Below are 113,975 nucleotides of genomic sequence, written 5' to 3' on the forward strand. Positions count from 1 at the left end.
GGTGCCGTCGGGGGTTCCGGTGCCGTCGGGGTCACCGGCCCGGCCGGCGGTCGGGGCGCCGGACTCGGTGGACCCGGCACCGCCGCGCGGGGCGACCGGCCAGTTCGTGGCGGGGGCGATCGGCCAGGCCGGCCGGACGTCGCCGGGGGTCACGTCCTCGAAGATCGGGACCCGCGGCCGGGGCGAGGCCGGGGGCTCGGGCAGGTCGGCCGGCGGCGGCTCCGGGGCGAAGAAGAAGTTCCGCCGCTCGCCGGCGGTCGGCGTGCTGCCGCCGGTGGTGCCGGCGACCGGTGCCTGGTCCGGCGCCTCGGGTCGGTGCGTGGCCGGCACGTCGGCCTTCGCCTCGCCGCCGGTGGTTGGGGTGTTGGCGGCGGCGGCCGGAATGCTTCCGGTCGGCTCGAAGACGCTGGCCGGGGTGGTGCTGGGTTCGGCGGTGCCGGACGGTGTGGTGATGGCCGGCACGGTGGTGCTGCCCGGTGTGGTGGTAGGGGTCGGCCCGGTGGTGCTCGCCGGTGTGGTGATGCTCGGCTCGGCGGGGACCTGGTCCGTGGCGGCCCGGGTGGTGCGCGGCTTGCGGGTGCGCTTGGCACGTCCGACCGGAGCCGGTGCGGCGGGCGCGGACACGTCCGGCTCGACCGCCGCCTCCGCTGCCGGGGCTTCCGCCGCCGTCGCGCCGCCCGCCGGTCGGGCCGCCGGCGGCGCGTCCTTGCTGGCTGACGGGGTGCCCGCCGGGGTCGCACGGTCCGCTCGTCGGCCCGCGGAGGGTGCGTCGTCGAGCGCCCGGACGGTCGGGGACGCGTCATCTGCCGAGCGCGCCGTCGAGAGCGGCTGGTCCGCCGGCGGCGGCGTGGGCGTGGGGGAGCCGGCACGGTTCCGCCGCGGTCGCGTCGCCCGAGCCGGGGCCACCTCCGTCGCCGGCTCGGCGGGGACCGCGCCGGGCACCTCGTGTGCCGCCGCCGGGTCCGGCACGTCCGTCCGGTCCCGCTCCACGGGCGCGGCTCCGGTCCGGTCCACCGCCCTCGCGGTCCCGGCCGCCGGGCGCGCCGACTCCACCGGCGGCGTGATCCCCACCGGCGGTGCGGGCGGCGTGACCGGGGCCGGGTCGGCCGGCGGGGTCGGGCGGCCGGCGGCGAGCACGTCGATGGCCGAGGTCCGCCGTCCCGGCGGGGGCGATCCGGGCATCTGCAGGTTCCGGACGAGGTCCGCGTCGTCCCGGCCGGCGGCCGGCTCCTCCGGCACGGTGTCACCGAGCGCCCGCGCGGGCCGCGTGTCCGGCCGGCCGGCGCCGCTGTCGTCGGCCTCCCGCGCGGGCTGCGTGTCCGGCCGATCGGCGCCGCTGTCGTCGGCCTCCCGCGCGGGTCGCGTCGGGTCGGGGTGCGGCTGCGGGGCGGCGGTGTGGTGGGCCGGCGCGACGTCCGGACGCTGCTCGGACGGGAGGCCCGAGGGGGTCGGCGCGCCGAACCAGTGGTGGTCCGAGGCCGCCTCGCCGGCCACGGCCGGGGCGGTCGCACTGTCGCGGCCGGTCACGGCGGCCTCGTCCACCGTGCCCGGAGCGGGCTCGTGCGCCGGGGTCGGTCCGTGCACCGGCGCCGGTTCGGGCACCGGGGTCGGCTCCGCCCGGTCGGCCGGCAGTTCGGCGGCGGGGCGGTCGAAGGGCCGGCGGCTGAGCCCGGCCGGGGTGAGCCCGCCGGCCTCCGGCCAGTCCCAGTGGGCGGGGCTCGGTGCCCCCGGGGCGCGGACGGTCACCGGGGCGGTCGGAGCCGGATCGCTGGTGGCCGGCGCCGCCGGCAGGGGCTGGAGGATGTCGGTCGGCTCGATGGCGTCGGGCCCGGCGGCCGTGGTCGCCGGCCGGGGCAGCACCGTGGTGGCGGTCGAGCCCAGCGCGCCGGCGGCGACCGCGATCAGCGCGCCGTAGTAGGGCGCGAGCTGGTAGCGGTCGGCCGCGGTGCCGGGGCCGGCGGTCAGGTAGGCGAAGGCCAGCAGGACCGGGCCGGCCGCCCCGGCGGCGCCGCCGACCAGCGGCAGGTGCCCGGCCCGCCGGGCCAGCACGCCGACCGCCGCGCCGGCGAGCAGGGCCAGCGTGGGCAGCACCAGCATGGCCAGGCGCTGGGCCGCCGCCGGGTCGAGCCAGGACGGTTCGAGGACGCCGAGGCGTACGGTGGGCAGCGTGCCGGTGGACGCGACCGACGGCGCGACGGAGATCAGGGCGAGCAGCCAGACGGCCGCGGCGGTGAGCGCGACGCTCCAGCCGAACGGCGGCTTGAGCAGCACGGCGATGGCCGCACCCGCCCCGACCACGGCGCCGAGGATCGCGCAGATGCCGACCGCCCACACGGGGTCGACGGTGCCGCCCAGCTCGGCGGCGCGGGCCGGCTGCATGCAGAGCGGGGCGACAACTGTCGCGCCCACCGCGCTGACGCCGGCGATGGAGAGCAGCTCGGCGGTGCCGGCCGGGGAGGCGTCCCGGCGGGCGAGGCGTTCGGTGAGGACGGCTCCGGCGATCGTGGCGACCGCGGCGAACCAGCCGACCCAGGCGAGCTGGGCGGGCCACCGGTTGACCGAGCCGTCGACGAACGCGCCGTCGAGGCGTACGACGCCGAAGCCGTACGCGATGCCGAGCTGGCCGGCCCCGGCCAGCACGCTCACCCCGAGCGCCGTGAGCAGCAGCCTGCCCCACGTCCGAAAGGCCATGTCGGGCACGTTACGGCCCGGTGCACCCGATCGCCACCTTGCCACCCGTGGCGCGGCGAGTCGGCGCCGGCGTGGCTACTTCAGCTCGACCAGCCGGGCCAGGTACGTGGTGTCACCGATGTTGGTCAGCATGTGCACGGCTCCGGGGTCGCGGTAGACCACCCCGCCGGTCGGCTCGTCCGCGTCGATCGTCGTGCCGTCGATCGTCTGCACCACGTTCTTCGCGCCCTCGATCGCCACCACGAGGTACGGGTGGTCGTGCCGGTGCAGCGGCTGCCGCTCGCCGGGCTCCAGCCGGATGTGCCAGACGCGTACCCGGTCGTTCTCGAAGACGATCTCCTGGCCCACCGGGCCGAGTCCGAGGTCGGCGGAGAGGTCGGTCATCGTGGTCCGTCCAGTTGGGGGAGCACCTCGGCGGCGATGAGCTCCACGTGGTCGAGGTCGTCGAAGTCGATGAGGCGCAGGTGCACCCGGGTGGCCCCGACGGCGGCGAACTCGCCGAGCCGGTCGACGAGTTGGGTGGGGGAGCCGACCACCGGGTCCTCCGGCGGGAGCGCGCTCTTGACGTGCAGCGGCGCGGCCCGGCGCTGGGCCTCCGCGTCGGTGCGCCCGATCGCCACAACGATGCCGGCGGAGAGCACGAGCGGCGCCCGCCCCGATCCGGTTCGCCCGGTGCGGTCGCACGCCTCGCGGACCCGCTCGTAGGCGGCGGCCGTCTCGGCGACGGTCTTGAACGGCATGTTGAACTCGTCGGCGTACCGGGCGGCCAGTTCGGGAGTGCGCTTCGGGCCCCGGCCGCCGACGATCACCGGTGGCCCGGGCTGCTGCACCGGCTTGGGCAGCGCGGGCGCGTCGGCAAGCCGGTAGTGGTCGCCGGTGAAGCTGTACGTCTCGCCGGGCGGGGTGCGCCACAGCCCGGTGACGATCTCCAGTTGCTCGGCGAGCCGGTCGAACCGCTCGGTGACCGCCGGGAACGGGATGCCGTAGGCGGTGTGCTCGCGTTCGTACCAGCCGGCGCCGATGCCCAGCTCGACCCGGCCGCCGCTCATCTGGTCGACCTGGGCGACCATCACGGCCAGCGGCCCGGGCAGCCGGAAGGTGGCCGAGGTGACAAGCGTGCCGAGCCGGATCCGGGAGGTCTCCCGGGCCAGCGCGGCGAGCGTCAGCCAGGCGTCGGTGGGGCCGGGCAGCCCGGGGTCGTCCCCCATCGACCGGTAGTGGTCGGCGCGGAAGAAGCCCTCGAAGCCGGTCTCCTCCACCAGCCGGGCGAACCGGAGCTGGTCGTCGTAGCTGGCGCCGCGGTGCGGCTCGGTGAAGACGGACACCCGCATGGTCAGCGCCCTCCCGCGACGACGCCGGCGGTGGCCTCGCGTTCCATCAGCAGTTCGTGCAGTTCGGCGCTGATCCGGGCGACCTCGGCCAGGTGGGCGTGGCGGCCCAGGGTGCGGGGTCGGGGCACGGCCACCTGGACGACCTCACGGATCCGGCCGGGGCGCGGGCTGAGCACGACGACCCGGTCGGCCAGCAGCACCGCCTCGTCGATCGAGTGGGTGACGAAGACGATCGTCGCCTTCGTCTCCATGTGCACCCGCTGGAGTTCGCCGGAGAGTTCCTCCCGGGTGAGCGCGTCGAGCGCGGAGAAGGGCTCGTCCATGAGCATCACCCGGGGCTCGCCGATCAGCGACCGGCAGAGCGAGACCCGCTGCTGCATGCCACCGGACAGTTCGTGCGGGAGGCGCTTCTCGAAGCCGCCCAGCCCGGCCATCTCCAGCAGCCCGCGGGCCCGGTCGCGGTGCTTCGCCCGGCTCAGGCCGAAGATCTCGACGGGCAGCAGGACGTTGTCCAGCACCGTGCGCCAGGGCAGCAGCGCGGGCCGCTGGAACAGCATGGCGATGTCCCGGCGGGGTTTCGTGATCGGCGTGCCGGCAACGGTGATCTCGCCGTCGGTGACCGGTAGCAGGCCGGCGATCATGCGGAGCAGGGTGGACTTGCCGCACCCGGAGCGGCCGAGGACGGCGACGAACTCGCCCTCCGCGACGTCGAGGTCGATGCCGCGCAGCGCCTCGACCCGGCCCGAGCGGCCGTCGAAGGTGCGGGACACCCCGGACAGTCGGATCATCTCCCGCCGGCTCCCTTCCAACGTCGCGAACGCGAGCCGGGCTAGCGTAGCGGGAGCCGGTCCTTATAGCACCGTCCGGGGTGGACGTCAGTCTCCTTTCCGTCAGGCAACTTCGTTTCCGTTCCGCAACCCGGACGCCCGCCTGGCTTCATCGGCCTTCTCGTACGCTGTTGCGCGCGAAGAGTCCCCTCACGACGGTCCCGTCGGCTGTCCCCTCCTGCCGACACCGTCGGACCCACGACCCGACCGGGCGAACATGGCCTGGTCGGAAAGGACATGGTGCACTGATGAGAAGGCTGACCCGTACGGTCGCCGCCGCGGCGCTGGCCACCGCCCTCGCCCTCGTCGGCGGCTGCAGCAGCGACTCGGACAAGTCGGAGGACGGCAAGAGCGGCAACGGTGCGGCGCTGGAGAAGGTGACCTACCTCACCTCGTTCGGCAACTTCGGCCGTGACTCCTACGCCTGGGTGGCGAAGGAGAAGGGCTTCTTCAAGGAGGCCGGCTTCGACGTCGACATCAAGCCCGGGCAGGGCACCGGCTCGGTCATCCAGACCATCACCGGTGGCCAGGCCGACTTCGGCCCGATCGACCTGACCGGCGGCATCCTTCAGCTCGGCAACGGCCAGGCCAAGGACTTCGTCGCGGTGGCGGCGATCCAGCAGCGCACCATGGCCGCCATCGTGTCGGTCGAGGGCAAGAACATCGCCACCCCGAAGGACCTCGAGGGCAAGAAGCTCGCCGACACCCCCACCTCCGTCGTGCGCAACCTCTTCCCGACGTACGCCCGGCTGGCCGGCATCGACGGCAGCAAGGTGACCTGGGTCAACGGTGAGGCGCAGGGCCTCATCGGCATGCTCGGCTCCGGCGCGGTCGATGGCATCGGCCAGTTCGTGGTCGGCCAGCCGACCGTCGAGGCGGTGGCCAAGAAGAAGCCTGTCGTGCTGCCCTACAGCAACGTGATGCAGGACCTCTACGGCAACGTGCTGATCACCTCCAGCAAGATCGCCAAGGAGAAGCCGGAGATGGTCAAGCGCTTCACCGCGGCCCTGCTCAAGGGCCTGGAGTACGCGCTGGCCCACCCGGACGAGGCGGGCGAGCTCCTGAAGAAGAACGTGCCGGCCGCCAACCCGGCCGCGTCCGCCGCGGAGCTCCAGCTCATGGCCGCGTACGTCCGCTCCAGCAACTCGGGCACCGCCATCGGCACGCTGGACAGCGGCCGGGTCGCCAAGAGCATCGCGCTGCTCCAGGGCGCGGGCGCGCTCAAGCAGAACCTCACCCCCGACCAGATCATCGACTTCAGCCTCGCGCCGAAGGCCTGACCGGTCGGCTCGGGCAACGGGGGTGCGGCCCGCCGGGACACCCGGTGGGGCGCACCCCCTTCGCGTGCCGGTCGTCGACCGGCCGAGAGAGGAGGACACGTGACGCAGTTGACCGGGACCCGCGCCGGGGCTCCGGCGCCGGAGGGGCCGGCGGAGCCCGCCGCCGCGCCGCGCCGGCTGGTCGTACGCCCCGCGGCCGTGGGGCTGCCGGCGCTCGGGCTGGTCATCGCGGTGGCCGCCTGGTGGCTGGTCACCTCGGGGCTGCACCTGGTCCACCCGGCCGCGCTGCCGCCGCCGCAGGCGGTGTGGCGCTCGCTGGTCGGCACCACCGACGTGCTGCTCCCGGCGCTGGGCATCACCACGTGGATGACAGTGCTCGGCTTCCTGCTCTCGTCGCTCGCCGGGGTGCTGATCGGGATGGCGCTGGCCGCGTCCAGCCGGGTGGAGCGGATGTTCGCCCCGCTGCTGGTGGCCGTCAACGCGGTGCCGAAGATCGCCTTCGGTCCGCTGCTGGTGGTCGCGGTGGGCTGGGGGCAGAAGCCCATCCTGACCATGGTGTTCCTGCTCTGCTTCTTCCCGATCGTGCTGTCCACGGCGACCGGGCTGACCACCACGCCCGCCGACCTGGCCGAGCTGGGCCGCTCGCTGAACGCGTCCTGGTGGCAGGCGTTCCGGAAGGTGCGCTTCCCGGCCGCGCTGCCGCAGATCTTCGTGGGGCTGAAGGTGGCCATGCCGCTGGCCGCTATCGGCGCGGTGATCGGGGAGTTCTATTCGGACCGGCCCGGGCTGGGCTACCAGATCCTCCAGTACAACGGCGTCGGTGACACCGCGACGGCGTGGGCGGCGATCGTGCTGGTGGCGGTGATGAGCATCCTGCTCTACTCGGCCCTCAGCCTGGTCGAGCGCCTCGCCCTGCCCTGGGTCCGCGCCACCACCTCCGCCCGCTGACGGGCTGCTCCCGGCGGGAGGCGTTCCCGCCTCCGCCGGGAGCGGGCCCGGTCAGCCGGCCAGCCGCCAGCGGCCGCCGCGGGCGACGAGCGTGGTGAGCGCCTGCGGCATGAGGCCGGAGTGGTTGTCCGGGGTCATCCGGATCGGCCCGGAGAGGCCGTCGAGCTGAGCGGTCTCCAGGACGTCGCGCAGGGCGCTCCGGTCCACCTTGCCCGGCTCGCCGCCGGCCCGCAGTTCGGCGTCGGCGATGAGCTGGACGGCGTCCGCGGCGAACGAGGAGTAGCCGTTGTAGCCGCCGAACCGGGCGGTGTACTCCTGGAACCACTGCCGCCGGGCGGCCTTGGCCGGGGTGGTGGCGATGACGTCGTCGATCACCATGGTCTGGGTGAAGATCAGTGTGGCCCGCTCGGTCGATCGCGCCGAGGCGCCCAGGAAGAGGTCGCCGGCCGCCGAGGCGTCGAAGAACAGCGCGCCGGCGTAGCGGCGCTGCCGGGCGGTGGTGGCCGCCAGCGACGCCTGCTCCGGCGGGGTCCAGACGATCAGTGCCTCGGGCTTCTTGTCGACCAGGCCGTCGATCTGGGTGCTGACCTCCGTGTCGGTGGTCCGCACCGACTCGGCGCGGACCAGCTTGATGCCGGCCTTGGTGAACTCGCTGTTCAGTGCCGCCAGCCCCTCCTGGCCGTACTTGTCGGCGCTGTGCAGCACGGCCACCTTGCGGATGTTGCGGCGGGTCAGTTCGGTGGTGAGGGCGGCGGCGCTGTCGGCCGCATTCGGCGCCAGCTTGAAGACAAAGCGGCGCTCGGCCACCGGTTCCGTGACCTCGCCGGAGGAGGCGAGCGCGAGGGTGGGAATACGCTTCTCACCGATCGTGCGGACGGCACCGACCGCACATTCGTTGCAGCCGCCCATGATGATGGCGGTTACCCGTGAGTCGCTGCTGAAATCGTTGATGTTCCGCAACGATTCGGCGGCGTCGGAGCGGTTGTCCTTCACCTTGAGTTCGATCTTCCGGCCATCCAGGGCGCCGGAGGAGTTCAACTGCTCGACCTTCAGTTCCAGCGCCCGTTGGTAGACCTTGCCGATCGGCGCGGAGGCGCCGGACAGTTCGAGGTCCGCGGCGATCACGATCGGGCTGGTGTCCTGCGGCTCCCCGCCGATCTCGCAGCCGGTGAGGGTGGTGGCCAGCACGGCCGATGCGAGCACCGCGATGCTCGCGGAGCGGATGGGGCTCAACTCAGTCCTCCAGGTGCGGCGTGGGCCAGCGCCCGATCACCGCCGCTCGTCCGTCCTCAGTGGAGGAACGGGATTGGTGTGCCGTACGGTGTGCGCGAAGCCTGCAAAACCTTGCCAATGCCGGGCCCTGTGGTCAAGCGCGGATGTCGGGAGCGGTTTCGGGACGCTCGTCCCACATGTTGGGGACACGGAACGTTAACCGACAATTACTGCGCAGATACGACTGACCACTCTGGAGTTACATGCCCTGTTCAGGGGGCTGGAGAAAAGAAGGTATTAGGTGATCGGATCACGGGTTGAGTCGGCCCCGACCGTTTCCTGCCTCACTGCCGCTTCCCAAACAGGATCTCGTCTGATGAAATCGCGGCCGTGCCGCGCGTGGCGTTGGCCGCTGCATCAGGCACGGGTCGGCGGGTCAAGCGTGGAAGAAACGACGGAGGCGATGTCGTGAGCACCGGATCTACGACCCTGCCCGAGAGCCCCGCCGCCGATCAGCGGAATCGGCGCCGGCGACTGCCTCGGCTGCGTGACGCGCGGATCCGTTCCAAGCTCGCCCTGATCCTCGTCGTTCCGGTGGCGGCTGTCATCGCACTGGCAACTATCCGACTCGTCTCGGTCGGCGAGGGCGCGTACGAGGCCAACCGGATCCGGTCGCTGACCGCGCTGTCGATCGACGTCTCGGCGCTCACCCAGGACCTGCACAAGGAGCGGATGGCCGCGGCCGCCTTCCTGGCCGCGTCGAACCAGACGCCGGACGCCTACAACCTGCGGGTACGCCGCACCGACGAGCGGATCGCGGCGTACCGGGCCGAGCGCGGCAAGCTGGGCGACGTGCCGACCTCGGTGCGCGACCGGCTCAAGGTCATCGACGACCACCTGAACACCCTGAACGGCACCCGCCAGCAGGTGCTGGACCGGCAGCAGATGCCGGTCTCCGAGGCGAGCCTGCGCTACGGCATCGTCCTCGACGACCTCGTGGCGTACGGCGACACGCTGGCCCAGCAGCCCGGCGCCGAGAGCCTCGCCGACGCCCGTCGCGCGGTGGCCGCCTTCGCCCACGCCAAGGCCGAGGTCGCCGAGGAGGAGGCGGTCGCCTACACCGCCCTCTCCGCCGGCCGCATTGACGACGAGCAGTTCTCCTCGTTCGTGGCCACCCTGACCGGCCAGCAGGAGGCACTGCTCTCCTTCTCCCGGGCCGCCGAGCCGGACCAGCGGGCCCTGGTGGACCGCACCGTCTCCGGTGACGCCGTGCAGCTCGGCGACCGGGTCGCCACCGACGTCTCCCGCTCGGTCGGGCAGGCCCCGCTGGTCACCGCCGGTGAGGCCGCCGCGGCCATCGGCGCGGTCGGCGACCTGATGCGGTGGGCCGAGATCCAGCTTCAGAACGAGCTGCTGGCCGACGCCGACGCGGTGCGCACCGACGTCATCCGGCAGGCCTTCATGGAGAGCCTGCTGGTGCTCCTCACGCTGGCCATCGCCGTGACGCTGGCCGTGGTCCTGGCCCGCTCGCTCAACGACTCGCTGCGCCGGCTGCGCGAGGGCGCGCTGGCGGTGGCGAACCACGACCTGCCCGACGCGGTGAGCCGGCTCCAGAACGTCAACGCCATCGGCGACGGCGGCGTGGACGAGATCGTCCAGCAGGTCCGGGACCCGATCAAGCTGACCAACCGCGACGAGGTCGGCCAGGTGGCCGCGGCCTTCAACGTGGTCCACCGGGAAGCCGTCCGGGTGGCGGCCGAGCAGGCCGCGCTGCGGACCAGCGTCTCGGCCATGTTCCTCAACCTGGCCCGCCGCTCGCAGAGCCTGGTCGACCGGATGATCGGCGAGCTGGACGCCATCGAGCGCGGCGAGGAGGACCCGAAGCGGCTGGCCCAGCTCTTCGAGCTGGACCACCTGGCCACCCGGATGCGCCGCAACGACGAGAACCTGCTGGTGCTCGCCGGGGCCGACTCGGCCGTGCCGCGCCGCGACGACGCGCTCCTGGTCGACGTGCTGCGCGCCGCACAGTCCGAGGTGGAGCTCTACAACCGGATCGAGTTCGGCACCGTCGACACCGACATCTCGGTCGCCGCGCACGCGGTCAACGACGTGGTCCGCCTGGTGGCCGAGCTGCTCGACAACGCCACCCGGTTCTCGCCGCCGAACACCATCGTGGTGGCCGACGGCCGCCGGATCCGCGACTACGTGCTGATCCAGGTCGAGGACCGCGGTCTCGGCCTCAGCGACGAGCAGCTCGACTCGCTCAACCGCCGCCTGGCCGCCCCGCCCACGGTCGACGTGGCCGCGTTCCGGCTGATGGGTCTGGCCGTGGTGAGCCGGCTCGCCTCCCGCTACGGGATCCGGGTCGAGCTGCGCCGCAACGTGGAGGGCGGCACGGTCGCCCAGGTCACCCTGCCGAACGCCACCGTGGTGCTCCCGGCGAACCGGGGCCAGGCCCCGCTGACCCGCCCGCGCCAGCCGCTCGCCGTCGAGCAGTCCCCCCTCAGCCAGGTCGGCGCCGCCGACGCGCTGGCCGGCGCGGGCCGGGCCGGCACGGCCACCCTGGCCGACCAGTGGCGCAGCACGGCCACCCCGCCGCCCGCCCGCTGGCAGGCGCCCGCCGAGGCGCGGGACACCGCCCCGGCCGTGCAGTTCGGCGGCGTCGCCGGCGCGCTGCCCACCGCCCCGCCGAGCGTCCCGGTGGCCTCCGCGCCGCCCGCTCCCGCTCCCGCCCCGGCGGCTCCCGCCCCGGCCGCTCCCGCCCCGATCTCCGGCGCCGGTTGGTCGGCGGGCGGGCCGACCGTCGCGTACCCGTCGCTCGATCCGCTGCCGCAGCGGGCGCCGGGCGGGGAGGCGGCGACGACCGCCGCCCCGGCCGCCCCGGCCCCGCCGCCGCCGGCCTACCAGCCGGCCGCCGCGGCCCCGGCGGCCCCGGTGGTGGCCCGGCCGGACCGGCCGGCCGAGGCGCCGATCTTCCGGGAGATGGAGGCGGTCTGGTTCCGCTCGCACGGCGACGACGAGACCACGATCTTCAACCGCCCCCGGTTCGACGAGGAGCCGGCGCCGGCCCCGGCGCAGGCCGCCGCGTCCGCGCAGCCGGCCGGCGGGTCCCCGCGGCCGCCGCTGCCGACCCGCACCCCGGGCGCCCAGGCGGCGGGGCTGACCACGCCGCCGCTGTACACCCCGCCGGCGGCCCCGACGCCGCCGCCCGCCACGGCCGTGCCCGCGCCGGCGCCGACGCCGCCTGCGATCGACCCGGAGGCCTGGCGGACGGCCGCCGACGAGGGCTGGTCGCGGGCCAGCAAGGCCGCGGAGCCCGCCAACGCCGGCACCACCCGGTCCGGCCTGCCCAAGCGGGTGCCGCAGGCCCAGCTCGTGCCCGGTGGCATCGAGCCGAAGGGCAGCCGGGCCAGCACCCGGCGCACCCCGGACGAAGTACGCGGCCTGCTGTCGGCCTACCACCGCGGTGTGCAGCGGGGTCGGACGGCCGGCGCGGACCTGAACAGCACCTCGACCAAGGAGACGAACCGATGAACAGGCCAGCGGCCATGCAGGACATGGGTTGGCTGCTCACCAACTTCGCCGACAGCGTGGCGGGCATCGCCCACGTGGTGGCGGTGTCCGCGGACGGGCTGCTGCTCGCTTCCTCCCGCGACCTGCCGGGGGACCGGGCCGACCAGCTCGCCGCGATCACCTCCGGCGTGGTGAGCCTGACCGAGGGTGCCGCCCGGATGTTCAGCGCCGGCGGGGTGCTCCAGACCGTCATCGAGATGGACAGCGGGTATCTCTTCCTGATGTCCATCAGCGACGGCTCGTCGATGGCCGTGCTGGCCGCGCGGAGCTGCGACGTGGGCCAGGTGGGCTACGAGATGGCACTGCTTGTGGAACGGGTCGGCCAGGCGCTGGTCCCGCTGCCCAGGGACGCCGTCCGGCCCTGACCGGCCGTCCGGTGACGTGGCCCGGAGCCCGTCCGGCTCCGTACGAGGGGAGGTGATCGCGAGATGGAACCACGACGAGACCCGCGTGGCGCGCTGGTGCGACCGTACGCGGTCACCCGTGGCCGCACCGAGCCGTTGCAGAACATCGCGCTCGAGGCGGTGCTGTCCTGCACGCCCACCCAGTCGGCCGAGGCGCGGTTCGCCGGGCACGACAAGTACCGCATCGCCTCGGTCTGCGAGGGCCGGGCACAGTCGCTGGCGGAGATCGCCGCTTACACCCGGATGCCGCTGGGCGTCACCCGGGTGCTGGTCGCCGACCTGGTGGCCGAGGGCCTGCTGACGCTACACACCGCCGCTCCCGCCACAGGGTTCGCGGCGCGGATGAACCTGCTTGGAAGGGTGCTAAGTGGACTTCGCGAACTATGACCCCGCGGGGGCGAGCCGCAGCCGGGAGATCATCTCCGCGAAGATCGTCATCGCGGGCGGCTTCGGGGTGGGCAAGACCACCCTGGTCGGCGCGATCTCCGAGATCCAGCCGCTGACCACCGAGGCGCTGATGACGGCGGCCGGCGTCGGCATCGACGACCCGTCGAAGGTGCCCGGCAAGGAGACCACCACGGTCGCCATGGACTTCGGCCGGATCACCATGGCCGAGGACCTGATCCTCTATCTCTTCGGCACGCCGGGCCAGACCCGCTTCTGGTTCATGTGGGACGAGATCATCCGGGGCGCGGTGGGCGCGGCCGTGCTGGTGGACACCCGCCGGATCACCGACGCCTTCGCCCCGCTGGACTACTTCGAGAACCGCAACCTGCCGTACGTGGTGGCGCTGAACCGGTTCGACGACGCGCCGCACTACGAGCTGGAGGAGGTCCGCGAGGCGCTGGCGATCTCGCCGGACGTGCCGCTGGTGATGTGCGACGCGCGGCGGCGCGAGTCGGTCAAGCAGGTGCTGGTGACCGTTGTCGAGCACGCCATGCTCCGGCTCCAGGCCGAGCACGGCTTCGCGACGCCGGTCGGCTGACCCCGCCCCCCCGGCGGCGGGGTCAGTCGACCCGCAGCCGGTAGCCGCGCTTCACCACGGTCTGCACCACGCGGGGGGCGTCGAGCCCGACCCGCAGGCGGGCGACCGCCATCTCCACCGCGTGCTCGTCCGCGCCCCGCGGCAGGGTACGCAGCAGGGCGGTGCGGGACAGCACCTTCCCGGGCGCGACCGCCAGCGCCCGCAGCACCGCCATCGGGGCCGGCGCGAGTGGGCGCAGCTCGCCGTCCACCACCGCGGCGTGGCCGCGCAGGGTCAGCAGGTGCCCGCCGGCCTTCACGGTCACCGTCCGGCGGGGCAGCTCGTCGACGATCGTCCGGACCAGGGCGCCCAGCCGGGCCCGGTTCGGGGCGCTCACCGGCACCCCCCGCCGCACCAGGGGCTCGGCCGTGACCGCGCCGACGCAGCTGGCCAGCACGTCTCCGCGCAGGGCCGCCAGGACCGTCTCGGTCCGGTCGCCGGCCGCCCGCAGCAGCGCCTCGGCCGCCGGGGCGGAGGTGAACGTCACGGCGTCGACCATCCGCCCGGCGACCAGGTCGATGAGCCGGTGCAACGGCGCCGGGTCGGTCGGCGGCGCCCAGCGGTAGACCGGCACCTCGATCACCGTGGCCCCGGCCGACTCCAGCGCCTCGGTGCACTCCGGCTGCCGCTCGCCGTGCAGTTGCAGCGCGATGACCTGGCCGGCCACGCCGCGCCGGACCAGGTGCTCGACCACCTCGTCGCAGCTCTCCGAGGCGGGGGACCAGTGCTCGCGCAGCCCGGCCGCCCGGATCGCCCCGGTCGCCTTGGGGCCACGGGCCACCACGTACGACCGGGCCAGCACGGCGCGCAGCGGCTCGGCCAGTCCCCAGCCCTCGGCCGCCTCCAGCCAGCCGCGCATCCCGATGCCGGTGTTCGCCATGAGCACGTCCGGCGGGCGCTCCAGGCAGGCCCGGGTGGCCTCGCGCAGGTCGGTGTCGTCGGCCAGCGGCACGATCCGCAGCGCCGGGGCGAGCACCACCCGCGCGCCCCGCCGCTGCAGCAGCGCGGCCAGCTCGTCGCGCCGCCGGTCCGCGGTGACCCCGATGGTGAAGCCGGCCAGTTCCTCCCGCATCTACTCCTCCTGTCGCAACCGCACCTCGACGAGGCCGTCCCGGCAGCGCACCTCGTGCCGCCGCAGCGCCACGCCCGGGAGGTCCAGGCACCGTCCGGTGGTCAGGTCGTAGACCTGCTTGTGCAGCGGGGAGGCGAGCGTCGGCAGGCCGCCGCGGCTGCCCACGATGCCCCGGGACATCACGTGCGCGCCGCCCACCGGGTCGAGGTTGTCGACCGCGTACAGCTCGCCGCCGGTGCGGAAGAGGGCCACCTGCACCCCGTCGACCAGGGCTGCCACGCCCCGGTCCGGGTCCAGCCGGTCCAGCGGGCAGACGGCCGTCCAGGCCACCATCGTCGGGGCGCTCATCGCCGTACCTCCGGAAGGCCCAGCGCGACCGGCTGGCGGCGGCCGCCGGCGCCCGGCGGGGCGCCGCGGGCGGGCACCGGTTGGCCGCGCTCCACCGCGAAACTGATGGACGGGTCGGGCACGTCGGGTGCGTTGACGAAGGAGGTGAAGCGGCGCAGCCGCTCCGGGTCCTCCAGCACGTCCCGCCACTCGTCGGAGTACCCGGCGACGTGCCGCACCATGGCCGCGTCGAGTTCGGCGCAGAGCCCGAGCGAGTCGTCCACGAGCACCGACCGGAGGTGGTCGAGGCCGCCGTCCATCGCCTCGATCCAGGCGGCGGTGCGCTGCAACCGGTCGGCGGTACGGATGTAATAGATTAAGAATCTATCGATTAGTCGAATCAGTGCTTCTGTGGATAGATCAGTGGCGAACAGGTCGGCGTGCCGGGGCCGGAACCCGCCGTTGCCCCCCACGTAGAGGTTCCAGCCGGTCTCGGTGGCGATGATGCCGAAGTCCTTGCTGCGGGCCTCGGCGCACTCCCGGGCGCAGCCGGAGACCGCCGACTTGAGCTTGTGCGGGGCGCGCAGCCCCCGGTAGCGCAGTTCCAGGGCGACGGCCAGCCCGACGGAGTCCTGCACCCCGTACCGGCACCAGGTCTCGCCGACGCAGGACTTCACGGTCCGCAGCGCCTTGCCGTACGCGTGGCCGGACTCGAAACCGGCGTCCACCAGCCGGCGCCAGATCTGCGGGAGCTGCTCGACCCGGGCGCCGAACAGGTCGATGCGCTGCCCGCCGGTGATCTTGGTGTAGAGCCGGAAGTCCCGCGCCACCTCGCCGATCACGATCAGCTTCTCCGGGGTGATCTCGCCGCCGGGAATCCGCGGCACCACCGAGTAGCTGCCGTCGCGTTGCAGGTTGGCCAGGAAGTGGTCGTTGGTGTCCTGGAGGGACGCCTGCTCGCCGTCGAGCACGTGCCCGGTGCCCAGCGAGGCGAGGATCGAGGCCACCACCGGCTTGCAGATGTCGCAACCGCGGCCGCGCCCGTGCTCGGCGATGAGCTGGGAGAAGGTGCGGATGCCCCGGACCCGGACGATGTCGAACAGCTCCTGCCGGCCGGCGTCGAAGTGCTCGCAGAGCGCGGTGGACTGCCGCACCCCGGCCGCGTCGAGGAGCTGCTTGAGCATCGGCACGCAGGAGCCGCAGCTCGTCCCGGCCCGGGTGCACGCCTTCAGGGCCGGCACGTCGGTCGCCCCGCCGGCGATGGCCGCGTCCAGGTCGGCCCGGGTCACCGCGTTGCAGGAGCAGACCTGCGCGGCGGCCGGCAGCGCGCCGGCCCCGGCGCCCGCACCGCCCGCCGGGGCCAGCAGCGCCAGCGGGGGAGCGGGCAGCGGCCCGCCGACACTCGCCCGCAGCGTCGGGTACGCGCTCGCGTCGCCCACCAGCACGCCGCCGAGCAGCGTCTTCGCGTCGTCGGAGAGGACCAGCTTCGCGTACGACCGGGTGGCCGGGTCGGTGAACGTGACGTCGAGGCAGCCCGGGGTGACGCCGTGCGCGTCGCCGAACGAGGCCACGTCCACGCCGAGCAGCTTGAGCTTGGTGGCGGTGTCCGCGCCCGGGAAGGTGGCCGCCCCGCCGAGCAGCCGGTCGGCGACCACCTCGGCGGTCGCGTACCCGGGGGCGACCAGACCGTGGCAGGTGCCGTCCACGGCGGCGCACTCACCGACCGCCCAGATCCGCTCGTCGGCCGTCCGGCAGCCGGCGTCGACAAGCACCCCGCCGCGCGGGCCGAGCGGCAGCCCCGCCGCCCGGGCCAGCTCGTCCCGGGGCCGGATGCCGGCGGCCACCACGACGAGGTCCGCCTCGACCGTGCGCCCGTCGGAAAGCTCCAGCGCGCCGACCGTGCCGTCCGGGCCGGGGCGCAGCGCGCTGGTGGCCACCCCGAGGTACGTGGTGACGCCCAGTTCCTCGACGTAGCGGCGGAGCATGGCCCCGCCCGCCTCGTCCACCTGCACCGGCATGAGCCGGGGCGCGAACTCGACAACGCTGGTGGACAGACCCAGCAGGCGCAGCGCGTTCGCCGCCTCCAGGCCGAGCAGCCCGCCGCCGATGACCGCCCCGGTGCGCCGGCCCTCGGCGTGCGCGCGGATCGCCGCGAGGTCGTCAAGCGTCCGGTAGACGAAGACCCCCGGCAGGTCGGCGCCGCCGATCGGGGGCACGAACGCCGACGAGCCGGTGGCCAGCACCAGCGCGTCGTACGGGTGCTCGCCGGTCGCGGTCGTCACCACCCGCCGCGCCCGGTCGAGCGCCAGCGCCGGCTCGCCGAGCCGCAGCTCCACCCCGTCGTCGGGGGTGTGCAGGTTCAGCTCCTCGGCACTCACCCCGTCGAAGAAGGCCGAGAGCCGCACCCGGTCGTACGCCGGCCTCCGCTCCTCGCCGAGCACCGTGACCTGCCAGCGCCGCTCCTGGTCCCGGGCCCGCAACGCCTCGACGAAGCGCTGCCCGACCATGCCGTTGCCGACGACCACCAACCTGCCGCTCATCGCGTCACCTCCACACGGTCCATCCCGCCAGCTGTCGGCGCCGCCGCCGGATCCACCTCGGCCAGCCACCCGGCGATGCCGGCCACCGCGTCCCGGCAGCCGCCGCACCCGGTGGCCGCGCGGGTCGCCGCGGACAGCTCCGCGGCGGTCCGCGCGCCGGCGCGCCAGCACGCCACCAGGGCACCCTTGCTCACGTCGTTGCACTGGCACACCGTGGCCGCGTCCGGCATCAGCGCCGGGGACGCGGCGGGCGTGGCCGGCGCCGCCCCGAACGCCCGCCCGAGCAGCAGCGACCGGCGGTCCGCCGGAACCGGCGCGCCCCGGTCGAAGAGCTGCACCACGGTGCCGACCGCCGGGTTGTCGCCGAGCAGGATGGCGCCGGTCAGCCGCTCGTCGCGGATCCGCAGCCGGGCGTACGTGCCCCGGGCCGGGTCGGCGAAGGTCAGCTCCTCGACCGGCGCGCCCCCGTCCGGCGCGTCGACGGCGTCGCCCATGGCGGCCAGGTCGATGCCGGCCGCCTTGAGCCGGGTCACCACGGGCCGCGGCCGGTAGCGGACCAGCGGGTCGGCGCCGGTCAGCACCTCGGCCACCACCCGGGCCTGCGCCCACGCCGGGGCGACCAGGCCGGTCAGCGTCCCGCCGTGCTGGGCGCAGTCTCCGATGGCCGAGATCCGCCGGTCGCTGGTGCGCATCCGGTCGTCCACCACCACGCCGCGGTCCACCGCCAACCCGGCCGCGGCGGCCAGCGCGGTGTCGGGGCGTACGCCGCAGGAGAGGACCAGCAGGTCGGCCGCGAGCGAGTCGCCGTCGTCGAGGTCGAGGCGGACGCCGTCGGCGTCGGCGGTCACCCCGGTCGCCGTGACGCCCAGCCGGGTACGCACCCCGAGCCCGGCGAGGGTGCCGGCGAGGACCGCGCCGGCCGGCTGGTCGAGCTGCCGCTCCATCAGGTGCCCGACCGGGTGGACCACCGTCACGTCCAGCCCCCGGGCGGCGAGCCCGCGGGCCGCCTCCAGCCCGAGCAGCCCGCCGCCGAGCACCAGGGCGCTGCGGGCGCCCCTCGCGGCGGCGAGGATCCGCCGGCAGTCGTCCAGGGTGCGGAACGGGACGACCCGGTCGGGGAGGGGGTCGAGCCCGGGGAGCGGCGGCACGAGGGCCCGGCTGCCGGTGGCCAGGACCAGGTGGTCGTAGCCGTGCCGGTCGCCGTCTGCGGTGCGTACCTCGCGCGCGGCCCGGTCGATGGCGGTGACCGCGGTGCCGGTGCGCACGTCGGCGCCCTGCCCGGCGACCTCGGCCAGCTCCACGTCCGGCTCGTCGATCTTGCCGGCGAGCAGGGTGGACAGCATGATCCGGTTGTACGCCCGGTGCGGCTCCGCCCCGAGCACGGTGACCTTGCGGTCCCCGTCCCGCGCATGCAGTTCGGCGGCGAGGCGGGCGCCCGCCATGCCGTATCCCACGATGACGATTCGCTCGGTCATGCCTTCTCCACCCGGACGGCGCAGATCTTGAACTCGGGCATCCCGGAGACCGGGTCGACGGCGTCGTTGGTCACCGAGTTGGCACGGGCTGCCCCCGGCCAGTGGAACGGCGCGAAGACGGTGTCCGGCCGGATCGCCGGGCTGAGCCGGGCGGGCGCGCGCAGCTCGCCCCGGCGGGAGACCACCCGGACCTCCTCGCCGTCGGCCACGCCGAGCCGGCCGGCCAGGTCGGGGTGCAGCTCGACGAAGCCGCCGGGGGCGGCCCGGCGCAGCGCGGCGACCCGCCGGGTCTGCGCGCCGGACTGGTACTGGGCGAGCACCCGGCCGGTGGTGAAGTGCAGCGGGTAGTCGGCGCAGACCGGCTCGGCGGCCGGCCGGTGGGTCACCGCCCGGAACCGGGCCCGGCCGTCGGGGGTGGGGAACCTGTCGGCGAAGAGCCGGGGGGTGTCCGGCCCGCCCTCGTCGGGGCAGGGCCAGAAGACGCCGGTGTCGGCGTCGATCCGCTCCCAGCTGACCCCCGAGTAGTCGGCGGGCCCGCCGGCCGAGGCGCGGCGCAGCTCCGCGAAGACCTCGGCCGGGTCGGTCGGAAACGCCTCCGTGGGCGTTAGGAGGGGGCCCTTGTTATGCATTTCGCGATAAGAAGGGACCCTTCCTTGCAGGCGGGCCGCCAGCCCGGCGAGGACGGCCAGGTCGGTGCGGACGCCGGGCGGGGGCTCCCGCAGGGCGCGGCGGCGCAGCACCCGACCCTCCAGGTTGGTCATGGTGCCGTCCTCCTCGGCCCACTGGGCGACGGGCAGCACCACGTCGGCCAGTTCGGCGGTCTCCGAGCGCACGAGGTCGGCCACCACCAGCAGGTCCAGGTCGCGCAGCCGGGACTCGACCCGGGCCGCGCGGGGCGCCGACACCACCGGGTTGGACCCGAAGACCAGCAGCGCCCGGGGGCCGTCCGCGGTGCCGAGGGAGTCGAGGAGCTGGTAGGCCGGTACGCCGGGCCCGGGCAGCTCCGCGGGGTCGACGCCCCAGACCGCGGCCACGTGCTCCCGGGCCGCCGGGTCGTCGATCCGCCGGTAGCCGGGCAACTGGTCGGCCTTCTGCCCGTGCTCCCGGCCGCCCTGCCCGTTGCCCTGCCCGGTGAGGCAGCCGTAGCCGGAGCCGGGGCGGCCGGGCAGGCCCAGGGCGAGCGCCAGGTTGATGAACGCGGTGACCGTGTCGACGCCCTTGGCGTGCTGTTCCGCGCCCCGCGCGGTGAGGATGATCGCGCGGTCCACGGTGGCCAGGGCCCGGGCGGTCGCCTCCAGGTCGGCCACCGGCACCCCGGAGAGCCGCTCCGCCTCGGCCGGCCAGCAGCCGGCCACGGTCCGCCGGACCTCGTCGAAGCCGGTGGTCCGGTCGGCCACGTACGCCCGGTCGAGCCACCCCTCGGTGAGCGCGATGTGCAGCAGCGCGTTGGCCACCGCCAGGTCGGTGCCGGGCAGCGGTTGCAGGTGCAGGTCCGCCTGGCGGGCGGTGGCGGTGAGCCGCGGGTCGACGACGATCAGCCGGCCGCCCCGCTCGCGCTGGTCGGCGAGGTGGCGCATGAGCGGCGGCATGGTCTCGGCCGGGTTCGCGCCGACCAGCAGCAGGGTGTCCGCCCGCCCCAGGTCGGCGAGGGGGAAGGGGAGCCCCCGGTCGAGGCCGAACGCGCGCGTCCCGGCCGCCGCGGCCGAGGACATGCACCAGCGTCCGTTGTAGTCGATGTGCCGGGTGCGCAGCGCCACCCGGGCGAACTTGCCGAGCGCGTACGCCTTCTCGTTGGTCAGCCCGCCGCCGCCGAAGACCGCGACGGCGTCCCGCCCGTGCCGCTCCTGGATCTCCCGCAGCCCGGCGCCGACCCGGTCGAGCGCCTCGTCCCAGCCGGCCGGGCGCAGGTCGCCGCCGGGCCGGTCCCGCAGCAGCGGGGTGGTCAGGCGGTCGGGGTGGTCGAGCAGGTCGGCGGCCGTCCAGCCCTTCTGGCAGAGGCCGCCCCGGTTGGTGGGGAAGTCGCGGGGCGCCACCTCGATCCGCTCCCCGGTCTGCCGCAGCACCATGCCGCACTGGAGCGCGCAGTACGGGCAGTGCGTGGCGGCCTCCCGGGGTGGCCGTACCCCCGGCCGCGTCGCCACGCGTGCACCGTCTGTCATGTCGGGAAAGCGTGCCGTCAGGCGGTTTCCGGTCCGGGTCCCTTCTGTTTCGGTCCTGTCAAGAGCACCTCACACCGCACGGGAGTGACGGACCGGTCGGCAGGGCTTAGAATGTGAGACAAGAATCTCGGATTGTGGGAGGCGCGCATGAGTGTGGCGGACGCGTTCGACGCGGTGGCGGGAAGCTACGACGCGGCCCGGCGCCGGCTCGTGCCCTGCTTCGACGCCTTCTACGGCACGGCCGTCGAGGTGGCCGCGCCGCCGCTGCGGGCGGCGCTCGCGTCGGGGCGTACCCCCGAGGTGCTGGACCTGGGCGCGGGCACCGGCCTGCTCTCCCTGCTGCTGGCCGCGGCGGTCCCCGGGGTCCGGCTCACCCTTGTCGACGCCGCGCCCGGCATGCTGGCGGTCGCCACCGGGCACCTGGCCGCCCGCGGGGTGCCGCACCGCACGGTGCTCGCCGACCTGGCCGACCCGCTGCCCGCCGGCCGGTACGACGCGGTGGTCTCCGCGCTGGCCATCCACCACCTGGACGACGACGGCAAGCGGGCGCTCTACCGGCGGGCGGCCGAGGCGCTGGCCCCCGGCGGCGTCCTCGTCAACGCCGAGCAGGTGGCCGGCCCGACCCCCGCGCTCGACCGGCGCTACGACGAGGTCTGGACGGCCCGGATCACCGAGCTGGGCTCGGACGCGGCGGAGATCGCCGGCGCCCGCGAGCGGATGCGGCACGACCGGCCGGCCCCGGTGACCGACCAGTGCCGCTGGCTCGCCGAGGCCGGCCTGGTCGACGTGGACTGCTTCTTCAAGGAGTGGCGGTTCGCGGTCTTCGGGGGTCGCCGTCCCTGAGCGTGGCCTAGTGTCCGGTTCGGCGACCGGTGCGAGCGGGGATGACTGGCGGTCATACCGGTGGGTAATCTGTCCGGCATGACCGCCAAGGTGACACTGTCGTTCTCCGACGAGACGATCGAGGAGGCGCGCCGGTTCGCCAAGCGGGAAGGGCTCTCCCTCTCCGCCTGGATGGACCGGGCCGCCCGGGAGAAGGCGCTGCGCGAGGTCTTCACCGCGCACGCCGAGGCGGTCGCCCGTGCCGGCCTGGACCTGGAGTCCGCCGCGCTGGCCGACGCCCAGGAGGCCGCGCTGGTCGACGACGCGCTGTTCGGCGGCGGGCGGCCGAGTGCTGCGTAGGGGAGAGGTCTGGCGCATCTCCGGCGCCCGGGAACGGCTCGGCCTGGTCATCAGCTCCGACGTCTACAACTCCACAGCCGTGCCGATCGTGATCGTCGTCGAGGTGGTCGAGGAGTCGCTGCTGCGCGACTCGCCCCTGGCCGTGCCGATGGGCGGCTACGTGGTGATGCCCGACCGGCTCTCCTCGCCCATGAAGAAGTGGTTCACCGAGTGCGTGGACGTGGCCGACACCGAGACCATGCAACGGGTGGCCCGCGCTTTGCGCATCCTCCAGGAGATCTGAGGAGCTTCACGGCCGCCCGGCGGCGGACGTGCGATCTCCGTTTCCGGGCCGACGCGCGGCGGGCACGGCCGGGAAACCGCCCGTTCCTAGCGTCCCTCTCGTCACCGACGAGGAGGAGTCGCCGTGAGCACGCTCGCTTCCCCCACCACCCTGGCGCCGGCCGCCACCGGCCGCGCGGGACGGATCACCGAATGGCGCCCGGAGGATCCGGAGTTCTGGGCCACGACCGGGGCGCCGGTCGCCCGCCGCAACCTGTACGTCTCGATCTTCGCCGAGCATGTCGGCTTCTCCGTGTGGAGCCTCTGGTCGGTGATGGTTCTCTTCCTCGGCCCCGAGTACGGCATCGACCCGGCCGGGAAGTTCCTGCTCACCGCCGTGCCGGCCGCGCTGGGCGCGGTGCTGCGGCTGCCGTACACCCTGGCGGTGGCCCGGTTCGGCGGGCGGAACTGGACCATCGTGAGCGCGCTGCTGCTCCTGGTGCCCGCGGTGCCCATGGCGGTGCTGATCGAGCCCGGCGTGTCGTACGCCACGCTCATGGTCCTGGGCTGCCTGACCGGCGTGGGCGGCGGCAACTTCGCCTCGTCCATGGCGAACATCAACCTGTTCTTCCCGGACCGGCTCAAGGGCCGGGCGCTCGGGCTCAACGCCGGCGGCGGCAACCTCGGCGTGCCGGCCGTGCAGCTCGTCGGGCTGGCGGTGCTGGCCACCGCCGGCGCCGCGTACCCCCGGCTGGTGCCGGCGGTCTACCTGCCGCTGATCGTGGTCGCGGCGCTGGCCGCGGCGCGCTGGCTGGACAACGTCCCGGGTGCGCGCAACGAGCCCGGCGCGCTGCGCGCGGCGGCCCGCGACCCGCACACCTGGGTGATGTCCCTGCTCTACATCGGCACCTTCGGCTCGTTCATCGGCTTCGGGTTCGCCTTCGGCCAGGTGCTCCAGCTCCAGTTCCACGACCGGTTCCCCACCCCTGTCGACGCCGCCTGGCTGACCTTCCTCGGGCCGCTCATCGGCTCGCTGATCCGGCCGTTCGGTGGCCAGCTCGCCGACCGGCTCGGCGGGGCCCGGGTCACCTTCTGGAACTTCGTGGCAATGGCCGCCGGCGCGGGGCTGGTGCTCTTCGCCGCCCGGGACCGGTCCTTCCCGCTCTACCTGGCCGGGTTCCTGGCGCTCTTCGTCTTCTCCGGGATCGGCAACGGGTCGACGTACAAGATGATCCCGGCGATCTTCCGGGCCCGGGCCGCCGCCGAGGCGGAGCTGACCGGGGACCGGGAGGCGGCCGAGCGGCGGGCCCGGCGGCTCTCCGGGGCGTTGATCGGCATCGCGGGGGCGGTCGGCGCCTCGGGCGGGGTGCTGGTGAACGTGGCGTTCCGGCAGTCGTTCCTGACCGCCGGCACCGCCGACGCCGCCTACCTGGCCTTCATCGCCTGGTACGCGCTCTGCTTCCTGGTGACCTGGGTGGTGTACCTGCGGCCGGGGCCGCGTAAGCTGGCCGGCGTGTGACCTCCGCCATGGGAAAGGCGCAGGCCACGCGGGGTGGCACCCCGTTTTGACCTGCCGCCGGGCGGCCGGGTATCGTTGCCTGCTGTTGTACGACATTCTTAGGCGTGCCGCATCAGGTACGCTTGGTCGTTCGTGCGCGCCTGGTCACCTCGGCGCGCGACCCCAGACCGACGACGAGACAAGGTAGACCTGTGCGTACGTACAGCCCGAAGCCGGGTGAGATCGAGCGTCAGTGGCACGTCATCGACGCCTCTGATGTCGTGCTGGGCCGCCTCGCGACCCACGCCGCCACGCTGCTGCGTGGTAAGCACAAGCCGACTTTCGCGCCGCACGTCGACACGGGCGACTTCGTCGTCATCGTGAACGCGGGCAAGGTCGCGCTGACCGGCAACAAGCGCCAGACCAAGGTCGCTTACCGCCACTCCGGCTACCCGGGTGGTCTGAAGCAGGTCGGCTACGACGAGCTGCTGACCAAGCGGCCCGAGCGGGCCATCGAGCTGGCCGTGAAGGGCATGCTCCCGCACAACAAGCTGGGCCGCCAGATTCTCAAGAAGCTGAAGGTCTACGCCGGTGCCGAGCACCCGCACGGCGCGCAGCAGCCGGTGCCGTTCGAGATCAAGCAGATCGCGCAGTGAGCGCGGGCGAAGGAAGCAGCATGACCGACATCACCGCCACCGAGGTCGCCCCCGAGGCCACCGAGGCGCCGGCGCCCGTCGCGCGCGCGCCTCGTGGCGACCGCCCGATCCAGACCGTGGGTCGCCGCAAGGAGGCCATCGTCCGGGTCCGCATCGTCCCGGGCAGCGGCAAGATCACCTGCAACGGCCGCGACCTCGAGACCTACTTCCCGAGCAAGGTGCACCAGCAGCTCATCAAGGACCCGCTGGTCACCGCCGAGAAGCCCGAGGCCTTCGACGTGATCGCCAACCTGCGGGGCGGCGGCACCACCGGCCAGGCCGGCGCGCTGCGGCTCGCCATCGCCCGGGCGCTGATCGTCAGCGAGCCCGACGACCGCCCGGCCCTCAAGAAGGCCGGCTTCCTGACCCGTGACGCCCGGGTCAAGGAGAGCAAGAAGTACGGCCTCAAGAAGGCCCGTAAGGCTCCCCAGTACTCGAAGCGCTGATCACCACCAGCGCCGTGTACTTCTGACGGACGGCCGGGTCCGCCTCCCCACTTCCCGGGGAGGTGGCCCGGCCGTTCCGTTTCTCTCCTCACAACGGCAGTCCATCGGAGGTTGGCGGGTATGGGCCGGTTGTTCGGCACGGACGGCGTACGCGGGCGGGCGAACGCGGATCTCACCCCGGAGTTGGCGCTCGCGGTGGCGGTGGCCGCCGCCCACACGCTGGCCGAGACGGACAAGAGCCATCCGCCGCTCGCCGTGGTGGGCCGGGACACCCGGGCCAGCGGCGAGATGCTGGAGGCCGCCGTGGTCGCCGGGCTGACCAGCGCCGGCGCCAACGTGGTCCGGGTCGGCGTGCTGCCCACCCCCGCGGTCGCGTTCCTCACCGCCGAGGCCAAGGCCGACCTGGGCGTCATGCTCTCCGCCTCGCACAACCCGATGCCGGACAACGGCATCAAGCTCTTCGCCGCCGGCGGGCACAAGCTGCCCGACGAAATCGAGATGCGGATCGAGGCGGCCGTCGAGGCGAACGCCACCACCGCCTGGGAGCGCCCGATCGGCGCCGGGGTCGGCCGGGTGCACGACCTGCTCGACGGCGCGGACCACTACGTCCAGCACCTGGTCGGCACCGTGCCGCACCGGCTGGACGGCATCAAGGTCGTGGTCGACTGCGCCAACGGCGCGGCCGCCGACGTCGCCCCGGTGGCGTACCGGGAGGCCGGCGCCGAGGTGATCGCCATCTACGCCGAGCCGGACGGCCTGAACATCAACGACGAGTGCGGCTCCAACCACATCGACGCGCTGCGCGCCGCCGTGGTCGAGCACGGCGCGCACCTCGGCATCGCCCACGACGGTGACGCCGACCGCTGCGTCGCGGTCACCGCCGACGGCGAGGAGGTCGACGGCGACCAGGTCATGGCGATCCTCGCCCTGGCCATGCGGGAGGCCGGCGAGCTGACCCAGGACACCCTGGTCGCCACCGTGATGAGCAACCTCGGCCTGCGGCTGGCCATGTCCGCGCAGGGCATCCGGCTCGTCGAGACCAAGGTCGGCGACAGGTACGTGCTGGAGGAGTTGCGCGCCTCCGGCCTGGCGCTGGGCGGCGAGCAGAGCGGGCACATCGTGATGCCCGCGTACGCGACCACGGGCGACGGTGTGCTCACCGGGCTGCACCTGATGTCCCGGATGGCGCAGACCGGGCAGTCGCTGGCCGAGCTGGCGTCGGTGGTGACCAAGCTGCCCCAGGTGCTGATCAACGTGCCGGTGGGCGACCGCACCGTGGGCGCCGCCGCGCCGGCCGTCCGCGCCGAGGTGGAGCGGGCCGAGGCCGAGTTGGGCGAGACCGGCCGGGTACTGCTCCGCCCCTCGGGCACCGAGCCGCTGGTCCGCGTCATGGTCGAGGCCGCCACCGAGGCGACCGCCCGGGCCGTCGCCGAGCGCATCGCCGATCAGGTGCGCAGCGCCAGCCCGGCGGCCTGACCCGCTACAGACGCAGCCGTGTGACCCGGTCGTAGGTGTCGGCCGGGTCCTCGCCGTCGGTGAGGTCGACGTCCTCGACGACCCGGCCGTCGCCGAGGCGGACCAGGCGGTCGCACCGGGCGGCGACGGCCTGTTCGTGAGTGGCGAGCAGGATCGTCATCCCGTGCCGGTCGCGCAGGTCGAGCAGCAGGTCGAGGATCTGGGCGCCGGTGGTCGAGTCGAGGTTGCCGGTCGGCTCGTCGGCCAGCAGGAGTCGGGGCGCGCCCATCAGGGCCCGGGCGATCGCCACCCGCTGCTGCTGGCCACCGGAGAGCTGGGCGGGCAGCGCGCGTTCCCGGCCGGCGAGCCCCACCGCCTCCAGCAACTCCCGCGCGCGGGCCGCGTGGTCGGCGCGGCCCCGACGGGGCAGCACCGGAGCGATCACGTTGTCCAGCACGGTCAGCGCGGGCAGCAGGTGGTAGCGCTGGAAGACGAAGCCGACCCGCTGGCGGTACCGGGCCAGCGCCGCCCGGCGCAGCGTGGTGACCTCCACGTCGTCGACCGTCACCGATCCCCGGTCGGCCTGCTCGATGGCGCCGATCAGGTGCAGCAGGGTGGACTTGCCGGAGCCGCTCGGCCCGGTCAGCGCCACCACCGACCCCGCCGCCACGTCCAGCGACACGTCGTCGACGGCGGTGAGCCGCTCGGTGCCGCTGCGGAACTGCCGGACCAGTCCGGCGGTGCGTACCGTACTGCCCGTCGTCGCGTCCATGGTCACTCCTCTGCCAGCAGTCGTGCGGTGGGAAGGCGGCGCAGCAGCGCGGCCGGGACGAGTGCCGCCAGGCAGGTGACGAGCACCCCGGCCAGCGCCACGGCGGCGGCCACGGCCACCAGCGCGGCCGGCACGTCGCCGACCAGCCAGGCCGCTCCGCCGAGCCCGAGGCCGGCGCCGGTGACCGCGCCGAGCACGCCGAGCAGGAAGCCCTCGTAGCCGACCAGGCGGCCCAGCGCGGCGTCGGTCCAGCCGGTGGCGCGCAGCGTGGCCAGCTCGGCGGCGCGGTCCCGGATGTTCAGGTAGAGCACGTCGGCGACCGCGCCGGCCCCGAGCAGCACCGTGGCCACCGCCGCGAGGGCGTCCGCCCCGCGCACGCTGAGCGACACGGTGTCACCGAGCAGGCTGCCCACGATCGCGCCCCGGAAGGCGTACGCGGTGGCGGCGACGAGGGTCAGCGCGGCCACCCCGATGGCCAGCGCGCCCGCGCCGAGGACGGTGCGGCCCGGGGTCCGGGCCAGGTTCACCAGGGCCAGGCCGGCCAGGGTGCGTGGCCGGCGTACCCACCGGGCGCTGGCCACCGGCGGGCGCAGGGTGGCGGCCGGGTGGGCGCGCGCGGCCCGCAGCGCCGGCGCCAGGCCGGCGACCAGCGCCAGCAGCAGAGCCACCGGTACGGCGAGCAGCGCCCGTTCCCAGTCGACGCGTATACCCAGGGCGGCGCCGAGCGGGAAGGCGAGGCCGACCGCCAGCACCCCGGCGGCCAGGCCCAGTGTGGCGACCTCGCCGAGGAGGAGCGCGCCGATCCGGCGGGCCGGCCAGCCGAGGCAGGCGAGCACCGCCAGCTCCGGCCGGCGGTCCCGGACGGCGGCGGAGACCGCGTTGCCGAGGAAGAGCACGCAGACCACCAGCACCAGCAGGAAGAGCGCGGCGCTCTTGCGGTCGACGGCCTTCGTGATGGTGGAGGCGACGCCCAGTGCGGACCAGTTCTCGGTCAGCCGCAGCTCGGGGCGGCCGAACGCGCCGGCCGGCAGCTCCACGCTCTGCGGCGCGGGGGAGGAGCCGAGCGTGATGTCGACGTCGAGGCCGGTGGCCTGGGTGATCCGCTCGGCGATCAGCCGGACCCGCTCGGCGGAGCGCTCGCTGTAGCCGTCGACGTCCGCCACCCGTACCCGGATCGCGCTGATCGGCGCGGTGCGCTGCGGGCTCGCGCTGCCCTCCAGGAATTCGGAGACGCCGGCCAGGGTGGTCAGCAGCAGCGGCGGGGCGGAGAGGTAGCCGGCCGGGTTGCCGCTCGGCTCCAGTGGTCGCCCGCCCAGCGCGGTGCGGCTGCGGTCGTCGGCGCCCTGCGCCACCGGCGGCTCGTACGTCTCCAGCGGGACCTTGCCCAGGTCGTTGAAGCCGGTGAGCTCCTCCGGGTCGAACACGCCCACGGACTGCCACCCCCGCACGTCCAGGGTGCGCGACATGTGCAGTTCGGTCAGTGGGCGGAACGGGGTGTCGTCGGTCAACCAGGGGCGGCTGAGCAGGGTCGAGACCCGGCGATCGTCGTAGACACCGGACCTGGGGGCGGTCCTGGCGTGCAGGGCGCCGTCCGGTAGTTGGTCGTACCCGGTCTGACCGGGCTGGACGATTCGCTGGAGCTGCCCCCAGCAGCACTTTCCACGGCCCTGGCCGGCGGCGAGCTGCGCCCGGTACGCGTCCGCCGAGTCGCGTTCGGTGCCTCCGGCCGGCACGGCAGGCGCACCACGCAACGTCTGAGCCAGCTTGTCCGGGAAGACATCGGCGATGCTGCCCCGGGGCGTGATCCGGGTCCAGGTCGTGCGGATCGTGCCGTCCAGGTATGGGCGGGCGCTGACCAGCACGGGGAGGGTCTGGCTGCGCGTACTTCCCGAGCTCGTCGTCCGGAGTGTGTCGGCCGAGGTCAGCGGGCGGCCGTCCACCACCGTGGCGGAGAGCCCGACCAGCCGCTGCTCGGCATCCGGGTCGACGGCCGCGAGCAGGAACGGCACCGGCCGCCGCAGTGTGACGACCAGCCGGTCGGACAACCGGGACGGCGGCGCCCCTTGTGCGGCCCGGTTCGCCGTCTCGAAGCGCCCGTCGGGCAGCAGCCGGAACGCGTCGACCGACCAGGTCTGCCGCTCGCTGAAGGCGTCCGGGGTGGCGCCCTGGTACCAGCCCGGGTCGCAGATCGGCCCGCTCCGCCCGCCCGGCAGCACCTCCCGAGGCGCGTCGCCGCACAGTTGCGAGTCGTAGCTGCGGCCGTCGCTGTAGGGGATGGCGTCGGAGGTGAACCCCTGGTTCTGCGGGTAGAGCAGCGGGTGCTTCGTGACGTAGACGTAGACCGGGTCGGCCGGGGCGTGGGTGAGGCCCCGCTCGGCGAGGAAGGTCCGGTCCACGCGGATGACCTGGCGGTCCAGCGACCGGTCGACCGCGTCGGTCAGGTCGACGGGCACGCGGAGCTCCGTGGTGGAGTAGCCGAGCATCGCGATCGGGGCGGCGACGTCGATCCCGTCAACGGCCTTCACCTGTTCGTACTGGGCGGTCGTGATGCCGCCGTAGAGCCCGGACAGGTAGTTGGGCCGGACGAGTCGCCGCTCCGCCTCCAGCGGGGTCCGCGTCCCCTTCGGACGGACCAGGATGTCGTACGCGGCGCGCGTGTTCCGCTCGACGGTGCCGGTGACGGCGAGCCGTGAGGTGGTGGTGGCGCCCGTCAGGACGACGAAGCCGGTGGTCGCCACCAGCACGCCGGCCAGCAGCGCCACCGACCGTCCCGCACGGCCACGAAGCTGCCCCCAGATGACGTGGAACATGTCGCGCCTCCCCGTGTGCTGACCACACTGTGCGCGATACATTGTGACAATGCAAGGCCCCGCACGGGTGCCTGTCCGGAACCGGATCGGAGGAGACGGTGGCGATCCAGCACGCGGTCCTGGCCCTGCTCGCCCGCGGCCCCAGCTACGGCTACGAGCTCAAGGGCGCCTTCGAGGCGGCGGTCGGACCGCAGTGGGGCCCGCTCAACATCGGGCACCTCTACCAGATCCTCGACCGGCTCTCCCGCGACGACCTCGTGGTTGCCGAGCGGCACGCCCAGCCGGTGAAGCCGGACCGGGTGGTCTACGAGATCACCCCGGCCGGCCGGGCCGAGCTGGACCGCTGGCTCGCCGAACCCAGCCCGCGCAGCGGCGGGTTCCGGGACGACTTCTTCCTGAAGATCACCGCCGCGGCCCGGTCCGGCGAGGCTGCCGTGGTCCGGACCGTGCTCGCGAACCAGCGCGCCCACCTGCTGCGGGAACTGCGCAACCTCGACACGTTGCGCCGTCGTTCCGAGGACCCCGTGGTCCGGCTGCTGCTCTCGGCCGCCAGCCGCCACGTCGAGGCCGACCTGGCCTTCGTCGACGACGCCGAGTCGGCGCTGCTCGCCGACGGGGGCGCGGCACTCCGGACGCTTGCGGCGCAACGGCCCGGCCCGGCGACGCCGGCAGCCGGTCCCGGCCCGGCACATGCCGCCGGCTGACCGCTGCCGGGTGCTGCCCAGCTCGCATCGGGGGCCCGGGGACGTGCCGCGGGCTGACCGCTACCGGGTCGAGGGCTGCCCAGCTCGCACCCCGCCGGTCCCGGCACGGGCAGGTGGGTCGTCAGGCCGCGGTCAGCGCGAGGCCACCCGGCGGAGGAACCGGTCGGCCAGGTCGAGGATCTGGTCGGCGTCCAGCTCCAGGGCCGGGCCCGCCACCGTCACCTCGGTCAGCGCCAGGCCCGGCACCTCGGTGTCCCGCCAGCCGCCCGCGAACCACGCCTTCTCCTCCTCCGCGAGGGCGAGGTTGGCCGCGTTCAGGTCCTCCGCGGGGTGCGGCAGCCAGAGGCGGAACTGGTGGGTGTGCGGCGGCGCCGGGTGGACCCGCGCGCCGGGCAGGGCGGACAGCGCCTCCGCCACCCGCTTCGCGTGCGCCACGTAGCCGGCCAGCCGGGGCAGCTCCCGCTCCAGGCCGGCCAGCGCGGCGAGGGCCGCCGGCCACTGCTGGAACAGGGTGCCCCCGTAGCGGTGCCGCCAGGCGCGGGCGTACCGGACCAGCTCGGCGTCGCCGGCCAGCGCCGCCCCGGAGTGGCCGCCGAGGGACTTGTAGAACGAGACGTACGTGCTGTCGGCCAGGGCCGCGATCTCCGCCGCCGAGTGCCCCAGGTGGACGGTGGACTCCCACAGCCGGGCCCCGTCCAGGTGCACCCGGGCGCCCCGCTCCCGGGCGGCGCCGACCACCGCGACCAGCTCGTCCCAGGTCGGCAGGACGAAGCCGGCGTCCCGCAGCGGCAGCTCCAGGAACAGGGTGCCGATCGGCTCGTCGAGCGCGGCCACCTCCTCGGCCGTCGGGTTGCGCGGCGCCTCCGTGGTCCGCACCGCCCGCAGCCCGCCGAGCACCGCGTACGCGTCGCGCTCGTGCAGCAGCGGGTGGCTGAGCGGGTGCAGGCCGACCGCCTCCCGGCCGGTCAGCTCGGCGCCGTGGCGCATCGCCACCTGCTGGGCCATCGTGCCGGTGGGGAAGAAGGCGGCCGCCTCCGTGCCGAGCAGCCCGGCGACCCGGCGCTCCAGCTCCTCGACCGCCCCGCCCTCGCCGTAGAAGTCGGGCAGCAGGTCCTCCGGCACGGCCGCGCCGAGCGCCGTGAGCTGCTCCCGCACGGAGGCCGGCCGGACGCCGGAGAGCACCGTGCCGCAGTCGCGCTGGGCGGCGAGCCGGCGCATCCGGTCGGCGTACGAGTCGGTCATCCGTCCTCCCTGAGCCGGCGCAGCCGGGTGACCGCCTCGGCCAGCACCTCGGGCCGCTTGCAGAACGCGAACCGGACCAGTCGCCGGCCCGCCTCCGCGTCGTCGTAGAAGACCTGCGTCGGCACCGCCACCACGCCGCAGCGCTCCGGCAGCGACCGGCAGAACTCCACCCCGTCCCGCCCGCCGAGCGGCGTGACGTCGGCGGTGACGAAGTATGTCCCCTCCGGCGCGAGCACGCCGAACCCGGCGTCGGTGAGGCCGGCGACGAGCTGGTCCCGCCGCCGCTGCATCCCCTCCCGGAAGTCGGCGAAGTAGGCGTCCGGCAGGCCGAGCGCCACGGCCACGGCCGGTTGCAGCGGGCCGGCGTTGACGAAGGTGAGGAACTGCTTCACCCGCAGCACCGCGGCGACCAGCGGCGCCGGGCCACTCACCCAGCCGACCTTCCAGCCGGTGCAGGAGAACGTCTTGCCGGCCGAGGAGATGCGCAGGGTCCGCTCGCGCATGCCGGGGAACGTCGCCAGCGGCAGGTGCGGGGCGGCGGCGTCGGTGAAGACCAGGTGCTCGTAGACCTCGTCGGTGACCGCGTACGCGCCGTGCTCCTGGCACAGCTCGGCCACCAGGGCCAGCTCGTCGGCAGTGAAGACCTTGCCGGTCGGGTTGTGCGGGGTGTTCAGCAGCACCAGCCGCGTACGCGGCCCGAACGCCGCCCGCAGCTCCGCCGGGTCGAAGGCGTAGCGGCCGTCGGCGCCGGGACGCAGCGTCACCGGGCGGCGGACCGCGCCGGCCAGGGCGATCGAGGCCGCGTACGAGTCGTAGTAGGGCTCGAAGCACACCACCTCGTCGCCCGGCTCGCAGAGAGCGAGGATGCTCGCCGCGATCGCCTCGGTGGCGCCCGCGGTCACCACGATCTCGCCGTCCGGGTCGTACTCCAGGCCCCAGAACCGGCGCTGGTGGGCCGCGACGGCCGCGCGCAGCGCCGGGATGCCCGGACCCGGCGGGTACTGGTTGTGGCCGGACCGCAGCGCCTCGGCGGCCGCGGCGAGCATCTCCGGCGGCCCGTCGGTGTCCGGGAAGCCCTGCCCGAGGTTGACCGCGCCGGTGCGCACGGCCAGCGCCGACATCTCGGCGAAGATGGTGGTGCCGAACGGCCGCATCCGGGCCACCAGCGGATCGGTCGTCGTCACGCCGGCCAGCCTACGGCCCGGCGCCGACGCCGCAAGACCACCGCCGACGCGCCGGCGGCGTCACCACCCGAAACAGGTCGCTATCCCTCCCGTCGCGCTCGAATCCCGGGAGACGACCTTCCCGTTGATGGTGATCCGGCAGGTCACCCCGTCGCGGCTCTGGTTGTCGGCCAGGGCGACGATCTGCACCTGTTTCCGGTCGTTGGCGGTGAACGCCAGCCGCCACGGTGGCTGCATACCGTCCACGTGGAGGAAGTCGCCGTTGGCGTCGTAGAAGTCGACGTTCGCGGCTCCGGTGCCGGTGATCTCGTACACCACAGTGAAGCGGCCCCGCCCGCCCGACGGGGTGATGGCGGGGACCGGCGGCGCGGCCACCGTGGGGGTGGGTTCCCCGGCGGGGCTGCCGTCCGGCTCATCGAAGTCCGGCTCGTCGAACTCCGGGTCGTACGGCTGCCCGGAGGTGGTCGAGTCGTCGACGAAGCTGCCCAGCACGCCCAGGCCGACGCAGCCGCAGAAGGCGAGCACCAGGGCGATGACCACGGTCACCACGACGGGCACGACCCACCCGCCGCCCGACCGGGGCGGCGCCGCCGCGGGGTACGCGTACGGCGGCGGGTAGCCGGCCGGCGGCCAACCCGGCCCCGGGGCGCCGCCGGGCCAGGGCGGCACGGGCGGGGCGCCGGCCGGGCCCGGCGTCGGGACGGCCGGGCGCGGCGTGCCGCCCGGGGCGTGCGGATCGGGAGTCGCCGTCCAGCCGGCCGCCCCCGGGAATGCCGTCGGATCCCCGCCGGCACCGGGCGGCGGAGCTGTTCCGGGTGCGCCCGGCACCGCCGGTCCCGCCGGTCCCGCCGGGCCCCACGGGTTCGGAGTCCCGCCGGGCGCGGCCGGTCCCGGTTGGTCCCACGGGTTCGGAGTCCCGCCGGGCGCGGCCGGTCCCGGTTGGTCCCACGGGTTCGGTGCCCCGCCGGGCGCGGCGGACGCGGGCGGGCCCCACGGGCTCGGGGTCCACGGAGCCGGCGCCCAGGGGGCGGGCGGCGCCCAGGGCTGCGGGGCGGTGAGCGGGTCCGGCGGCGTCCAGGTCGTGGGCTCCGGGGCGGCCGGCGGTGCGGTCGGGTCGCTCGGGCCGGTGCTGTGCCCCGGCTCGGGGGTGGGGGTCGTGCTGTGCCCCGGCTCGGGGGTGGGGGTCGTCTCGGACATCGGCTCAGCTCGCAGGGGACGGCGCGGACGACCGCGGGAGGGGCGGGGCCGGGGGTCGCCCCGACCGGGGCCCTCAATGTACGGCCCGACGACCAGCCGCACGTACCCGCGCGGTGCCGGCCCGGGTCCCGCCGGACACGCTTCGGTCCGCCGGACTGCCTGGGTGGTTTGTCCGATCCTCTTCATCCGCTCACCGGTTCGCTCAAATTCAGTGATCGTTTACCGGACTTCCGAGCACGCGCAATGAGCGAAACTGGGTTAGGCTGCGGACCATGTGTGGAATCGTGGGTTACGCCGGTGCGCGCCCGGCGCTCGGCATCGTGCTGGACGGACTGCGGCGGCTGGAGTACCGCGGCTACGACTCGGCGGGCGTCGCGGTCGTCTGCGACGACGAGCTGCTGATCGAGAAGAAGGCGGGCAAGCTGGCCAACCTGGAGAAGGTGCTGGCCGAGCGCGCCGCCACCGACCCGGAGTCCTGCGCGGCCAGCCCGATCGGCATCGGCGACGGCACCACAAGCATCGGCCACACCCGGTGGGCCACCCACGGCGGCCCGACCGACCGCAACGCCCACCCGCACCTCTCCCCGGACGGCCGGGTCGCCGTGATCCACAACGGCATCATCGAGAACTTCGCGAAGCTCCGCGCCGAGCTGGAGGCCGACGGCGTCGAGTTCGCCAGCGACACCGACACCGAGTGCGCCGCACACCTGCTCGCCCGCTCCCTGGCCGACCTGCGCTCGGCCGGCGAGGTCGACAGCCCGCAGCTGCTCGCCTCCGCCATGCGGCTGGTCTGCCAGCGGCTGGAGGGCGCCTTCACGCTCCTCGCCGTCGACGCCGGCATCCCCGGCGCGGTGGTCGGCGCCCGGCGCAACTCGCCCCTCGTGGTCGGCCGCGGTGACGGCGAGAACTACCTGGCCAGCGACGTGGCCGCGTTCATCGAGCACACCCGCGACGCGGTCGAGCTGGGCCAGGACCAGATCGTCCTGATCACGCCGGAGAGCATCGAGATCACCGACTTCGCCGGCCAGCCCGCGACCGGCAAGGACTTCCACATCGACTGGGACTCGTCGGCCGCCGAGAAGGGTGGCTACGACTGGTTCATGCTCAAGGAGATCGAGGAGCAGCCGCAGGCCATCGCCGACACGCTGCTCGGCCGGCTCACCGAGAGCGGCGAGATCGCGCTCGACGAGGTGCGCCTCAGCGAGCAGGACCTGCGCGACGTCGACAAGATCTTCATCGTGGCCTGCGGCACCTCCTACCACGCCGGCCTGGTCGCCAAGTACGCCATCGAGCACTGGACCCGCATCCCCTGCGAGGTGGAGCTGGCCAGCGAGTTCCGCTACCGCGACCCGGTGCTGGACCGGTCCACGCTGATCGTGGTGATCTCGCAGTCCGGCGAGACCATGGACACGCTGATGGCGCTGCGCCACGCCAAGGATCAGAAGGCCCGCGTGCTGGCCATCTGCAACACCAACGGCTCCACCATCCCGCGCGAGTCCGACGCGGTGCTCTACACGCACGGCGGCCCGGAGATCGCGGTGGCGTCCACCAAGGCGTTCCTCACCCAGGTCGTCGCCTGTTACCTGATCGGGCTGCACCTCGCCCAGGTGCGCGGGATCAAGTTCGCCGACGAGGTCGGCGCCGTCGTGGCCCAGCTCCAGGAGATGCCCGCCAAGCTGCGCGAGCTGCTGGACCGGATCGAGCCGGTCCGCGAGCTGGGGCGTGAGCTGAAGTCCGAGCCGACGGTGCTGTTCATCGGGCGGCACGTGGGCTACCCGGTCGCCCTCGAAGGCGCGCTGAAGCTCAAGGAGCTGGCGTACATGCACGCCGAGGGCTTCGCGGCCGGCGAGCTGAAGCACGGCCCGATCTCGCTGATCGACAAGGGCACGCCGGTCATCTGCATCGTGCCGTCGCCGGTCGGCCGGGGCATGCTGCACGACAAGGTCGTCTCCAACATCCAGGAGGTGCGCGCCCGTGGCGCCCGCACCATCGTGATCGCGGAGGAGGGCGACGAGGCGGTGGTCCGCTACGCCGACCACCTGATCTACGTGCCGCGCACGCCCACGCTGCTGGCCCCGCTGGTGACCACGGTGCCGCTCCAGGTGCTCGCCGCCGAGATCGCCGCCGCCCGCGGGCACGACGTCGACCAGCCCCGGAACCTGGCCAAGTCGGTCACCGTCGAGTAGTCGACCCGGTCGCGGCCCCTCCGTCCCGCGGCGGAGGGGCCGCGCCGTGTCCGGTGATCGCGGGCGGCGTCGACGCGGGCGATCGAGGAGAGCGCGGCGGTCGGCGGCGCCGGCTCGCCGGCCAACGGCGTCGCGGTCATCGGCCCAGCACGACCCGGGCCATCCCGTCCAGAGCGGGGTTGCCGGGATCCCAGTAGCCGGCGTGCCCGTGGCGCCCGCTGGGGAAGCGCCGGCCGCCGAAACCGGGAGTGCTCGGGTCGGTGCCGAACCAGAGCCGGTCGTCGTGCGGGTCGAGCAGCGCCGCGGCCCGGCCGAGCGGCGTGCCGCCCAGCAGGGCCCGGCGGGCCAGCTCCTCGGGCGGCCGGGCCAGCCGGATCACGTCGTCCGGCGCGGTGGCGGCCCAGACCTGGCCGGGCGACACCCGCAGCTCGGCCGCGTGGTCCACGCCGACGCCGGGGGAGCCGACGAAGACCAGCGCGTCGGCGCCCAGCCCGTGGTCGCGGGCAGCGGTGCCCACCACCAGCGAGCCGTAGCTGTGCCCGAGCACGGTCTGCCGGGCCGGCGGCCCCTCGTGCGAGGCGCGCAGCCCCTCCTGGAACCGGTGCAGGGCCGGACCGGCGTCCGCGGCCTGGCGGCCGCGCGCCGCCTCGGGCAGGAAGTCCGGTGCGTCGTAGTCCAGCCAGAGCACGGCCGCCGCCTCCGTGCCCGGCCCCAGGGCCGCGCACCGGTCCAGCACCCGGGCGGCCCGGCCCAGCTCGGCCGGTGCGTCGGCGAGGTCCGCGGTCATCCCCGGCACGTACGTCAGCACCGCGCCGGCCCGGTCCGGGTTGCCGAGCGCCACCACCGCCCGCCCGTCCCCGGCCGGATCCAACCCCAGCAGGTACGCCCGCGGCGCGACCGGGGCGGCCAGCCGCTCGCCCAGCCCGTCGAGGCCGCGCAGCGCCGCCTCCACCCCGGCGAGCCGGGCCAGCCGGGCCAGTTCGAGCGGACCGGCCGGCAGCGGGCGCAGCAGCCCGGCGCGCCGCTCCAGCAGCTCGGCCCGGCGCCGGGCCAGCAGCAGCCGGTTGGCCTGGTCGCGGGCCGCCACCGGCACCCCGTCGAGGCGGCCGACCCGGTCCGGCTCGTGGCTGACCAGCCAGCGGCGCTCGGCCGGGGTGAGGCCGGCCCACCAGCGGCTCACCTCGGCCGGTCCGGCCCCCGGTGCGGGCCGCCAGGCCGGCGGGACGCTCACCCAGCCGGTCACCGCCGCCGACGCCAGCTCCGCCAGCCGGCCGGCCGCCTCCCGGTCTGCCGCGCCGGCCAGCGCCAGCGCGCCGTGGATCTCGGCGCCCGCCCGCACCACGGCCGGGCCGACCAGGGCGGCCGGTCGGGGACGGGCGGGATCGGGCCGCACCGTCCCGGCCCGGTCCACCAGCAGGCCGCCCGCCTCGGCCTGTGCCACGGCGGCGCCGAGCCGGGCCTTGGCCGCGCCCACCCGGGCGGCGAACTCGGCGAGCACCTGGTCGACCTCGATCATCGCGGGCAGCAGGTCGGTGAGGTCGGTGCGCAGCTCGCCGATCCGCCCCCGCGCGGTGGCCGAGGCCGTGCCGGACCAGCCGGGACGCAGCGCGCCGATCCGGGCGGTCAGCCCGTCGACCCGGCGCCGCACCGGGCCGGTCAGCCCCCGCCAGGCCGCGCCCGCGGCGGCCCAGGCACCCCGGTCGGCGCGCCAGAGCTGCGCGTAGCCCACCGGCACGGCCTCCACCGCCCGCTCCGACCGCCCGGCCGGCATCCGCCCGGGTGTGCGAAGCACCGCCTGCCCGCTCACCGGGGGATTGCGGCGAGCCGGCGGGCCGCCCGCTCGTCCACCGCCTCGTAGCCGTCGGCGGCAGCCCGGACCGCCTCCGCGGTGGCCGCCAGCCGGGCGGCCAAAGACCCGCACCAGCGCTGCACCCCGGCCTCCAGCTCGGCCAGCGCCACCCCGGCCCCCCAGCCGTCGGCCGGCACCACCAGCCCCGGCTCGGCGGCCGGCCCGCAAGCCAGCCGGTGCGCGTCGTCGGCCAGCTCCCGGGCCACCCCACGCAACAGCTCGGGCTCGACGCTGAACGGTTCCTCGGCCACGGCGACCTCCCTGCACCCCGACGGACATCCGGGACGCTAGGGCTCGACGTACCGCCCGCACCGGCCCTGTGGACAACCGCCGGCGCGCCGGATTCCGGGTTTTCCACAGGCGTTCTCCACCGCCGCTCCCGGGCCCCGACCGCCGGTAGGGTGAGGTCCGTGATCGTGGCTGTCGGCATCGACGTGGTGCTGGTGGACCGGTTCGCCCGGTCCCTGGCGCGCACGCCGCTGCTCGCCGACCGCCTCTTCACCGAGGCCGAGCGCTACACCCGCGCCGGCAACCCGCGCTCGCCGGAGTCGATGGCCGCCCGGTTCGCGGCCAAGGAGGCGGTGGCCAAGGCGCTCGGCGCGCCGGCCGGGCTGAACTGGCACGACTGCGAGGTCGTGCCCGACCCGGAGGGCCGGCCCTGGCTGACCGTCTCCGGCACGGTGGCCGCCGCGGCGGCCGAGCGCGGGATCAACCGCTGGCACCTGTCGTTGTCGCACGACGGCGGGATCGCGTCGGCCATGGTGGTCGCGGAACGGTGAGCCGACCCGGCGGGCCGGTCGGCCGCTCCGGGACGAACGGGACGAACGGACGGGACGGAGTGGCATGAGACCGGTGTGGCGGGTCGCGGACGTACGCGCGGCGGAGGCGGGCCTGATGGCCACCCTGCCGCCCGGGGCGCTGATGCAGCGGGCCGCCGCGGGCCTGGCCCGCCGCTGCGCGCTGCTGCTCGGCGAGCGGGGCGGCGTCTACGGCGCCCGGGTGCTGCTGCTGATCGGCTCCGGCGACAACGGCGGCGACACGCTCTACGCGGGCGCGCACCTGGCCCGGCGGGGCGCGGCGGTCGACGCCCTGCTGCTCACCCCGGGCCGGGCGCACGCCGACGGGCTGGCCGCGCTCCGGGCGGCCGGCGGGCGCGTGGTCGACCGGCCGCCGGCCGTGGTCGACCTGGTGCTCGACGGCATCGTCGGGATCGGCGGCACCGGCGGGCTCCGGGAGACCGCCGACCAGCTCGCCGCGAGCCTGGCCGAGCGCAGCGGGCGGGACGGCGCCCGGGCCACGGTGGTCGCGGTGGACGTGCCGAGCGGCGTCGCCGTGGACACCGGGCACGTGCCGCTCACCGCCTCCGGCCGGCCCTGCGCGGTCCGCGCCGACGTGACGGTCACCTTCGGCGCGCTGAAGCCGGCCCTGGTGGTCGGCCCGGCCGCGCCGCTCGCCGGGCACGTCGAGCTGGTCGACATCGGGCTGGCGCCGTGGCTGCGCGGCACCCCCGCCCTGCGCGTCACCGAGTGGTCCGACGTTGTCGACTGGTGGCCCCGGCTCGGCCCGTCCTCGGAGAAGTACAGCCGGGGCGTGGTCGGCGTGGCGACCGGCTCGGCCACCTACCCGGGCGCGGCGGTGCTCTCGGTGAGCGGCGCGTTGGCCGGCCCCACCGGCATGGTCCGCTACGCGGGCGGTGCCCGGGCGGAGGTGCTGCACCAGCACCCGTCGGTGATCGCCACCGACCGGGTCGCCGACGCCGGCCGGGTGCAGGCGTGGATCTGCGGCTCGGGGCTGGGCACCGGCGACGAGTCCGCCGCCGAGCTGCGCGCGGTGCTCGCCGCGCCGGTGCCGGTGGTGCTCGACGCCGACGCGCTCACCCTGCTTGTCGACGGCAAGCTGGCGGACCGGCTGCGCGGGCGGGACGCCCCGATCGTGGTGACCCCGCACGACCGCGAGTACGCCCGGCTCTGCGGCGAGTCCCCGGGCGCGGACCGGGTCGGAGCGGCGCTGCGGCTGGCCGCCTGGATGAACGCGGTGGTGCTGCTCAAGGGCGACCGCACGATCATCGGCATCCCGGACGGCCGGGCCTACGTCAACCCGACCGGCACGCCGGTGCTGGCCACCGGGGGCACCGGCGACGTGCTGGCCGGGCTGCTCGGCTCGCTGCTCGCCGCCGGGCTGGCGCCGGAGCGGGCGGCCGCCGCGGCCGCGTACCTGCACGGGCTGGCCGGCCGCGAGGCGGCGCGCGGCGGTCCGGTGACCGCGCCCGACGTGGCGATCGCGCTCCGCCCGGTCCTGGCCCGGCTGGGCTGAACGCCCAGGTTGCCGGGGCTGCACGTGGCGGCGACCGCCGGCGCGGGGGCGACCGGCCCCGCGGCTCAGGGCCACGGTGATCACGGACGGAAGTAGGCTGAGGGGCATGTGGCAGTCGGAGGTGCGCGTCGACCTGGACGCGATCCGGGAGAACGTGGCCCGGCTCAAGTCGGGCACCAGCGCCGAGCTGATGGCGGTGGTCAAGGCCGACGGCTACGGTCACGGCATGGTGCCGGCGGCCAACGCGGCGCTCGACGCCGGCGCGGACTGGCTCGGCGTCTGCACCCTCGACGAGGCGCTCCTGCTGCGCCAGGAGGGGGTCACCGCGCCCGTGCTGGCCTGGCTGCTCGATCCGGGGCTGCCGCTGCACGACGGGATCGCGGTCGGCGTGGACCTGGGCTGCGCCAGCCTCACCCAGCTCGACGAGATGGTCGAGGCGGGCCGGCGGGCGGAGCGCCCGGCCCGGCTGCACCTCAAGATCGACACCGGGCTGTCGCGCGGCGGGGCCACCGTCGCCGACTGGCCGGCGCTGCTGGAGGCCGCCGCGAAGGCCCAGGCCGACGGCCTGGTCGAGGTGGTCGGCGTGTGGAGCCACTTCGTGTACGCGGACTCGCCCGGCCACCCCACCACCGACCGCCAGTTGGCGGTGTTCCACGAGGGGCTGGAGATGGTGGAGCGGGCCGGGCTGCGCCCCCGCTACCGGCACCTGGCCAACTCGGCGGCCACGCTGACCCGCCCGGACACCCACTTCGACCTGGTCCGCCCCGGCCTGGCGGTCTACGGCCTCTCCCCGATCGAGGGCGAGCAGTTCGGCCTGCGCCCGGCGATGACCGCCCGGGCCCGGGTGATGCTCACCAAGCGGGTCCCGGCCGGCACCGGTGTGTCGTACGGCCACGCCTACCTCACCAAGGAGGAGGCGAACCTGGCGGTCGTCCCGCTCGGCTACGCCGACGGGGTGCCCCGGCACGCCTCGAACACCGGCCCGGTGCAGCTCGCCGGCAAGCGGCGGACCATCTCGGGCCGGGTCTGCATGGACCAGTTCGTGGTCGACTGCGGCGAGGACGAGGTGGCCGCCGGTGACGTGGCCGTCCTCTTCGGCAGCGGCGCGGACGGCGAGCCCACGGCCGACGACTGGGCCGAGGCGGTCGGCACCATCAACTACGAGATCGTGACCCGGTTCGGCGGCGTCCGGGTGCCGCGCGTCTACGACGGCGAGCGCCCATGAGTCAGCGCTTCCGGATCCCCCGGCCGCGCACCGCCGCGGGTCGGGTCGCCGGTGTGGTGGGCGCCGCGGTCGGCGTCGCCGCCGCCGGGCTCGCCGCAGGGGTGGTGAGCGAGCGGGTCCTGGTCCGCCGCCTCAAGGCCGACCCCACCGATCCGTACGCGGACGAGGTGTTCGGCGAGCAGCGGTTCGACGAGTCGTACCTGCTGGAGATGCCGCGCGGCACCGACATCCACGTGGAGGTGGTCGAGCCGACCCGGCCGGTCGCCGGGCACCCGACCGTGGTGCTGGTGCACGGCTTCTGCCTGGACATGGGCACGTTCCACTTCCAGCGCAAGATGCTGGCCGCGCGCGGCGACTACCGCATCGTCGCCTACGACCAGCCCGGGCACGGCCGCTCCGGGAAGCTGGAGGGCGGCGACTACGACCTGGCCGCGCTGGGTCACACCCTGCGCCGGGTGATCGACAAGGTGGCGCCGGAGGGGCCGCTGGTGCTGGTCGGCCACTCGATGGGCGGTATGACGATCATGGCGCTGGCCGAGCTCTACCCGGAGCTGTTCGGCGACCGGGTGGTCGGCACGGTGCTGATGGCCACGTCGGGCGGGCTGCTCGCGGAGACCAAGCTGGTGGCGCCCGCGCTGCTCGGCCGGGTCGGCGCGCCGGTGATCTACATGATGAGCAACGCCACCCGCTACGGCGGCACGGTGATCGACAAGGCCCGCAGGTCGACCTCCAACGTGGCGTGGCTGCTCACCCGCAAGTACGGCTTCGGCACCCCGAAGCCCAGCCCGGCCCTGGTGTCGTACGTCGAGACGATGAACTCCCGCACCTCGGCCGACACGGTCACCCGCTACCTGCGGACCCTGGCCACCCACTCGCGTTTCCCGGCGCTGGCCGCGCTGGCCGGCACGCCGGTGCTGGTGATCGTGGGGGACAAGGACATGATCACGCCGGTGACCCACTCCGAGGAGATCGTCCGGCGGCTGCCGCACGCGGAGTTCGTGAAGATCCACGACAGCGGGCACGTGGTGATGCTGGAGCACGCCGACGAGGTGAACGCGGCGCTGGAGAGGTTCCTGGAGTCGCTGTGAGCGCGAGGAGTGAGCCGGGGTTGCGAGCCCCGCAGTCGCGAGCCGAGGTGGCACTGTGATCGTGGAGTTGAAGACGGTCGACGACACCCACGAGTTCGGTCGCCGGCTGGCCGGGGTGCTGCGCGTCGGTGACCTGCTGCTGCTCAGCGGCCCACTGGGCGCCGGCAAGACCGCGCTCACGCAGGGCATCGGCGCCGGTCTCGGTGTGCGCGGCGACATCACCTCGCCGACCTTCGTGATCGCCCGCGTGCACCGGCCGGACCCGGCCCGGGGTGGCCGGGTGACCCTGGTGCACGCCGACGCGTACCGGCTGGGTGAGTCGGCCGACCCGCGCGCCGAGATCGACGACCTGGACCTGGACGCCTCGGTCGACGAGGCGGTCACCGTTGTCGAGTGGGGCGAGGGGATGGTCGAGCAGCTCGTCGACGCCCACCTGCGGGTCCGCATCGACAGGCGGGACGACGACACCCGGGTGGTCACCCTGGAGCCGGTGGGCGGCGACTGGGCGCGGCGGTTGGCCGCCCTGGACTGACCGCTGTCGTACCCGCTGCCTACAGTTCCGGGGACCGATCAGACGTGGTGAAAGGTTGCCGATGCCCGACGACGCCCCCACCCTCGACCTGCTGGCGCTGCTGCCCGACGCCTGGCGCGCGGCGCTCACGCCGCACCTCGACCCGGCCCGCACCGCGGCGCTGGCCGAGTTCGTCGCCGCGGAATACGCCGCCGGGGCGGTCTTCCCGCCGGTCGAGGACCTGTTCTCGGCCTACCGGCTGTGCGGGCCGGAGCAGACCCGGGTGCTGATCCTCGGGCAGGACCCCTACCACAAGGCGGGGCAGGCGCACGGGCTGAGCTTCAGCGTGCGCGACCGGGTGGCGGTGCCGCCGTCGCTGCGCAACGTCTTCAAGGAGCTGGCCGAGGACCTGGGCGTGCCGAAGCCGGCCGGCGGCAACCTGAGCGGCTGGGCGGCGCAGGGGGTGCTGCTGCTCAACGCGGTGCTCACCGTCCGGCAGGCCACCCCGGGCTCGCACGCCAACAAGGGCTGGGAGGAGTTCACCGACGCCACCATCCGGGCCCTCGACGCGCTGGACCAGCGCGTGGTCTTCCTGCTCTGGGGCGGCTACGCGCGCAAGAAGGCCGCCCTGGTCACCAACCCGAACCACGTGGTGCTGGAGGCCGGCCACCCGAGCCCCATGAACCCGCGCGGCTTCCTGGGCAGTCGGCCGTTCAGCGCGGCCAACAAGGCGCTCGCCGACGCCGGCCTGCCCACCATCGACTGGGAGCGCACCGCCGGCTGACCATCGACGCAGGGCTATCGTTCCGTGGCGCACGGTAGTAGGCTCTGCCCCGTTCGCGCCCGGAGCGGGGAGGTGGCGGTGTCGGCGACCATCACGTCGGACGGCTGGTCGACGGCGCCGGCGGCGCTGGCGGAGACCGCCGACCGGTTCCTGGCGCTGGCCCGCTCGGTTCCGCCCGAGACCATGGTCACCGCCGACTGGACGGCCGCCGAGACCCTGGCCCACCTGGCCTCGGTGGCCTGGCTCTACGTCGGGCTGGTCGACCCGGCCGGCGAGCCGCTGCCGGTCCCCGGGCTGGGCGAGCGGCTTCCGCTGGTCACCGTCGACACCGTGGCGGACGCCAACGACCTGGTGCTGCGGCACCTGACCGAGCGCGATCCGGCGCACCTGCTCGACCGGTTGCGCCGCGACGTCGACCGGCTGCTGGCGGTGAGCGCCGACCGCAGCCCCGACGAGGTGGTGCCCTGGCTCGGTGACGCCCGGGTCCCGCTCCCCGGCCTCCTCGCCCACCTGGTCAACGAACTGCTGCTGCACGGGTGGGACCTGGCCCGGGCGACCGGCCGGCCGTGGTCGGTCCCGTCCCGCGACGCGGTGCTCTTCCTCGATCTCTTCCTGGCCGGGGTGGTCCGGCACGGCTACGGTCGGTTGCTCGACGGGGTGGATCCGCCGCGCCGCCGGATCGTGGTGCGGTTCGTCTCGGCGTACGCGGCGCCGCTGACGCTCGCGCTGGCCGACGGTCGGGTGCGGATCGCCGCCCCGGACGAGCGGCCGGACGTGCGGGTCCGCTTCGACCCGGCGACGCTCAACCTCATGATGTTCGGGCGGATCAGCCGGGCCCGCGCCGTGCTCACCGGGCGGGTCCGCGTCGCCGGCCCCCGCCCCTGGCTGCTGCCCGGGTTCCTCAAGGTCTTCCGCACCCCGAGCTGAGCCGTCACGCGGCCTCCGGGCTCAGCCGCGACGCGCACCCCGGGCTGAGCGATGAGGCGGGAGGGGCGTCACCGGCGGTAACCGGGGCGGCGACTAGGCTCGCATACCGTGCTCGTACTCGTGGTGGACTCCTCGACGCCCGCGGTGACCGCGGCGCTTGTCGAGGTCTCGGCGGCCGGTGTCGCGGCCCGCGCGCAGCGGTGCACTGTCGACGCCCGGGCGCACGGCGAGTTGCTCGCCCCGCAGGTCGACGCGGTGCTCGCCGACGTCGGCGCCCGCCCCGCCGACCTGGCCGCGATCGTCGCCGGGCTCGGTCCCGGGCCGTTCACGGGGCTGCGGGTCGGCCTGGTCACCGCCGCCACCATGGGCCAGGTGCTCGGCATCCCCACGTACGGGGTCTGCTCGCTGGACGGGATCGGCCACCCGGTGGCCGCCGGCGAGCCGGTGCTGGCGGCGAGCGACGCCCGCCGCCGGGAGGTCTACTGGGCCGTCTACGACGGGGCCGGCCAGCGCATCGCCGGGCCGAACGTGGACACCCCGGCGGTCGCCGCCGAGCGGGCCCGGGACCTGGCCGTCACGGCCGCGGTCGGTGACGGCGCGCACCGGTACGCGGACGTCCTCGCCCTGCCGGTGCGGGAGGAGCCGCGCTACCCGGACGCCCTGGCGCTGGCCCGCCTGGCCGCCGAGCGGATCCGCGCGGGCGCCCCCGGCGAGCCGCTCACCCCGCTCTACCTGCGCCGCCCCGACGCGGTCGCGGCCACCGGCCACAAGCCGGTCCTGCAATGAGTCAGGTCCGACTGGGCCGGTTCCGCTGGTGGCACGTCGAGCAGGTGCTGCCGCTGGAGGCGGACCTGTTCGGCGCCGAGCGGTGGTCCCCGGCGATGTTCTGGAACGAGTTGGCCAACGGCCACCACTACCTGGTCGCCACCGACGACGACGGCACGGTCCTCGGCTACGCGGGGCTCATGGTGGCGCCGCCGGACGAGGCGTGGGTGCAGAACATCGCGGTCCGCCGGGACGCGCAGCGCCGGGGGATCGGCCGGCTGCTGCTGGAGGCGCTGCTGGCCGAGGCGGCCCGGCAGGGGGTGCGCAGCACGCTGCTGGAGGTCGCCGCGGACAACGCGCCCGCGCAGCGGCTCTACGCGATGTACGGCTTCGAGCCGATCGGCGTGCGCCGCGGCTACTACCAACCGAGCAACACCGACGCGCTGGTCATGCAGCGCAACGAGGACTGACGAGCATGGCTGACGAACCACTGATCCTCGGCATCGAGACGTCGTGCGACGAGACCGGGGTGGGCATCGTCCGCGGGCACACCCTGCTCGCCGACGCGCTGGCCTCCAGCGTCGAGGAGCACGCCCGGTTCGGCGGCGTGGTGCCCGAGGTGGCCAGCCGCGCCCACCTGGAGGCCATCGTGCCGACGATGGACCGGGCGCTGCGCGAGGCCGGTGTGACGATCGCCGACATCGACGCGATCGCCGTCACCTCCGGGCCGGGCCTGGCCGGCGCGCTGCTCGTCGGTGTCGCCGCCGCCAAGGGGTACGCGGTGGCCGCCGAGAAGCCGGTGTACGGGGTGAACCACCTCGCCGCGCACGTGGCCGTGGACACCCTGGAGCACGGCCCGCTGCCCGAGCCGGCCATCGCACTGCTGGTCTCCGGCGGGCACTCCTCGCTGCTGCGCGTCGACGACCTGGCCCGGGAGGTCACCCCGCTCGGCTCGACAATCGACGACGCGGCCGGCGAGGCGTTCGACAAGGTGGCCCGGCTGCTCGGGCTCCCCTTCCCGGGCGGCCCGTTCATCGACCGGGAGGCGCGGGCCGGCGACCCGGCGGCGATCGCCTTCCCGCGCGGGCTGACCGCGCCGAAGGACCTGGCCGGGCACCGCTTCGACTTCTCCTTCTCGGGGCTGAAGACGGCGGTGGCCCGCTGGGTGGAGGCGCGGCAGCGGGCCGGCGAGGCGGTGCCGGTGGCCGACGTGGCCGCGTCCTTCCAGGAGGCGGTCTGCGACGTGCTGGTCGGCAAGGCGCTGGACGCCTGCCGGAGCAGCGGCATCGACACCCTGGTGATCGGCGGTGGGGTGGCGGCCAACTCGCGGCTGCGGGCCATGGCGGAGCACCGGGCCGCGAAGCACGGCGTCCGGGTGCGTACGCCCCGGCCGAAGCTCTGCACCGACAACGGCGCCATGGTGGCCGCGCTCGGCTCGCACCTGGTCGCCGCGGGCGTCGCCCCGAGCCGGCTGGACCTGCCGGCCGACTCCGCCATGCCGCTGACCGTGGTCAGTGTCTGAGGCGGGGGAGGGGACCGACGTGATCGTCCGGATGTGGGAGGCGAAGGCCGAGCCGTACGGGTTCGCCGACCTGATCACCTGGGTGTGCGAGACCGCGCTGCCCGAGTTCGAGCACGAGCCGCTGCACCTGTCCAGCGAGGTGTTCTCCTCCACCGACCACCGGGTGGTGGTCATCTCGAAGTGGCGGAGCAACCCGCGGGAGCTGCCGGAGCCGCCCATGCGGCTGGTCGCCCGCCCGCCGCACAGCTGGGACTTCACGCAGGTCGATCGCTGACCCGGCGGGCCGCCTGACCGGCGGGAAACTGGTTGGCGTCCACCCCGGCGCGGCACCTAGCGTCGGGTGGTCATGCGTTTCTCACCCGCCGGCGATCCCGGCACCCCCGACACCCGGTCCGCCACCCGTTACCTGGTCTGGCTCGCCGGTCGGCACCCGCTGCTCTTCGGCGGCGCCATCGCCCTCGGTGTCACCTGGATGCTGGCCCAGGCGCTGATGCCGGCCGCCGTCGGCCGGGCCATCGACGCCGGCCTCACCCACCGCGACCCGGACGCCCTGCTCCGCTGGGGTCTCGTCCTGCTCGGGCTGGGCGTCGTCCAGGCGACGACCGGCATCCTGCGGCACCGCTGCGCGGCGCACAACTGGCTCGGCGCCGCCTACCGGACGGTGCAGGTCACCGTGGACGCCACCAACCGGCTCGGCGCCGCGCTGCCTCGCCGGGTCGCCGCGGGTGAGGTGGTCAGCATCGGCACGGCCGACATCGAGCACGTCGGCAGCGCGATCGACATCACGGCCCGGGGCACCGGCGCGGTGGTCGCCATCGCCACGGTGTCGGCGATCCTGCTCACCGCCTCCGTGCCGCTCGGCCTCGTGGTGGTGCTCGGGGTGCCGCTGCTCATGGCGCTCGTGGCGCTGCTGATCCGGCCGCTGCACCGGCAGCAGGCGGCGTACCGGGAGTCGACCGGCGAGCTGACCGCCCGGGCCGGCGACATCGTGTCCGGGCTGCGGGTGCTGCGCGGGGTGGGCGGCGAGCCGGTGCTGGGCGCCCGCTACCGGGAGCAGTCCCAGGCGCTGCGGGCCGACGGCCTGCGGGTGGCCCGGGTGGAGTCGCTGATCCAGGCCGCGCAGATCCTGCTGCCCGGCGTCTTCGTGGTGCTGGTGACCTGGCTTGGGGCGCGGTTCGCGCTGCGCGGCGAGATCAGCGCCGGCCAGTTGGTCTCGTTCTACGGCTACACGGCGTTCCTGGTCAGCCCGCTGCGCAACCTCACCGAGGCGGCCGACAAGCTGACCCGGGGGCACGTGGCGGCCCGCCGGGTGGTGCGGCTGCTCCGCCTCGCCCCCGAGTTCACCGACCCGGCGCGCCCGGTGCCGGTGCCCGAGGGCCCGGGCGAGCTGGTGGACGTGCGCTCCGGGCTGGTGCTGCGGCCGGGCCGGCTCACCGCGCTGGCCGCCACCGCGCCCGAGGACGCCGCCGAGATCGCCGACCGGCTCGGCCGGTACGTCGACGGGGACGTGACGCTGCACGGCGTACCGCTGCGGGACGTGGCGCTGGCGACGGTGCGCGAGCGGATCCTGGTGGCCGACAACGACGCGCAGCTGTTCAGCGGCGCGCTCCGCACGGAGCTGGACCCGCGCGACCGGGGGGATCGGGACGCCGTCGAGGCGGCGCTGGTGGCGGCGAGCGCCACGGACATCGTCGAGGCGCTGCCCGGCGGCCTGGACAGCCCGGTCGCCGAGCGCGGCCGGGAGTTCTCCGGCGGGCAGCGGCAGCGGCTGCGGCTGGCGCGGGCGCTGGTCGCCGACCCGGAGACGCTCGTCCTGGTCGAGCCGACAAGCGCGGTGGACGCGCACACCGAGGCGCGGATCGCCGACCGGCTGGCCGACGCCCGCCGCGGCCGGACCACGCTTGTCTGCACCACCAGCCCGCTGGTGCTCGGCCGCGCCGAGCACGTCGTCTTCGTGGAGGACGGCAAGGTGGTCGCCGAGGGCCGCCACGACGAACTGCTCGCCGCCGAGCCCCGGTACCGGGCCGCGGTGAGCCGGGAGGAGGACCGGTGAGCAACGCCCTGCCCGTCGCCGACGCGCGGCAGGTCCGCCGGTACGCGCGGGAGCTGGCCCGCCGGCACCCGCGCGGCCTGGCCGCCGCGCTCGGCCTGCACGCGCTCGCCGCGGCGGCCGGCCTGGTCGCGCCCCGGCTCCTCGGTGACCTCGTCGAGGGCATCTCGCGCGGCGTCGGCGCGGTCACCGTCGACCGGGTCGCCCTGGCCATCGCCGGTTTCGTGGTGGCCCAGTCGGTGCTGGTCCGCTTCGCCCACCTGGCCTCGGCCCGGCTGGGCGAGCGGGTCCTCGCCGAGCTGCGCGAGGAGTTCGTCGACCGGGTGCTCGCCCTGCCGCTGTCCACGGTGGAGCGGGCCGGCACCGGCGACCTGCTCACCCGCACCTCCCGGGACGTCGCCGCGCTGTCCCGGACGGTCCGGTTCGCCGCCCCGGAGACGCTGATCGCGGCGGTCACCGTGCTGCTGATCCTGGGCGCGCTGGTGCTGACCGGCCCGCTGCTGGTGGTGCCCTGCCTGCTCGCGGTGCCCCTGCTGGTCGCCGGCACCCGCTGGTACCTGCGCCGGGCGCCGGCCGGCTACCTGCGGGAGAACGCCGCCTACTCGGACATCACCGACGGGATCAGCGAGACGGTCGAGGGGGCGCGGACCACCGAGGCGCTGCGGCAGCAGGCCCGCCGCCGGGCCCGCACCGACGCGGACATCCGCCGGTCGTACGCGGCCGAGTACTACACGCTCAACCTGCGGACGGTCTTCTTCCCGATCGCCGAGATCGGCTACCTGCTGCCGGTGGTCGGCACCCTGCTGCTCGGCGGCTGGTTCTACCTGGAGGGCTGGGCCAGCCTCGGGCAGGTCACCGCGGCCACCCTCTACGCCCAGCAGCTGGTGGACCCGGTCGACCGGCTGCTCTCCTGGCTGGACGAGTTCCAGGTCGGCGGCGCCTCGCTGGCCCGGCTGCTCGGCGTGGCCGAGCCGGCGGAGGCTGACGGCAAGCCGGCGGAGGCTGACGGCAAGCCGGCGGAGGCCGCGCCGGTCACCGACGACGGGCGGCTCGCCGCCCACGACGTCCGGTACGCGTACCGCGCCGGTCACGACGTGCTGCACGGGGTGACCCTGGTGCCCCGGCCGGGGGAGAAGCTGGCCATGGTCGGCCCGTCCGGCGCGGGGAAGTCCACGCTGGGTCGCCTGCTGGCCGGGGTGCACGCGCCGCGCGCCGGCGCGGTGACCGTGGACGGCCGGCCGCTGTCCGAGCTGCCCCTGGCCGAGCTGCGCACCCACGTGGCGCTGGTCAGCCAGGAGCACCACGTGTTCATCGGCACGCTCACCGACAACGTGGCGATGGTCCGCCCGGACGCCGGCCCCGCCGAGGTCCGCGCCGCGCTGGCCGCGGTCGACGCCCTGGACTGGGCGGAGGCGCTGCCGGACGGGCTGGACACCCGGGTCGGCGCCGGCGGGCATCCGCTCTCGCCGGCCCAGGCGCAGCAGCTCGCGCTGGCCCGGCTGGTGCTCGCCGACCCGCACACACTGGTGCTGGACGAGGCCACCTCGCTGATCGACCCGCGGGCGGCCCGGGCGCTGGAACGGTCGCTGGCCGCGGTGCTCCAGGGCCGGACGGTCATCGCGATCGCGCACCGGCTCTTCTCCGCGCACGACGCGGACCGGGTGGCGGTGGTGGAGGACGGCCGGATCACGGAGCTGGGCTCGCACGACGAGCTGGTAGCGGCCGGCGGCCCGTACGCGGCCCTGTGGCGCTCCTGGCACGGCTGAGGTGCAAGGAAGGGCCCCCTGTTATCGCATTCCGTTGTACAGGGGGCCCCTTCTAACAGGCACGTCAGGAGCGGCGCAGCAGCCGCCAGGTCGCGTACCCGCCGGTGGCCAGGGCGAGCAGGAAGACGGCCCACACCACTGTGGTGCTGACCTGGACCCCGCCGCCGCTGCCGACGTTGGCCCCGGCGGCGGCGATCAGCGAGTCGCTCTGCGCCGGGGGCATCGCGGGAGGCGGGAGCTGCTGCCAGCGGACCAGCCCGGTGCTCTCCAGCATCAGCATGTGGTTGGTGACGAAGGTGTTGGTCTGGTCGGCGAGCTTGCGCACGATCGGGTCCCGGGTGCTGGCCCGTACCGCGCCGATCACCGGGAAGATGTTGCCGTGCGCGACCCGCAGCCGGGTCACGAAGATCTGGTCGAACTGGGCGCCGGTGGCGTTCTGCATCTCGGTCAGCCAGCCCTGCTGCTGGGTGGTGGGTGTGGTCGGCAGGGTGGCGCCGAGCTTGTTCGCGGCCTCGACCACGAGCTGGTCCAGGACGCCGTGCTGGCGGGCGATCTCCGCGCCGATCTCCCGTACCCGCTTCGACTGGCCCTTCTCGGCGGCCATCTGTCCGGCCGGCATCTCCCAGAGCCCGGCCAGTCGTACCCCGTTGAGCAGCGTCATGTCGGCGGCGTTGAGCTGCACACCGGGGTTGGGCGCGGCCATCGCCGCGCCGGGAAGGACGCCGATCCCCGCGACGAGCGCGACGAGCAGCAGGATGACCCGGTGCGCCAGCCGGCGGCGTGCGGATTCCAGCGGTGCCATGGTTGCGGTGCCTCCTCGGTCCGGACCGGTACGCGGGATGGCGCGGACGGCCGCCCCCGCGGCCGTCCGTCCGCCCACTGGTACGGATCACGACCCGATTCAGTTCACCGGAATCCGGGGACCGGTCAGCCGACGTCCAGCGGGTCGGCGAGGAGGCGTTCGAAGGCGAGCTCGGCGGCGCCGATGAGCGCCGCGTCGTCACCGAGCTTCGGGGTACGCAGCCGCACGTGTTCGAGGCAGGCCGGCAGCCCGTTGGAGTTGAGCCGGCTGCGCACCTGGGCGGCGGCGGCCAGGTAGAGGTCGCGCATGGTGCCGCCGAAGATGACCATCTCCGGGTTGAAGATGTTGACCAGGTTGGCCACGCCGAAGCCGAGCCAGTCGCCGGCCTGCCGCACCGCGGTCTGGGCGCGCGCGTCGCCCCGGTCGGCGGCGTCGAAGAGGGCCAGCAGCGCCTCCCGGCCCCGGGCGTCGGAGCGGCCGGCGGCCCGGAGCAGCCCGTGCTCGCCGATCTCGGTCTCCCAGCAGCCGCGCCGCCCGCAGTCGCAGAGCACGCCGTCGCGGACCACCACCATGTGCCCGACCTCGCCGCTGTAGCCGCCGTGGCCGGTGAGCCGCCGCCCACCGGCGATGATGCCGGCGCCGACCCCGACGTCCCCGTACAGGTAGATGACGTTGTCGCAGCCGGCCGCGACGCCCCGGGCGTGCTCGGCGAACGCCGCCACGTCGGCCACGTTGCCCACCGTGATGGGCACGTCGACGCCCAGTTCGGCGGCGAGCGCCGCGCCGATCGGCTCGTCCACCCAGCCGGTGGTGGGGCTGAGGCGGACGAGGCCGTCCTCGCGGCGGACCATGCCGCAGACCGCCACCCCGGCGCCCACGCAGATCGAGTCGGGCGGCACCGCCCGGTGCATCTCCCGCACCGCGTCGGCCAGCAGCGGGGCGGCGTCCCCGGCGACCAGGTTCCGTGGCCGTTCCAGTTCCCGGCGGTCGAGCACCTCACCGCCGAGCCCGACCCGCGCGGCCCGCAGCCGGTCCACCTCGATGCTGTACGCGTACGCGTAGACGCGGGCCGACTCGGGCCGGACGACCAGCGACGGTCGTCCGGCCCGGCCGGTCTCCTTCGGCGTCCCCTCGCTGACCAGACCGGCGCCGGCCAGGTCGGCGGTCAGCGCGCCGATGGTGCTGCGGTTGAGACCGAGCGCGGTGGTCAGCTCCGCGCGGGTGGTGGCCCCACGGACGTGCACGTACCGGAGCAACGCGCCCAGGTTCTGCCGGCGGATCTCGTCCTGGCTGGGTCCCGCGCGCATCGCCACCGTCATGTCCGTACCGCGTTCAGCGGGTGCCGGTCGCGGCCGAGCGGCGCCGCGACAGGGCGTCGACACCGGCGGCGAGCATGAGCACCGCGCCCGTGAAGATGTACTTCAGGCCGGAGCTGAGGTCCAGCAGTCCCATGCCGTTGATGATGACAGCCACCACGGCGCCGCCGAGCACCGCGTTGATCATCCGGCCCTTGCCGCCGAAGAGGCTGGTGCCGCCGATGACGGCCGCGCCGACCGCGTAGAGCAGGACGTTGCTGCCGCCAGTGTTGGGGTCGACCGACCGGTCCTTGCTGGCCGCGATGATGCCGCCGATGGCCGCCATCCCCGAGCAGATCACGAAGGCGGAGATCTTGATCCGGTCCACGTTGATGCCGGCCCGGCGCGCGGCCTCCGCGTTGCCGCCGACGGCGTAGAGGTGCCGGCCGTACGCGGTGCGGTTGAGCACGAACGTCCAGAAGACCAGCAGGACCGCGATGATCGGAACGACCACCGGCATGCCCTTGTTCGACGAGATCAGCGTGTTGATGCTGCGCTCCTGGTTGAGCACGTAGACGGCGAAGCCGATCAGGGCGGCCACCCCGACGATCCGGGCGCCCACCACGGCGATCGGGTCGGTGAGCAGGCCGCGGGCGGCCCGGTTCCGGTGGCGCAGCAGCTGCGCGGCGGCGTACCCGAGGATCGCGACGGCGGCCAGCAGCCAGCCGACGGCCGGCGGGATCCGGCCGTTCTCGATGCCGACGATCACGTCGTCACCGATCGAGATGTTGGTGCCCTCCTTCATGAGCAGCAGCACCACACCCTGGAAGGCCAGGAAGCCGGCCAGGGTGACCACGAACGAGGGGATGCCCACCTTGGCCACGAGGAAGCCGAGCGTCAGACCGATGACCACGCCTGTGGCGAGGGCGGCTGCCACCGCCACGTACCAGGGGTAGCCGAGCACGGTGACGACGTTGGCCAGGATGGCCGCGCAGACGCCGCTGGCGAAGCCGGCGGAGAGGTCGATCTCACCGAGCAGCAGCACGAAGATCAGCCCCATGGCGATCACCGTGACGGCGGCGCCCTGGGTGAAGAGGTTGGCGAAGTTCGCCGCGGAGAAGAAGACCGGGCGCACGATCGCGAAGACGAGGCAGAGCACGACGAGGCCGATGACGGCGGGCAGGGAGCCGAGGTCGCCGCCGCGTACCCGGGCGATGTAGTTGCGGACGTGGTCGGCGACGGCGGGCGTCGGTGTGACGGCCGCCGGTCCGTCCTTCTTCACAGCGGTGGTGGTCATCGAAGGGCTCCCGGGGTCGCGTCGGCGGTCTCGCTGCCGTTGCCCGACCCGGCGCCGAGGCCGAGGTTGCCGGAGCGGCCGGCGGTGATCAGCTCGACCACCTGCGAGTGAGTGATCTCGGTGGTCTTCACCTGGGCGACCATCTGGCCGAGGTAGAGCGCGGCGATCCGGTCGGACACGGCGAAGACGTCGTTCATGTTGTGCGAGATGAGCACCACGGCCAGGCCCTTGTCGGCCAGCCGGCGGACCAACTCCAGCACCTGGGCCGTCTGCGCGACGCCGAGGGCGGCGGTCGGCTCGTCCAGGATGACCAGCTTGCTGTTCCAGAGCACGGCCTTGGCGATGGCCACGGTCTGCCGCTGCCCGCCGGACAGGCTGGACACGTGCTGGCGCAGCGACTTGACGGTGCGGACGCTCAGCCCGGCCAGGGTCTCGGCCGCCAACTGCTCCATGGTCGGCTCGTCCAGCACCACCCCGCTGCGCTTCTCCCGGCCCAGGAACATGTTCTGCACGATGTCGAGGTTGTCGCAGAGCGCGAGGTCCTGGTAGACCACCTCGATGCCGAGCGCGGCGGCGTCCCGCGGGTTGTGGATGGTCACCGGTCGCCCGTCGAAGAGGATCTCGCCGGCATCGGTGGGGTAGATGCCGCTGATGCACTTCACCAGGGTCGACTTGCCGGCGCCGTTGTCGCCGACCAGCGCGGTCACCTCACCCGGATGGGCCGAGAAGGCGACGTCGCGCAGAACCTGGACGGGACCGAAGCTCTTGTCGATCCCGCGTAGCTCCAGCAGGGGGGTCGCGGACACGGGGGTCTCCTTTGGACGGAGGGGATCTCGGAGCCCGTCCGCGACGTGCCGCCCGGCACGGTGGTCACCGTGCCGGGCGGCGTCGCCGGAGCGGGGTGGTGTGGGTCGGGTCAGCTGATGCCGGCGTCGGCGCAGAGCTTCGTGTACGCCCCGGTGCAGAGCTCTTCCTTGGTGACGAAGCCGTCGGCCACGACGTCCTTCACGTTGTCCTTGTAGATGGCCTTCGGGGTGAGCAGGACGGCGTCCACGTCACGGCCGCCCTCCGGGTCCTTGACCTTCTGGCCGGTCTCCTTCTTCTCGCCCTTGGCCAGCGCGATCGCCAGGTCCGAGGCGGCCTTCGCCTCCTCCTTGATGGCCTTGTAGACCGTCATGCACTGGTCACCGGCGAGGATGTTCTGGAGGCCCTGGACGGTGGCGTCCTGGCCGGTCACCGGCACCTTGCCGTTGAGCTTGTTCTTCTTCAGCACCGAGATGGCCGCGTTGCCGAGACCGTCGTTGGCGGCCAGCACGCCGTCGATCTTGCCCTTGGTCTGGGTGAGCATCTGCTCGAAGATCACGCCCGCCTGGGCGTTGTCCCAGTCCGGAACGGACTGGTCCGGGCCCTTCACGTACTCCTTCGAGTCGAACTTCGGCTTGAGGATCGAGTCGTACCCGTTCTTGAACAGCGTGGCGTTGTTGTCGGTGGGGGAGCCGTTCAGGTAGGCCACGACGGGGCTCTTGGCGCCCTTGTCGGTCAGGCACTTGCTCAGGCCCTCGCCCTGGAGCTTGCCGACCGCCTCGTTGTCGAAGCTGACGTAGTACTGGGCGGAGCCGCCCAGGGTCAGCCGGTCGTAGTCGATGGTGGCGACACCCTGCGACTTGGCCTTCTCCAGCACGGCCTTGCCGGTGCCGGAGTCCAGGTTGACGATCATCAGGGCGGTGACGCCGCTGGTCAGCATGCCGTCGGCGATCGTGGAGAAGGCGGACTTGTCGCCCTGGGCGTTCTGGATCGTGTAGTCGACGCCGGCGGCCTTGAAGGCCTCCTCCAGGAACTTGCGGTCCGCGCCCTCCCAGCGGGCGGAGGACTTGCTGTCCGGGAGGATCACGCCGATCTTCGGCTTCTTGTCGGTCGAGCCGCCGGCCTGGTCGGAACCGCCGTTGTCACCACAGGCGGCCATGCTGCCGGTCGCGAGAAGACCGACGGCCGCGAAAGTGAGGAAGCCCTTGCGCATGTGCACGGGTCCTTTCGGGGGTTGGGGGAGTTGTCGGTGGTTTGTTGTGCCCGGCAACGTATTCCTCCCGTCCGGACAGGCGCAAGAGAGCCGAGGTCAGAAGTTTGTTGGCGGCGGTAACAATTCAGCAACGCAACTGACACCCGGCCGTCACCGCATGGAGAGCGCTCCCCCGCTGGCGTGCGGAAACGCTCCCAGTCCCGCAGGCCGCGGGCGGTTCAGCCGGCGGCGATCGGCGCGGTGACGGCCCCCGTCAGGGCGACCAGGTCGGCCGGGGCGAGTTGCAGTTGCAGGCCCCGGCGCCCCGCCGACACGTAGACCGTCGGATGCTCCAGAGCGGACGCGTCCACGACAGTGGGCAGCCGCTTGCGCTGGCCGAGCGGGCTGATCCCGCCGCGGACGTAGCCGGTGGCCCGCTCGGCGACCGTCCGGTCCGCCATGGCCGCCCGCTTGCCGCCCACCGCGGCCGCGAGGGCCTTGAGGTCCAGCTCACCGGTCACCGGCACGACCGCCACGGTCAGCCCGCCGTCGACCTCGGTGACAAGCGACTTGAACACCCGGGCCGGTGGCACTCCGAGGGCCGCCGCGACCAGCGCGCCGTAGTTCGGCGCGTCCGGCGAGACGTCGTACGGATGGGTGGTGTGGGCGATCTTCCGCTTCGTCAGCAGTGCCGTCGCCGGAGTGCCCTGTCCCGCCATGAGCGACAAGCTAACCGGCCGCCGCCCGGCGGGCGAGCCGAAAACCGTCAGGCGGGAAGCGGTCGGCAGATCAGCACGGTCGGCGCGCCGGCGACCCGGGTCAGCACCAGGCTGGCCGCCTCGTCGCCGGCCAGCTTCAGGTCCCGGCGCAGCTTCTCCGGTTCCAGCGCCGAGCCGCGCTTGAGGATCTCCACCCGGCCCACCCGGCGCTCCCGGAGCAGGGCGCGCAGCCGCTTCAGCGAGAACGGCAGCACGTCGGTGATCTCCAGGCAGCGGGCGAACGGGGTCGGTCGGGCCTCGTCGCCGTAGAGGTAGGCGATGCTCGGGTCGGCGAGCGTCGCGTCGAGGTCGGCGGCCAGTTCGGCGACCAGGTGCGCGCGCACCACCGCCGCATCGGGGTCGTACAGGAAGCGGCGGGGCCGGCCCACCGGAGCCTCGGCGTCGCCGCCGCCGGTCAGCACGTGCGCGGTGTCTCCCCGGAGCACGGTGGCCCGGCGGGCCATCTCGGCCAGCGCGCCGCACCACAGCGCCGCCTCGACCAGGTCGCCGTCGACGCTCACCCACTCCGCCTCGGCGCCCGCCGGGATCAGCGCGTGGTCCAACCCCGGCGCCACCTTCACCACCGTGTGCGGCACCCGCTCGGCCAGGCCGGTGACGAAGTCCCAGGGCGGCGAGTAGGCGTTCGGGTCGAAGATCCGCCGGCCGGTGCCGGCCTTCCGCCGGGCCGGGTCACAGAAGACCCCGTCGACCCGGGTCACGTCGAACGCCGTCGCGTCCCCGCACTCCACCGTGAACAGGTCGGCCAGCCCGGCGGCCTCGGCGTTCGCGGCCGCCATGGCGGCGGTCAGCGGGTCGGCCTCCACGCCGTACACCCGGATGCCGGCGCGGGCCGCCGCGAGCGCGTCTGCCCCGAGGCCGCAACCCAGGTCGGCGAGGGTGGCGACGCCCGCGGCGCGCAGGCGTTCCGCCCGGCGCCGCGCGACGACCCCCCGGGTGGCCTGCTCCAGGCCCGCCCGCGTGAGGAACATGCCGCTCGCCGCCGGGCCGAACTTGCCGGCCGCGCGGCGGCGCAGCTCCGCCTGGGTCAGCGCCGCCGCCGCGAGCCCCGCCGGCACTCCGGCGGAGCGGAGCGCGGCCGCCGCCGTCAGCGGGTCGCCGCCGGCCACCCGGGCCGCCGCGTCGAGCGCGGCCGACCCCTCGGGGGTACGCAGGGCAGCGAACTGTTCCAGGTCCACCGGTGCATTCTCCCGGCCGCGCCGGTCGGCCCGGACGGTGGTGTCAGCGGAAGGTGGGGGTGGCGACGACGAAGGCGCGCCAGCTCGCCGGGTCGAAGGTGAGCACCGGGCCGCTCGGGTCCTTGCTGTCCCGGACGGCGACCACGCCCGGCAGGTTGTCGGCGACCTCGACGCACGCGCCGCCGTTGGCGTTGCTGCGTGACGCCTTGCGCCAGGCGGCGCGGCTCAGGTCCATGTCGTCACCACTTCCTCGATCAGCCAGCATCGCCCGCGCATACGCTTCGGTCTGGAGCAGGCCGGGAATCGCGGTAGGGCCGTACCAGCGGAGGGAGGTGGCCTCGCGCTCGATCTCCTCCCAGGGACGGAACCAGTCGGGCGCGGCGTGGAACCGGATCAGCTGCAGCATGGTGGCGAAGAGGCCGCCGGTGTCGAGCACCCCGTCGACGCGGGCCAGGTAGTCGGGCCGGACCGGGCGGTCGCCGGTCTCCACCGCGCTCACCTGCGACGACGAATAGTTCACCAGCTTGCCCAGCTCCTCCTGGCTGAGCCCGCGCGCCTGCCGCGCCCGCCGGAGCTGCTCGCGCAGGAACGTCAACGTCGGCACCTGGGTCATCCGGCCCTCCCTCCTCGACGGCTACGGCCCCGAACGGTAGGGATCCGGTCACGGTGCGTCGAGACGTTCCGGGCATGTTGCGGTGACGTGTGGCGGAACTGTGGCGACACGGGGAGGCGGCGCGCTGGCACTCTCCTTGACGGAGTGCTAGCCGAGGAATAACCTGCGATTAGCACTCTCACCCTGAGGGTGCCAACGCCCGGGCCCTGGTGTCCGGGGGTTGAACGCCAGGCGGACCGGCACCCGCGACGACGGCCCCGCCCGGTGGCATGTGGCAGATTGACGCCGGTCGGCGCGCCGACCGGCAACGACACCAAGTACCCCAGGAGGGTATGCCCGTGACTACCGCGACCAAGGTTGCGATCAAGCCGCTCGAGGACCGCATCGTGGTCCAGGCGAACGAGGCCGAGACCACCACCGCCTCGGGCATCGTGATCCCCGACACCGCCAAGGAGAAGCCGCAGGAGGGCACCGTCCTCGCTGTCGGCCCGGGCCGGATCGACGACAAGGGCAACCGCGTGCCGATCGACGTCAAGGTCGGCGACACCGTCCTCTACTCGAAGTACGGCGGCACCGAGGTCAAGTACGCCGGCGAGGAGTACCTGGTGCTCTCCGCCCGCGACGTCCTCGCGGTCATCGAGAAGTAAGCAACCGATCAGTGTCGTTGCCCCGGTCCGGCTCGCCGGGCCGGGGCAACGTCGCTTCGAAGGGATACAGATGGCGAAGATCCTGAGCTTCTCGGACGACGCCCGGCACCTGCTGGAGCACGGTGTCAACGCCCTCGCGGACGCGGTCAAGGTCACTCTCGGCCCGCGCGGGCGCAACGTCGTCCTGGACAAGAAGTTTGGTGCGCCCACGATCACCAACGACGGCGTGACGATCGCCAAGGAGATCGAGCTCACCAACCCGTACGAGAACCTCGGCGCGCAGCTGGTCAAGGAGGTGGCGACCAAGACCAACGACGTCGCCGGCGACGGGACCACCACCGCGACCGTGCTGGCCCAGGCCATGGTCCGCGAGGGCCTGCGCAACGTGGCGGCCGGGGCCAACCCGACCGGCCTCAAGCGGGGCATCGACGCGGCGGCCGCCAAGGTCTCCGAGGCGCTGCTCGGCCGGGCCGTCGAGGTGGCCGACAAGGAGTCGATCGCGCACGTCGCGACGATCTCCGCGCAGGACGCCACCATCGGCGAGCTGATCGCCGAGGCCATGGAGCGGGTCGGCCGCGACGGTGTCATCACCGTCGAGGAGGGCTCCGCCCTCACCACCGAGCTGGAGGTGACCGAGGGTCTCCAGTTCGACAAGGGCTTCATCTCGCCGAACTTCGTCACCGACGTGGAGGCGCAGGAGGCGGTCCTGGAGGACCCGTACATCCTGATCACCACGCAGAAGATCTCGGCGATCGAGGAGCTGCTGCCGCTGCTGGAGAAGGTCCTCCAGAACAACAAGCCGCTGCTCATCATCGCCGAGGACGTCGAGGGCCAGGCCCTGTCCACGCTGGTGGTCAACGCGATCCGCAAGACCATCAAGGTCTGCGCCGTGAAGGCCCCCGGCTTCGGCGACCGCCGCAAGGCGATGCTCCAGGACATGGCGATCCTGACCGGCGCCGAGCTGGTCGCCCCGGAGCTGGGCTACAAGCTCGACCAGGTCGGCCTGGAGGTGCTCGGCACCGCCCGTCGCGTCGTGGTCGACAAGGAGAACACCACCGTCGTCGACGGCGGCGGCCAGTCCGCCGAGGTCGCCGACCGGGTCGCCCAGATCCGCAAGGAGATCGAGGCCTCGGACTCCGAGTGGGACCGGGAGAAGCTGGCCGAGCGGCTGGCGAAGCTCTCCGGTGGCATCGCGGTGATCAAGGCCGGCGCGGCCACCGAGGTCGAGATGAAGGAGCGCAAGCACCGCATCGAGGACGCCATCTCGGCGACCAAGGCCGCGGTCGAGGAGGGCACGGTCCCGGGTGGCGGCGCCGCCCTGGCCCAGATCCTGCCGGTGCTCGACGACGACCTGGGCTTCACCGGTGACGAGAAGGTCGGCGTCTCGATCGTGCGCAAGGCGCTCGTCGAGCCGCTGCGCTGGATCGCCCAGAACGCCGGCCACGACGGCTACGTGGTGGTGCAGAAGGTCGCCGGCCAGGAGTGGGGCAACGGCCTCAACGCCGCCAACGGCGAGTACGTCGACCTGGTCCGGTCCGGCATCCTCGACCCGGTGAAGGTGACCCGCAACGCGGTCTCCAACGCGGCGTCGATCGCCGGCCTGCTGCTCACCACCGAGAGCCTCGTGGTGGAGAAGCCGGAGAAGGCCGAGCCGGCCGCCGCCGGTCACGGCCACGGTCACGGGCACGGCCACCAGCACGGCCCGGGCTTCTGATCCCGCGCCGTACGGCCTGACGTCAGGGCACACCGCCACCACGGGGTGTGCCCTGACCCGTATCTGCTTACGGAACGCTGACGGGGTTGGCGACCGCCCGCTCCGAGCGACGACACTTGTCGCCGTGAGCAGCATGTCGCGCGGTCGAGCCGCGCTGGCCGGGGTCACCGCCGCGGCCGTCGCGATCGGCGTGGCCGAACCGGTGGCCGTCTTCACCGGCCCCCGCTCCGCGCCGCTGATCGCGGTCGGCGGGCTGGTGGTCGACGCGGTGCCCGAGCCGCTCAAGCAGTTCGCCATCGCGGTCTTCGGCACGTACGACAAGGTCGCCCTGCTGGTCGGCACGTCGGTGCTGCTGGCGGCGATCGCGGCGCTGCTCGGCGTGCTGGCCGCCCGCCGGCTGTGGCTCGGCCTGGCCGGCATCGCCGCGTTCGGCGCCCTCGGGGTGGCCGCCGCGCTGACCCGGGCCGGCGCGGACGCCTACGACGCGCTGCCCTCCCTGGTCGGCGGCGGGCTGGGGGCGGTCACCCTCTGGGCCTTCGTGGCGGGCCCGTTGGCCAGTGACGTCACGTCACCGGCCTCGGCCGGCACGCCGGCGCCCGGCGCGCCATCCGCGTCGCCGTCGCATACGCCGTCTCGGGCCCCGTCGCCGTCGCCCGCGCCGCCTCCCTCCATCGCCGCGCTCGCGCCCGACGAGCCGGCCGGGTGGGAGCCGCAGGAACCGGCCGACCACGAGTCGCGGCGCCGGTTCCTGCGCGGCGTCGGCCTGCTGGCCGGCACGGCCGCGGTGGCGGGGTTCGGCGGGCACTGGCTGGCCGGCCAGCGGGGCGTCTCGGCGGCCCGGCAGGCGGTGAAGCTGCCCGCTCCGGCGACGCCCGCACCGCCGCTGCCGGCCGGCGCGGACCTGTCGCTGCCCCGGCTCGCCCCCTTCGTCACCCCGAACCGGGAGTTCTACCGGATCGACACGGCGCTGGTGGTGCCGCAGGTGGACCCGGCGACCTGGCGGCTGCGCATCCACGGCCGGGTCCGCAACCCGATCGAGTTGAGCTTCGACGACCTGCTCGCCCGGCCGATGATCGAGCGCTACGTGACCCTGGCGTGCGTCTCCAACGAGGTCGGCGGGGACCTCATCGGCAATGCCCGCTGGCTGGGCGTGCCGATCCGGGAGCTGCTGGACGAGGCGCAGCCGGAGGACGGCGCGGACCAGGTGGTGGGCCGCTCGGTCGACGGCTGGACCTGCGGCACCCCGACGGCCGTGCTGCGGGACGGCCGGGACGCGCTGCTCGCGGTCGGCATGAACGGTGAGCCGCTGCCGGTCGAGCACGGCTTCCCGGTGCGGATGGTGGTGCCCGGCCTCTACGGGTACGTCTCGGCGTGCAAGTGGGTGACCGAGCTGGAGCTGACCAGCTTCGCGGACTTCGACGCGTACTGGGTGCCGCGCGGCTGGTCGGCGCAGGGCCCGATCAAGACGCAGTCGCGGATCGACACGCCGCGGGCGCGCGGCCGGCTGACCGCCGGTCCGATCACGGTCGCCGGGGTGGCCTGGGCGCAGCACCGCGGCGTCCGCAGGGTCGAGGTACGCGTCGACGGCGGCCCCTGGCAGGAGGCGACGCTGGCCCCGACCGCCTCGGTGGACACCTGGGTGCAGTGGTCGTGGCGCTGGGACGCCGGCCCGGGCGAGCACACGCTCCAGGTCCGGGCCACCGACGCCGGCGGCGAGACCCAGCCGGAGCGGCGCCGCCCGGTCGCCCCCGACGGCGCCACCGGCTGGCACACCGTGAAGGTGACGGTCGGCTGAGCCGTAGGCCCCGCCGGCCAGCCGAGTCGATCAAGAAGTTTGCGTCGCGGTTCGGCCGACTCCTGACGCAAACTCCTTGATCAACACGGCGGGGGGGGGGCGAAACGGTGGCGGCTCGACCGGGACATGGAGCGACGCCGCGCCCCGGGAGGGGCGCGGCGTCGCGGTGGTCTTGTGGATGGGTCAGGCGATCTTGCGCTGGTCCGGGACGGCGGACTTGTGCGGCCGGCCCAGGCGGGCCTCCAGCCGGGCGACGTCCACGCGGGACTGCCGGCGGTCGGCCAGGTCCTCCCAGCCGAGGGCGAGCAGCCGCAGCCGCTCCGACTCGCTGAACCCGCCCCACACGCCGTACGGCTCGCGGACCGAGAGGGCGTGCGCGGCGCACTCGGCGCGCACCGGGCAGGCGCGGCAGACGGCCTTGGCGCCGGACTCCCGGCGCAACCGCGACGAGCCGCGCTCGCCGTCGGGGTGGAAGAACTGCGCGCTGTCGCGCCCGCGGCAGGCACCGAGCCGCTGCCAGTCCCAGAGGTCGACAATGGGTCCGGGCAGTCTGCGTACGTTCGACATCAGCACCCCTCCTCCCGCGCGGCACCGCGGAATTCTCGTGGCCAGCTCCTACCGGGCGGCGGTCCGCGCGGGACACCGGTTCCGGACTGACCCCTCGGTACCCGGGCTTTCCCGCGCTCACACATCTGTGATCGAAAACCTCGGACAGTCGGCGGCATATGCCCCATCTGCCGGAAAAGTTCGGATGATTGCCCGGAACCTCCTCCCGAGCACACCCCGCCGTGGTCTGCTCTGAGGCGGAGAGGAGACCACTGTGCGTAGCGTTCTCGTGTGCGTTCGGACACCACTCGCAGCCCAGCATTTGACCTCCGCGGCGGCGCGGCTCGGGCTGGCCGGCGTGCTCCGGACGGCCGTCTCCGATCCCGAGGTGATGCTCCGGCTCGCCGAGCGGCCGGTCGACGTGGTGCTCGCCGACACCGCCCTCACCCGGCCGGACAGCGCCGGCTTCGTCCGCCGGGTGCTCGCCCGCGCCCCGCAGGCCGCGGTGCTGCTGCTCGGCGCCGAGGAGTCGGAGGCGGCCGCGGCCACCATCAGCGCCGGGGCGCGCGGCCTCATCCAGAACGCCGACCACGACCTGACCAGCGCGGTCGCCAAGGCGCTGCTGCTGCTCTCCGCCCCCGGGCGCACGAACCGGCACCGGGTCACCGACCCGGCCCGCGACGCCGCGGCGGTCGGTGGACCGGCCCGGTCGGCCGCGCCGGGGCGTACCCCGGCCGGGGCGGCGTGGCCGGCGGGCGCGGCGGGTCCGGCGGAGGGTCCCGGTGGGGCGCCCACGGTCGTGCCCGTGCAGCGCGGCGAGGACGCCGCCGATCCGGCGGCGGCCGAGGCGGAGCCGGGGCCGGCGGGCGGCCCGCAGCGGCCGGCGCGCACCCCACGCAGTGCCATCGGGCTCACGGAGCGTGAGCTTCAGGTGCTGCTGGGCATGGCCGAGGGCAAGAGCAACGCGGAGATCGGGCGGGAGTTGTTCGTCTCCGAGGACACGGTCAAGACGCACGCCCGCCGGCTGTTCCGCAAGCTCGGTGCGCGGGACCGGGCACACGCCGTGGCCGCCGGCTTCCGCGCCGGCCTGGTCGCCTGAGCGGCCGGTCAGTCCTCGGCGGAGTCGTCGGTGCCCTCGGTGAGGGTGTCGTGCACGCCGTCCGCGTAGCCCCGGGCGTAGTCCCAGCTCACGTAGTGGTCCGGGTCGGGGTCGTACGCCGGCTCGTGCACCCGGGGCCGCCCCGAGTTGAGCAGGTGGCGCAGGTTGCCCCGGAGCAGGTCCCAGTCGAAGTAATGGGGCTCGCGGCAGTCCTCGCACTCGATCACCAGGCCGCGGACCCCGATCGGCTGGAGCAGGGCCTGGTAGATCTCCAGGTCGGCGAGGTCCTCCAGGACGTCCTGCCGCTCGACCTCGGTCAGCGGGTCGAGCGGGTCGGCCTCGCGCGGGTCGTCCAGACCGGCAGCCGGATCGGCCGGGTCGCCGTTGAACGGGTCGATGGGCTCGTCGTGCACCCCCTCACCGTAGTCCCCGACCCCCCGGAAAGTCCGCCCCCGGCGTTCCCTGTGGCGCCGCCTACCCGGGCCCGCCGCTGCCGGGGGCGGCGCAGCTCAATGGGTACGATGAAACGACGCGCCGTCACCCCGGCGTGCGCCGGTGCCCGCGCGCGCCGCCTCGCTGCAAGCCCGCCCGACCAGCTCATGGGGAGCAATCGTGGAGAATTCGCCCAGCACCGAGATCCCGGCCGGCCGCGACGGCGGTGAGCTGGGCGGCCATCTGCCCGAGCTGCCCGCCGGCTCGGCCCGGGTGGTGCCGCTCGGGCTGACCTTCGACGACGTGCTCCTCCAGCCGGGCGAGTCGGACGTCGTGCCGAGCCGGGTCAACACCCGCACCATGCTCACCCGTCGCATCGAGCTGAACGTCCCGCTGCTGTCCAGCGCCATGGACACCGTCACCGAGGCGCGGATGGCGATCGCCATGGCCCGCCAGGGCGGCATCGGCGTGCTGCACCGCAACCTCTCCGTGGAGGACCAGGCGCTCCAGGTCGACCTGGTCAAGCGCTCCGAGTCCGGCATGATCACCAACCCGGTGACCGCCAGCCCGGACGACACCCTCCGCGAGGTCGACGCGCTCTGCGGCCGCTACCGCATCTCCGGCGTGCCGGTGGTCGACGGGCAGGGCGAGCTGGTCGGCATCGTGACCAACCGCGACATGCGCTTCGTCTCGGACCCGGCCACCCCGGTCCGCGACATCATGACCCGGACCCCGCTGATCACCGCCCCGGTCGGGGTGAGCAAGGACGAGGCGCTGTCGCTGCTCCGCCAGCACAAGGTGGAGAAGCTGCCGATCGTCGACGAGACCGGCAAGCTGCGCGGGCTCATCACGGTCAAGGACTTCACCAAGAGCGAGCAGTACCCGAACGCCACCAAGGACGAGGCGGGCCGGCTCCGGGTCGCCGCCGCGGTGGGCGTCGGCGAGGACGCGTACAAGCGGGCCCGCACGCTTGTCGACGCCGGGGTGGACGTGCTCATCGTGGACACCGCGCACGGCCACCAGCGGGCCGTGCTGGAGATGGTCGCCCGGCTCAAGAAGGACGTCGCCATCGACATCGTGGGCGGCAACATCGCCACCTACGCCGGTGCGAAGGCGCTCGTCGACGCGGGCGCCGACGGCATCAAGGTGGGCGTCGGCCCGGGCGCCATCTGCACCACCCGGATCGTGGCCGGGGTGGGCGTCCCGCAGATCACCGCGATCATGGAGGCGTCCCGGGCGGCCCGACCGGCCGGCGTGCCGGTGATCGGCGACGGCGGCATCCAGTACTCGGGCGACATCGCCAAGGCCCTGGTGGCCGGCGCCGACACGGTGATGCTCGGCAGCCTGCTGGCCGGCTGCGAGGAGAGCCCGGGCGAGCTGATCTTCATCAACGGCAAGCAGTACAAGGCGTACCGGGGGATGGGCTCGCTCGGCGCGATGCAGTCCCGGGGCCAGGGCAAGTCCTACTCCAAGGACCGCTACTTCCAGCAGGACGTCCTCGCCGAGGACAAGCTGGTCCCCGAGGGCGTCGAGGGCCAGGTTCCCTACCGGGGCCCGCTCGCCCAGGTCGCCCACCAGCTCACCGGCGGGCTCCGCGCCGCCATGGGGTACGTCGGCGCCGAGAGCATCCCCGAGCTGCACCGGCGCGGCCAGCTCATCCGGATCACCGCGGCCGGCCTCAAGGAGAGCCACCCGCACGACATCCAGATGACCGTCGAGGCGCCCAACTACCACTCCCGCTGACCCACCACCCCCAACCACCTGGAGTCCCCCATGCGTGACGTGGTCGAGATCGGGCTGGGCAAGACCGCGCAGCGCGGCTACCACCTGGACGACATCGCCATCGTGCCGAGCCGCCGCACCCGGGACGTCGACGACGTCTCGACCGCGTGGCAGCTCGACGCCTACCAGTTCGGCATCCCCTGCGTCGGGCACCCCTCCGACGCGACCATGAGCCCGTCCTCGGCGGTGCGCCTCGGCCAGCTCGGCGGTCTCGGCGTGCTCAACGTGGAGGGCCTCTGGACCCGCTACGAGAACCCGGCCAAGGTGCTGGAGGAGCTGGCCGGCCTGGACGAGGACGCCCGGGCCACCAAGCGGCTCCAGGAGGTCTACGCGGAGCCGATCCGCCCCGACCTCATCGCCGAGCGGGTCCGCGAGCTGCGCGCCGGCGGCGGCACCGTGGCCGTCCGGGTCTCCCCGCAGCACACCCTGGCGCTCGCCCCGGTGATCCTCGACGCCGGCGTGGACATCCTGGTCATCCAGGGCACCATCGTCTCCGCCGAGCACGTCTCCACCACCGACGAGCCGCTGAACCTCAAGGAGTTCATCGCCGACCTCGACCTGCCGGTCATCGTCGGCGGCTGCACCGACTACAAGACGGCGCTGCACCTGATGCGCACCGGCGCGGCCGGCGTGATCGTCGGCATCGGCGGCGACGACTGGTCCACCACCGAGTCGGTGCTCGGCATCCGGGTGCCGATGGCCACCGCCATCGCCGACGCCGCCGCGGCCCGCCGCGACTACCTCGACGAGACCGGCGGCCGGTACGTGCACCTCATCGCCGACGGCGACATGCAGACCTCGGGCGACATCGCCAAGGCGCTCGGCTGCGGGGCGGACGCCGTGATGCTCGGCGAGCCGCTGTCGCTGTGCGAGGAGGCCCCGGCCGGCGGCGCCTGGTGGCACTCGGCCGCCAGCCACCCGTCGCTGCCGCGCGGCGCGTTCGAGGCGGCCGGCGAGCCGCTCGGCTCGATGGAGAAGCTGCTCTTCGGCCCGGCCGACGAGCCGGACGGCCAGCTCAACCTCTTCGGCGGGCTGCGCCGCGCGATGGCCAAGTGCGGCTACCGCGACCTCAAGGAGTTCCAGAAGGTCGGCCTGGTCCTCGACCGCTGACCGGATGAGCGACCGACGGCGCGGGTGCGGATTCCGGTCCCACCCGCGCCGTCGCGCGTCTAGGCTCGGCGGATGACGCGGGGCCGGCGGTGGTGCGTGGCGGCGCTCGCCGTCGCGCTGCTGGCCGGCGGCTGCACCGGCGACGGCGGCCGGTTCCATCCGGGCGCCGCCGACGTGGGGGACCCGTACGTGCCGGGGGCCGGCAACGGCGGCTACGACGTCGGGCACTACGCGCTGAAGGTCCGCTACGACCCGGCCGACGACCGGCTCACCGGCGAGGCCGTCCTGACCGCCACCGCCACGAAGTCCCTGTCCCGGTTCCAGCTCGACCTTGCCGGCCTGACCGTCGACCGGGTACGCGTCGACGGCGCCCCGGCGAAGCACCGGCGCGACGGCGCCGAGCTCGTCGTCACCCCCGAGCACGGCCTGCCGGCCGGGCAGCGGTTCACCGTCGACGTGACGTACGGCGGGGTGCCGCACCCCCTGCCCAGCGCCGAGCTTGGCGACGGCGGCTTCCAGGCCACCCCCGACGGGGCGATCGCGCTGGGCCAGCCCGAGTCGGCGAGCACCTGGTACCCGGTCAACGACCATCCCTCCGACAAGGCCACCTACGACATCGAGGTGACCGTCCCGGACGGGCTCGCCGCGCTGAGCAACGGGGTGCCGGGAGGGAAGGAGAGCACGGGCGGCTGGACCACCTGGCGCTGGTCCGAGGGCGCCCCGATGGCCAGCTACCTGTCCACTCTGGTCATCGGCGACTACCGGGTCACGACCGGCACGCACGCCGGGAAGCCGATCGTCACCGCGGTCGCCGCCGCGCTGCCCGCGGACGGGCCGGCCGCCGCCTCGGTGGCCCGCACCGGCGAGATCGTCGACTTCCTGGCCGGCCGCTTCGGGCCGTACCCGTTCGACGCGTACGGCGGGATCGTGCTGGCCGACGACCGGTTCCGGTACGCGCTGGAGACCCAGTCCCGGCCGGTCTACGGCCCGGGGTTCTTCCGGGGCACCCGGCCGAACACCGAGGTGGTCGCGCACGAGCTGGCCCACCAGTGGTTCGGCGACAGCGTCTCGGTGGCCCGGTGGAGCGACCTGTGGCTCAACGAGGGCTTCGCCACGTACGCGGAATGGCTCTGGGCGGAGCACGACGGCGGGCGCACCGTCGAGCGGGCCTTCGCCGACCGGTACGCGGTCACCGACTGGAGCAAGCCGTCGGTGGACCCGGGCCGGGCCGCGATGTTCGGCGACGCGGTCTACCAGCGCGGCGCGCTCGCCGTGCACGCGCTGCGCCGCGCGGTCGGCGACGAGACCTTCTTCCGCATCCTGACCGGCTGGCTGGCCGAGCGGCGCGGCGGCACCGCCACCACCGCGGACTTCATCGGGTACGCCGAGCGGACGGCCGGGAAGCCGCTGCGCGCGCTGTTCGACGCCTGGCTGGTTGGTGCGACCGCGCCGGCCCTGCCGTGACGCGGACGTGATCGATCCTGGGTAGGCTGCCGCGGGCGGAGCGGCCCCGGGCAGGGCCGCGACGGTTCTGCTCCGGAAGGGGACACACGCGATGGCGCGGCGCGGCGGACGACGACTCGGGCTGCTGACCTGCGGAGCGCTGCTGCTCGCCGGCTGCGGCGCCGGCGCGCCGGACCGGTCGACGCCGGCGTTCACCGCGCCCGGCCCGACGGCCGAGCGCAGCTTCGCGCCGGGCGGGGCCGGCGCCGGCGATCCCTACTTCCCGAGCTACGGCAACGGCGGCTACGACGTCGCCCACTACACGGTCAAGGTGCGCTACGACCCGGCGACCGACCGGCTCACCGGCACCACCACCGTGCGGGCCACGGCGACGGCCGACCTGTCGGCGTTCAACCTGGACCTGGCCGGGCTGACCGTGCGGTCGGTGACGGTGGACGGGGCGAAGGCCCGCCACGCGCGCGCCGACGACGAGCTGGTCGTGACCCCGGCCACCGGTCTCACCTCCGGCAACGGCTTCGTCGCCGAGATCCGCTACGACGGCCGGCCGGCGGCGCTCGACAACGACGTGCTCGGCGAGGGCGGCTGGCTGCACACCGACGACGGGGCGATCGCGCTGGGCCAGCCGGAGTCGGCGAGCACCTGGTACCCGGTCAACGACCACCCCTCGGACAAGGCCACCTACGACTTCGAGATCACCGTGCCGAAGGGGCTCACGGCGGTCAGCAACGGGGTCCCGAAGGGACGCAGCACCGCGGGGGACTGGACGACCTGGCGCTGGTCCGAGGGCGCCCCGATGGCCAGCTACCTGACCATGGTGGCGATCGGGAAGTTCCGGGTCACCACAGGCGAGCACAAGGGACGGCCGGTGTACAGCGCGGTCACCGTCCAGGTGGCCGACGGCGCGCCGGACCGGTCGATCGCGCGGACCGTCGAGGTGGCCGACTACCTGGAGAGCGTCTTCGGGCCGTACCCGTTCGACGCGTACGGCGGGGTGGTGGTCGCCGACGACCGGATCCGGTACGCGCTGGAGACGCAGTCGCGGCCGGTCTACTCGGCCGGGTTCTTCCGGCAGGGCGACAACACGGGCGTGGTCGCGCACGAGCTGGCCCACCAGTGGTACGGCGACAGCGTCTCGCTGCAGCGCTGGCAGGACATCTGGCTCAACGAGGGGCTGGCCACGTACGCCGAGTGGCTCTGGGCCGAGCACGCCGGGGAGTCCACCGTCCAGCGCACCTTCGAGCAGAAGTACGCGACAGCGTCGAGCCAGGTGTGGCGTACGCCGCCCGGGAAGCCGGGGGTGGCGAACCTGTTCGGCAGGTCGGTCTACGACCGGGGCGGGATGACCGTGCACGCGCTGCGGGTGGCGGTCGGCGACAGCGCCTTCTTCACGATCCTGCGCACGTGGGCGGCGGAGAAGAAGAACGGCAACGGCAGCACCGGCGAGTTCGTGGCACTCGCCGAGCGGGTCTCCGGGAAGAAGCTCGGCAAGCTCTTCGACGCCTGGCTCTACGGCACCGAGCGCCCGCCGGCCCCCAAGCCGCTCTGACTCAGTTCCGCACCCGCAGCGACGGGTGCGCGGCCAGGTACGCGTCGGCGTCGCCGCCGCGCAGCGCCGCCAGGAAGTTCCGCCCCACCGGGAGCAGTTGCTCACCCCGGTAGGACCCGCCGCTGCCCACGGCGTCGCCGGGGAGCCCGACCAGCACGAACTTCTCCGCCGGCAGGCCGCCCAGGGCGTACGCGAAGTCGACCAGCCGGCGGCCGCCGCCCACGTACACCAGGGTCCTGCCGAGCGCGCCGACCACCTGCTCGACCCGGTCCGGGTCCCGGGCCAGTTGCTGGTCGAGGATCTTCCGGGCGAGCGCCCGGATGAGCTGCTGCTGGTGCCGCTGCCGGGTGTAGTCGCCGCCGGCGGTGTAGCGCTGGCGGGCGTAGTCGAGCGCCTGCCAGCCGGTCAGGTGCCGGTTGCCCGGCTGGTAGACCATCTGCGGCCCGGTGTAGGTGCTGCCGGACCGGTCCCGGTAGCGCCCGTCCGGCCGGCGGTGGATCGAGGCGACCCGCTGGTCGACGTACAGGTCCACGCCGCCGAGGGTGTCGACCAGCTTGTCGAAGCCGCCGAAGGTGATCACCGCGCCGGCGTCGATGCGCAGCCCGGTGTACCGGCTGACCGTGGTGCGCAGCAGCTCGTACCCCTGTTCCGTGCTGGGGTGCGCCTTGTCGCCGGGCACCCGGCTGCCGTAGCTCATGGCGTGGGTGAGCTTGGTGCGGCCGCCCGGGTAGCCGGCCTTCGGGTAGGCCGGAATGTCGACCACCAGGTCGCGGGGGAGCGAGAAGAGGTACGCGCGGCCCAGCCCGGCCGGCACGTGCAGCACCAGCACGGCGTCGGCGTGCGGCTCCCAGCCCGGCACGCTGACCCGGGTGTCCACCCCGACGAGCAGCAGGTTGAGCGGCCCCTTCAGGTCGGCGCCGGGCGGCGGCGTGGGGCTGGAGGTGACGGGGGCCGGGGTGGTCGGCGCGGCGGTGGACGGGCTCGGCGTCGCCGGGCCGGCGACCGGGCCGGGCGTGGGGCGGGAGACCAGCCGTGTGGCCACCACCGCGCCGGTGCCGACCAGCATCACGGCCACCAGGGCGGCGAGCCCCAGCAGCCACCGTCGTCGCGTCATCGTGGTCTCCCTCCCCCGTGCCACCGCTCGGTGCAGGACAGATGGGATTCCCGTCGCATCGAGCGCTCTGCATGATCTGCGAAAAACTCTCGCTGGCGCTATAGCTACCCGTCGGTAATGATGCGTGCATGCGGTACGACGTGGTCGTCATCGGTTCCGGATTCGGCGGCAGCGTCACCGCGCTCCGGCTGGCCGAGAAGGGGTACACCGTCGGGGTCCTGGAGGCCGGCCGGCGCTTCGCCGACGACGAGTTCCCCCGGACCTCCTGGCGCGCCCGGCGCTTCCTGTGGGCCCCGAAGCTCGGCTGCTACGGCCTCCAGCGGATCACCCTGCTCCGCTCGGCCGACCGGAAGGCCGGCGGCGGTGTCATGGTGCTCGCCGGCGCCGGGGTGGGCGGCGGCTCGCTCGTCTACGCGAACACGCTCTACGAACCGCTCGACGCGTTCTACGCCGACCCGCAGTGGCGGGACATCACCGACTGGCGCGACGAACTGGCCCGCCACTACGACCAGGCGAAGCGGATGCTGGGCGTCACCACGTACCCGGTCGTCACCGGGGCGGACCGGGCCATGCGGGCGGTCGCCGAGCGGATGGGGGTGGGGCACACCTTCCACGCGACGCCGGTGGGCGTGCACATCGGCCGCCCCGGCGAGCGGGTGCCCGACCCCTACTTCGGCGGCGTCGGGCCGGACCGGACGGGGTGCAGCCACTGCGGCTCGTGCATGACCGGCTGCCGGCACGGCGCGAAGAACACCCTGGTCAAGAACTACCTCTGGCTGGCCGAGCGGCTCGGCGCCGAGGTCCACCCGCTCACCACGGTGACCGCCGTGCGCCCCGCCGCCGACGGCGGCTACGAGGTGCACACCGAGCGCACCGGCGCCTGGGTGCGCAAGCGCCGCCAGGTGATCCACGCCGGCCAGGTGGTCTTCGCGGCCGGCGCGCTGGGCACCCAGCGGCTGCTGCACGAGATGAAGGCGACCGGCGCGCTGCCCCACCTGTCGCCCCGGCTCGGCGAACTGACCCGGACCAACTCGGAGGCCATCCTCGGCGCCTCGGTCGGGCCCGCACAGGCCCGGCGGCGCGGCCTCGACTTCACCGAGGGGGTGGCGATCACCAGCTCGTTCCACCCCGACCCGCAGACCCACATCGAGCCGGTCCGCTACGGCAAGGGCTCCAACGCCATGGGGCTGCTCCAGTCGCTGCTTGTCGACGGCGGTCCCCACCGGGTCCGGCGCTGGCTGGGCAGCATCGTCCGGCAGCCCGCGCTGGCCGCCCGGATGCTCTCGGTACGCGGCTGGTCCGAGCGCACCGTCATCGCCCTGGTCATGCAGTCGGCCGACAACTCGCTCACCACCAGCTACCGGCGCGGCCGGTTCGGCCGCCGGCTGGTCTCCGGGCCGGGGCACGGTGCGCCCAACCCGACCTGGATCCCGGCCGGCAACGAGGCCGTCCGGCTGCTCGCCGAGGAGATCGACGGCACGCCCGGCGGGGCGGTCACCGAGCCGTTCAACATCCCGATGACCGCGCACATCCTCGGCGGCGCGGTGATCGGCGAGGACCCGGAGCACGGGGTGGTCGACCCGTACCACCGGGTGCACGGTCACCCGGGCCTGCACGTGGTGGACGGCGCGGCGGTCTCGGCGAACCTGGGCGTCAACCCGTCGCTGACGATCACCGCGCAGGCCGAGCGGGCCATGTCGTTCTGGCCCAACAAGGGGGAGGAGGACCCCCGCCCGCCGCTCGGCGCGCCCTACCGCCGGCTCGCCCCGGTGCCGCCGAAGCAGCCCGCCGTCCCCGCCCACGCCCCCGCCGCGCTGCGCCCGTGAGCAGGGCGGCGCGCGACACACCGGGGCGCGGCCCGCGCCGGCGGTGACTGTCGGTAGGCTTGCTGCACATGAGCACGCCTCGCCCCGTCCTCGTGGTGGACTTCGGAGCCCAGTACGCCCAGCTCATCGCGCGCCGCGTCCGGGAGGCGAGGGTCTACTCGGAAATCGTCCCGCACTCGATGCCGGTGTCCGAGATGCTGGCGAAGAACCCGGCCGCGATCATTTTGTCCGGCGGCCCGTCCAGCGTCTACGCGCCGGACGCCCCGCAGATCGACGCCGGGATGTTCGACGCCGGGGTCCCGGTCTTCGGCATCTGCTACGGCTTCCAGGCCATGGCCCAGGCGCTCGGCGGCACCGTGGCGCGCACCGGCAACCGCGAGTACGGCGGCACCCCGCTGCACGCCCGCCCGGAGGCCGGCGTGCTGCTCCGCGACCTCCCCGACGACCTGCCGGTCTGGATGAGCCACGGCGACTGCGTCACCGAGGCGCCGGCCGGCTTCGCGGTCACCGCCGAGTCGGCGGGCGCGCCGGTCGCCGCGTTCGAGGACCTGGCCGGCCGGCGGGCCGGGGTGCAGTTCCACCCCGAGGTCGGGCACACGGCGCACGGCCAGGAGATGCTCAGCCGCTTCCTGCACGAGATCGCCGGCATCGCGCCGACCTGGACGCCCGAGAACATCATCGACGAGCAGGTGGCCCGGATCCGGGAGCAGGTCGGCGACAAGGAGGTCATCTGCGGCCTGTCCGGCGGTGTCGACTCGGCGGTCGCCGCGGCGCTGGTGCACAAGGCCGTCGGTGACCAGCTCACCTGCGTCTTCGTCGACCACGGCCTGCTCCGCGCGGGCGAGGCCGAGCAGGTGGAGAAGGACTACGTCGCCGCCACCGGCATCAAGCTCAAGGTGGTCGACGCCCGCGAGCGCTTCCTCGGCGCGCTGGCCGGGGTGACCGACCCCGAGCAGAAGCGCAAGATCATCGGCCGCGAGTTCATCCGGGTCTTCGAGGCCGCCGCCCGGGAGATCGCGTCGCACGGCGACGTCGAGTTCCTGGTGCAGGGCACCCTCTACCCGGACGTGGTGGAGTCCGGCGGCGGCACCGGCACCGCCAACATCAAGAGCCACCACAACGTCGGCGGCCTGCCGGAGGACCTGAAGTTCGCCCTGGTCGAGCCGCTGCGCACGCTGTTCAAGGACGAGGTCCGCACGATCGGCCTGGAGCTGGGACTGCCCGAGGCGATGGTCTGGCGGCACCCGTTCCCCGGCCCGGGCCTGGCCATCCGCATCATCGGCGCGGTCGACGAGGAGCGCCTCGCCGTGCTCCGCAAGGCCGACCTGATCGCCCGGCAGGAGCTCACCGCCGCCGGCCTCGACCGGGGTGTCTGGCAGTTCCCGGTGGTGCTCCTGGCCGATGTGCGCAGCGTCGGGGTGCAGGGCGACGGGCGCAGCTACGGGCATCCCGTGGTGCTGCGCCCGGTCTCCAGCGAGGACGCGATGACCGCCGACTGGTCCCGGCTGCCCTACGAGGTGGTGGCCCGGATCTCCACCCGGATCACCAACGAGGTCGCCGAGGTCAACCGGGTGGTCCTGGACGTGACCAGCAAGCCGCCGGGCACCATCGAGTGGGAGTGACGCCGGGTCAGGCCGCCGGCGGGGTCGGCGGCACGGGCGGAATCGGCGGCTGAGGCGCCGGCCGGGGCGCGGGCTCCGGCGTGGCCGGGGCCGTGTGCGGGCCCTGCGCCGGCGGGACCGGCGGCCAGCCGGGCGCGGTGCCCGGGGGGTGCGGCCAGGCGGGCGCGCCCGCCGGCTCCTCGGGCATCAGGAACCACATGATCGGGTACGCCAGCGCGGCGAGCCCGCCGGTGAGCAGGGTGGCCACCGCGAAGGCCACCCGCACGAGGGTGGGGTCGACGGCGAAGTAGCGGCCGAGGCCGCTGGCCACGCCGGCGACCATCCGGTCGGTGACCGGCCGGCGGAGCTGCTTGTACGGGGCCTGGGAGGGGTGCGTGGAGGTCATGTCTCCACGGTCCCGCGCGGGCCGGCGGGCGACCTCGGTGACCGCCCGGACTCCTACCCTGACGCGTCCCTGAGGCGCCAGCCAAGAGTCAGGAATCTGACTCTTTTCGATGCCGGTAACGGCATCCGGGGAGAATTTCCTCCCGTGACCACCTTGCTGGAGCCGCTCCGCAGGATCGCGGCATACGCAGTTTGTGCAGATTCAGACGGCCGAGTGTTGCTGGTCCGCGCATCGGAGCGCTCCGGCACGCCCGGCACCTGGTCGCTGCCCGGCGGGGCGGTCGACCACGGTGAGGACCCCAAGCACACGGTCGTCCGGGAGACCGCCGCCGAGACCGGGCTCTCGGTCTCCGTGGCCGCCCTCCAGGACGTCCTGGCCGACATGCGGGCGCTGCCCGAACGCGGCATCACGATCCACACCGACCGGCTGCTCTACACGGTCTCGGTGCGGGGCGGGACGCTGGCCGACCGGGTCGACCGCCCCACCGACCTGGCCCGCTGGTTCACCCTCGACGAGGCCCGGGAGCTGCCGCTGCGCTCGTTCGCCGCGCGCGCCCTGGGCCTGCCCACCTCCACCGACGACATCGTGCCGGAGGAGGTCCCCGAGTTCCCCTCCTTCTACGCCGTCCCCGGCCCGGACGGGCTGCACCGGGCGCAGCGCTTCGCCGCGTACGCCGTCGTGACCGACCCGGAGGAGCGGGTGCTGCTCACCCGGGTCTCCGACGGCTATCCGGGTGCCGGCTGCTGGCACCTGCCCGGCGGCGGCACCGACTACGGCGAGCAGCCGGGCGCCGCGCTGATCCGGGAACTGGTCGAGGAGACCGGGCAGACCGGCCGCCTCGTCGAGCTGCTCGGGGTGGCCAGCCACCGGGACGCCGCCTCGCTGGGCCCGGAGGGCTACCCGATCGACTGGCACGGCGTACGCGCCTTCTACCGGGTGGTCGTCGACCAGCCCGCCCCGCCCACGGTGGCCGACGTCGGCGGCTCCACCTGCGAGGCCCGCTGGTTCCGCCGCGAGGAACTGGGCGCCCTCCCGACCGACCGCCTGACAGAGGTAACAGCCGAAGCAGTCCACGCCGCCCACCTGCTCTAACCGCCCCACCCCAACCCAACCCACCCACCCCAGGCGCGCCCGCCCGCCCCATTCCGGTGATCATGAAGTTATTGCCACGACACGCCGTCCCGGCGGGCAATAAGTTCATGATCGACGGGGCGGGGCGGGGAGGGGACCTGGTGGAGGAGCTGCGGCGGATCGGGGCCTACGGGGTTCTGCGGGATGACCATGGGCGGGTTCTGCTCGCGCGGGGGTCCGAGCGGTGTCCCTACCCGGGGGTGTGGCAGCTGCCGGGGGGTGGGATCGAGCACGCCGAGCACCCGGCGCGGGCCGTCGAGCGGGAGTTCGTCGAGGAGACCGGGCTGGTCGTCGGGGCCGGCGCCATCCGGGCCGCCGTCGCCGACGTGGCCGTCTTCCCGGCCGGCGGTGTCGCGGTGCACACCGACCGGCTGGTCTTCGACGTCGAGGCGCGCGGCGGTGAGCTGCGGCCGGAGCCGGCCGGCGGCAGCGACGAGGTGGGCTGGTTCACCCCCGACGAGGCGGCGGCCGTACCGCTGATGCCCTTCACCGCCGAGCTGCTCGGGCTGCCGGTGTCGCCGCTCCCGGCGGACCTGCCCCGGGCGCTGCCGACCGGGCCGGCCGTCCCGCCCGTCGACCGGCGGCAGCGCTTCGCCGCGTACGGGCTGGTCACCGACCCGGCCGGGCAGGTCCTGCTCACCATGATCGCCGACGGCTACCCGGGCGCCGGGAAGTGGCACCTGCCCGGAGGCGGCACCGACCACGGCGAGCAGCCCGCGGCCGGCCTGCTCCGCGAACTGGTCGAGGAGGCCGGCCAGCTCGGCCGGGTGGTCGACCTCATGGCGGTGGACAACCTGCACAACCCGGCCGCGCTCGGCCCGGAGGGCCGGCCGCTGGACTGGCACGGCGTCCGGGTGATCTACGACGTCCGGGTGGACGTCCCGACCGACGCGGTGGTGACCGAGCTCGCGGGCGGCTCCACCGCCCGGGCGGCCTGGTTCGCTCCCGAGCAGGTCAGCGGCCTGCGGATGACCGACGTGGCGGCCCGCGCAACCGGACATCGGGGTAGGTGACGCCCGCTCACCGAGCCACCGTGGGCCGCCTCCGGTACAGTCGGCTGTGGGGATTGGGCGACGAAAACGGGCGTTGAGGCCCGAGATGGGAATAAGCGAGCGGTTCGCGCGGTTAAGCGAGATATAAGTACCGCCGGCAGCTATCGCCAACCCCCTATCCCCTGTGCAATGGTGTACTCCGCAAATGGGCTGCCGGGCCCGAAAGGTCCGGCACGAGACAGCCGGACACCCGCCCGCGTGGCGGTCACCCGATCCGGTGATGGAGGAAACGTGCCGAGAGCCCCATGGCGCCGGCGTCGTACGACTGACAGTCCGCGCCCCGCAGGGCGTCGCTGGGCGGGCCGGTTGCGCCGCAGCAGCACGTTCGCCCGCCAGGTGCTGCTGGTCCGGGTGGGCCGCCGGGACGGCGCCGCCGTCACCGGGACCGACCTGGTCACCCCCGACCACCGCTGGTCCGACCGCCAGCGTCTCCGCTACGGGCGGTACGAGGCCGAGGTCGAGGCCGTGATGCCGGTCAGCCCGGCGCTCGGCCCGACGGCGCCGGTCGACGAGTCGCCGGCGATGTCGATCCCGCTGCTGCCGGGCGAGCGCACCGCCGCCCGGCGGGCCAAGTTCGCGCTGGTCAACGCCTGCACCCTGAGCAGCCTCATGCTCGGCATGCTGGCGATCTTCCTGGCCATGCAGGGCGAGGTCCGGGTCGCGGCGCTCTGCCTGATCGCCTGCGTCGCGTTCGACGGCCTCGACGGGGCGCTGGCCCGCAAGCTCAACGTGGCCAGCCCGTTCGGCGCGCAGATGGACTCGCTGGCCGACATGTGCTCGTTCGGCCTCGCCGCTCCGGTCGTGGTCTACGCCTCGCTGGCCGGCTCGGTGCCGCCGGCGGCCGCCGCGGTCGCCTGCGCCCTGGTCGCGGCCTGCGCCGCGATCCGGCTCGCCCGGTTCAACGTCTCGCCCAAGGACGGCCGGTTCTTCTGCGGCGTGCCCACCACCATGGCGGCCGCCGTGCTGGCCCTCACCGTGGCCATCGGGCTGCCGGTCTCCGGGCTGGTCATGGTCGCCGGCGTCGCGCTGCTCGCCTTCGCCATGGTGTCCAGCTTCCCCTACGCGAAGCTCGCCCGGCTGGTGAAGCTGCCGCCGTGGCTCTGGCTGGCCCCGGTGGTCGGCGCGCTCGTCGACATCCGGCTCACCTTCGCCCTCGTGGTCGTGGGCTACCTGGTCAGCGGCCCGCTGCTGTGGCTGCACCAGCGCCGCACCGCCTGACCCGTACCACCGAAAAGGGGCGCCGCGAGAGCGGCGCCCCTTTTCGCGTCCCTCCCCTGGATCAGCTCCAGCGGGCGATGACCGTCGAGCCGCCGACGACCTTGTCGCCGGGGCCGACCAGCGGCTCGGCGGCGTCGGCCGGCAGGTAGACGTCGGTGCGCGAGCCGAACCGGATCAGGCCGAAGCGCTCGCCCCGGGCCAGCAGCGAGCCGACCGGCGCCCGCTGCACGATCCGGCGGGCGATCAGCCCGGTCCGCTGCGCCACGACGACGGTGCCGTGGTCGGTGTCCAGCACCGTGTACGCCGCCACGTTGTGCTCGGCGTCCGGCTTCATGGCGTTGACGAAGCCTCCGTCGGCGACGAAGTAGTCGACCACCTTGCCGGCCACCGGCGAGCGGTTGACGTGCACGTCCAGCACGGAGAGGAAGACCGCGATCCGCAGCCACTCCCCGTCGCCGAAGCGCTCGTCGTGCAGTCGCTGCACCGACAGGACCTGGCCGTCCGCCGAGGCGACCACGGCCGACGGGTCCTCCGGCACGTCCCGCTCCGGGTCCCGGAAGAACGCGGCCACCGGGCCGGCGGCCAGCGCCGGCAGCAGCCACAGCTTGGACTTCGGCCGGGCGGCCCGGGCCAGCGCGGCCAGGCCGAGGGTGATGCCGGCAGCGGCCACACCGTTCGAGTCGATGTGCATCCCCCGGGTCAGCGGCACGCTCGACGGCCGGTACGCCGGGGAGAGCGAGGCGGCCAGCGCCGCCGGCGCCGCGGTGAAGCGCAGGTGGTGCACGCGTACCGGCGGGGTGTTGCGCAGCACCAGGTCGGTGCGGACGCCGTGCAGCACCCCCTGCCGGTCCAGCTCGGCCCCGGCGCCCTCGGTGCGGAACAGCGGCGCGGCCACGCTCAGCACGCCCCCCTCGGCGAGGTACTTCGCCAGCCCGTCGACCGCGGTGCGGGCCTCCTCGGCGGTGCCGGTGAACGGCTCGGCCGCCACCACCACGGCGGCGGCGTCCGCCTCGGCGAGGGTGTCGACCACGCGTACCCGGTCGGCGACCCAGCGGCCCTGGGCCGTGACGTGCGCGCGGAGCGCGGCGGCGGAGGCGCCCTCCGCCGGCACGACGGTGAGCCGGTCGCCGGGGAGCAGCGCCTCGATCGCCGCGGCCAGCACCGCGGACTCCGGGGTCGCGCCGACCAGCAGGCCGGCCTTCGCGTCGTTACGCCGGGCGAACTCGCTGACGAGGGTACGGGCGGCGCGCTCGCCGGCGCGGACCGCACCGGCGGGACCGGTGACGCGCACGGCGGGGGACTGGGTCATCTCGGACGGGCTCCTGACGAGGTAGAGACGGAAGGCGGGACCACCCGGGGGACCCGGCCGACCGGGCGCCCCGGCCGCGACCGGTACGCCACGGGTGGGCCGGCCGACGGAGGCGAGATCTCCACCAGCCAGCATAGGCGGCGTCAGCCGCGTGCCGCACCGGCGCGGGTCAGCCCGGCCCGTCCCCGCCGGTACGCGGACCGCCCCCCGGCCGCTCCGCCCCCTCGTCGGCGGCCGGCAGCTCCCGGGTGGCCGGCCCAGCCGTGGCTGCTCGCTCCTCGTCGGCGGGCAGCTCGCGGGTCGCGGGCTCGGCCGGCGCCATCTCGACCGGGGGCAGTTCGCGGGTCACCGGCTCGTCCGGCATCCCCGGCGTGGCCGGTGACCAGCGCGGCTCCTCGTCGAACGGGCGGTCCTCCCGTGCCGCCACCGGCGTGTCGGTCACCGCGTCGGTGGCCCACTCGTCGGCCTCCTCGGCCGCCGGAGTGGCGGCGGCCGGGGTGCCCGCCTCGTAGGGGGCGGACACCGTGGCCTCCGCCGGTTCCGGCTCCGGGTGGCGGCCCGAGCGCATCGCGCCGACGAGCCCGAGCAGTCCGATGAGGATCAGCGCGCCGGCCAGGAACCAGCCCACCGGAGGCAGCGCCAGCCCGAGGATCCGGGCCAGGAGCCACCAGGCGGACAGCCCGAGGAAGGCCAGCCCGAAGGCGAACGACACGACGTCGGTGCGGTGAGCCTTCACCGGGTCACCTCCAGGTTTCCGGCGTTCACGTGGACCAGCAGGCGCAGCGTGCCGCCGCCGCGACCGTCCGGCCCGAGGTCGGTGTTCTCCCACTGGCGGCCGTTCAGCCCCCCGGCGCGGCGGCCGAAGACGGTGGCGTCACCGGCGTTGACGTCGGCCACCGTGGTGACGTCGACGTTCGGTGGCACGACCACCGTCGCCTTGCCGAAGTTGACCGCGACGGTCACCTGGGTGTCCTTCTTGTCGAAGTCGACGTTGCGCAGGTCGAGCACGGCGTCGCCGAAGTTGTTCTCGTACCGGTCCGCCAGGTCCCGGTAGTCGGCCGGGGCCCAGGTGACGTTGCCGTCGATGCCGCGGACCCGGTCGTACGAGTCGGCGACGGTGGCGATGCCCAGCGCCGCCGCGGTCACCAGACCGAGTGCGATCAGCCAGCGGGCCCGGCCGAACCAGGTGCCCACGAGCAGCCCGAGGCCGATGGTGGCCAGCACCGCCGCGAAGTAGCCGGCAGCGCCGACCGGGAAGACGTCGAGCAGGTCGAGCATCGTGACCACGCCGAGCGCCAGGAAGATCAGCGAGAAGGTGATCGCGCCGAGGGCGGAGCGTTCCTTCGGCCGCTTCGGCGGGCGGGCCGGTCGGGCCGGCGCCGGCGGGGCGGGCGGGGCCGACCCGGCGTACGGGCCGTGCGGGGCGAACGGCGGCCGGTAGCCGCCCGGCGGCAGCGGCGCGCCCACCGGGGCCGGCGGCGGCACGGCGGCGGGCCCGCCGGCGGGGAGGCCGGTGGTCGGCGCGGCGGACCAGGCCGGGACCGGCTCGGTCACCGGCCACGCCTCGCCGGACCGGCTGCCCGGGACGGCCGGCGGGAACGCCGCCGTGGGCTGCGGCTCGGACCAGGCCGGGCGGGCGGCGGTCGTCGCGGGCCAGCCGGCGGCCGAGACCGGCGCGGCCGGGTAGCCCGGCTCGGGCGGTGCGGACGGTGGGTATCCCGGCTCCGGTCGGGCAGCCGGCGGGTAGCCCGGCTCGGGCCCGGTTGCCGGCGGGTACCCCGGCTCCGGCCGCGCAGGCGGGTAGCCCGGCTCGGGCCGGGTGGCCGGCGGGCCGGTGACCGGCGGCTCGCCGGACCACGCCATGGCCTCCGCCGGCGCTCCGGACCAGGGTGCCGACGGGGCCGCCGGTGGCGGAACCGGTCCGGCGGCGGCCGGCACGTCGGGGGCCGGCGCGGCCGCCGACGGCGCGGGCCAGGCCACGGCGGGCACCGGGCCCGGCGGCGGGCCGGGAGGGGCGCCGGGCGCCGCCGTCCGGGCCGCCGGGTCGCGCTGGTCGCGGTTGAGCAGCAGCGCGCCGCCGATCAGGATCACCGCGCCGAGCAGGATCGCCCGGAACCCGTTGGTGACGACGTAGCCGAAGCCGACCGCGACCACGATGCTGAGCACGATCACGGTGATCGGGGACATGCTGGACCGGCCCCGGCCGAGCATCGACTCCACCGGCGAGGCGGTGTCGCCCTCACCCGGGATGATCAGCCACGCGGTGACGTAGACCAGGATGCCGATGCCGCCGAAGAACCCCAGCACGGCCAGGAGCACCCGCCACAGCACCGGGTCGGTGTTGGTGGCCCGGCCGATGGCCGCGCAGACGCCGGCCAGGTAACGGCCCTCCCGGGGGCGGACCAGCCCGTACCGCGAGGTGAAGCCGGCGCCGCCGGGCGGTGGGGCGTACCCGGCGGGTGGCGGGTCGGCGAACGGCGTGCCGCCGGTGGGCGGCGGGGTGGCGCCGGCCGGCGGGGGCGCCGTGGCGTCGGCGGCGGTGGGCGCCGGCCCCGGCGGGGGTGGCGGTGGCCCGTCCTGTGCTGCCGCCCCGGGGCGGGGCGGACGGGCAGCGTCCTCGGTCATGCCTCCGATCCTGCTGCCCCGGCCGCCCGAGCGTCCTCAGGACCCGACCCTGACCCCACCCTGAGATCCCGGGACGGCGAATGTCCGGGGCGTCCCCGTGGTCCGGGGCGGTCCGGCCGTGTGACGATCGGGTCGTCGGCCGCCGCCGGCACGCCGTACCCGACCCGGGAGCCTCCGATCAGCAGCACCGTGACTCCGCACCCCCCGCGCCTCTACCGGGCCACCGAGCACCGGCTGGCCGCGGGTGTGGCCGCCGGCCTCGCCGAACACCTGGGCATCTCGGTGCTCCGGGTCCGGGTGGCCTTCATGGTGTTGCTCGGGCTGAGCGGTCTCGGGCTGCTGCTCTACGCCGCCTTCTGGGCGGTGGTCCCGCCGCGGCCCGGCGACACCGCCGTCCCGCCCCGCCGCGACCTCGCCCAGTTGCTGCCCTTCGTGGCGATCGGGCTGGGGGTGCTGCTGCTCCAGGTCGTCGCCTTCGACTCGGTCGGTGCGGCCGGCACCGCCGGCTGGCTGGTCGCCATCATCGCGGTCGGCGCCGGGGTGATCTGGCACCAGTCCGCGCCGGAGCGCCGCCGCCAGTGGGGCGGCTCCATGGCCGTGCCCTGGCTGGGCGCCGTGGTGGAGGAGAGCGACAGGCGCTCGTTCGTGCTCCGCTTCATCGGGGGCGGGGTGCTCGTCGCGGTCGGCATCATCGGCGTGGCGGCGGTCTACTCCCCGGCGCAGAACTTCGACGCCGTGCTCAACGGCATCATCTTCGCCCTGGTCGGGCTGGCCGGGGTGGGCGTGGTGACCGGCCCGGTCCTCTGGCGCACGTGGAACCAGCTCCGCTCGGAGCGCGAGGGCCGGATACGGGAGCAGGAGCGGGCCGAGCTGGCGGCCATGGTGCACGACCAGGTGCTGCACACTCTCGCCCTGATCCAGCGCAACGCCGCCGACGTCAAGACGGTGCAGCGGCTGGCCCGCGGCCAGGAGCGGTCGCTGCGGAACTGGCTCTACAAGCCGACCGCCTCGCCGACCGAGCGCTTCGCGGCCGCGCTGGAGCAGGCCGCCGCCGAGGTGGAGGACACCTTCGCGATCACCGTGGAGACGGTGGTGGTCGGCGACCGGGAGACCGACGAGCGGGTCGGGGCGCTGGTCGCCGCCGCCCGGGAGGCGCTGGTGAACGCGGCCCGGCACGCCGAGGTGCGGACCGTCTCGCTCTACGCGGAGGTGGAGCCGGAGCAGGTGAGCGCCTTCGTCCGGGACCGGGGCAAGGGCTTCGACCCGGATACGGTGGAGGATCACCGGCACGGCGTCCGAGGGTCGATCATCGGACGGATGAAGCGGCACGGTGGCCGGGCCGAGATCCGGTCCGAGCCGGGGGAGGGGACCGAGGTCCGGCTGATCCTCCCGATCAGCGGCTCCGGCTCCACTGCGGAAAGGGACAGATGACCATGGTCGAGCAGGAACCGGTCGAGGGCGCGGCGCCCCGGGACGGGCGGTTGCGCGTGTTCCTCGTCGACGACCACGCGATGTTCCGGGCCGGCGTCCGCGCCGAGCTGGGCGAGCGCGTCGAGGTGGTGGGCGAGGCCAGCACGGTGGCGGAGGCGGTCAGCCGGATCGCGGCGACCCAGCCGGACGTGGTGCTGCTCGACGTGCACATGCCGGACGGCGGCGGCCGGGCGGTGCTGGAGGCCATGCGGCGTACGCACCCGCAGGTGCGGTTCCTGGCGCTGAGCGTCTCGGACGCCGCCGAGGACGTGATCGGGTTGATCCGGGCGGGCGCCCGGGGCTACGTCACGAAGACCATCTCGCCGGAGGAGCTGACCGACGCGATCCGGCGGGTGGCCGACGGGGACGCGGTGTTCAGCCCGCGGCTGGCCGGCTTCGTGCTGGACGCCTTCGCCTCCCGGCCGGACGCGCCGGTGGCCGACCCGGAGCTGGACCAGCTCACCAACCGGGAACGCGAGGTGCTGCGGCTGCTCGCCCGGGGGTACGCGTACAAGGAGATCGCCCGGGAGCTGTACATCTCGATCAAGACGGTCGAGACGCACGTCTCCAACGTGCTGCGCAAGCTCCAGATGTCCAACCGGTACGAGCTGTCCCGCTGGGCCGCCGACCGCCGGCTGGTCTGACCGCGCCGGCGCGGGGCGTTCACTCGGTGCGCAGCACGGTGAACGCCTCGGCCAGCCGGCCGGGTGGGAGGCCGGCGTTGTCGGCCATCGTGGTGAGCCGGTCCCGCACCCAGGTCGGCACGTCCAGGTGGGCGGTCTGCGACAGGTGCGCCTCCATCGCGGCGATCTTGCGGTCGACCTGCTCGGTCACGTCGACGACGTGGTCCGGGGCGGGCCCGCCGGCGTACCAGATCTCCCGGACCACCCAGGGTTCCAGCCCCTCGTCGAGCAGCTCCGGGAAGGCGAAGGGGTTGCGCGAGTCGGGGTAGACCGCGCAGGTGGCGGCCTCGCCGACGGCCAGGTGGTCGGGGTGGCTCGGGCCGGCCAGGTGCTCCCAGCGCCGCAGCGGGGAGCTGGTCAGCACCCGGTCCGGCCGGAACCGGCGGATGGCGGCGCTGATCTGCCGCCGCAGCGCCAGGCTGGGGGTCATGACGCCGTCGGTGTGCCCGTCGAGGAAGTCGACCCGGCGCACGCCCACAGCGGCGGCCGCGGCCCGCTGTTCCGCCTCGCGCCGGGCCGGCATCTCCTCGCGCGGCGTGTCGTCGAAGCCGCCGGAGTCGCCCCGGGTGGCGATGAGGTAGGCCACCTCGATACCCTCGTCCACCCAGGCGGCTATGGTGCCCGCACAGCCGAAGTCGACATCATCCGGATGGGCAAAAACTGCGAGGGCCCGGTGAACGTCGGGCAGCACCGGAGCGGACGCGGGGAAGCTCACGACGCCGAGCGTACGCGGGTGGTTCCGCCCCGTGTGGTCGTGTCTTACCTGTTCAGAGCCGTCCGATCCACGTGTTTCATGATCTTTTCTCAAGTATCGGCAACGTGGCGACCAACTAACGGCTTGATAACGGCACCTTCACGCAAAGGGCCGGTGAGTGTCACAGTGGCAGCACCTCACCCCCCGGTGTGAGGCACCCCGTCGGGCCTGCCGACCACGTGACGCCGCCACCACGCGCCGGCGCGTGGCCGTCGACCCTGCGCGGTGTCTTCGCCGAAGGGTGTGGCGCCCGGCGGATCGGTACCCCTGGGGTGTCCCGATTTCCTCTGCGGTAAACCGGCGACCTGTGGTTCGGGTCGTCGGTGGTGTCACCCCCCAAACGTGCGTGAAACCCACGACGGAACCAGGTTAGAAAGAGGAGGCCCCTCGGAATGAGAGTCTCGAAGCGGGCGAGCGGCGCGCTCGCGGTGGGCGCGGCATTCGCGCTCGTCGCGTCCGGCTGCTCCAGCGGCAACGACGACGGTGGCAACGCCAGCGCCAGCAAGGACGGCGCGATCGTCATCGACGGCACCCAGCCGGAGAACCCCCTGGTTCCGGCGAACACCACCGAGACCGGTGGCGGCAAGATCATTGACTGGGTGTGGAGTGGCCTGGTCGAGTACCCCAACAACGGTGGGGCGCCGCGGAACCTGCTGGCCGAGTCGATCGAGACCAGCGACTCCAAGGTCTTCAAGATCAAGATCAAGCCGAACACCAAGTTCCACGACGGCACCACCGTCAAGGCCGAGAGCTTCGTCAAGGCCTGGAACTGGGCGGCGTACGGCCCGAACGGCGCGCAGAACGCCTCGTTCTTCGCCGACATCCAGGGCTTCAACGACACCTACACCGAGGACCCGGACGGCCCGGACGGCCCGAAGAAGGCCCCGGAGCCGGCGAAGAAGGAGCTGTCGGGCCTCAAGGTCATCGACGACTGGAACTTCGAGGTCACGCTCTCCGCGCCGACCTCCGTGTTCCCGACCAAGCTCGGCTACAGCGCCTTCATGCCGCTGCCGGACGCCTTCTTCAACATGACCCCGGCCGAGTTCGGCAAGAAGCCGATCGGTAACGGCCCGGTCAGCCTCGTCTCCTGGCAGGACGACGTCGAGATCAAGCTCACCCGCTTCGACGACTACAGCCTGCGCGACAAGATGAAGATCAAGGACGTCACCGTCAAGATCTACCAGGACGACACGGCGGCCTACAACGACCTGCTCGCCGGCAACCTGGACTTCCAGCAGCAGGTCCCGGTCTCCTCGCTGGCCGGTGACAAGTGGAAGAGCGACCTGGGCGACCGGGCGATCGCGTCGACCACCCCGTCGACGGGCATCATCGCCTTCCCGATCTACGACAAGCGCTTCACCAACCCGAAGCTGCGCAAGGCGATCTCGCTGTCGATCAACCGCCAGGAGATCACCGACCGGATCTTCTTCGGTAACCGCAAGCCGGCCGACAGCTGGGCCAACCCGCTGACCCCGGGTGCCGAGCCGGGCAACTGCACCGCCTGCAAGTTCGACCCGACCCAGGCCAAGCAGCTGCTCCAGGAGGCCGGTGGCTTCCAGGGCAAGCTCACCCTGTCGTACAACGCGGACGCCAGCCACAAGGAGTGGATGGAGGCCGTCGCCCAGCAGATCAAGACCAACCTGGGCATCGACGCCGTCGCCGTGGGCGTGCCGACCTTCGCGGTCTTCCGGGCGAACATCAACGCCTACAAGATGACCGGTCTCTACCGGGCCGGTTGGCAGCAGGACTACCCGGACGTGGAGAACTGGATCAACCCGCTCTACGTGACCGGCGGTTCCTCGAACGACGGCAAGTACAGCAACCCGCAGGTGGACGCCCTCGCCAAGGAGGCCTCCGCGGCCCCCAGCCTCGAGGAGGCCCACAAGAAGTTCGCCGAGGCCGTCAAGCTGATCGACCAGGACGTCCCGACGATGCCGATCTACTTCGGTGGCCAGCAGTCCGGCCACTCGGAGAAGATCAAGAAGATTGAGCTGACCAACGTTGGTGAGCTCGACATCACCTCGGTCGAGCTCTGATCCGAACGGTCTGACCCCGGGTCGGGCTCGCCTACCGGTGAGCCCGACCCGGGGCCGTTCCGCGAGGGGGTGTACAACAAACCCCTCGCACGTTGTCGTCACCACCCGTGTCGGCAGTCCGACGCGCCCCCCTGTCTGGAGGACCACCCCATGGGCCGTTATCTCTTGAGACGGCTGCTGCAACTCGTGCCGGTCTTCATCGGCACGACGTTCCTGATCTACTGGCTCGTCTGGTCGGTGCCCGGCGACCCGTTCGCCGGCAAGTGCGGCGACCGCGGTTGCCCCCCGAACTACCGGGCCATGATGACCGAGAAGTACCATCTCGACGATTCGATCTGGGTGCAGTACGCCAGTTACATGAAGAACCTTCTCCAGGGTGATTTCGGTATCACGTTCGGCGGTCGCGAGATCAGCGACATCATCTCGACGTCGTACCCGAACACCCTGAAGCTGGCGGTGGTCGCGCTCGCCATCGAGGCCATCATCGGCCTCGGCGCGGGCGTCCTGACCGGTCTCCGGCGCAACGGCTTCCTGGACAACCTGGTCCTGATCTCCACCCTCTTCCTGATCGCGCTGCCGGTCTTCGTCATCGGCTTCGTGCTCCAGTGGCTCCTCGGCGTCAAGTGGGGCATCATCACCCCGACGGTCTCCAACGAGATGCGGTTCAGCGAGCTGATCGTGCCGGGCTTCGTGCTCGGTAGCGCCTCGATGGCGTACATCGCCCGGGTGGCGCGCACCAGCATCGCCGAGAACCGGCGGGCCGACTACGTCCGCACCGCCATCGCCAAGGGCCTGCCCATGCGGCGGGTCGTCGGCGTGCACCTGCTGCGCAACTCGCTCATCCCGGTCGTCACCCTGCTCGGCACCGACCTCGGCGCCCTCATGGGCGGCGCGATCATCACCGAGGGCATCTTCGGCATCAACGGCATCGGCCGCCAGGTGCTCCGGGCGATCGTCACCAAGGAGAGCGCTACCGTTGTCGGCATCGTGGTGGTGCTGGTGCTCGTCTATCTCGTGATGAACCTGCTGGTGGACCTGCTCTACGCCGCCCTGGACCCGAGGATCCGCTATGAGTGACCCGAGTACCGCGTCGATCGTCTCGACGCCGCCCGCGACCATGCCGACCGAGGCCGGTTCCGGCGCGCCCACGAACGCCGGCCTGCCGGACAGCGCGAAGAAGCGGGAGAAGCCGCGCGGCCTGCTCGGCGACGCCTGGCGTGACCTGCGCCGCAAGCCGCTGTTCTGGATCTCCGCCTCGTTCATCCTGCTCTTCGTGGTGATGGCGGCGTTCCCGTCGCTGTTCACCTCCGGCGACGCCGTCAACGGCGCGCTGTCCCGCAGCCGGGCCGAGCCGTCGGCCGACGCCTGGTTCGGCTACGACGTGCAGGGCCGCGATGTCTACTCCCGGGTGATCTACGGCGCCCGCGCCTCGATCGTGGTGGCGCTGCTGTCGACCATCGGCACCCTGCTGTTCGGCGGCGCGATGGGCATCGTCGCCGGCTACCGCGGCGGCTGGGTGGACGCGGTCCTGTCCCGGATCGCGGACATCTTCTTCGGCCTGCCGTTCGTGCTCGGCTCGATCGTCATCCTGACCACGTTCAACGGCTCGGGCACCGACAACGGCGAGTGGACGATCATGGGGCTGGTCATCCTGTCCCTGACCGTGCTGAGCTGGCCGGTCGTGATGCGGCTGATGCGCTCCTCGGTGCTGGCCACCAAGGAGGCCGACTACATCGTGGCGGCCCGTGCGCTGGGCGCCGGCACCGGCCGGATCATCCTGAAGCACCTGCTGCCGAACTGCCTGGCGCCGCTGCTGGTGTACGGCACGATCATGGTCGGCTCGTTCATCGGCGCGGAGGCCACGCTGTCCTTCCTGGGCATCGGCCTGAAGAGCCCGGTGGTCTCCTGGGGCATCATGATCAGCGAGGCGCAGAACTACATCCGGGTCTCGCCGTTCCTGCTGTTCTTCCCCTCCGCGTTCCTCGTCATCGCCGTGCTGAGCTTCGTGATGCTCGGCGAGGCGGTCCGCGAGGCCCTCGACCCGAAGCTCCGATAGGGGAACTGAGTTGTCCGACATTCTCGTGTCCGAGCAGTCCGCGCCGGGCGCCGACGGATCCGGCCGCCCCTCGGGCCGCCTGCTCGAGGTCGACGGCCTGCGGGTGGAGTTCCGCACCCGGGACGGTGTCGCCAAGGTCATCAACGGGGTGACGTACCACGTCGACGCGGGAGAGACCCTCGCCGTGCTCGGCGAGTCCGGCTCCGGCAAGAGCGTCACCGCGCAGACCATCATGGGCATCCTCGACACCCCGCCCGGCTTCGTCACCGGTGGCCAGGTCCGCTTCCACGGCAAGGACATGCTCAAGATGTCCCCCGAGCAGCGGCGCCGGATCCGTGGTGAAGGCATTGCGATGATCTTCCAGGACTCGCTCTCCGCCCTCAACCCGGTTTTCACCGTCGGCTTCCAGATCGCCGAGCAGTTCCGCATCCGGCGCGGCATGAGCCGCGCGGACGCCAAGAAGCGCGCGATCGAGATGCTCGACCAGGTCAAGATCCCGAACGCCAAGGGCCGGTACAGCAACTACCCGCACCAGTTCTCGGGTGGTATGCGGCAGCGCGCCATGATCGCGATGTCGCTGGCGCTCGACCCCGAGGTGCTGATCGCCGACGAGCCGACCACCGCGCTGGACGTGACCGTGCAGGCCCAGATCATGGACCTGCTCGGCGAGCTCCAGCGGGAGCGGCAGATGGGCATGATCCTGATCACCCACGACCTCGGCGTGGTCGCCGACGTCGCGGACCGGATCGCGGTCATGTACGCCGGCCGGATCGTCGAGGAAGCCGACGTGTACGACCTGTACGCCAAGCCGGCGCACCCGTACACCCTCGGCCTGCTCAACTCGATCCCGCGGATGGACGAGAAGGGGCAGGAGCTCCGCACCATCAAGGGCCTCCCGCCGAACCTGATGAACATCCCGCCGGGCTGCGCCTTCAACCCGCGCTGCCCCATGGCGCAGCCGGTGTGCCGGGAGAACGTGCCCCCGCTGCTGCAGTTGGGCCGCGGCCGGGCCAGCGCCTGCCACTTCGCCGAGGAGCTCGTGAACCGTGACTGAGAACATCATCGAGGTCCGTGACCTGGTCAAGCACTACCCCGTGACCCGGGGTGTGGTGTTCAAGAAGACCATCGGTCACGTCAAGGCGGTCGACGGCGTCTCCTTCGACCTGAAGGCCGGCGAGACGCTGGGCGTGGTCGGCGAGTCCGGCTGCGGCAAGTCGACGCTGGCCCGGGTGCTGATGAACCTGGAGAAGCCGACCGCCGGCCAGGTGCTCTACAAGGGCCAGGACATCTCCAAGCTCTCCGGCGGCGCGCTGCGGCGCCTGCGCCGGCAGATCCAGCTGGTGATGCAGGACCCGTACACCTCGCTGAACCCGCGCATGACGGTCGGTGACCTGATCGGCGAGCCGTTCGAGATCCACCCCGAGGTGGCCCCGAGGCGGTCCCGCCGGGACAAGGTCAAGGAGCTGCTCGACCTGGTCGGTCTCAACCCGGAGCACATCAACCGGTACCCGCACCAGTTCTCCGGCGGCCAGCGGCAGCGCATCGGCATCGCCCGGGCGCTGGCCCTGCGGCCCGAGGTCATCGTCTGCGACGAGCCGGTGTCGGCCCTGGACGTGTCGATCCAGGCGCAGGTGATGAACCTGCTGGAGAAGCTCCAGGCCGAGTTCGGTCTCTCGTACGTCTTCATCGCCCACGACCTGTCGGTCGTGCGCCACCTGTCCGACCGGGTCGCCGTCATGTACCTGGGCAAGATGGTGGAGGTCGGCACCGAGGACGAGATCTACGAGCGGCCGACCCACCCGTACACCCAGGCGCTGCTGTCGGCGGTGCCGGTGCCGGACCCGACCGTGCGGGAGAGCAAGGCGATCATCCGGCTCCAGGGTGACGTCCCCTCGCCGGTCAGCCCGCCCTCGGGCTGCCGGTTCCGCACCCGGTGCTGGAAGGCGCAGGACATCTGCGCCCAGGAGGTGCCGCTGCTCCAGATCCGGCGGGGCTCGGATCACCCGAGCGCGTGCCACTTCGCGGAGAAGCGGGAGATCGTCGCCACCCACGAGGCGGCCTGATCCACCCCGGACCGCCTGCCGGCGTCACAGCGACGCCGGCAGGCGGTTCGTCGTATCCGGCGGCTGCCGCGCCGCCGGGCCCTCACAGCGGCCCGCGGCCGGCGCGCAGCAGCAGGAGTGCGAGCTGGGTGCCGTCCGCGCCGAGCGCCTTGCGGAACCGCTCCAGGATCTCCCGTTCGCGGGAGAGCACGAGGCGGGTGCCGCCGGAGGCCATCCGGGTGGCCCCGACCTCCTGGGACAGCGCGGCCCGCTCCTGCCAGAGCGCGATGATCGTGCGGTCGATCTCGTCGATCCGCTCCCGGATCTCGCTGATCCGCTCGGCCGCCGCCGAGTCGCCGGTGCCGGTCCGGGCCGCCGCGGCCCCGGTCGGGTCACCGCCGGCGGGCCCGTCGTGCCGCGCCAGGCCGCCGCTGGACTCCACCACGTCAGTCATCATCGTCGTACCCCTCGGGGTCTCGGGCCCGGTACCCGGATCCCGGGACGGAAAAGCCCCGGGCTCCAGGAGCCCGGGGCTTTTCGTAGGTCTGTGATCAGGCGCGACCCACGGCTGCCGGACTCCCGGTGCCGTAGTAAAAGTAGAAGCGCTGACCGAACACGCCGTCGAGTATGCCGACCCGCGGGGCGGGGGCGCAAGGAAACCCGCCAACAGGTGGGACGTGACGCCTTCGTCTCGTCGGGGCCGCGTGGGCGGGAAGTGTCCGGCTGTCGGCATAGACTCGCCGTGCGATGCATCCTCTCTTCGACATCCCCGCGTCCCCGCCCGCGCCGGAGCCCCGGCCGACCCCGCCGCACCGGCCCGGGGGTCGGCACGCGGACCCGCAGGCACTCCTCGCCGGCCTGAACGGCCCCCAGCGGGACGCGGTGACCCACGCCGGTTCCCCGCTGCTCATCGTCGCCGGCGCCGGCTCCGGCAAGACCCGGGTGCTGACCAACCGGATCGCCTACCTGCTCGGCGCGCGGGACGTCCACCCCGGCGAGATCATCGCGATCACCTTCACCAACAAGGCCGCCGGCGAGATGAAGGAACGGGTGGCCGCGCTCGTCGGCCCGCGTGCCCGGTTGATGTGGGTCTCGACCTTCCACTCGGCCTGCGTCCGGATCCTGCGCGCCGAGCACGAGCACGCCGGCCTGAAGTCCACCTTCTCGATCTACGACGCGGACGACTCCCGCCGGCTCATGCAGATGGTCGCCCGGGAGCTCGACCTGGACCCGAAGCGCTACCCGGCGCGCGGCCTGGCCGCCCAGGTCTCCAACCTGAAGAACGAGCTGGTCGACCCGGAGGAGTTCGCCGGCCGGGCCAAGGGCCCCAACGAGCGGGCGCTGGCCGAGGCGTACACGCTCTACCAGCGGCGGCTGCGCGAGGCGCACGCGCTGGACTTCGACGACCTCATCATGACGACGGTGCACCTGCTCCAGTCGCACCCGCACGTCGCGGAGAGCTACCGGCGCCGGTTCCGGCACGTGCTTGTCGACGAGTACCAGGACACCAACCACGCCCAGTACGTGCTGATCAAGGAGCTGGTCTCCGGCACGGAGGGCATCCCGCCGGCCGAGCTCTGCGTGGTCGGAGACGCCGACCAGTCGATCTACGCGTTCCGCGGCGCCACCATCCGCAACATCCTGGAGTTCGAGCGGGACTTCACCGACGCGCGGACGATCCTGCTGGAGCAGAACTACCGCTCCACCCAGACCATCCTCAACGCCGCCAACGCGGTGATCGACCGGAACACCTCCCGCAAGCCCAAGCGGCTGTGGAGCGACGCCGGGGCCGGCGAGCAGATCGTCGGCTACGTGGCCGACACCGAGCACGCCGAGGCGGACTGGGTGGCCCGGGAGATCGACCGGCTGGTCGACGCGGGCGACACCCGCCCGGGCGACGTGGCCGTGTTCTACCGCACCAACGCCATGTCCCGGGTCTTCGAGGAGGTGTTCATCCGGGTCGGCCTGCCCTACAAGGTGGTCGGCGGGGTGCGCTTCTACGAGCGCAAGGAGGTCCGCGACGCGCTGGCCTACCTGCGCGCCGTTGTCAACGACGACGACACGGTCAGCCTGCGGCGGATCCTCAACACCCCGCGCCGGGGCATCGGGGAGCGGGCCGAGGCGTGCGTCGAGGCGCTGGCCGGCCGCGACCGGATCTCCTTCGGCGCGGCGCTGCGCCGGGCCAAGGACGCCCCGGGCATCTCCACCCGGGCCGCCAACGGCATCGCCGAGTTCGTCGCGCTGCTCGACGACGCGCGCGAGCTGGCCGCCACCGGCACCCCGGAGGAGGTGCTGGAGGCCGTGCTGACCCGCTCGGGCTACCTGGCCGAGCTGGAGGAGAGCCTCGACCCGCAGGACGCCGGCCGGGTGGACAACCTCCAGGAACTGGTGAGCGTCGCCCGGGAGTACACCGAGCGGATCGAGGCGCTGGGCGAGGAGGACGAGCGGGCCACCCTGGCCGGCTTCCTGGAGCAGGTGGCGCTGGTCGCCGACGCCGACCAGATCCCCGCCGACGACCCGGACCACCAGGGTGTCGTGACCCTCATGACCCTGCACACCGCCAAGGGGCTGGAGTTCCCGGTGGTGTTCCTCAGCGGCCTGGAGGACGGCGTCTTCCCGCACCTGCGCTCGCTGGGCGACACCCGCGAGCTGGAGGAGGAGCGGCGGCTGGCGTACGTGGGCATCACCCGGGCCCGGCAGCGCCTCTACCTGTCCCGGGCGGTCACCCGCTCGGCGTGGGGCGCGCCGGCCTACAACCCGCCGTCGCGCTTCCTGGAGGAGCTACCGACCGAGCTGGTCCGCTGGGAGCGCACCGAGGGGTCGTACACCTCGTGGGCCGGTGGGGGCGGCGGCGTCGGCGGCCGGGCGGACCGGGTGCCCGGCGGGCGCGGCGGCTTCACCGGGGGCACGCCCAAGGCGACCCAGCTCGCCAAGCGGCTCGGGGTCGACGCCAGCCGGCTGGCCACCGCCAGCGAGCTGAAGCAGGCCCCCAAGGTCTCGGTGGGCGACCGGGTCAACCACCAGCGCTACGGCCTCGGCCGGGTGCTGGCGGTCGAGGGGCACGGGCCGGGCGCCCGTGCGCAGATCGACTTCGGCGACCAGACCATGTGGCTGGTCCTCCGGCACGCCCCGATCGACAAGCTCTGAGCCGAGTGAGGCCCGGTCCGGCGATGTGCCGGACCGGGCCCCTCCCTCGTGCCGTGGCCGTCAGCAGGCCACGTCGATGCCCCGGGCGCGCAGGAACGGCGCCGGGTCGATCTGGTTCCACATGGCGCCCTTGTGCACCTCGAAGTGCAGGTGCGGGCCGGTGGAGTCGCCGGTGGAGCCCTCGTACCCGATGACCTGACCGGCCGTCACCCTGTCGCCGACGCTGACGATCAGCCGGCTCTGGTGGGCGTAGTGGGTCAGGTAGCCGTTGCCGTGGTCGACGAAGACGGAGTTGCCGTAGCCGTCGCCGGCGTTGCCGGCCTTGACCACGGTGCCCGCCGCGGCGGCGTGGATCGGGGTGCCGGCCGGCATGGCGAAGTCGATGCCGGCGTGCAGGGTGCCCCACCGCTGCCCGAAGCAGGAGGTGATCTCGGCGCCCTTCATGGGGATGACCCAGGCCGGCTTCGGCTTGGTGGTCTTCTTCGGCTTGGGGGCGGTCCTCGTCGGCTTCGGGCTGGCCGTGCTCGGGCTCGGCGACGGGCTGGCCGGGGTGGCCGAGGGGGTGACCGGGGCGGTCGACTCGCGGGTCGAGCGGTCGGCGCGGGCGGCGGCCTCAGCGCGCGCCTGGGCGTCGAAGTCGACGGCGGCGGGGGTCGGGGTGCCGTGGTCGACGGTGGCGACGGAAACACCGCCGACGCCGAGGCCCAGCAGGGCCACCGCGCCGACGACGACATATGCGGTACGCCGGACGGGGCGCTGGCGCCGGTGCCGGGCGGGAGCGTTGTCCGGGGTGTTCTCGTTCTGGATGGAGCTGTCTTCCTGCACGGAAACCTTCATCAGTCGAGGGGCACGTGACCTCGAAATACTGGTGTCGGCCGGCAGGTCGCCGGGTACGGGGCTCCGGGGAGTCGGTGGGGCCGCTGACGGTGCCTGTCCGGGTTTGTTCTGACTTGACCGGTTTGCGGCGGTAAACGATCATGGCGAGCTGTGGTACCGGCCACAATCGTCGATGTGACCCGGCAGACTTTGGCGCAGACAAAACCGCCCGGATCGACTGATCCGGGCGGTCAACGGGCGATACGCAGCGTCAGGACGCGGCTACCTCGCTGTAGATTGCCTCGACTTCGAGCTGGATGTCCACTCCGCGCTCCTTGAGCCACGGCACCGGGTCGAGCGGCTGGCCGTTGACATGGATCTCCAGGTGCAGGTGCGAGCCGTAGGAGTGGCCGGTGTTGCCGACCAGGCCGAGCTGGTCGCCCGCCTTCACCTGCTGGCCCTCCTTGACGGTCACCGCCGAGGAGTGGCCGTAGATGGCCTCGCTGCCGTCCGCGTGCCGGACGATCACCGCGTAGCCGTAGCCACCGAACCAGCCGGCCTTGGTGACCTGGCCGTCGTGGATCGCGCGGTAGGGCGTGCCCTCCGGGGCGACCAGGTCGATGCCGGTGTGCAGCTTGCCCCAGCGCATGCCGTAGGGCGACTGGAAGTCGTAGCCGTGCAGGGGGAGCAGCCAGGTGTCCTGCTCGGTGGCGGTCTTGCCGCCGGCGCGGTCGTCACGGGTGGCGCGGTTCGCGCTGTCGGCCCGGGCCGCGGCGTCCTGGCTGGTGATCGAGGCCTGCTTGAGCTCGTCGAGGACCGACGGGCTGACGCTCTTGGCGTCGGGGAGGGCGTTCGCGCCGAGGGCGACGATGCCGGCGCCCACGAAGGCGGTGGTCACGACCGCGGCGTAGCGGCTCCGCGGGGGGGTGGGTACGCGGCGGCGGCCGCGATATCTATCGGGCTCAGACGACAGGCGCTGGCGCACGCACACCCTCCGTTGTCGGGGATCCGATGCGACTCCGGACCGTTCGGTGAAGCTCGGTCGAACCTCCGGTGTCGCGTCGTCACCCGTCCGTGGACCTGATGACAACCGTGGACACGTTAGCCAACCGCCACTCCTGTCACAAGCCGAAGCGCCGAATTGGCGTTTCGTTCTGTCCGTTTCCATCCGCTCTTGTCATAGCTCGTGCCCCCGGTCGGGTGGCCCCGCAACTGCCCGTTCGTCGCGGACAGTGACCGATCGGCGGAGGTGTCCGGCTTCCCGCGAACAGGGTGGGGCGGTAAGGCGCAGCCCGGGTTTCCGGCCCCGGGCGGGGCGGGTTACCGTTCGTTCAGGTCAGGAGTGCCGGAGCCGGTGAAAGGTGTGCGCTGATGAGCTCTCGTATCCGGGTCGTCGTCGCGAAGCCCGGCCTGGACGGCCACGACCGAGGCGCGAAGGTCGTCGCCCGTGCCCTGCGTGACGCGGGCATGGAGGTCATCTACACCGGCCTGCACCAGACCCCGGAGCAGATCGTGGAGACCGCGATCCAGGAGGACGCCGACGCGGTCGGCCTCTCGGTGCTGTCCGGCGCGCACATGACCCTCTTCAAGCGGGTCCTCGAACTGCTCGCCGAGCGCGACGCTGCCGACATCGTGGTCTTCGGCGGCGGCATCATCCCGGACGCCGACATCCCGGAACTCCAGCGGCTCGGCGTCGCCAAGATCTTCACCCCCGGCGCCACCACGCAGTCGATCGTGGAGTGGGTCCGGGAGAACGTCGCCCAGCCGGTCGCCTGACCCGCGGGTCGCCACGTGCCGGCCCGAGGTGGGCGGATCGCCGGTGTGCGGACAGGGGGAGGGGCCGGACGCACCCCTCACACGCCCGGCCCCTCTATGCACGATGCCCCGCCGCCACCCCTCGACCGACAGGGCATCGGCCGCTCCCGTCGTCGCGCCTGACCAGCGCTCCGACATCAGACTCAACGACGCCCCCAACAGGGGGTTACGCCTGTTCCACAACATCCCCCGGACGGCTGACGGCCCGCGTCCCGGACACCTCGGACGGGCCGCTTTCCAGGGACCTCGCGGTGTGGGCCCGGGTCGTATCGTGTGCCTGCCCGGACCGCGTCCCGCGGTCGACGACCCCCGCCGGGAGCCCGCCGTGACCCAGCCGCCGTACCCGCAGCCCGACCCCGCCGGCGGCCCGCCCCCACCGCCCGCGGGGTGGCCGGCGCCCCAGCAGCCCGGCCAGGGCTGGCCCCCGCCGCAGCAACAGGGCCCTGGTTGGCCCGCGCCGCCGCAGCCCGCCCAGCCCGGCCAGGGCTGGCCCGCGTCGCAGCAGCCGGCCCCGGGCGGCTGGGCCGCCCCGCACCAGCAGCCCGCGCCCGGCTGGCCGGCCGCGCCGCCGGCGTACCCCTTCGGGGTCGGGCCGGCGCAGCCGCCGCCGACGGCGAAGCGGATCCCGGAGGACCTGCCGTTCGTGGTCCGGCCGAGCCTGCGCAAGCGGGCGCTGACCCTCGGGTTGGTGACCCTGGTGGTCGGGCTGGTGATCGCCTGCCCGATCGGCCTGGCCGCGTCGTCCGAGGGCGGCGGCCTCGGGCTGCTCTTCATCATCCCGGTGGTGCTGCTCTTCTTCGTCGTGCCGGTCGGCCTCCAGCTCTGGCTGGTCTCCTCCGGCGGCCCGGTGCTCGCGCTCGGGCCGGCGGGGCTGTGGATCAAGACGCGGCCGACCCGGGGGCAGGCGATCTGGCTGCCGTGGGAGGCGATCGACCGGATCTACCTGCGGCGGTGGGCGCTGGAGAAGATGCTCTGCGTCAAGCCGCGCGACCCGCGGGTCGGCAGCGGGCTGGGGGCGTTCACCGCGCTCGACTCGGGGATGCAGCAGGCGTTCTTCGGCACCGGCTTCACCGCCACGGTCAACCACGCCGACCGCGGCGAGGACGAGATCATGCGAGCCGTGGTCGGATACGCGGCCGGTCGCTGCCGGGTGGGCTGAGCCCGGCGCGGCACAGACGGCTGTGCATTACCGCACACCGTGCACCCGCTCGGTTGCCGCCGGTTCCCATCTCGTTAGGCTGCGGCAAATGACCTGTCTCATCTGATGACAGGCGTCAAACTGATTTTCCAACGCTGGTGGCGGCGCGACGGCGCGCCGCGGAGACGGGACGGGACGCGCAATCGTGGACCTGTACGAGTACCAGGGGCGGGACCTGTTCGAGCGGCACGGCTTGCCCGTGCTCGCCGGCGGCGTCGCCACTACCCCGGAGGAGGCCCGCGCGATCGCCGAGCGCCTCGGCGGCCGGGTGGTCGTCAAGGCGCAGGTGAAGGTCGGCGGCCGCGGCAAGGCCGGCGGCGTGAAGCTGGCCGAGGGCGCGGAGGAGACGGTGGCCCGTGCCACCGACATCCTCGGCATGGACATCAAGGGTCACACGGTCCACAAGGTCATGATCACCGTGACCGCGGACGTGGCCGAGGAGTACTACTTCTCGTACCTGCTCGACCGGGCGAACCGCACCTTCCTCTGCATCGCCAGCGTCGCCGGCGGCATGGACATCGAGCAGGTCGCCGCCGAGACCCCCGAGAAGGTCGTCAAGGCCCCGATCGACGCGAACACCGGCGTGGACGAGGCCAAGGCGCGCGAGATCGTGAGCGCGGCCGGCTTCCCGGCCGAGGTCGCCGACCAGGTGGTCGAGGTCGCGGTCAAGCTGTGGCAGGCGTTCGTCGCCGAGGACGCCACGCTGGTCGAGGTGAACCCGCTGGCCACGACCAAGGACGGCAAGCTGCTGCTGCTGGACGCCAAGGTCACCCTCGACGAGAACGCCGCGTTCCGGCACCCGGACCACGAGGCCCTGGTCGACCAGGCGTCGGTGGACCCGCTGGAGCAGGCCGCCAAGGAGAAGGACCTCAACTACGTCAAGCTCGACGGCGAGGTCGGCATCATCGGCAACGGCGCGGGCCTGGTCATGTCCACGCTCGACGTGGTCGCGTACGCCGGTGAGCGGCACGGCGGCGTGAAGCCGGCCAACTTCCTCGACATCGGCGGCGGCGCGAGCGCCGAGGTCATGGCGAACGGCCTGGAGATCGTGCTCTCCGACCCGTCGGTGAAGAGCGTCTTCGTCAACGTCTTCGGCGGCATCACCGCCTGCGACGCGGTCGCCAACGGCATCGTGCAGGCGCTGGCGCTGCTCGAGCAGCGCGGCGAGAAGGCCACCAAGCCGCTCGTCGTCCGTCTCGACGGCAACAACGCCGAGGCCGGTCGGGCGATCCTCGACGGCGCGAACAACCCGCTGATCCAGCGGGTCGACACCATGGACGGCGCGGCCGAGCGGGCCGCCGAGCTGGCAGCTGCGGGGGTCTGACAATGGCTATCTGGCTGACCAAGGACTCCAAGGTCATCGTGCAGGGGATGACCGGTTCCGAGGGTTCCAAGCACACCCGGCGGATGCTCGCCGCCGGCACCAACGTCGTCGGCGGCGTCAACCCGCGCAAGGCGGGCCAGAAGGTCGACTTCGACGGCACCGAGCTGCCGGTCTTCGCGTCCGTGGCGGACGCCATGAAGGAGACCGGGGCTGACGTCACGGTCATCTTCGTGCCGCCGCAGTTCACCAAGGCCGCGGTGGTCGAGGCCATCGACGCCGGCATCGACCTGGCCGTGGTGATCACCGAGGGCGTGCCGGTGCACGACACCGCCGCGTTCTGGGCGTACAACGTGGCCAAGGGCGAGCGGACCCGGATCATCGGCCCGAACTGCCCGGGCATCGCCTCGCCGGGCGCCTCCAACGCCGGCATCATCCCGGCCGACATCACCGGCTCCGGCCGGATCGGCCTGGTCAGCAAGAGCGGCACGCTGACCTACCAGATGATGTACGAGCTGCGTGACATCGGTTTCTCCACCTGCGTCGGCATCGGCGGTGACCCGATCATCGGGACCACCCACATCGACGCGCTGGCCGCCTTCGAGGCGGACCCGGAGACCGACGCGATCGTCATGATCGGTGAGATCGGTGGCGACGCCGAGGAGCGGGCGGCCGAGTTCATCAAGGCCAACGTCACCAAGCCGGTGGTCGGCTACATCGCCGGCTTCACCGCCCCGCCCGGCAAGACCATGGGCCACGCCGGCGCGATCATCTCCGGCTCGGCGGGCACCGCCGACGCCAAGAAGGCGGCGCTGGAGGCGGTCGGCGTGAAGGTCGGCAAGACCCCGACCGAGACCGCCAAGCTGATGCGGGAGATCATGTCCGGCCGCTGAGCGGTCCCGTGACGTGCCGAGGGGGTCGACCGGGTCCGGTCGGCCCCCTCACGCTTCCTACCGGTACCAGTAGGGGGAGTAGTAGTTGCCCCGGGACCGGATGATGGCGCTGGCGATGAGGTTGATGACGCCGAACGCGATGGCCAGCCAGCCGAGCAGCGGGGACCTGCCGAAGCGCTTCGCGTCCCGGATCGACAGGTAGCCGAAGACGATGCCGAGGATGCCGCAGCAGAGCAGGCCGGTGACGATCCCCAGGATGCCCCAGAGCGTGGTCCGGTCCCGGCCGGCGGCCGGTGGCGGCGGGGGCGGCGGATACGGAGCGTTCACGGCTTCCTCCGAGCGGTCGGTGCCGCGACAGGAAAGGTCGCGTCCTGGGCCGAGGCTAAACCGGATCGGGGCCCCCGAGCCGGTGGATCAGGGAACTCGCCGCCGTCCCGAGGCGGTATCGGACTGCCGTCGCCCGCGCGGCATGCCAGAGTAGAGCCGATGTCACGCGTCACCCCTGACCAGCCCCGCCGCCCCGCCGCCGAAGTCGCCGCCGGAGCCCGGCCGACCGGCCCTGCCGGGCCGGCGCCGCGGGTGCCCGCGCCCCGGTCGGGGGAGCCCCCGCGCGGCCGGGCCCCGCTGCCCGTCGCCGCCGGGGTCGCGGCCCTCTGGGCCGCCGTGACGTCCTGGTTGCCGGTCACCCTGGTGCTCGGCCTGGCCCAGCTCAGCGAGGACGCCGGCTCGCTGACCGGCGCGCTCCGCGCCGGCCTGGTCGGCTGGCTGCTCGGCCACGGCGTGCCGCTGGAGACCACCGCCGGGCCGCTCGGCCTGGCGCCGCTCGCCCTGACCGCCCTCGCCGTCTGGCGGCTCACCCGCGCCGGGGTGCACGTCAGCCGGGCCATCGGCGCCCGGGGCGGTCGCTCGCCCCGGCAGGCGCTCACCGTCGCGGTCGGGGTCGGGGTCGGGTACGCGCTGCTCGGCGCTCTCGCCGCGATCGTGGTCGGCGCGGGCGGGCCGCGCGTGTCCCCGGTCCGGGCCGGGCTGACCTTCGCGGTCCTCGGCGGGCTCGCCGCCCTGGCCGGCGCGCTGCGGACCACCGGCGTCTGGGTGCTGCTGGCCCGCCGCTCCCCGGCGGCGCTGCGCGACGGGCTGCGCACCGGGCTGGTCGCCGGCCTGCTGCTGCTCGGCGCGGGCGCCGGGGCCGCCGGGCTGGCCGTGGCGACCGGGGGCGGCGACGCGGCCGACATGATCGGCGCGTACCGGACGGGGGTGGCCGGTCAGGCGGGCATCACCCTGGTCAGCCTCGCGTACGCGCCGAACGCCACCGTCTGGTCGGCCAGTTACCTGCTCGGGCCCGGGTTCGCCGTCGGCACCGACACCGCCGTGCGGACCAGCGAGGTCTCCGTGGGCGCGCTGCCGGCCGTACCGTTGCTGGCCGGGCTGCCGCGTGGCCCGGTGGACGGGCTGGGCGCCGGGCTGCTCGCGGTGCCGGTGCTGGCCGCCATGGCGGCCGGCTGGCTGCTGGCCCGCCGGCTGCTGCGGGTCGCGGCCGAGGAACGCGCGCCGGTCGGGTGGTCGGCGCTGCTGGTCCCGGCGGCGCTCGCCGGCCCGGTCGCCGGTGCGCTGCTCGGCCTGGCCGCGGTGGCCTCCGGTGGTCCGCTGGGCGCCGGCCGGCTCGCCGAGATCGGCCCGTCGCCCTGGCCGGTGGCGGGCGTGGCCACCCTGGTGGTCGCTATCGGCGCGGTCCTCGGCGCCGCCGCCGGCCGCACCCTGAGCGGCGCACCCACCGCGCCCCGCCCGACGGCCCCGCCGCCCCGCCGCCCCGAGCGCTGACCGGCGCCGGAGACGGCGGAGGGGGCGCCGGCGGTGCCGGACGCCCCCTCGTGGGAGCCGGTTCAGGAACCGAGGTTGCTCAGGTTGATCGCGGCGCCGGCGATGGCGTTGATGATGCCGATGACCACACCGATGCCACCGCAGATGAGGGCGGCCTTGGCCTGGCCGGCGTTGTTCGCCTCGCCCGCCTGGACCTTCTTCTGGCCCATGACGCCGAGCACGATGCCGGCGACGCCGGCCGGGATGCCGATCAGCGGGCAGCAGAGGCCGAGCACGATCGAGGCGATACCGGCGATCATGCCGATCAGCCCGAGCGTGTTGTTCTGGCCGCCGCCGGTCGGGTAGCCGGCCGCCGGGTACTGGGGCGCCGCGCCGTACGGCTGCTGCTGCGCGTACGGGTCCTGGCCGTAGGGCTGGCCCGAGGTCGGCTGGCCGTACGGCTGGCCCGAGGTCGGCTGGCCGTACGGCTGGCCCGAGGTCGGCTGGCCGTACGGCTGGCCCGAGGTGGGCTGCTGGCCGTACTGCGGGGGCTGCGCGTACGGGTCCTGCCCGTACGGCTGGCCCGAGGTGGGCTGCTGGCCGTACTGGGGCGCCTGCGGGGGCTGGGCGTACGGGTCGTACTGCGGGGAGGTCGGGTCCTGGTTCGGCTGCTGGCCGTGCGGGTCCTGACCGGGGTAACCGGGCTGCATGTGGGGAGCGCTCCTCAAACTGGGGGTCGACGGTCCATGGTCGGTTGTGTGCCGCTCATCATTCCGCCCGGACACCGGGACGCCCGCGGCACACGGGCCCGGGACCAAGGTCACGATGCCGACGCCGGGCCGGGCGTGAGCACGGCACCGGGCGACGGCAGCGTATCGTGCCGACGCCACGAGGGAGATCACCCGAGGCGCGGCCGCCCGAGCGTCGGACACGCCAGCAGGCCCGATAGGGTTGCCGCGTGACCGAGCCCGCGTCCGTCGCCCGCCTCGTCGTCCTCGTCTCCGGCTCCGGCAGCAACCTCCAGGCCCTGCTGGATGCCGCCACCGACCCCGCGTACGGGGCCCGGGTGGTGGCCGTGGGCGCCGACCGCGACGGGATCGCCGGCCTGGACCGGGCCGCCGCGGCCGGCGTACCGGCCTTCGTGGAGCGGCTGAAGGACCACCCGACCCGCGAGGACTGGGACAGGGCGCTCACCGCCCGGGTCGCCGAGCACCGGCCGGACCTGGTGATCAGCGCCGGCTTCCTCAAGCTCGTCGGCCCGCACTTCCTGGCCGCGTTCGGCGACCGCTACCTGAACACGCACAACACCCTGCTGCCGGCGTTCCCCGGCATCCACGGTCCACGGGACGCGCTGGCGTACGGCGTGAAGGTCACCGGGGCCACCCTGTTCTTCGTCGACGCCGGGATGGACACCGGCCCGATCGTCGCCCAGGTCGCCGTGCCGGTGCTGGACGACGACGACGAGGAGACGCTCACCGAGCGCATCAAGTCCGCCGAGCGGCGCCAGCTCGTCGAGCAGGTCGGTCGGCTGGTCCGTGAAGGTTGGACGATCACCGGTAGAAAGGTCACCATTCCGTGAGTTCCACTGAGGACGTCCGGCGCCCGATCAAGCGGGCGCTGGTCAGCGTCTACGACAAGACCGGCCTGGTCGAGCTGGCCCGCGCCCTGCACGAGGCCGGGGTGGAGATCGTCTCGACGGGCAGCACCGCGTCGACGATCTCCGGCGCGGGCGTGCCGGTGACGCCGGTCGAGCAGGTGACCGGTTTCCCGGAGATCCTCGACGGCCGGGTCAAGACCCTGCACCCGAAGATCCACGGCGGACTCCTCGCCGACCTGCGCAAGGACGCGCACGCCGCCCAGCTCGACGAGCACGGCATCGCGGGCATCGACCTGCTGGTCTCCAACCTCTACCCGTTCCAGGCGACTGTCGCCTCCGGCGCGAGCCAGGACGAGTGCGTCGAGCAGATCGACATCGGCGGTCCGGCCATGGTCCGGGCCGCGGCCAAGAACCACGCCTCGGTGGCAGTCGTGACCGACCCGGCGGCGTACCCGGCGCTGCGGGACGCGCTCGCCGAGGGCGGCTTCACCCTGGCCCAGCGGCGGGCCCTCGCGGCCCGCGCGTTCGCCGACATCGCCGACTACGACGTGGCCGTCGCCGAGTGGTTCGCCCGCGAGCTGGCCCCGGCCGGCGACGGCTGGCCCGCGTTCGCCGGGCTGGCGCTGCGCCGCCAGGCGGTGCTGCGCTACGGCGAGAACCCGCACCAGGCGGCCGCGCTCTACGCCGACCCGGCCAGCCCCGCCGGCCTGGCCCAGGCCGAGCAGCTGCACGGCAAGGAGATGTCCTACAACAACTACGTCGACGCCGACGCCGCCTGGCGGGCCGCGAACGACTTCCCCGAGCAGCCGGCCGTGGCGATCATCAAGCACGCCAACCCGTGCGGCATCGCGGTCGGGGCCGACGTTGCCGAGGCGCACCGCCGGGCGCACGCCTGCGACCCGGTGTCCGCGTACGGCGGGGTGATCGCGGTCAACCGGCCGGTCTCGGTCGAGCTGGCCCGCCAGGTCGCGGAGATCTTCACCGAGGTGCTGGTGGCGCCCGGCTTCGACGAGGGCGCCCTGGAGATCCTCCGGGGGAAGAAGAACATCCGGCTGCTGCGGGCTCCCGCGTTCGACCCGCTGCCCGCCGAGTGGCGGCAGGTCACCGGCGGTGTGCTGGTGCAGCTGCGGGACCGCATCGACGCCCCGGGCGACGACCCGGCGAACTGGACGCTGGCCACCGGCGACGCGGCCGACGAGGCCACCCTGCGCGACCTGGCGTTCGCCTGGCGGGCGGTCCGCGCGGTGAAGAGCAACGCGATCCTGCTGGCCCGCGAGGGCGCGACCGTCGGCGTGGGGATGGGCCAGGTCAACCGGGTCGACTCGGCGCAGCTGGCGGTGAGCCGGGCCGGCGCCGAGCGCGCCCGCGGCTCGGTCTGCGCCTCGGACGCGTTCTTCCCGTTCGCCGACGGCCCGAAGATCCTCATCGAGGCCGGCGTCCGGGCCATCGTCCAGCCGGGCGGCTCGATCCGCGACGAGGAGACCATCGCCGCCTGCAAGGAGGCCGGAGTGACCATGTACCTCACCGGCACCCGGCACTTCTTCCACTGACCCGCGATCCGGGACGGGGGCGCGGTTGATCGGCCGCGCCCCTGTTTCATGTGTTGTCCGCCCCGGTTCCGACGATGTCACGAGTGGACGGCTGACCAGCCGAAAGGACGAGGGTCGACCGTTGCCGGGTTGTGAAAGTTGTTGCTAGCGTTGTCCCGCAGCAAGCGATCGACCCCTCCCGTTCTCTGCTCGATCCGCTCCCGCCCCGCGGCCGCCGCGCCGCCCGCTCGAGCGCCCTCCCGCCTCGGACAGGTTTGCCCATGCGCGCATTCGACCGGTTGAGCACCGTCGTGGCCGCGTTGGCGTTCGTCCTGGCGGGCCTGGGCGCGCCCGCCTGCCCGGAGAGCCACCGGCCCGGCGCGGTGGTCACCGCCGCGCACCTGTCGATCCACCACGTCGGCCACGCCGTCCTTCCACCGGACGGACAGGCCGTCGACACGGATGTCACTCCGCCGGACCGTCCCGCCCCCGCCGGCGACCCCCTTGCCGCCGGCGCGCCCCGCACGCCCGGCCACGCCCCGACGGAGCTGTGGACGGAGTTCTCGGGCGGGCCCTGCGGTGACCACCGCGCCGGCGTCACCGCCGGCGACGGACCCGACGACGTCGTTCCGGCCGCGCCCCCGCGGGTCGCCGGCACGCGGGAGCGGGTGGCCGTCGCGATCCACCGCCCCGAGCCGGCCCACCCGTTGCCGCCGCGCGGCACCCTGGCCACCCGCGGCCCACCGGCCTCCGCCTGACCCTGCCCGCGTCGCCCGCCGTACGGGACCCGAGGTCCGTCCGGGTGTTCCGCCGCGCGGGGTCCCGCTCGGACGGTTGTCCGTCCGCCCACCGGTAGGCGCCGTCGCGCCACCCGTCCCTGGTCTTCCGTCCCGGGCCGCCGGCCCGGTACCCCCTCGAATCCGGGAGGATTCACATGTCCACACTCCGCTGGCGCAAGCCGGCGACAATCGCGGGCGCGCTGGTGCTGACCGTCGCGCTCGGTGGCGTCGTCGCCACCAACCACGAGGTGCAGGAGAAGCTCGGCCTGGCCGAGGAACCCGGCGCCAACATGCCCTGGCACCCCAGGGAGTTCATGGAGATGGCGGCCGGCGAGTCGTCGGAGGAGGCCGGCGAGGAGGCCTTCGAGGCCCGCACCATCGCCGAGCAGTTCGCCCAGGCCCGCTACGCGCCGGGCATCGTCGCACCGGGGGCGTACGCCAACGCGTTGAGCCAGCTCAACGCGCTGCCGGCGACCAAGGGCACCTGGCGCGAGGTCACGAAGATCAAGTACGACGGCGACGACCCGCGCTACCGCGACTACGCGTCCAACTCCTCGGGCGGCGCCGGCCTGGTCACCGGCCGGATGACGGGCCTCGCCGCGGACAACAACGGGTTCGTGTACGCGGCCGGCGCCGACGGTGGCGTGTGGCGTTCCTCGACCGGCGGCGGGAGCTGGACGCCGATCGCGGACGCGCTGCCCACCCTGTCCAGCGGTGACGTCGTGCTCGCCGCGGACGGGTCGCTCTGGTACGCCACCGGTGAGGGGAACACGGGCGCCACCTCGTTCGTGGGCGCCGGCGTCTACCGGCTGGCCGACCCGCGGACCGGCGCCTTCAAGGCAACCGACCGGGTCGGCGGGTCCGAGTTGGAGAGCACGGTCATCAACAAGCTGCGCTTCTTCGACGGCAAGGTCTGGGCGGCCACCAACCGGGGCCTGTTCTCGCACGCGATGAGCAGCGGGTCCGGGTCCTGGAAGCTGGAGTTCGCGCCGAACCCGAGCTACCTGCCGGGCGGCGCCAACGCCGGTGAGGCGAACGCGGCGTACAAGAACATCGTCAACGACGTGGCGGGGGACCCCCGCAACGCGAAGCACGTGGTGGTGGCCTCGGCGTGGCGCTCGGGCGACACGTACAACGGCTTCTACGAGACCGCCGACTACACCGCCGGTGGCTGGGCCAAGGTCAACCCGACCGGTTCCATCCCGGCCGACGACATCGGGTACGTGACCTTCGCGTTCTCCGCCGACGGCGGCAAGCTGTACGCGATCAACCAGTCGCCGAAGCTGCTCAACAAGCCCGCCGGCAACGTGAACAGCTACCTGGACGGCATCTACGTCTCCAACAACGGCAACCCCGCCGGCCCGTGGAGCAAGATCGCCGACTCGTCGAAGCTGGGGAACTCCGGCTCGGCCCTCAAGCAGACGGTGATCGGCAAGGGCTACGGCCCGGGCATCCAGGCCTGGTACAACCAGTTCCTCACGGTGGACCCGGCCGACCCGAACCACGTCTGGGCCGGCCTGGAGGAGGTCTACGAGTCGTACGACGCGGGCGCCAACTGGAAGACCGTGGGTCCGTACTGGAACTTCGGTTTCGCCTGCTGGAACATCTACGACGCGCAGAACAAGTGCAGCAAGACCACCCACTCCGACCAGCACTCGGTGGCGGTCGGCAACGGGTTCGTCTACGTCGGCAACGACGGTGGCGTCTACCGCCGGCCGGTGCACGGCAAGACCGACAAGGACGGGCACGCCACCGACTGGCAGAGCCTCAACGACGGGACCATCGACGCGCTCCAGTACTACTCGGTGGCGCTGGGCCGGGACCCGGCGAAGGCCGGCACCATCGTCTCCGGCGGTCTCCAGGACAACGGCACCTCGATCCTGCGCCCCGGCGACACCGTGATGGGCTCGCACTTCGGCGGTGACGGCGGCGACTCCCAGGCCGACCCGGCGAACGGCTGCCGGCAGGTCCAGGAGTACACCAACCTGGCCATGCGGGTGACCGAGAACTGCAACGCCAACCCCGGCCCGGGCACCGCGGAGACCTCCACCTCGCGGGACATCCAGCCGTACACCTCGTCGCCGGGCGACGAGCCGGCCCGGTTCATCGCGCCGTTCGCGCCGGACGACCACGACGCCAACGTCTGGGTCGCCGGCGGCCAGCACGTGTGGGTCAACACCAAGGGCTACTCGATCAAGGACGGCAAGGGTTGGACCAACGTGTTCAACCTGGGCGCCGGCCACACGGCCACCTCGGTGGCGGTGTCCGGCGGGACGGCGTACGTCGGCTGGTGCGGCCCGTGCAACAACGCCGGGTTCGCCCGGGGCCTCGCCGTCGGCAAGGTCACCGACCCGTCGAGCTGGCACCAGGTCACCCTGCCGGGTGACTTCCCCAACCGGTTCCTCCAGGGCGTCGGGATCGACCCGGCGAACCCGTCGCACGCCTTCGTCGCGGTGAACGGCTTCTCCCGCCGGTTCACCGAGGGTCCGGGCGCCGGCTACGGCCACGTCTTCGAGACCACCGACGCGGGCGCGACCTGGAAGGACGTGTCGGCGAATCTGCCGGACGTGCCGGCCAGCTCGATCAAGGAACTGTCCACCGGCGCGCTGGTGCTCGCCACCGACCTCGCCACGTTCTACCGCGCGCCCGGCGCCACCGACTGGCAGCGGCTCGGCGCCGGCCTGCCGCTGACCGTCGGCATGGACGTCGAGTACAACGCGGCCGACAACTCGATCTACGTCGCGACCCACGGCCGCGGCATCTGGGCGTTCGGTCTCGCCCAGCTCTGACCGGCCACCTGTGCGGAGGCCCCGTCCCCCCTTCCTCCGGGGGACGGGGCCTCCGTCGTGCCGGGGCTCAGGCGCCGGGGCGTACCTCGGCGAAGTGGCAGGCCGACGGGTGCGGGTCCGCCGCGCGGCGCACCGTGTGCGGCTCCTGGGTGGCGCACACCTCCTGGGCCTTCCAGCAGCGGGTGCGGAACCGGCAGCCCGAGGGCGGGTCGGCCGGGCTGGGCACGTCGCCGGTCAGCCGGATGATGTTGCGGTCCTCGCGGGCGTCCGGGTCGGGCACCGGCACCGCGGAGAGCAGCGCCTGGGTGTACGGGTGGGTGGCCCGCTCGTAGATCTCCTCCTCGGTGCCGATCTCCACGATCTTGCCGAGGTACATGACGGCGACCCGGTCCGAGATGTGCCGGACCACCGACAGGTCGTGCGCGATGAAGATGTACGACAGCCCGAACTCGTCCTGGAGCTGCTCCAACAGGTTGATGACCTGGGCCTGGATGGAGACGTCCAGGGCGGAGACCGGCTCGTCGCAGACGATCACCTCGGGGCGCAGGGCCAGCGCCCGGGCGATGCCGATGCGCTGCCGCTGGCCGCCGGAGAACTGGTGCGGGTAGCGGTTGACGTGCTCGGGGTTGAGCCCGACCACGTCCAGCAACTCCTGCACCCGCTGCCGCTTGCTGCCCTTCGGCGCCGCGTCCGGGTGGATCTCGAACGGCTCGCCGATGATGTCGCCGACAGTCATCCGCGGGTTCAGCGAGGTGTACGGGTCCTGCATCACCATCTGCATGTTGCGGCGCAGCCGGCGCAGCTCCGACCCGGACGCCTTGAACAGGTCCCGACCCTCCAGGGTGGCCCGGCCGGAGGTGGGCGTCTCCAGCCGCATGAGCAGCCGGGCCAGTGTCGACTTGCCGCAGCCGGACTCGCCGACCACGCCGAGCGTCTCGCCGCGGCGCAGCTCGAAGCTGACCCCGTCGACCGCCTTGACGGCGCCGATCTGCTTCTGGAACAGCACGCCCCGGCTGATCGGGAAGTGCTTGACCAGGTTGTCGACCGAGAGGATCGTCTCGCCGCGCACCTTCGTCGGGCTAGCGGGCGCTGTCATCACGGACCTCCTGCGCGAAGTGGCACGCGCTGGTCCGGCCGTCGCCGAGGACCAGGTCGTGCGGCACCACGTCCACGCAGACCTGCTGCACGTACGGGCACCGGGGGTGGAACGGACAGCCGGAGGGGATCCGCATGAGGTTGGGCGGCAGCCCCTTGATCGTCGACAGCGCCTGGCCGCGGACATCCAGGCGTGGGATCGACTCCAGCAGCCCCTTGGTGTACGGGTGGGCCGGCGCCCGGTACAGCGAGCGCACGTGGGCGTGCTCGACGATCCGGCCGGCGTACATGACGGCGATCCGGTCCGCGACGCCGGCGACCACGCCGAGGTCGTGGGTGATCAGGATCATCGCCATGTTCAGGTCGCGGCGCAGGTCGGCCAGCAGGTCCATGATCTGGGCCTGCACGGTGACGTCGAGCGCCGTGGTGGGCTCGTCGGCGATCAGCACCTTCGGGTCCAGGGCCAGGGCCATGGCGATCATGACGCGCTGCCGCATGCCGCCGGAGAACTGGTGCGGGTAGTCGCCGAGCCGCTTCACCGCGGCCGGGATCTTCACGAGGTCCATCAGCTCGACGGCCCGCCGGCGGGCGTCGGCGCGGGACATCCCCTCGCGCTGGCGCAGTGTCTCGCCGATCTGCCAGCCGACCGGGAAGACCGGGTTCAGCGCGGAGAGCGCGTCCTGGAAGATCATGGCGATCTCCTTGCCGCGCACCTGCCGGCGCTGCTCCTCGGACTGGGTCAGCAGGTCCCGACCCTGGTAGAGGATCTGGCCGGAGGTGACGTGCGCCGGGGGAGTGTCCAGGATCCCCATGATCGTCTGGGCGGTCACGGACTTGCCGGAGCCGGACTCGCCGAGCACCGCCAGGGTCTCGCCCGCGTCGAGGTGGTACGTCACCCCGTTGATCACCTTGGCCACGCCCTCGCGGGTGCGGAACTCGACGTGCAGGTCCCGTACCTCGAGCAGGTGGCCGCCGGGCGGGGTGGGGGAGGCCGGCGTGGGCCGGACCGCGGACTGGGTCATGAGGTCACCGCAGCTTCGGGTCGAAGGCGTCGCGGATCGCGTCGCCCAGCATGATGAAGGCGAGCACGGTCAGCGCGAGGAAGGCCGAGGGGACGATCAGCGGGGTCGCCGCCTCCCGCATGTGGATGCGGCCCGTGTCGATGTCCTGGCCCCAGGAGATGGTCGGGGCCTTCAGGCCGATGCCGAGGAAACTCAGCGTCGCCTCGGCCGCGATGAACGAGCCGAGCGCGATGGTGAGCACCACGATCGCCGGGGCGAGCGCGTTCGGCAGGATGTGCCGCCACATGATCCGGCCGTTGCGGGCGCCGAGCATCCGGGCCGCGGAGACGTAGTCCTGCTCCTTGGCGGTGATCACCGAGGAGCGGATCACCCGGGCCGCGGTGGTCCAGCCGAGCACCGCCAGCACGAAGATCACCGCGAACAGTCGGACATTGTCGCTGCTGGTGCTCAGCCGCTTGAGCAGGACGATCGCGGCGAGCAGCAGCGGGATGCCGAGCACGATGTCGATCACGCGGGAGAGCACCGCGTCCACCCAGCCGCCGAAGTAGCCGGCGAGCATGCCGACAACCAGCGCGATCACGCCGGTGGCCAGCGCGGCGAGGGCACCTACGAGTAGCGACGCCCGGGTGCCGTAGACGGCCCGGGCGTAGACGTCGCAGCCCTGGAAGTCGTACCCGAAGACGGCCCCGCCGGACGGCCCGGCGTGCTGCCGGGAGAGCAGGCAGTCACGCGGGTCGTTGGCGGTGAACAGCGACGGCACGGCGGCCATCGCGGTGAACAGCACGACCAGGCCCAGGCTGATCCAGAAGATCGGGTTGCGGCGCAGGTCCCGCCAGGCGTCGCCGGCCAGGCTGCGCGCCCGCTGGGGTGCGCCGATCCGGCCGGGGGTGGCGGGCTCACCGGAGACACCCCGCCGCGCGGCCTGGTCCTCGGTCGACGCGACAGTCTCAAAGTCACTCATGCCCGCACCTCGCTCGGCTCGGCGCGGTCACGAGCGACCACACTGCGTTGTCGATTCGTTCGCTGCGCTCACTCATAGCGGATCCTCGGGTCGAGGACGGCGTAGAGCACGTCCACCACCAGGTTGGAGATCAGGTAGACCACGACGAGCACGCTGACGATGCCGACCACCAGCGGGCCGTCCTCGGTGCGGATGCCGCGGAACAGGTTGAAGCCGACGCCGGGGATGTTGAACACGCCCTCGGTGATGATCGCGCCGCTCATCAGGTTGCCCAGCTCGACGCCGAGGAAGGTGACCACCGGGATGAGCGAGTTGCGCAGCACGTGGACGCTGACGATCCGGCGCTTGACCAGGCCCTTCGACCGGGCCGTGCGGACGTAGTCGGCGCGCAGGTTCTCCGCCACCGAGGTGCGGGTCAGCCGCAGGGCGGTGGCCAGCGACAGCGAGCCGAGCACGATGCCGGGCAGCAGCAGCGCGTAGAAACTCGGTTGGGCCCCGGCGGTGGG

At 73.8% G+C, this 113,975-nt stretch carries 100 protein-coding genes and 1 pseudogene (2 of these 101 cut by a window edge); 58 read left to right on the top strand and 43 right to left on the bottom strand.

Translation table 11 applies throughout. From position 1 onward, the window contains the following. From GA0070603_RS23695 to GA0070603_RS23710, 4 genes are all read right to left on the bottom strand, one after another. Positions 1-2,691, bottom strand: the 5' portion of a protein-coding gene (locus GA0070603_RS23695) for a hypothetical protein (RefSeq protein WP_091318016.1). Its footprint begins 528 nt before the window's first position; only the first 2,691 of its 3,219 coding nucleotides appear in the window; its start codon is at positions 2,689-2,691; its stop codon lies off the left edge, out of view. Between the two features lie 75 nt (positions 2,692-2,766). Then, a complete protein-coding gene (locus GA0070603_RS23700; RefSeq protein ID WP_091318020.1) occupies positions 2,767-3,075 on the bottom strand; it encodes a cupin domain-containing protein in 309 nt (102 codons plus the stop codon). After that, positions 3,072-4,022 carry an LLM class F420-dependent oxidoreductase gene (locus GA0070603_RS23705; RefSeq protein WP_091318023.1) on the bottom strand — a complete coding sequence of 317 codons (951 nt, stop codon included), beginning with the start codon at positions 4,020-4,022 and terminating at the stop codon, positions 3,072-3,074. The genes GA0070603_RS23700 and GA0070603_RS23705 overlap by 4 nt, the downstream gene beginning before the upstream one ends. A gap of 2 nt (positions 4,023-4,024) precedes the next feature. After that, entirely contained in the window at positions 4,025-4,810 is a 786-nt protein-coding gene (locus tag GA0070603_RS23710; RefSeq protein ID WP_091318025.1) for an ABC transporter ATP-binding protein, read from the bottom strand. Positions 4,811-5,097: 287 nt separating this feature from the next. On the opposite strand from GA0070603_RS23710, the gene GA0070603_RS23715 reads away from it, so the two are divergent. Both GA0070603_RS23715 and GA0070603_RS23720 read left to right on the top strand, forming a co-directional pair. After that, a complete protein-coding gene (locus GA0070603_RS23715; RefSeq protein WP_091318027.1) occupies positions 5,098-6,129 on the top strand; it encodes an ABC transporter substrate-binding protein in 1,032 nt (343 codons plus the stop codon). A gap of 108 nt (positions 6,130-6,237) precedes the next feature. After that, a complete protein-coding gene (locus GA0070603_RS23720; RefSeq protein WP_425270517.1) occupies positions 6,238-7,077 on the top strand; it encodes an ABC transporter permease in 840 nt (279 codons plus the stop codon). 51 nt (positions 7,078-7,128) lie between these two features. Here the strand turns inward: GA0070603_RS23720 and GA0070603_RS23725 are convergent, their stop codons facing one another. Next, a complete protein-coding gene (locus GA0070603_RS23725; protein ID WP_091318033.1) occupies positions 7,129-8,310 on the bottom strand; it encodes an ABC transporter substrate-binding protein in 1,182 nt (393 codons plus the stop codon). Between the two features lie 447 nt (positions 8,311-8,757). Here GA0070603_RS23725 and GA0070603_RS23730 point away from each other — a divergent pair, with 447 nt between their 5' ends. The 4 genes from GA0070603_RS23730 (at position 8,758) to GA0070603_RS23745 (ending at position 13,251) form a co-directional block, all read left to right on the top strand. Further along, positions 8,758-11,823, top strand: a complete 3,066-nt coding sequence (locus tag GA0070603_RS23730) for a sensor histidine kinase (RefSeq protein ID WP_091318036.1) — start codon at positions 8,758-8,760, stop codon at positions 11,821-11,823. Continuing rightward, entirely contained in the window at positions 11,820-12,227 is a 408-nt protein-coding gene (locus GA0070603_RS23735; RefSeq protein ID WP_091262735.1) for a roadblock/LC7 domain-containing protein, read from the top strand. Before GA0070603_RS23730 ends, GA0070603_RS23735 begins: the two co-directional genes overlap by 4 nt. Positions 12,228-12,290: 63 nt before the next feature. Beyond that, the gene (locus GA0070603_RS23740) at positions 12,291-12,653 is read left to right on the top strand and encodes a DUF742 domain-containing protein (RefSeq protein ID WP_091318039.1); all 363 of its coding nucleotides are present in this window, start codon (positions 12,291-12,293) and stop codon (positions 12,651-12,653) included. Next, positions 12,634-13,251 (top strand): GTP-binding protein, encoded by a 618-nt coding sequence (locus tag GA0070603_RS23745; protein ID WP_091318041.1) that lies wholly within the window; start codon positions 12,634-12,636, stop codon positions 13,249-13,251. Before GA0070603_RS23740 ends, GA0070603_RS23745 begins: the two co-directional genes overlap by 20 nt. Positions 13,252-13,273: 22 nt before the next feature. Here the strand turns inward: GA0070603_RS23745 and GA0070603_RS23750 are convergent, their stop codons facing one another. From GA0070603_RS23750 to GA0070603_RS23770, 5 genes are read right to left on the bottom strand one after another with little or no spacing between them, the layout of a single operon-like run. Then, positions 13,274-14,362, bottom strand: a complete 1,089-nt coding sequence (locus GA0070603_RS23750) for a uroporphyrinogen-III synthase (RefSeq protein WP_091318043.1) — start codon at positions 14,360-14,362, stop codon at positions 13,274-13,276. Next, positions 14,363-14,710, bottom strand: coding sequence for a nitrite reductase small subunit NirD (gene nirD / locus GA0070603_RS23755; protein ID WP_091318045.1), 348 nt, complete (start codon positions 14,708-14,710; stop codon positions 14,363-14,365). Then, the gene (gene nirB / locus GA0070603_RS23760; protein ID WP_091318048.1) at positions 14,707-17,229 is read right to left on the bottom strand and encodes a nitrite reductase large subunit NirB; all 2,523 of its coding nucleotides are present in this window, start codon (positions 17,227-17,229) and stop codon (positions 14,707-14,709) included. The genes nirD and nirB overlap by 4 nt, the downstream gene beginning before the upstream one ends. Next, positions 17,226-18,704, bottom strand: a complete 1,479-nt coding sequence (locus tag GA0070603_RS23765; RefSeq protein WP_091318051.1) for an FAD-dependent oxidoreductase — start codon at positions 18,702-18,704, stop codon at positions 17,226-17,228. Before GA0070603_RS23765 ends, nirB begins: the two co-directional genes overlap by 4 nt. Then, the gene (locus GA0070603_RS23770) at positions 18,701-20,863 is read right to left on the bottom strand and encodes a molybdopterin oxidoreductase family protein (protein ID WP_091318053.1); all 2,163 of its coding nucleotides are present in this window, start codon (positions 20,861-20,863) and stop codon (positions 18,701-18,703) included. Before GA0070603_RS23770 ends, GA0070603_RS23765 begins: the two co-directional genes overlap by 4 nt. A 147-nt stretch (positions 20,864-21,010) precedes the next feature. On the opposite strand from GA0070603_RS23770, the gene GA0070603_RS23775 reads away from it, so the two are divergent. The 7 genes from GA0070603_RS23775 to glmM all read left to right on the top strand — a co-directional run bounded on the left by GA0070603_RS23775 (position 21,011) and on the right by glmM (position 26,421). After that, positions 21,011-21,706, top strand: a complete 696-nt coding sequence (locus GA0070603_RS23775) for a class I SAM-dependent methyltransferase (RefSeq protein WP_091318056.1) — start codon at positions 21,011-21,013, stop codon at positions 21,704-21,706. Positions 21,707-21,784: 78 nt separating this feature from the next. Further along, positions 21,785-22,045 (top strand): DUF6364 family protein, encoded by a 261-nt coding sequence (locus GA0070603_RS23780; protein WP_091318059.1) that lies wholly within the window; start codon positions 21,785-21,787, stop codon positions 22,043-22,045. Then, on the top strand, positions 22,035-22,328 hold the full coding sequence (locus GA0070603_RS23785; RefSeq protein ID WP_091318061.1) for a type II toxin-antitoxin system PemK/MazF family toxin: 294 nt from the start codon (positions 22,035-22,037) through the stop codon (positions 22,326-22,328). Before GA0070603_RS23780 ends, GA0070603_RS23785 begins: the two co-directional genes overlap by 11 nt. Before the next feature lie 123 nt (positions 22,329-22,451). Next, entirely contained in the window at positions 22,452-23,825 is a 1,374-nt protein-coding gene (locus tag GA0070603_RS23790) for a nitrate/nitrite transporter (RefSeq protein ID WP_091318064.1), read from the top strand. A 191-nt stretch (positions 23,826-24,016) separates the two neighbouring features. Further along, positions 24,017-24,460 carry a 50S ribosomal protein L13 gene (gene rplM, locus GA0070603_RS23795; protein ID WP_091318066.1) on the top strand — a complete coding sequence of 148 codons (444 nt, stop codon included), beginning with the start codon at positions 24,017-24,019 and terminating at the stop codon, positions 24,458-24,460. 20 nt (positions 24,461-24,480) lie between these two features. Further along, complete coding sequence (gene rpsI / locus GA0070603_RS23800; protein ID WP_091318068.1) at positions 24,481-24,945, top strand: 30S ribosomal protein S9; 465 nt, start codon at positions 24,481-24,483, stop codon at positions 24,943-24,945. Between the two features lie 120 nt (positions 24,946-25,065). Further along, positions 25,066-26,421, top strand: a complete 1,356-nt coding sequence (glmM, locus tag GA0070603_RS23805) for a phosphoglucosamine mutase (RefSeq protein WP_091318070.1) — start codon at positions 25,066-25,068, stop codon at positions 26,419-26,421. A 4-nt stretch (positions 26,422-26,425) separates the two neighbouring features. On the opposite strand, the gene GA0070603_RS23810 is transcribed toward glmM, so the two are convergent. Further along, positions 26,426-27,172 (bottom strand): ABC transporter ATP-binding protein, encoded by a 747-nt coding sequence (locus tag GA0070603_RS23810; protein ID WP_091318073.1) that lies wholly within the window; start codon positions 27,170-27,172, stop codon positions 26,426-26,428. A 2-nt stretch (positions 27,173-27,174) separates the two neighbouring features. Next, positions 27,175-29,982: an FtsX-like permease family protein gene (locus GA0070603_RS23815; RefSeq protein WP_139131926.1), complete on the bottom strand. Its 2,808-nt coding sequence runs from the start codon at positions 29,980-29,982 to the stop codon at positions 27,175-27,177. Positions 29,983-30,080: 98 nt separating this feature from the next. Between GA0070603_RS23815 and GA0070603_RS23820 the strand changes: the two genes are divergently transcribed. Continuing rightward, positions 30,081-30,686 carry a PadR family transcriptional regulator gene (locus GA0070603_RS23820; protein ID WP_139131927.1) on the top strand — a complete coding sequence of 202 codons (606 nt, stop codon included), beginning with the start codon at positions 30,081-30,083 and terminating at the stop codon, positions 30,684-30,686. 132 nt (positions 30,687-30,818) lie between these two features. On the opposite strand, the gene GA0070603_RS23825 is transcribed toward GA0070603_RS23820, so the two are convergent. The 3 genes from GA0070603_RS23825 to GA0070603_RS32160 are packed head-to-tail and all read right to left on the bottom strand — an operon-like array spanning position 30,819 to position 33,670. Further along, complete coding sequence (locus tag GA0070603_RS23825; protein WP_091318081.1) at positions 30,819-31,928, bottom strand: threonine aldolase family protein; 1,110 nt, start codon at positions 31,926-31,928, stop codon at positions 30,819-30,821. Then, entirely contained in the window at positions 31,925-33,112 is a 1,188-nt protein-coding gene (locus GA0070603_RS23830) for a pyridoxal phosphate-dependent aminotransferase (protein ID WP_091318084.1), read from the bottom strand. Before GA0070603_RS23830 ends, GA0070603_RS23825 begins: the two co-directional genes overlap by 4 nt. Before the next feature lie 60 nt (positions 33,113-33,172). After that, positions 33,173-33,670 carry an MmpS family transport accessory protein gene (locus GA0070603_RS32160; protein ID WP_244282596.1) on the bottom strand — a complete coding sequence of 166 codons (498 nt, stop codon included), beginning with the start codon at positions 33,668-33,670 and terminating at the stop codon, positions 33,173-33,175. Between the two features lie 911 nt (positions 33,671-34,581). On the opposite strand from GA0070603_RS32160, the gene glmS reads away from it, so the two are divergent. Further along, positions 34,582-36,495 carry a glutamine--fructose-6-phosphate transaminase (isomerizing) gene (glmS, locus tag GA0070603_RS23840; protein WP_091318090.1) on the top strand — a complete coding sequence of 638 codons (1,914 nt, stop codon included), beginning with the start codon at positions 34,582-34,584 and terminating at the stop codon, positions 36,493-36,495. Between the two features lie 136 nt (positions 36,496-36,631). Here glmS and GA0070603_RS23845 read toward each other — a convergent pair whose 3' ends face one another. Further along, positions 36,632-38,302, bottom strand: a complete 1,671-nt coding sequence (locus GA0070603_RS23845; protein WP_244282597.1) for an alpha/beta hydrolase — start codon at positions 38,300-38,302, stop codon at positions 36,632-36,634. After that, the gene (locus tag GA0070603_RS23850) at positions 38,299-38,595 is read right to left on the bottom strand and encodes a type VII secretion target (protein ID WP_091318096.1); all 297 of its coding nucleotides are present in this window, start codon (positions 38,593-38,595) and stop codon (positions 38,299-38,301) included. Before GA0070603_RS23850 ends, GA0070603_RS23845 begins: the two co-directional genes overlap by 4 nt. 159 nt (positions 38,596-38,754) lie before the next feature. Between GA0070603_RS23850 and GA0070603_RS23855 the strand changes: the two genes are divergently transcribed. The 13 genes from GA0070603_RS23855 (at position 38,755) to GA0070603_RS23915 (ending at position 51,295) form a co-directional block, all read left to right on the top strand. Next, the gene (locus GA0070603_RS23855; RefSeq protein WP_091318098.1) at positions 38,755-39,123 is read left to right on the top strand and encodes a holo-ACP synthase; all 369 of its coding nucleotides are present in this window, start codon (positions 38,755-38,757) and stop codon (positions 39,121-39,123) included. Positions 39,124-39,187: 64 nt separating this feature from the next. After that, positions 39,188-40,657 (top strand): NAD(P)H-hydrate dehydratase, encoded by a 1,470-nt coding sequence (locus GA0070603_RS23860; protein WP_091318100.1) that lies wholly within the window; start codon positions 39,188-39,190, stop codon positions 40,655-40,657. A gap of 106 nt (positions 40,658-40,763) precedes the next feature. Next, positions 40,764-41,882 carry an alanine racemase gene (alr, locus tag GA0070603_RS23865; RefSeq protein ID WP_091318102.1) on the top strand — a complete coding sequence of 373 codons (1,119 nt, stop codon included), beginning with the start codon at positions 40,764-40,766 and terminating at the stop codon, positions 41,880-41,882. Then, entirely contained in the window at positions 41,879-42,970 is a 1,092-nt protein-coding gene (locus GA0070603_RS23870; protein ID WP_091318105.1) for an alpha/beta fold hydrolase, read from the top strand. The genes alr and GA0070603_RS23870 overlap by 4 nt, the downstream gene beginning before the upstream one ends. A 61-nt stretch (positions 42,971-43,031) precedes the next feature. Continuing rightward, the gene (gene tsaE / locus GA0070603_RS23875) at positions 43,032-43,502 is read left to right on the top strand and encodes a tRNA (adenosine(37)-N6)-threonylcarbamoyltransferase complex ATPase subunit type 1 TsaE (RefSeq protein WP_208863070.1); all 471 of its coding nucleotides are present in this window, start codon (positions 43,032-43,034) and stop codon (positions 43,500-43,502) included. Positions 43,503-43,563: 61 nt separating this feature from the next. After that, a complete protein-coding gene (gene ung, locus GA0070603_RS23880; RefSeq protein ID WP_091318110.1) occupies positions 43,564-44,265 on the top strand; it encodes a uracil-DNA glycosylase in 702 nt (233 codons plus the stop codon). 78 nt (positions 44,266-44,343) lie between these two features. Continuing rightward, positions 44,344-45,192, top strand: a complete 849-nt coding sequence (locus GA0070603_RS23885; protein ID WP_244282598.1) for a maleylpyruvate isomerase N-terminal domain-containing protein — start codon at positions 44,344-44,346, stop codon at positions 45,190-45,192. A gap of 108 nt (positions 45,193-45,300) precedes the next feature. Next, positions 45,301-45,978 (top strand): tRNA (adenosine(37)-N6)-threonylcarbamoyltransferase complex dimerization subunit type 1 TsaB, encoded by a 678-nt coding sequence (gene tsaB / locus GA0070603_RS23890; protein ID WP_091318116.1) that lies wholly within the window; start codon positions 45,301-45,303, stop codon positions 45,976-45,978. Beyond that, on the top strand, positions 45,975-46,427 hold the full coding sequence (gene rimI, locus GA0070603_RS23895; protein WP_091318119.1) for a ribosomal protein S18-alanine N-acetyltransferase: 453 nt from the start codon (positions 45,975-45,977) through the stop codon (positions 46,425-46,427). The genes tsaB and rimI overlap by 4 nt, the downstream gene beginning before the upstream one ends. Before the next feature lie 5 nt (positions 46,428-46,432). Further along, positions 46,433-47,479: a tRNA (adenosine(37)-N6)-threonylcarbamoyltransferase complex transferase subunit TsaD gene (tsaD, locus tag GA0070603_RS23900; protein ID WP_091318122.1), complete on the top strand. Its 1,047-nt coding sequence runs from the start codon at positions 46,433-46,435 to the stop codon at positions 47,477-47,479. A 19-nt stretch (positions 47,480-47,498) separates the two neighbouring features. Then, entirely contained in the window at positions 47,499-47,753 is a 255-nt protein-coding gene (locus GA0070603_RS23905) for a hypothetical protein (protein ID WP_091262671.1), read from the top strand. Between the two features lie 72 nt (positions 47,754-47,825). After that, a complete protein-coding gene (locus GA0070603_RS23910; RefSeq protein ID WP_091322253.1) occupies positions 47,826-49,532 on the top strand; it encodes an ABC transporter ATP-binding protein in 1,707 nt (568 codons plus the stop codon). Continuing rightward, a complete protein-coding gene (locus tag GA0070603_RS23915) occupies positions 49,529-51,295 on the top strand; it encodes an ABC transporter ATP-binding protein (protein ID WP_091318124.1) in 1,767 nt (588 codons plus the stop codon). Before GA0070603_RS23910 ends, GA0070603_RS23915 begins: the two co-directional genes overlap by 4 nt. Before the next feature lie 64 nt (positions 51,296-51,359). Here the strand turns inward: GA0070603_RS23915 and GA0070603_RS23920 are convergent, their stop codons facing one another. The 9 genes and pseudogenes from GA0070603_RS23920 to GA0070603_RS32730 all read right to left on the bottom strand — a co-directional run. Then, positions 51,360-52,097 (bottom strand): DUF4142 domain-containing protein, encoded by a 738-nt coding sequence (locus tag GA0070603_RS23920; RefSeq protein ID WP_091318127.1) that lies wholly within the window; start codon positions 52,095-52,097, stop codon positions 51,360-51,362. Between the two features lie 125 nt (positions 52,098-52,222). Next, positions 52,223-53,404 carry an ROK family protein gene (locus GA0070603_RS23925; protein ID WP_091322255.1) on the bottom strand — a complete coding sequence of 394 codons (1,182 nt, stop codon included), beginning with the start codon at positions 53,402-53,404 and terminating at the stop codon, positions 52,223-52,225. A 25-nt stretch (positions 53,405-53,429) separates the two neighbouring features. Beyond that, a complete protein-coding gene (locus GA0070603_RS23930) occupies positions 53,430-54,689 on the bottom strand; it encodes a sugar ABC transporter permease (RefSeq protein ID WP_091318129.1) in 1,260 nt (419 codons plus the stop codon). Continuing rightward, positions 54,686-55,495, bottom strand: a complete 810-nt coding sequence (locus GA0070603_RS23935) for an ATP-binding cassette domain-containing protein (protein WP_091318132.1) — start codon at positions 55,493-55,495, stop codon at positions 54,686-54,688. The genes GA0070603_RS23930 and GA0070603_RS23935 overlap by 4 nt, the downstream gene beginning before the upstream one ends. Positions 55,496-55,605: 110 nt before the next feature. Then, positions 55,606-56,706: a sugar ABC transporter substrate-binding protein gene (locus tag GA0070603_RS23940; RefSeq protein WP_091318134.1), complete on the bottom strand. Its 1,101-nt coding sequence runs from the start codon at positions 56,704-56,706 to the stop codon at positions 55,606-55,608. Between the two features lie 218 nt (positions 56,707-56,924). Further along, complete coding sequence (ybaK, locus tag GA0070603_RS23945) at positions 56,925-57,404, bottom strand: Cys-tRNA(Pro) deacylase (protein ID WP_091318136.1); 480 nt, start codon at positions 57,402-57,404, stop codon at positions 56,925-56,927. Between the two features lie 47 nt (positions 57,405-57,451). After that, entirely contained in the window at positions 57,452-58,639 is a 1,188-nt protein-coding gene (locus tag GA0070603_RS23950; RefSeq protein ID WP_091318139.1) for a THUMP-like domain-containing protein, read from the bottom strand. Between the two features lie 43 nt (positions 58,640-58,682). Beyond that, positions 58,683-58,874: a DUF397 domain-containing protein gene (locus tag GA0070603_RS32725; RefSeq protein WP_244282747.1), complete on the bottom strand. Its 192-nt coding sequence runs from the start codon at positions 58,872-58,874 to the stop codon at positions 58,683-58,685. A gap of 3 nt (positions 58,875-58,877) precedes the next feature. Next, positions 58,878-59,252 (bottom strand): annotated as a pseudogene (locus tag GA0070603_RS32730) (helix-turn-helix domain-containing protein); the annotation flags it as partial. A gap of 332 nt (positions 59,253-59,584) precedes the next feature. On the opposite strand from GA0070603_RS32730, the gene groES reads away from it, so the two are divergent. The 3 genes from groES (at position 59,585) to GA0070603_RS23970 (ending at position 63,408) form a co-directional block, all read left to right on the top strand. Continuing rightward, on the top strand, positions 59,585-59,899 hold the full coding sequence (groES, locus tag GA0070603_RS23960; protein ID WP_018222648.1) for a co-chaperone GroES: 315 nt from the start codon (positions 59,585-59,587) through the stop codon (positions 59,897-59,899). 70 nt (positions 59,900-59,969) lie between these two features. Further along, positions 59,970-61,613, top strand: coding sequence for a chaperonin GroEL (gene groL / locus GA0070603_RS23965; protein ID WP_091318144.1), 1,644 nt, complete (start codon positions 59,970-59,972; stop codon positions 61,611-61,613). A 124-nt stretch (positions 61,614-61,737) separates the two neighbouring features. Continuing rightward, positions 61,738-63,408, top strand: coding sequence for a molybdopterin-dependent oxidoreductase (locus GA0070603_RS23970; RefSeq protein ID WP_091318146.1), 1,671 nt, complete (start codon positions 61,738-61,740; stop codon positions 63,406-63,408). Between the two features lie 183 nt (positions 63,409-63,591). Here the strand turns inward: GA0070603_RS23970 and GA0070603_RS23975 are convergent, their stop codons facing one another. Then, on the bottom strand, positions 63,592-63,975 hold the full coding sequence (locus GA0070603_RS23975; RefSeq protein WP_091322257.1) for a WhiB family transcriptional regulator: 384 nt from the start codon (positions 63,973-63,975) through the stop codon (positions 63,592-63,594). Between the two features lie 253 nt (positions 63,976-64,228). On the opposite strand from GA0070603_RS23975, the gene GA0070603_RS23980 reads away from it, so the two are divergent. Further along, entirely contained in the window at positions 64,229-65,053 is an 825-nt protein-coding gene (locus GA0070603_RS23980; protein WP_091318149.1) for a helix-turn-helix transcriptional regulator, read from the top strand. A gap of 8 nt (positions 65,054-65,061) precedes the next feature. Here GA0070603_RS23980 and GA0070603_RS23985 read toward each other — a convergent pair whose 3' ends face one another. Then, the gene (locus tag GA0070603_RS23985; protein ID WP_091318152.1) at positions 65,062-65,466 is read right to left on the bottom strand and encodes a DUF5319 domain-containing protein; all 405 of its coding nucleotides are present in this window, start codon (positions 65,464-65,466) and stop codon (positions 65,062-65,064) included. A gap of 199 nt (positions 65,467-65,665) precedes the next feature. Here GA0070603_RS23985 and guaB point away from each other — a divergent pair, with 199 nt between their 5' ends. From guaB to GA0070603_RS24005, 4 genes are all read left to right on the top strand, one after another. Next, complete coding sequence (gene guaB / locus GA0070603_RS23990) at positions 65,666-67,228, top strand: IMP dehydrogenase (RefSeq protein WP_091318154.1); 1,563 nt, start codon at positions 65,666-65,668, stop codon at positions 67,226-67,228. Between the two features lie 30 nt (positions 67,229-67,258). Further along, on the top strand, positions 67,259-68,377 hold the full coding sequence (locus tag GA0070603_RS23995) for a GuaB3 family IMP dehydrogenase-related protein (RefSeq protein WP_091318157.1): 1,119 nt from the start codon (positions 67,259-67,261) through the stop codon (positions 68,375-68,377). A gap of 72 nt (positions 68,378-68,449) precedes the next feature. After that, positions 68,450-69,841, top strand: a complete 1,392-nt coding sequence (locus GA0070603_RS24000) for a M1 family metallopeptidase (protein WP_091318159.1) — start codon at positions 68,450-68,452, stop codon at positions 69,839-69,841. Positions 69,842-69,932: 91 nt separating this feature from the next. Beyond that, positions 69,933-71,387 carry a M1 family metallopeptidase gene (locus GA0070603_RS24005; RefSeq protein ID WP_091318160.1) on the top strand — a complete coding sequence of 485 codons (1,455 nt, stop codon included), beginning with the start codon at positions 69,933-69,935 and terminating at the stop codon, positions 71,385-71,387. 1 nt (position 71,388) lies between these two features. Here GA0070603_RS24005 and GA0070603_RS24010 read toward each other — a convergent pair whose 3' ends face one another. Continuing rightward, complete coding sequence (locus tag GA0070603_RS24010; RefSeq protein ID WP_091318162.1) at positions 71,389-72,501, bottom strand: LCP family protein; 1,113 nt, start codon at positions 72,499-72,501, stop codon at positions 71,389-71,391. A 128-nt stretch (positions 72,502-72,629) separates the two neighbouring features. Between GA0070603_RS24010 and GA0070603_RS24015 the strand changes: the two genes are divergently transcribed. Together GA0070603_RS24015 and guaA are read left to right on the top strand one after the other, a co-directional pair. Further along, entirely contained in the window at positions 72,630-74,327 is a 1,698-nt protein-coding gene (locus GA0070603_RS24015; protein WP_091318165.1) for an FAD-dependent oxidoreductase, read from the top strand. A gap of 68 nt (positions 74,328-74,395) precedes the next feature. Further along, complete coding sequence (gene guaA / locus GA0070603_RS24020; protein ID WP_091318167.1) at positions 74,396-75,949, top strand: glutamine-hydrolyzing GMP synthase; 1,554 nt, start codon at positions 74,396-74,398, stop codon at positions 75,947-75,949. Positions 75,950-75,956: 7 nt separating this feature from the next. Here guaA and GA0070603_RS24025 read toward each other — a convergent pair whose 3' ends face one another. Further along, a complete protein-coding gene (locus tag GA0070603_RS24025; RefSeq protein ID WP_091318170.1) occupies positions 75,957-76,334 on the bottom strand; it encodes a PspC domain-containing protein in 378 nt (125 codons plus the stop codon). 144 nt (positions 76,335-76,478) lie between these two features. On the opposite strand from GA0070603_RS24025, the gene GA0070603_RS24030 reads away from it, so the two are divergent. The 3 genes from GA0070603_RS24030 to GA0070603_RS24040 all read left to right on the top strand — a co-directional run bounded on the left by GA0070603_RS24030 (position 76,479) and on the right by GA0070603_RS24040 (position 79,735). Then, positions 76,479-77,426, top strand: a complete 948-nt coding sequence (locus GA0070603_RS24030) for an NUDIX domain-containing protein (RefSeq protein WP_091318172.1) — start codon at positions 76,479-76,481, stop codon at positions 77,424-77,426. Positions 77,427-77,533: 107 nt separating this feature from the next. Continuing rightward, the gene (locus GA0070603_RS24035) at positions 77,534-78,478 is read left to right on the top strand and encodes an NUDIX hydrolase (protein ID WP_425270462.1); all 945 of its coding nucleotides are present in this window, start codon (positions 77,534-77,536) and stop codon (positions 78,476-78,478) included. Positions 78,479-78,823: 345 nt separating this feature from the next. Beyond that, on the top strand, positions 78,824-79,735 hold the full coding sequence (locus tag GA0070603_RS24040; RefSeq protein WP_091318174.1) for a CDP-alcohol phosphatidyltransferase family protein: 912 nt from the start codon (positions 78,824-78,826) through the stop codon (positions 79,733-79,735). A 61-nt stretch (positions 79,736-79,796) separates the two neighbouring features. Here GA0070603_RS24040 and GA0070603_RS24045 read toward each other — a convergent pair whose 3' ends face one another. The 3 genes from GA0070603_RS24045 to GA0070603_RS24055 all read right to left on the bottom strand — a co-directional run bounded on the left by GA0070603_RS24045 (position 79,797) and on the right by GA0070603_RS24055 (position 83,669). Next, on the bottom strand, positions 79,797-81,044 hold the full coding sequence (locus GA0070603_RS24045) for a phosphatidylserine decarboxylase (protein WP_091318177.1): 1,248 nt from the start codon (positions 81,042-81,044) through the stop codon (positions 79,797-79,799). Between the two features lie 169 nt (positions 81,045-81,213). Further along, the gene (locus GA0070603_RS32670) at positions 81,214-81,780 is read right to left on the bottom strand and encodes a hypothetical protein (protein WP_091318179.1); all 567 of its coding nucleotides are present in this window, start codon (positions 81,778-81,780) and stop codon (positions 81,214-81,216) included. Further along, a complete protein-coding gene (locus GA0070603_RS24055; RefSeq protein WP_091318181.1) occupies positions 81,777-83,669 on the bottom strand; it encodes a PspC domain-containing protein in 1,893 nt (630 codons plus the stop codon). Before GA0070603_RS24055 ends, GA0070603_RS32670 begins: the two co-directional genes overlap by 4 nt. 189 nt (positions 83,670-83,858) lie before the next feature. Between GA0070603_RS24055 and GA0070603_RS24060 the strand changes: the two genes are divergently transcribed. Then, positions 83,859-85,100 carry an ATP-binding protein gene (locus tag GA0070603_RS24060; protein ID WP_091322261.1) on the top strand — a complete coding sequence of 414 codons (1,242 nt, stop codon included), beginning with the start codon at positions 83,859-83,861 and terminating at the stop codon, positions 85,098-85,100. Between the two features lie 2 nt (positions 85,101-85,102). Further along, on the top strand, positions 85,103-85,783 hold the full coding sequence (locus GA0070603_RS24065) for a response regulator (RefSeq protein WP_091322263.1): 681 nt from the start codon (positions 85,103-85,105) through the stop codon (positions 85,781-85,783). A 19-nt stretch (positions 85,784-85,802) separates the two neighbouring features. Here GA0070603_RS24065 and GA0070603_RS24070 read toward each other — a convergent pair whose 3' ends face one another. Next, on the bottom strand, positions 85,803-86,537 hold the full coding sequence (locus GA0070603_RS24070) for a PIG-L deacetylase family protein (protein ID WP_341864942.1): 735 nt from the start codon (positions 86,535-86,537) through the stop codon (positions 85,803-85,805). 431 nt (positions 86,538-86,968) lie between these two features. Between GA0070603_RS24070 and GA0070603_RS24075 the strand changes: the two genes are divergently transcribed. From GA0070603_RS24075 to GA0070603_RS24095, 5 genes are all read left to right on the top strand, one after another. Continuing rightward, a complete protein-coding gene (locus GA0070603_RS24075) occupies positions 86,969-88,612 on the top strand; it encodes a peptide ABC transporter substrate-binding protein (RefSeq protein WP_091318184.1) in 1,644 nt (547 codons plus the stop codon). Positions 88,613-88,762: 150 nt separating this feature from the next. Continuing rightward, the gene (locus tag GA0070603_RS24080; RefSeq protein WP_091318186.1) at positions 88,763-89,689 is read left to right on the top strand and encodes an ABC transporter permease; all 927 of its coding nucleotides are present in this window, start codon (positions 88,763-88,765) and stop codon (positions 89,687-89,689) included. Continuing rightward, on the top strand, positions 89,682-90,668 hold the full coding sequence (locus GA0070603_RS24085; protein WP_091318189.1) for an ABC transporter permease: 987 nt from the start codon (positions 89,682-89,684) through the stop codon (positions 90,666-90,668). The genes GA0070603_RS24080 and GA0070603_RS24085 overlap by 8 nt, the downstream gene beginning before the upstream one ends. Before the next feature lie 25 nt (positions 90,669-90,693). Continuing rightward, positions 90,694-91,722 carry an ABC transporter ATP-binding protein gene (locus GA0070603_RS24090; protein WP_091318191.1) on the top strand — a complete coding sequence of 343 codons (1,029 nt, stop codon included), beginning with the start codon at positions 90,694-90,696 and terminating at the stop codon, positions 91,720-91,722. After that, on the top strand, positions 91,715-92,731 hold the full coding sequence (locus GA0070603_RS24095) for an ABC transporter ATP-binding protein (protein ID WP_091318194.1): 1,017 nt from the start codon (positions 91,715-91,717) through the stop codon (positions 92,729-92,731). Before GA0070603_RS24090 ends, GA0070603_RS24095 begins: the two co-directional genes overlap by 8 nt. Positions 92,732-92,813: 82 nt before the next feature. On the opposite strand, the gene GA0070603_RS24100 is transcribed toward GA0070603_RS24095, so the two are convergent. Then, the gene (locus GA0070603_RS24100) at positions 92,814-93,167 is read right to left on the bottom strand and encodes a chorismate mutase (protein WP_091318197.1); all 354 of its coding nucleotides are present in this window, start codon (positions 93,165-93,167) and stop codon (positions 92,814-92,816) included. 290 nt (positions 93,168-93,457) lie between these two features. On the opposite strand from GA0070603_RS24100, the gene pcrA reads away from it, so the two are divergent. Continuing rightward, positions 93,458-95,857, top strand: coding sequence for a DNA helicase PcrA (pcrA, locus tag GA0070603_RS24105; protein WP_091318199.1), 2,400 nt, complete (start codon positions 93,458-93,460; stop codon positions 95,855-95,857). Positions 95,858-95,917: 60 nt separating this feature from the next. Here pcrA and GA0070603_RS24110 read toward each other — a convergent pair whose 3' ends face one another. Together GA0070603_RS24110 and GA0070603_RS24115 are read right to left on the bottom strand one after the other, a co-directional pair. Then, positions 95,918-96,682 carry a M23 family metallopeptidase gene (locus tag GA0070603_RS24110; RefSeq protein ID WP_244282599.1) on the bottom strand — a complete coding sequence of 255 codons (765 nt, stop codon included), beginning with the start codon at positions 96,680-96,682 and terminating at the stop codon, positions 95,918-95,920. A 262-nt stretch (positions 96,683-96,944) separates the two neighbouring features. Then, a complete protein-coding gene (locus GA0070603_RS24115) occupies positions 96,945-97,658 on the bottom strand; it encodes a M23 family metallopeptidase (RefSeq protein WP_091318205.1) in 714 nt (237 codons plus the stop codon). Between the two features lie 386 nt (positions 97,659-98,044). Here GA0070603_RS24115 and icmB point away from each other — a divergent pair, with 386 nt between their 5' ends. From icmB to sucD, 4 genes are all read left to right on the top strand, one after another. Next, positions 98,045-98,449, top strand: coding sequence for a coenzyme B12-dependent isobutyryl CoA mutase small subunit (gene icmB / locus GA0070603_RS24120; protein WP_091318208.1), 405 nt, complete (start codon positions 98,045-98,047; stop codon positions 98,447-98,449). Between the two features lie 364 nt (positions 98,450-98,813). Beyond that, complete coding sequence (locus GA0070603_RS24125) at positions 98,814-99,647, top strand: hypothetical protein (RefSeq protein WP_091318211.1); 834 nt, start codon at positions 98,814-98,816, stop codon at positions 99,645-99,647. Positions 99,648-99,831: 184 nt separating this feature from the next. Continuing rightward, positions 99,832-101,010, top strand: coding sequence for an ADP-forming succinate--CoA ligase subunit beta (gene sucC, locus GA0070603_RS24130; RefSeq protein ID WP_091318213.1), 1,179 nt, complete (start codon positions 99,832-99,834; stop codon positions 101,008-101,010). A gap of 2 nt (positions 101,011-101,012) precedes the next feature. Further along, positions 101,013-101,900, top strand: coding sequence for a succinate--CoA ligase subunit alpha (sucD, locus tag GA0070603_RS24135; RefSeq protein WP_091262595.1), 888 nt, complete (start codon positions 101,013-101,015; stop codon positions 101,898-101,900). 57 nt (positions 101,901-101,957) lie between these two features. Here the strand turns inward: sucD and GA0070603_RS24140 are convergent, their stop codons facing one another. Continuing rightward, a complete protein-coding gene (locus GA0070603_RS24140; RefSeq protein WP_091318216.1) occupies positions 101,958-102,227 on the bottom strand; it encodes a hypothetical protein in 270 nt (89 codons plus the stop codon). 159 nt (positions 102,228-102,386) lie between these two features. Between GA0070603_RS24140 and GA0070603_RS24145 the strand changes: the two genes are divergently transcribed. After that, the gene (locus tag GA0070603_RS24145) at positions 102,387-103,718 is read left to right on the top strand and encodes a cell division protein PerM (protein WP_091318219.1); all 1,332 of its coding nucleotides are present in this window, start codon (positions 102,387-102,389) and stop codon (positions 103,716-103,718) included. A gap of 62 nt (positions 103,719-103,780) precedes the next feature. Here the strand turns inward: GA0070603_RS24145 and GA0070603_RS32425 are convergent, their stop codons facing one another. Next, positions 103,781-104,407 (bottom strand): DUF4190 domain-containing protein, encoded by a 627-nt coding sequence (locus GA0070603_RS32425; RefSeq protein WP_091318222.1) that lies wholly within the window; start codon positions 104,405-104,407, stop codon positions 103,781-103,783. A gap of 248 nt (positions 104,408-104,655) precedes the next feature. Between GA0070603_RS32425 and purN the strand changes: the two genes are divergently transcribed. From purN to GA0070603_RS24170, 4 genes are all read left to right on the top strand, one after another. After that, complete coding sequence (gene purN, locus GA0070603_RS24155; protein ID WP_091318225.1) at positions 104,656-105,276, top strand: phosphoribosylglycinamide formyltransferase; 621 nt, start codon at positions 104,656-104,658, stop codon at positions 105,274-105,276. Continuing rightward, positions 105,273-106,844, top strand: coding sequence for a bifunctional phosphoribosylaminoimidazolecarboxamide formyltransferase/IMP cyclohydrolase (gene purH / locus GA0070603_RS24160; protein ID WP_091318228.1), 1,572 nt, complete (start codon positions 105,273-105,275; stop codon positions 106,842-106,844). Before purN ends, purH begins: the two co-directional genes overlap by 4 nt. A gap of 260 nt (positions 106,845-107,104) precedes the next feature. Then, positions 107,105-107,581, top strand: a complete 477-nt coding sequence (locus GA0070603_RS24165; protein WP_091318230.1) for a hypothetical protein — start codon at positions 107,105-107,107, stop codon at positions 107,579-107,581. Positions 107,582-107,757: 176 nt separating this feature from the next. Continuing rightward, complete coding sequence (locus GA0070603_RS24170) at positions 107,758-110,391, top strand: beta propeller repeat protein (RefSeq protein ID WP_208862943.1); 2,634 nt, start codon at positions 107,758-107,760, stop codon at positions 110,389-110,391. A gap of 67 nt (positions 110,392-110,458) precedes the next feature. Here the strand turns inward: GA0070603_RS24170 and GA0070603_RS24175 are convergent, their stop codons facing one another. The 4 genes from GA0070603_RS24175 to GA0070603_RS24190 form a co-directional block, all read right to left on the bottom strand. Then, a complete protein-coding gene (locus GA0070603_RS24175; RefSeq protein WP_091318232.1) occupies positions 110,459-111,487 on the bottom strand; it encodes an ABC transporter ATP-binding protein in 1,029 nt (342 codons plus the stop codon). After that, a complete protein-coding gene (locus GA0070603_RS24180) occupies positions 111,471-112,508 on the bottom strand; it encodes an ABC transporter ATP-binding protein (protein ID WP_091318234.1) in 1,038 nt (345 codons plus the stop codon). Before GA0070603_RS24180 ends, GA0070603_RS24175 begins: the two co-directional genes overlap by 17 nt. Positions 112,509-112,512: 4 nt before the next feature. Further along, entirely contained in the window at positions 112,513-113,469 is a 957-nt protein-coding gene (locus GA0070603_RS24185) for an ABC transporter permease (RefSeq protein WP_091318236.1), read from the bottom strand. Between the two features lie 68 nt (positions 113,470-113,537). Then, positions 113,538-113,975, bottom strand: the end of a protein-coding gene (locus GA0070603_RS24190; protein WP_091318238.1) for an ABC transporter permease. The gene runs 501 nt beyond the window's last position; the window shows 438 of its 939 coding nt (coding positions 502-939); its start codon lies off the right edge, out of view; it ends in the stop codon at positions 113,538-113,540.

Origin of the sequence: Micromonospora chersina, assembly GCF_900091475.1 — a bacterium.
GTDB lineage: Bacteria > Actinomycetota > Actinomycetes > Mycobacteriales > Micromonosporaceae > Micromonospora > Micromonospora chersina.

What these genes read in the sequence shown, in the direction of transcription:
- GA0070603_RS24055 (WP_091318181.1), bottom strand. Translation starts at nt 83,669, where the DNA reads ATGACCGAGGACGCTGCCCGTCCGCCCCGCCCCGGGGCGGCAGCACAG.
- GA0070603_RS24175 (WP_091318232.1), bottom strand. Translation starts at nt 111,487, where the DNA reads ATGACAGCGCCCGCTAGCCCGACGAAGGTGCGCGGCGAGACGATCCTC.
- GA0070603_RS23995 (WP_091318157.1), top strand. Translation starts at nt 67,259, where the DNA reads ATGCGTGACGTGGTCGAGATCGGGCTGGGCAAGACCGCGCAGCGCGGC.
- groES (WP_018222648.1), top strand. Translation starts at nt 59,585, where the DNA reads ATGCCCGTGACTACCGCGACCAAGGTTGCGATCAAGCCGCTCGAGGAC.
- GA0070603_RS23770 (WP_091318053.1), bottom strand. Translation starts at nt 20,863, where the DNA reads ATGACAGACGGTGCACGCGTGGCGACGCGGCCGGGGGTACGGCCACCC.
- GA0070603_RS23825 (WP_091318081.1), bottom strand. Translation starts at nt 31,928, where the DNA reads ATGACCGACTCGTACGCCGACCGGATGCGCCGGCTCGCCGCCCAGCGC.
- guaA (WP_091318167.1), top strand. Translation starts at nt 74,396, where the DNA reads ATGAGCACGCCTCGCCCCGTCCTCGTGGTGGACTTCGGAGCCCAGTAC.
- GA0070603_RS23700 (WP_091318020.1), bottom strand. Translation starts at nt 3,075, where the DNA reads ATGACCGACCTCTCCGCCGACCTCGGACTCGGCCCGGTGGGCCAGGAG.
- GA0070603_RS24065 (WP_091322263.1), top strand. Translation starts at nt 85,103, where the DNA reads ATGGTCGAGCAGGAACCGGTCGAGGGCGCGGCGCCCCGGGACGGGCGG.
- nirB (WP_091318048.1), bottom strand. Translation starts at nt 17,229, where the DNA reads ATGAGCGGCAGGTTGGTGGTCGTCGGCAACGGCATGGTCGGGCAGCGC.
- GA0070603_RS23740 (WP_091318039.1), top strand. Translation starts at nt 12,291, where the DNA reads ATGGAACCACGACGAGACCCGCGTGGCGCGCTGGTGCGACCGTACGCG.
- GA0070603_RS24075 (WP_091318184.1), top strand. Translation starts at nt 86,969, where the DNA reads ATGAGAGTCTCGAAGCGGGCGAGCGGCGCGCTCGCGGTGGGCGCGGCA.
- GA0070603_RS23765 (WP_091318051.1), bottom strand. Translation starts at nt 18,704, where the DNA reads ATGACCGAGCGAATCGTCATCGTGGGATACGGCATGGCGGGCGCCCGC.
- GA0070603_RS24145 (WP_091318219.1), top strand. Translation starts at nt 102,387, where the DNA reads ATGTCACGCGTCACCCCTGACCAGCCCCGCCGCCCCGCCGCCGAAGTC.
- GA0070603_RS24045 (WP_091318177.1), bottom strand. Translation starts at nt 81,044, where the DNA reads ATGACCCAGTCCCCCGCCGTGCGCGTCACCGGTCCCGCCGGTGCGGTC.
- GA0070603_RS23810 (WP_091318073.1), bottom strand. Translation starts at nt 27,172, where the DNA reads ATGGACGCGACGACGGGCAGTACGGTACGCACCGCCGGACTGGTCCGG.
- GA0070603_RS23925 (WP_091322255.1), bottom strand. Translation starts at nt 53,404, where the DNA reads ATGCGCGCGGGACCCAGCCAGGACGAGATCCGCCGGCAGAACCTGGGC.
- GA0070603_RS23815 (WP_139131926.1), bottom strand. Translation starts at nt 29,982, where the DNA reads ATGTTCCACGTCATCTGGGGGCAGCTTCGTGGCCGTGCGGGACGGTCG.
- GA0070603_RS24035 (WP_425270462.1), top strand. Translation starts at nt 77,534, where the DNA reads ATGATCGACGGGGCGGGGCGGGGAGGGGACCTGGTGGAGGAGCTGCGG.
- sucD (WP_091262595.1), top strand. Translation starts at nt 101,013, where the DNA reads ATGGCTATCTGGCTGACCAAGGACTCCAAGGTCATCGTGCAGGGGATG.
- GA0070603_RS24170 (WP_208862943.1), top strand. Translation starts at nt 107,758, where the DNA reads ATGTCCACACTCCGCTGGCGCAAGCCGGCGACAATCGCGGGCGCGCTG.
- GA0070603_RS23775 (WP_091318056.1), top strand. Translation starts at nt 21,011, where the DNA reads ATGAGTGTGGCGGACGCGTTCGACGCGGTGGCGGGAAGCTACGACGCG.
- glmS (WP_091318090.1), top strand. Translation starts at nt 34,582, where the DNA reads ATGTGTGGAATCGTGGGTTACGCCGGTGCGCGCCCGGCGCTCGGCATC.
- GA0070603_RS23750 (WP_091318043.1), bottom strand. Translation starts at nt 14,362, where the DNA reads ATGCGGGAGGAACTGGCCGGCTTCACCATCGGGGTCACCGCGGACCGG.
- GA0070603_RS24165 (WP_091318230.1), top strand. Translation starts at nt 107,105, where the DNA reads ATGCGCGCATTCGACCGGTTGAGCACCGTCGTGGCCGCGTTGGCGTTC.
- rpsI (WP_091318068.1), top strand. Translation starts at nt 24,481, where the DNA reads ATGACCGACATCACCGCCACCGAGGTCGCCCCCGAGGCCACCGAGGCG.
- GA0070603_RS24010 (WP_091318162.1), bottom strand. Translation starts at nt 72,501, where the DNA reads ATGACGCGACGACGGTGGCTGCTGGGGCTCGCCGCCCTGGTGGCCGTG.
- GA0070603_RS24015 (WP_091318165.1), top strand. Translation starts at nt 72,630, where the DNA reads ATGCGGTACGACGTGGTCGTCATCGGTTCCGGATTCGGCGGCAGCGTC.
- GA0070603_RS23940 (WP_091318134.1), bottom strand. Translation starts at nt 56,706, where the DNA reads ATGCGCAAGGGCTTCCTCACTTTCGCGGCCGTCGGTCTTCTCGCGACC.
- GA0070603_RS23870 (WP_091318105.1), top strand. Translation starts at nt 41,879, where the DNA reads ATGAGTCAGCGCTTCCGGATCCCCCGGCCGCGCACCGCCGCGGGTCGG.
- ung (WP_091318110.1), top strand. Translation starts at nt 43,564, where the DNA reads ATGCCCGACGACGCCCCCACCCTCGACCTGCTGGCGCTGCTGCCCGAC.
- GA0070603_RS23920 (WP_091318127.1), bottom strand. Translation starts at nt 52,097, where the DNA reads ATGGCACCGCTGGAATCCGCACGCCGCCGGCTGGCGCACCGGGTCATC.
- GA0070603_RS24085 (WP_091318189.1), top strand. Translation starts at nt 89,682, where the DNA reads ATGAGTGACCCGAGTACCGCGTCGATCGTCTCGACGCCGCCCGCGACC.
- GA0070603_RS23975 (WP_091322257.1), bottom strand. Translation starts at nt 63,975, where the DNA reads ATGTCGAACGTACGCAGACTGCCCGGACCCATTGTCGACCTCTGGGAC.
- nirD (WP_091318045.1), bottom strand. Translation starts at nt 14,710, where the DNA reads ATGAGCGCCCCGACGATGGTGGCCTGGACGGCCGTCTGCCCGCTGGAC.
- pcrA (WP_091318199.1), top strand. Translation starts at nt 93,458, where the DNA reads ATGCATCCTCTCTTCGACATCCCCGCGTCCCCGCCCGCGCCGGAGCCC.
- GA0070603_RS23710 (WP_091318025.1), bottom strand. Translation starts at nt 4,810, where the DNA reads ATGATCCGACTGTCCGGGGTGTCCCGCACCTTCGACGGCCGCTCGGGC.
- GA0070603_RS24080 (WP_091318186.1), top strand. Translation starts at nt 88,763, where the DNA reads ATGGGCCGTTATCTCTTGAGACGGCTGCTGCAACTCGTGCCGGTCTTC.
- GA0070603_RS32725 (WP_244282747.1), bottom strand. Translation starts at nt 58,874, where the DNA reads ATGGACCTGAGCCGCGCCGCCTGGCGCAAGGCGTCACGCAGCAACGCC.
- GA0070603_RS24100 (WP_091318197.1), bottom strand. Translation starts at nt 93,167, where the DNA reads ATGATGACTGACGTGGTGGAGTCCAGCGGCGGCCTGGCGCGGCACGAC.
- GA0070603_RS23735 (WP_091262735.1), top strand. Translation starts at nt 11,820, where the DNA reads ATGAACAGGCCAGCGGCCATGCAGGACATGGGTTGGCTGCTCACCAAC.
- tsaD (WP_091318122.1), top strand. Translation starts at nt 46,433, where the DNA reads ATGGCTGACGAACCACTGATCCTCGGCATCGAGACGTCGTGCGACGAG.
- icmB (WP_091318208.1), top strand. Translation starts at nt 98,045, where the DNA reads ATGAGCTCTCGTATCCGGGTCGTCGTCGCGAAGCCCGGCCTGGACGGC.
- GA0070603_RS23705 (WP_091318023.1), bottom strand. Translation starts at nt 4,022, where the DNA reads ATGCGGGTGTCCGTCTTCACCGAGCCGCACCGCGGCGCCAGCTACGAC.
- GA0070603_RS23910 (WP_091322253.1), top strand. Translation starts at nt 47,826, where the DNA reads ATGCGTTTCTCACCCGCCGGCGATCCCGGCACCCCCGACACCCGGTCC.
- GA0070603_RS23930 (WP_091318129.1), bottom strand. Translation starts at nt 54,689, where the DNA reads ATGACCACCACCGCTGTGAAGAAGGACGGACCGGCGGCCGTCACACCG.
- GA0070603_RS24005 (WP_091318160.1), top strand. Translation starts at nt 69,933, where the DNA reads ATGGCGCGGCGCGGCGGACGACGACTCGGGCTGCTGACCTGCGGAGCG.
- ybaK (WP_091318136.1), bottom strand. Translation starts at nt 57,404, where the DNA reads ATGGCGGGACAGGGCACTCCGGCGACGGCACTGCTGACGAAGCGGAAG.
- GA0070603_RS32425 (WP_091318222.1), bottom strand. Translation starts at nt 104,407, where the DNA reads ATGCAGCCCGGTTACCCCGGTCAGGACCCGCACGGCCAGCAGCCGAAC.
- GA0070603_RS23860 (WP_091318100.1), top strand. Translation starts at nt 39,188, where the DNA reads ATGAGACCGGTGTGGCGGGTCGCGGACGTACGCGCGGCGGAGGCGGGC.
- groL (WP_091318144.1), top strand. Translation starts at nt 59,970, where the DNA reads ATGGCGAAGATCCTGAGCTTCTCGGACGACGCCCGGCACCTGCTGGAG.
- alr (WP_091318102.1), top strand. Translation starts at nt 40,764, where the DNA reads ATGTGGCAGTCGGAGGTGCGCGTCGACCTGGACGCGATCCGGGAGAAC.
- GA0070603_RS24000 (WP_091318159.1), top strand. Translation starts at nt 68,450, where the DNA reads ATGACGCGGGGCCGGCGGTGGTGCGTGGCGGCGCTCGCCGTCGCGCTG.
- GA0070603_RS24025 (WP_091318170.1), bottom strand. Translation starts at nt 76,334, where the DNA reads ATGACCTCCACGCACCCCTCCCAGGCCCCGTACAAGCAGCTCCGCCGG.
- GA0070603_RS23780 (WP_091318059.1), top strand. Translation starts at nt 21,785, where the DNA reads ATGACCGCCAAGGTGACACTGTCGTTCTCCGACGAGACGATCGAGGAG.
- rimI (WP_091318119.1), top strand. Translation starts at nt 45,975, where the DNA reads ATGAGTCAGGTCCGACTGGGCCGGTTCCGCTGGTGGCACGTCGAGCAG.
- GA0070603_RS24180 (WP_091318234.1), bottom strand. Translation starts at nt 112,508, where the DNA reads ATGACCCAGTCCGCGGTCCGGCCCACGCCGGCCTCCCCCACCCCGCCC.
- GA0070603_RS24185 (WP_091318236.1), bottom strand. Translation starts at nt 113,469, where the DNA reads ATGAGTGACTTTGAGACTGTCGCGTCGACCGAGGACCAGGCCGCGCGG.
- glmM (WP_091318070.1), top strand. Translation starts at nt 25,066, where the DNA reads ATGGGCCGGTTGTTCGGCACGGACGGCGTACGCGGGCGGGCGAACGCG.
- GA0070603_RS23715 (WP_091318027.1), top strand. Translation starts at nt 5,098, where the DNA reads ATGAGAAGGCTGACCCGTACGGTCGCCGCCGCGGCGCTGGCCACCGCC.